Genomic DNA, 111027 nt, shown 5'->3' with positions numbered 1-111027 from the left:
GCCGTCTAGAAGCGCCGTCGCTACAAGCGCACGTTCAATAAAGCTCAGATCACGACGCTCTTGGTTCTCGAGAAGCTGATCTCGAAGCGCTTGATCACCTTCAACCTCTGTGACGATGGCTCGAACTTTGATACCGAGTTCGCGACATGCTTCCAAGCGTCTGCGGCCATAGATCAGGTTGTAGCGATCGCCTTCCAGTGGGCGGACCAAGACAGGCACACGCTGACCGTTCTTGGAAATAGAGTTCTTCAGGCCCTCAACTTCAATCTGAAGCCTGTCATCCAACCGTCCTTCGGTAACAATCTGCGCCGGATCGATCTCAAAAACACCGCCACGCAGTCGGCGCCCTTCAAGAGCGTCAGGAGCGTTGCGAAGGGTCTGCAGCGGCAGGCCAAGTTTAGGCTTTCTTGCCATTCCGCCCCCATGTGTTCTGGATGATTTCAGCGATCTCATCGTTCACTGCGTTCATAGATTCGATCGCACGATCAAACGTCTGACGCGTGAAGTCCTTCTTGTCAGCTTCGTAGAGCGTTTGCTTGGTCAAGCCGGCATCAGAAATTGCAGTCGACTCAACCATGTGATTGGTCAGGATCGACCTCCCAAAGAGCCCGCGAATGAAGGCGATGACTTCGGTCTGTGGCGCGTCGCCGACTTTGTATCGCGTTGGCAAGAAGCGAAGCCAATCGAAGCGCAGATTTGCGCCTGCATCCCTGATTACTCCAAGGAGATCCGCAGTCATTCGCAGGAATTGGGACATCGACATAAGGTCAAGCATCTGCGGGTGAACCGTCACGAGCACACCCGAGGACGCGGAAAGTGCTGACATTGTCAAGAAACCAAGTTGCGGCGGACAGTCGATCACAACAACGTCGTAGTTCGCTTCAACACTATCGAGTGCGTCATGAACTCTCGCGAAGAACGCCTTCGCTCCACCTCGCTGGATCGCAGCAGGCGTCTCGTGCTCGAACTCCATGAGTTCAAGGTTGCCCGGGATAAGATCAAGGCCGCGGATGTAGGTCTTACGGATCACTTCGGCGATCGGAACCGGATCGTCATAGCGAACGGCATCATAGAGGGTTCCGCCCTCCATGAGGTCGAGTTCTGGCTGGATTCCGTGAAGCGCCGAAAGAGATGCTTGGGGGTCGAGATCGATCGCAAGAACCCTGTACCCCTTGAGCGCCAAGCGCTGAGCTAGGTGAGCAGACGTCGTCGTTTTGCCGGACCCGCCCTTGAAGTTCACCACTGAAATGACTTGAAGCTCGTCACCGTCGCGACGTCCAGGCACGTAAGTTCCAGACTTTTTTGCGTTTCCTTCAAGCGTCTGTCGGATTTCCCAGATATCGTCGAGCGTATAGCGGCGATGACTTCCAGCCGTCGTCTCGACGTCAACGATCTTTCCTTCTCGATGAAGCTTCCGAAGATAGGTATGGTCGACGCCAAGGAGCTCAGCAGCTTCGCCGCTGGTCAAAGTGCGCATCTCCTTCTTTGCATCTGGTGGGAAGTGTGCAGCGCGCTGAGCATGCAGGTTCGACGCGAGAAGTTCCGCGTAGTGCCCGATGGCGATATCTAGATCCTGTTCTGCTTCGCTCATGTCTGCCCCGATTCGTGGGCGCGTTTTTTATGTGACCGCGCGTTATTTTTCGAGACTATTGCCCGAGCAGCCAGATTCGTGCAAGCACTTTCTAGATTTAGTGGCAATCTGTTAGGCCAACACAAGTGTCGTGTTCAGAGGAGCCCCAACTTTTCCGCACGCTCAAGCAGCATTTTGACCGAAGACGGCTGCCAGCTGGTGCGCCCTCGAGGGGTGCGCTCACGCATCGATTCCAGCCGGTCGCAGATCGCCTGCAGTGTTATTTCGGGGTCCGAGCCTTTGATGGCAGCCACGATAGCCGGCAGGCGGTCATCGGTTTCGCGGCGTCCGGCGCGGCCAAGCACAGCATCTGGTAGAAACCCGTCGCGGACATAGGCTTTCACAGCACGGAGTAGGCGGCTTTGGGTCCAGTGCCGGTCGTGAGGCAGGGGGCCGTTAATGATTCGCAAAACATCTTCCCAGGCCATATCCGGCCGCAGGCGTCGCACGTGGGGCACCCAATCCTGCGCGGTTTCGTTCAGGCGCTCCATGTAGCCGTCCTGTCGTGCCAGCCACACCTTGCGCAGCGCGGCGGGGTCTTTGGTGCGAAGCCCAGGATTGCCACCAACGCGGCCCTTGGCGCGCGCAGAGACAAGCCCGGCCTTCGTGCGCTCACGTATCAGCGCGCGTTCGAACTCCGCCGCGGCGCCCAGAACCTGCAATGTGAATTTTCCTTGAGGGGAGGCGGTGTCGATGGGGTCCTGCAGCGAGCGGAAGAAAGCTCCCTTGGCCTCCAGACGCTCGATCACCTCCAGTAAGTGCGACAGAGACCGCGCAAGCCGGTCGATCCGCACGACGACCAGCGTATCGCCGCTCTGGACGCGTTCGAGCACCCGCGTGAGCACAGGACGCGCGCGATTGCCGCCTGAGGCGTGCTCTTCAAAGATCTCGGCACAGCCCGCCGATTGCATCGCCTCGGACTGGGGCAGGGGGGTCTGATCCTCTGTGGAAACGCGGGCATAGCCTATCAGGGGCATGAAATCTGGCCGTTTGCAATTTTATGTATCACTAATAAACGACCGTTTGTAAACGAATGCAAGGGCGCGCGCTCTGGCGCTGCTTACCGGAATGCCCTTGGTTTCTATACACTCAGCGCAATCAGAGAGCCCTCGCCGACTATCGCCCGCGCGTGCTATATAAGCAGCATGGGCGCACTCTGACAAAACCCTTGGGTAGAATGCAAAACTCTAGTATTTTGCACATATGACACCTCAAGCGCCTGCCTTTCATGATGAATCTGATGCTCTCTTACTCGACGCTGAGGAGGTGGGACAGTCGTCCGAGGACGATCTTTGGTTCCTGCCCGGTCCGATGGAAGAGGAGCCGGATTATCTGCCGCCGGGACCACGGGCCGAACCGCGTGAAGCCGAGGTCCTCGACGATTGGCGGAAAGCAGAGGCGGGTCATGCCGCGCGTCTTGCTCGTGTGGCCGGTCGCGTCGGCGCGCTGGACGACCGGCTGAAGCGCGGCCCGGAAGGATGGCGGCACAGGCTTGCCCTGATCGAGGCTGCCGACCTCAGCTGGTTCGCGGGTGACCGCATCGGCCCGGATCGGCTGGCGCTCTGGATTTCCATGCGCATTTCCGGCCTGCAAGACGACACCGCTGCACTCGCGCGGGTTGGTTGGGCGGTACGTCGTCTGACAGGCGGGCCAGGCCCAGAGATGGACCTGTCTGGCTTCCTCGACCGCCGCGATCCTGAGAACATGGTAGATGAAGCCGAGCCTTTCGCGCACCGTGCGGGCGGTTGGCTCGACCTGATGGAACAAGCCGCCGATCTTCACACTATAACTCGCGCCTGCGCGGGTTTTCACCTCTGGAGCCTCGCGGGCCTCGGGCAGCAGGGCGATCGAATGGAAGCGGCAGTCACGGCCGCGCGGATCGCGGCCAGCGAGGGCAAGGGCGCAGTCTTTGCGCCTCTGGCCATGGGCGGGGCAGGGGGGCTGCGCGCCGGCGGCCCACACGCTGACCGTCTGGCGCGCTGGCTTGACGGGATGGATACCGCCTGCCTGACCGCAATGCGGCACCTTGACGATATCGAGGCATGGTCGGCGAGGGCGGAAACCGAGATGATCCCACTCTCGGGCAAGACCCCGCGCGCCTTGCGCGCTGTGTTGACCGAATGGCCCCTTGTATCCGCCCCGATGGCCGAGGCCTTAACCGGCGCCAGTCGCGCCGCCGTGCAGCGCAACCTTGCCTGGATGGAGGAAAAGGGTCTGGTCCGCGAGATGACCGGGCAGGGGCGGTATCGGATGTGGCGTATCACGAATTGAACGGGGTAATCGCTCACAAGCGACCGGCGCTCTCAGACGGCACTTACAAACAGCGCGCAACTGTCGCGTTGCCCTTAATTGGGCTCTGCCTCAATCTGTGTGGGAGTGGGCAAAACTTGGGGGTCAGGCTGCCATTTGTGAGACAGCCAATCGCCCATCGAGGACAGCAGCTCTTGTGACGGCGACTTGATGCGCGCCTTTGGGCGACCATCTCATGCGTTGCCGTTTGCCCATCCGAGTATTTCCAATTTCATCGACGCACCCTTCTGCGCGAGAGGATGAAATCGCTAAACCATTCCGATACCGCCAACCATAATCGGTGAGCGCATCGAAGTTGTTGGCCAGGTACGAATACAGTTCTCGACATCGCGCCTTGACCCTCGCCGCCGCTTCGCGGACTTCAGCATCGATTTTGGAGATCCTGCTGCAATCAATCAACAGTACCTTGAGGCGTGTTCCAGCTGTCATGACCTTGCCATGCCAGATACACCACCGCAACGTCTCCGCCGGCTTCTTGAACAGCTCCGGCATACCCGGGAAGTTCTGTGTTTGAAGAAGACCTTTGACGGCATTCTCAATATGCAGAACGCGCATCGAGATATGCCACCAGTCGAGAATGTGGCGCACCGGCCCCTGGACCGCGCGGCGGACCAGGTTTGGCAGTGCTGGCTCGCCATCGGAAATTACCGTAATTGGACGCTGACCGTCCCAACCCTGCGAAACCAGAGCTTGACGGAGTTGCTTGGCCGGAGAACGCGCCGCTTGCTGAACCAGACCGAAGCGACGGCTCATATTGGGACTTTCGATCTTTCCCACCACGACATCAAGATGACGCCGTTGGTATTCTGGCCGACACCGGATGTGGGCGCCGTCGAGAAAGACGGTCAGCGTTTGCGATGTTGCATCTTCATCGACGGCGAGCTCCGCCCGATCATTGGCGCCGATGACTTGGGCGACTTTGCCCAAGCGATTACGCACCGTGGTATTCATCTGTTTCGCGCAGGGCACGAAGGTCTCAATGATGCGCGCGGCTTCCCGGAACGAATGTCGTGCTCCAAGCTCAGCCTGAAGGCGCTGCAGTTCCGGGGTCGATCGATCCGGGAAGTAATGGGCAAGCGGCGAAAACGGACCGCTCTGGTCGACATCGGATATAGCCTTGCAGGCACAGCGGCGAGAGTGTCCTGAACTTTGTGTATCCGTCCCGGTCCATGCGGTTTTGGATACTCAAGCGTCGAAGCGCTCGCCGAACATTATGGCGAACTGATTGCGGGCTGCAAACCATTCCCTGACGTTGCGCCCATCCTTCTCGAACTTGCGGATGGCGAGGTAGATCAGCTTGGTCGCGGCCTCGTCCGTCGGGAATGAGCCGCGCGTCTTGATCGACTTCCGGATCACGCGGTTCAGGCTTTCTATGGCATTTGTCGTGTAGATGATTTTTCGGATCGCGGGATCGAAGGCAAAGAACGGGATCACCTCCTGCCACGCCCGGCGCCAGGCCGGGGCGATTGATGCGTATTTCCCGGCCCACTTTTCCTCGAAGGCATCGAGTTCGGCCTCGGCCATATCGGTGCTCGGCGCGCTGTAAATCCGGCGCAGATCGGCAGCCACGGCCTTGCGGTCCTTCCACGAGCAGAAGTTCAGGGAATGGCGCACCAGATGCACGATGCAGGTCTGGACCATGGCCTCGGGAAAGGCCGCGGTGATGGCTTCGGGAAAGCCCTTCAGCCCGTCGACGACCGCGATCAGGATGTCCTGAACGCCCCGGTTTTTCAGCTCGTTCATCACCGAGAGCCAGAACTTGGCCCCTTCGTTCTCGGCGATCCACAGCCCCAGAACCTCGCGTTGCCCGTCGCGGGTGACGCCGAGGGCGACGTAGACAGCCTTGTTTTTCACCGTCCGGCTGTCGGCATCGCGGATTTTCACCCGCAGCGCGTCGAAGAGCACGATGGGATACATCCGGTCGAGCGCCCGGCTCTGCCAGTCCCGAACCTCGTCCAGCACCGCATCGGTGACGCGGCTGATCAGATCAGGCGAGACCTTCAGGCCATAGAGATCGAGCAGATGGGTCTGGATGTCCCGCACCGTCAGCCCGGCGGCGTAGAGCCCGATGATCTTGTCGTCGATCCCGTCGATCCGGGTCTGACCCTTCTTCACCAATTCCGGCTCAAAGCTGCTGTCACGGTCGCGGGGCACCGCCACCGGCATCTCACCGTCCTGGCCCTTCAGCACCTTGGTCGAGGAGCCATTCCGGCGGTTGCTCTGACCCGGCGGGGCCTCCTTGCCCTCCTCGTAGCCGAGGTGCGCGGTCAGTTCCGCGCCCAGCATACGTTCCATGAGCTTGATCTTCAGCTCTTTCATCAGCCCGGTGTCGCCGAGCAGGTCCTCGGGGCGCTCAACGCCCTTCAGCAGTTCATCCAGAAGTTCCTTGGAGATCGTCATGCATGCTTCCTTTCAATGAAGCATGGACCGGATCTACGTTACACAGAAGACCGGACACTCTCACAGCGGCGAATACGCGGCGCCTTGACATGGACACGACCAAACAACGTGTCGAGAACCCGGGGGCGATAATCATGGATGGCTCTGACCCTTTCGCAGCCCAGGCAGATCCTGCTCTCCTCCGAGACCTCCTCGATCTGATCGAGCATAATAGCGTTCTGCAATTGCCATAACATGGTCTTGGCATCTTCGAGCAAGAGTCCAAACCCCTCGGGCTTGGTTTGTCGGAATGGGCGGGAAATGCGGCCAAGACGATGCGTCTTCGTGGTTCCGTTTTCAAATGTCGTCTCGACGATTATCCGCACATCCATGGTGGTCCCTCTCTCATTGAACCTCCACTATAGACGATCACCCCCAAGTTTTGCCCACTCCCGCACAAGCAGCCTCGAAGCCTTGGCCACATCACCCGAACTCGCCCGAAAAGAGTATCGAGAATACGGCCTCGATCATCATGGATCGCGCGTTGTTTGGCACAGCCATCGCATTTCCGGCGAGCCTCTATTGCTGCACCGACCTGATCTTGCACAATCGCTTCCTGCAAGCGCCTCAACAAGGTCTTTGCTTCGTCGAGGAGAAGGCCCAAATTCTCGGAACCAAACTCGTCCGGCGCACGGCGAAGTCGACCGATATTGCGCCTCTTGGTTTCTCCATCGACAAACGTCGTCTCGACAAAAATGCTTACATCCATGGTGGGTCCCGCCTTGTTCAGAAATCTTACCCTACCACGACGACCACCAAGTTTTGCCCACTCCCCTCGCATCCCGGGCAAGATCCGGTCGCTGATCTATTACGATGCCTTCGTGCCCGAGGATGGCAAGGCCATGGTCGATTGCATGGAGGCCGCAAACCGCGCGCATTACGAGGCGGGCAGGGATGCCGACCGGCTGCTGGAGCCGATTCCGATGGCGGCTTTCGGGGTCACCGATCCGGCGGTGCTGGACTTCGTGACACCGCGGATCGGCGGCCAGCCCTGGCGCACCTTCTTCGAGCCGGTCCCGGTCTCGCCGGATATCGCGTCGGTGCCTCAGACCTATATCCTGTGCACCGAATGGGGCATTCCGTCACCGATGACGCGCTTCGTGCCGGTGATGGAGGCGCGGGGGGCGCGGATCGTGACCATCGCGGGCAGTCACCTGTCGATGCTGACCGAACCCGAGGAGACGCTGGAGGCGATCCTCGCGACGCCCTGACGCCGGGCGGTTCTTCTCCTCATGCAAAAGCGGCGCCCGTCTTGCGAGGGGCGCCGCTTTCCGGACCCGCCGGAGCGGGATATCGTTCGGGCCTAGTTGCCGAGCACTGCGCCTGCCGCGCTGCCGCCCATGAGCTTTTGCTGGCCATAGAGCAGGAGCACGATGCCCAGCGGCAGCAGGGCGAAGGCCGGGTGCAGGCCGGTCAGGAAGAAGCTCGCCACCCCGATCACGATCACCGCCAGACGCAGGGGTACGGCCACGCGCCTTGCCAGGTATCCCACCAGCCCGGCGGAGATCAGGAAGATCGAAGCCACGCCGCCGATGATGGCCGCGCCGATCTCGACCAGCGTTCCTTCCAGCAGGAAGGCCGGGTTCAGGACGAAGGCGAAGGGGATGACATAGGCGACCACGGCCAGTTTCAGCGCTTCGAGTGCCGTCTTCATCGGGGCGGAGCGCGCGATGGACGCGGCCACGAAGACCGACAGGCAGACCGGCGGCGTCAGGAAGGACAGCGTGCCGAAGTAGAAAATGAACATATGCGCGCCCATCTTGTTGATGCCGAGCTGCTCGAAGGCCGGGCCGATCAGGATCACGAGGATGATATAGGTCGCCGTCACCGGCACCCCCATCCCCAGGATGATGCAGCCGATGGCCGAGAAGATCAGGAGCAGCCAGATGCTGCCGCCCGAGGCCGCGATGAGGTTCTGCGACAGGCTCGACCCAAGGCCGGTCAGGCCGAGGCAGCCCACGACGATCCCGGCAATGGCGCACATGATCGCGATGAACACCGTGGCTTCGCCCACCTCCACGAAGGTGCGGACATAGGCACGCGCCGGGCGGCGCATGCTGGGCAGGACCAGCGACATCAGGATCGTGGCGAAGCTGGCCGCGAAGGCCGAGGCCGCCGGGTTCCAGTTCCAACCAAAGAGCGTCCAGAGCAGGATCGCGAAGGGCACCGCCACGGGGATCATCCGGCGGCCCGCATCGCGCAGGTCCGGAAGCTCGGTCGCGTCGGCGCCTTCCATGCTGGCTTTCACCGCTTCGAGGTGAACCTGAAGGTAGACGCAGAAGTAGAACAGGAGCGCCGGAACCGCCGCCGCGATGGCCACGGTGGCATAGGGAACGGCCAGGAACTCGGCCATGAGAAAGCCAGTGGCGGCCATGACCGGCGGCAGGACGAGGCCGCCGGTGGAGGCGACCGCCTCGACCGCGCCGGCCCGTTCGGGCGAATATCCGACCTTGCGCATCATCGGGATGGTGAGCATCCCGGTGGTGGCCACGTTGGCCGAGGCGCTGCCCGAGAGCGAGCCGAAGAGCGCGCTGGACATGATCGCGACCTTGGCGGGTCCACCCTTGCGGCGGCCCATCAGGGCGAAGGCGAAATCAGAGATCGCATCGCCGCCGCCGACCAGGAACAGCACCTGTCCGAAGACCACGAAACTGGTGACGATGGTGGCCGCGACATAGACCGGCGTGCCGAAGATCGCCCCGGTTCCGAGATAGTTATAGGTGACGAGCCGGTCCCAGCGGATCACGCGGGTTTCGAACATGCCCGACAGGTAGTGACCGAAATAGGCGTATCCGAGCGCCAGAAGGCCGACGCTAACCATGGTCCAGCCGACATGGCGGCGTGCCACCTCGAGAAGCAGGACGATACCGATCACGCTGACGATCACCTTGTCGGTGGTGATGAGGCCAAGGCTGCGGACGATTTCGTCGTAATTCAGAAAGATGTAACCCCCGACGATCAGCGCCAGCACGGCCCCGATTATGTCATACCAGGGCGGCGTCTCGCGGACCTGGGACTTGGAGAAGGGTTTGACCAGGAACGAGATCGCGACGCAGATCGCGATGAACAGCGTCAGGTATTGTTCCTTGTATATGATGATGCCGAAGCGCGGCAGCAGCTGAAGCGAATAGATCAGTGCCGCGATGGGCAGGATGATCGCAAGGACCTCGTAGACGTAGCGATACGGGCGTTTCAGAACCCTGTTGTTTTCTTGCACGGGTGTCTGGCCTCCGATTGGCGTGTGGACTCTTACAGGGAGAATCGCCCCGGCCGTCAAGATCTGGCCGGAGCGATCCGTTGCTGTGTCGCGCCGGGACGGGCCCGGGGCATCATGGGTTATTTCGCCGAAATCTCAGCCTGACGGGCTTCGAGCTCGTCGGTCCACACGCCCTTGGATTTGAAGAATTCAATGGCGGCCGGGTGGAACGGAACCACGACGGCGGTGTCGGCAAAGCGATCCGGCGTCCAGGTCGCGAGCGACGGGTGAATGGCCTTCAGCTCTTCCGAATGCTCCCACAGCGTCTCGAGGATCGCGATGACCTTGTCATCGGCGAGGTCGCTGCGGCCATAGAGCGTGGTTGCATAGCTCAGCGCGTAGATGTCGCTGTCGACACCGACGATGCCCGCGGGCACTTCGATCGGAACGAAGGCGCTGCCGATTTCCTGCGAACGGGCCATCGCTTCGGGCGAGGGGTCGATCGACAGGATGCGCGCGCCTTCGGCGGCGTTGAGCTGCTGAAGGATACCGCTGCCGATGGAGCCGACGGCGGCGTCGGCGCGGCCTTCGATCACGGCGGTCACGCCTTCGGGATAGCTGGAGACGCTGACGACCTCGAAGTCGTCGGCGGTCAGACCGGCATTGGCGAGCGCGGCTTCGGCGGTGATCGAGGACCCGGCAAAGGCACCGTAGTTCGACACGACGCGCTTGCCTTTCAGGTCTTCCATGCTGTGGATGTCCGAGCTGCCCCGGACCACCAGCGACAGGCGGATCGGCGAGCCGAGCATGATGGTGGAGATCGGGTAACCCTCGCCGCCATTCATGCCCTCATAGGGGCCCACGGCCCGGTAGGCGAAGTTGGCTTCGAGCGGGCTCGACAGGCCGAGATCGGCTTCGCTGGAGACGAACATCGGGAAGAAGACGGTCGGGGATTGCGGCAGCACGTCGACGCGGTCGCCCGTGTGCTGGCCAATGACCGACGCGATGGCCTGCGACTGCGCGTAGAACAGGCTTCCTTCCGGGTTGCCGCCCATCACGAGGATATCGGCCTCGGCGGATTTGGGCGCGGCGCCCACAAACATGGCAACGCCGAGCGCTGCGGCGGTCAGTTTCTGGAAAATCATTGGGGCAACATCCTCCCTACCCACGTGGTGCTGGCTCCGCTATCTGGAGCGGGCTTGCTTTTATAGCGCGGTATTCGAACAAAGATCGAATACCGCATCAACTTAGAGGCAGGCAGACACGGAGTCAATCCACGCCGATCGTCCCCGCCGCATTCTTCAAACGTATATGAACCGCCCCGATTGGGGGGACGATCAGAGCAGTGCGCCCGCGATCAGCAGGGCGGTCATGCTGATCGCGTAATAGGTCAGGATGAAGGGGCCGTTCCACCGCAGGCCGACTTCCCGGGCGGATTTGCCGGTCATGCCCATGGCGATGGCCAGTGTCGAGGCGAAGGGCGACAGCAGCATCGAGCCGGACCAGCCGCACATCAAGGCGAGCATCAGCATCACCTCCGGCATGTCGATCCCGGACGAGATGATGGCCCCCGAGCAGACCAGCGCGCCGATCATCGGCGACAGGCCAAGCTGGCTGACCAGAGTCATCAGCAGGATGATGATACAGGCGATCACCTCCGGGCCGAGCGAGACGTTCTCGATCAGCAAACGCAGTTGATCGGCGGGCAGCATCTCGACGACGGTCAGGCCGAGGAAGGCGCTCGCCCCGATCAAGCAGATCTCGCTGGTCGAATCCGGCAGCGCACGGAACCCGTCGCGGGCGAGGGATGTCAGGTTGCCGGAGAACGGGCGCCCCTCGGTCAGGAGCACCCAGACCACCGCCATGGAGGGGATCACGATCAGGATCGCGGCGCGCATCGGAATGCCGATCACCGCCTCGGCCAGTGCCGACAGCCCGGTGATCGCGATGAGCAACCCGAGCAGTGCGGCCATGGCGAGGCCCGCACCCTTGTGGGGTGACGGGGTGAAGGTGCGGCGCGGGCGCGGCTCGAGCCGGTCGAACACCCAGCCCAGGGCGAAGAAGACCACCATCAGGCCGAGCCCGTAGGGCAGGTAAGACACATATCCCAATGTCGGCATCAGCGGCAGGAGCATGTTCATCGCCAGACCGACCGGCGACCACAGGATCGTTGCGGCGAAGCCACGCATGACGGCATTCGCGATTCGCCGTCCCTGCACCTCGCCGATCTGGGGCGTGGGCGCGGTGCGGTCGCGTTGGGCCAGCGCGATCCCGAGCAGAAGCTGGAGACCGCCGAGATTGAGCAGGATGCCGAAGATATGGCTGCCGCTGGCCAGGAGCACGAAACGACGTGACGGCGGCTGGTCCACCACGAAATGCGCCGCCGTATTAACGATGTTCGAGCGCATCGCGGCGACCCGCAGGATCGCCATGACCGTCAGCAGCGCGGGCAGGTAAAGCGCGCGGCTCGCGGCAAGGGCAAGGCTGCCCGGATCGCCGCCGGCCATGACCAGAAGCACCGCGGACAGGGCCGCCAGCAGGAGCAGAACCTTGGCGTTGGTGCGCACATGGCGCCAGCGCATCAGGATGTGGCAGACGATCAGCGTGATCGCGATTCCGGCGAACAGGTGATTGTCGCTGAACAGGTCCGCGAGGGTGAAGACGGTGCCGCCCAGCAAAGCGGCGGAGGCGATCGTGGAAAGCCGGTCCGGGCGGGCCGCATCTGGCATTATATGCTCTTACCTCATACCGGTGAACCGACCGCTACGCACCGCCCGGCATGGTCGACCGGGCGGCGGCCCTATCCTTTCCGGTATTGTCTAGACAGACAACCCGCCATCAATCGCGATTTCGGCTCCTGAGATGTAGAGGCTGAAATCCGACAGCAAAAACAAGACCATATGAACGACATCTTCCGGCATGCCGGCGCGACCCAGCGGCACCTGCGCGGTGCGGGTCTTCAGGTCCTCGTCGCTCCAGGCGTCCAGCATCGGGGTGAGGATAATGCCCGGATGGACCGAGTTGACGCGGCTCCCGCGCGGGCCCAGCTCGCGCGCGGCGGTCTTGGTCATGCCGCGCACGGCCCATTTGGTGCCGACATAGGCAATGCCCTTGCTGGCGCGCAGCCCGGCAAGCGACGAGATGTTCACGATCGACCCGCCGTCGGGACCCATCGCCGCTTCGGCGAACTTCACGCCCAGATAGGTGCCGAACTGGTTGACCATGTATTGCAGGTCGAAATCCTCGGGCGTGGTGTCGGGGATGGTTTCTGGCCGATAGAGCCCGGCATTGTTCACCAGACCGTGCAGGGGCCAGTCGCCGCATTGCGCCTGCAACGCCGCCCAGTCCGCTTCCGAGGTCACGTCGAGGCGGGCGAATTGCGCGCCGATCTCATCGGCGAGGGCGCGGCCCTCGTCTTCAAGGATGTCGGCGACAATCACCTGCGCGCCCCGCGCCGCGAGATGCCGGGCCTGAAGCGCGCCCTGTCCGCGCGCGCCGCCGGTGACAACCATGAGGCGGCCGCCGAAGGACACGCCCAGGATGTCGATCTGGCCGGGCTGGCCATCGGGCTGGCGGCGCGGCAACCGGCAGAGGGGTTCGCGGACAGTGCCGCCGGGCGCGAGGCGCTGATCCTGGCCTGCGGCGGGCTGCGCACCGCCTCGATGCAGACCCATCGCGGGTTTGGCGGCATCTCGTTTTGGAACGATCACGAGACGGCGCGCCATTTCCGCCGTATCCACAACGATCTTGTCCGGCTGGGCGGCAGCGCACGGGCGCGGCGCGATCAGGCGGATGCCACCCAGGCGGTCGGATCGCCCGAAGCGGCGGCGGCGGCGGGCGATCTCGGCACCTTCGCCGAGGAGGTGCTACGCTTCGAGCTGCGGGAGACGGTCCTGATCCCCTGACGGGTCAGGGCTGCGTCACACGGTTTCGCCCGCCAGCCGGGCGAAGGCCCCTTCGACCAGCTGCTTCTGGACCGACGGCGACAGGCTTCCATCCTGGCGGAAGATCCTTGAGGTCGAGCCGAGCTCGAATTTCTGCGAATAGACGTTCGCGCCGAGCTCCAGAAGGAACTGGTGTAGGGCAGGGTGGCCGCGCAGCGCGCCGACGCCGCCCACGGGCGCCCCGCAGAGCGTGATCAGCTTGCCGTGGAACAGGTTGCCCGCGCCGTCCACGTCATGCCCGATCCAGCCAGCGGCGTTGCGGAACACCGAGGAGAACGCGCCGGTATATTCATCGGAGCTCATGAAGATGGCGTCTGCCGCGGCCACGGCTTTGCGAAGCTTCGCTGCATCGTCCGGTATGGGACTGGGCTGACCCTCGATGAAAACCGGCAGCTCATATTCGGCAAGGTTCAGCGTGACCGCCGCGAAGGCATCCGCCATGTCGCGGTCCGCAAGGGCCGCAGCGGCGCCGACCATCCGCCAGTTGGACGAGCCGACCTGGCTGCTTCCCGACATGAAGAGGACTGTCTTTTTGGGCATTTTCCGCTCCTTAAGATGATTGACGGCCAGTGACCGGCCCCTGAACGCCGCCCGCCGGCACCGGCGGATATGTCACCTTCGCGAGGGGCTTGGTGCCTTGATTTTTCATCTGCTCCTCCCCCCGTTTTCTGCATCTGCATGGCCAGTCCCTGCTTGACACAAAATTCTCAGGATTGTAAATCAAAAAAACGAATAGCGGTTTGAGTTCGAAGTGCGAACATCCGACAACTCGTTTATCGGGAGGGAGTAAACCCATGAACAATTTGGCGCCCCTTGGGGCGGAAATGCCTGTTTGGGCGAAGGAAGATGAGGGTTTCCATGTCCCTTACTGGGTGTTCCAGCGCGAAGACGTTCTGGAGATGGAAAATGAGCGCCTGTTCCAGGGGGAAACCTGGAACTACATGTGTCTTGAAGCCGAACTTCAATCGCCCGGCGACTTCGTCGCGGTCCATGTCGGGGAAACCCCGGTCATCGTGACCCGCGACCATGACGGCGAGATTTATGCGTTCGAGAACCGCTGCTCGCATCGCGGCTCGCTTCTGGCGCTGGAAGATCGCGGCAATGTCAAGGATTTCACCTGCGTCTATCATGCCTGGACCCACAGCCTGCAAGGCGACCTCGTGGGGATCGCGTTCAAGGACGGGATCGGCGGCAAAGGCGGGATGGAGAAGGACTTCTGCATGAATTCCGTCGGCCCGCGCAAGCTGCGCGTAGCCAATGTCGACGGGCTGATCTTCGGCAGCTTCGACGAGGATGTGGACGATATCGAGGATTACATGGGCGAGGAGGTTCTCGACCGCATCCATCGCGTGCTGGAAGGCCGCAAGATGGTGGTTCTGGGCCGGTTCACACAGGTGCTTCCCAACAACTGGAAGCTCTATGTCGAGAACACCAAGGACAGCTATCACGCCAGTATCCTGCACACCTTCTTCACCACCTTCGAGTTGAACCGGCTGTCGCAGAAGGGCGGGATCATCGTCAGCCCGAATGGCGGCTGCCATGTGAGCTATTCCGAGATCGACCAGGTCGCGGAAGCCGAGAAGGCGAAGAACACGATCTATTCGGACCAGAATATCCGGTCGCAATCGGACCTGCAACTGGCCGACAAGTCGCTTCTGGCGAGCTTCAAGGAATTCGATGACGACATCACCCTGCAGATCCTCACGGTCTTTCCGGGTTTCGTCCTGCAGCAGATCCAGAACTCGATCGCGGTGCGTCAGGTCCTGCCGAAAGGCACCGACGAGATGCATCTCAAATGGACCTATATCGGGTTCGAAGACGACACGACCGAACAGCGCCGCGCGCGTCTGAAACTGTCGAACCTGATCGGGCCGGGCGGCTATGTGTCGATGGAAGACGGCTGTATCGGCGGCTTCGTGCGCCGGGGCACCAAGGGCGCGTCGGACAACAATGCCGTGCTCGAAATGGGCGGGCGCAGCATCGAAGGCGGCGACGACCGCATCACGGAAGCCTCGATCCGGGGGTTCTGGGCAGAATACAGAATGAGGATGGGCCTATGAACATTCACGTCCGGCAGGCCGAGGTTTCGGCCCTGATCAGCGCCGCGCAGGCCCGCTATGTCCGCGAGATCGACGATGGCGATTGCACGGCATGGCCCAACTTCTTCGTGGATGATTGCTTCTACACGATCACCAGCGCCGACAATTACGCGCAGAACCTTGAGGCGGGTCTTGTCTGGCTCGACAGCAAGGACATGCTGCGCGACCGTATCCTGTCGCTGCTGGAGGCCAACGTCTATGAGCGCCACTCCTACCGCCACATGATCGGGCTGCCCTTCGTGGGCGAGCTGGAAGGCGACGAAGTGGATTCGGAAACCTCGTTCATGGTGGCCCGGATCACCCGCGAGGGGCCGACCGATCTTTTTGCCACCGGGCGCTATATCGACCGCTACCGGATCGTCGGCGACGAGGCAAAGATCGTGTCGCGCACTGTGGTGCTGGACAGCAACCAGATCGACACGCTGCTCGGTTTCCCGCTATAATGACGGCGCAAAAGGAAAAAGTGCTGATCACCGTTGGCGATGCCAACGGGATCGGCCCGGAAGTCGCGGCCAAGGCCGCTATCGCGCTGGCCGACGATCCGGCGCTGCGCCCGGTGATCGTGGGCGACCGGCATCTGGTGGAGCCGGTCGTGACGGCGGCGGGCTTCGCGCTTGAGCCGTCCATGGACAAATGGGGCGCGCCCGGCCACGTCGATCTTCATGAGGTTGGCGCGATTGACGCGGCCGATGTGACGCCCGGCACACCCACAGCGGCCAGCGGGCGGGCGACGGTTGCCTATGTCGAGCGCGCGGTTGCGCTGGTCAAGGACGGCACCGGCCGCGCCATCGTGGCCTGTCCGCATTCGGAAACGGCGGTCAATGCCAGTGGGCGGACCTTTTCGGGCTATCCCAACCTTCTGTCCGAGCTTCTAGGCACCGGCGAGGATTCGGTTTTCCTGATGCTGATCGGCGGCGGGCTTCGAATCGTGCATGTGACGCTGCATGAAGGCATTCACACCGCGCTTGACCGGCTGACGCCGGAGCTGATCGAACGCGCCACGCTGGCCGCGCATCAGGCGCTCAGCGGTCTGGGGATCGACGCCCCGCGCATCGGGCTGTTCGGGATCAACCCCCATGCGGGCGAGGGCGGGCTTTTCGGGGATGAGGACGACCGCATCGTCACCCCCGCCATCGAACGGCTGCGCGCCCAAGGGATCGACGCGCACGGGCCGGAAGGCGCCGACGTGATGCTGGTGCGCGAAGGCTATGACGCCTTTGTCGCCATGTATCACGATCAGGGCCATATCCCGGTCAAGCTGCTGGCCGGGCGCAGTTCGGCGGCGATGTCGATCGGTTCCGGGCTGGTCTTTTCCAGCGTCGGGCACGGCGCGGCGTTCGATATTGCGGGCAAGGGTCAGGCGTCCAGCGATGCGGCGGTCGCCGCGATCAGGCTTGTCGGAGGTATTCAGTGAGTTTTCGTATAACCGTCACCGACCATGACGATATCGGCTTCGACTGCGAAGAGGACGAAACCGTTCTCGACGCGGCTGACCGCGCGGGCTATGCCATTCCCTATTCATGCCGCAAGGGTGTGTGTTCGTCCTGCGAAGGCGGCATCGCTTCGGGCGAGGCGATGGTGCGCGGGCAGGGGGTTCAGGCCGGTCCCGCCGAGGGCGTGAAGCTGTGCCAGGCCCGTCCGCTGACCGATCTTCAGATCGCGCCGACCCGGATCCAGAAGGTCGAGCCTGTGGAGCGCAAGACGCTGGAGGCGAAGGTGCGCAAGATCACCCGCCCGGCGCCGGACGTGGCCGTGATCCAGTTCCGCCTGCCGATCGGGCAACGCGCACCGTTCCGCGCCGGTCAATACCTGCGGGTGGTGATGGAGGACGGCGACAGCCGCAATTACTCCATGGCGAACCCCCCGCAGAAAAACGACGGGATCGAGCTGCATATCCGGCATGTACCCGGCGGCAAGTTCTCGGAGCAGGTGCTGAGCAAGCTGGACAAGGGGCAGTTCCTGACCGTCGAGCTGCCTTATGGCGAGTTCTGCCTGTCTGACAACGACGATATGGACGCGGTTTTGCTGGCCACCGGCACCGGGTTTGCCCCGATGAAATCGTTGATCGAGAACCAGATCGCGCTGGGGGCCGAGCGGCCGCTGAAGCTTTATTGGGGTGTCAATACCGAGGCCGATCTTTACATGGCCGATGTCGCCGCCCGCTGGGCTGCGGCGCATCCCTGGATCAGCTTCACGCCGGTCATCTCGTCGCCTTCGGACGGCTGGGACAGGCGCACCGGGTTCGTTCACCGCGCGGTGCTTGAGGACATTCCCGACATGAGCAATGTCGAGGTCTATGCCTGCGGTGCGCCGGTGATGATCGACGCGGCGCGCTCGGAATTCGAGGCCGAGGCCGGGCTGGCCAAAGATCGCTTTTTCAGCGATGCTTTCGTGGCGTCGGGCGACGAGGAATAACGCCGCCTGCGCGGCCCCACCCGGTTTCTGGACTTATCCCGGATGCTATGGCAGGTTGCGGCGCGGCGTTTCCCGCCGGGCCGCTTGGTGCCCGGCACGTCGCCGACACGACAGGCGCCGGGGACCGGACATGCCAGAAAAGGGTGGAGCTCGGATGACGGGGACGACGGAAAAAGAAGGGGGCACGGCGACGAAATCGCGCGCGCCCGAGGGGATGGCGGGGCTGGCCAAGGGCCTGGCCATCATCGAATTGTTCGGGGAAGAGCACCCGGCTGTCACTGTTTCGTCCGCCGCTGATGAGACCGGCATTTCGCGGGCCAGTGCGCGGCGCTGCCTGCTGACCCTGACCGATCTGGGTTATCTGACCAAGAACGGCCCGCGTTTCATGCCGACCCCGCGCATGTTGCGGCTGGGCCGATCCTATACCGGCGCGATTCCGCTGCCCCAGCTTGCCCAGCATCAGCTTGACGCGGCGCGCGAGGAGTTGGGGGAATCCGTCTCGCTTTCGATCCTGGAGGATGGCCGGTCAACCTTTGTCGCGCGGGCCGAGGCTGCGCGGCTGGTCTCCACCGCGATCCGTCTGGGCACCCGGCTGCCCGCCTATGCCGCGGCCACGGGGCGTATCCTGCTGTCGGCCTATGACGACAAGGCGCTGGATGCCTATCTCGACGCGGCGGAGCCGGTGGCCATGACCAAGCATACGGTTACGGACAAGGCGAAGCTGAAGGAGATCATCCGCGCCGCCAGCCGTGACAAGGTGGCGTTCACCGACGAGGAGCTGGAGCTGGGCATGGTCAGCATGGCCATTCCGGTCTTCGACCCGGACGGCAAGCTGCTCGCCTCGATGAGCGTGAGCGCGGCGCGGCCGCGCGTCACCGTCAAGGACATGCGCAAGCACATGCTGCCCATTTTGCGCATCTATGCCGAGGCGCTGTCGCGGTCCCTTTGAACGATGTCGGCGGGCAAGGCTGCCCGCGTCAGGTCAGCATCATCGTGGTGGTCTGAAGGTTCTTCGCCAGAAGCGTCAGCTTCGGCCCGATCTCGTTGCGGAGCCGTTCGCTCGTGGCGACGGGGCCTGCGCAGCTCAGGGTGAAGATCCGGCCGCTCGACTTGGCGATCACGGGGGTCGCGACCGCGCGGATGGCGAGATGGAAAACCTGGTCGGCCAGGACGAACCCCAAATTCTGGTAGTCGAGCCGGGCCTGCTTGATGCTCTTTTCCCGCGTTGGCCATTCATCCCCAGCCAGGCTGCGCAGTTGCGGGGTCATCAGTTCGAGCCGCTCTTCCTCGATCATGGCGAGATAGGCAAGCCCGGCACCGCTGCGGATCATGGGGTCTGATGCCGGGGAGTGCTAAATCCTACGCTTACGCCCTGTGATCGCGAAGAAGGTCAACAATATAAAGCCTTTATTGTTTTCGAGACTTTCACAAACGAGCGTTTCTGGCTGTACGGTTGCGGGTCATGACTATGGGCGCTTCGGGTTCGACCAGCAGCAACAAAAGATTCCCTACAAAAAAGCCCCGGGCGACGCCTGGGGCTTTTCATTCCGCAGAGGTAGCGGTTCAGTTCCTCAGTCCGACGGCGTCGATGACTTCGCCCCACTCTTCCGTGTCCTGGCGGATCATCTCGCCCATCTCTTCCGGGGTCGTGTGGATCAACGTCAGCGAACGCGCGGCCATTTCTTTCTGCAGATCTTCGTCAGCAACGGCCTCTGCGGCGGCCTGATTCAGCTCGGAGATGACACTGGCATCCGTGCCGGCGGGAACCATCATCCCATACCAGGTCGAGTAGGAGTAGCCTTCGACCGTTTCCGAGATCAGGGGCGCATCTTCGCCCGGCGCCTCGTCGGTTAGCCCGATCACGCGGATCTTGCCGGCGTCGATCATAGCCCCCAACGACGGTTTCGAGCTGAGCAGCGCGTCGATAGCACCAGCCGCCAAGTCGACCACAGCAGCAGAGGTGCCGCCATAGGGGATGTGTTCCATCTCGATACCGGCGGCGTTCGCGAAACGCGCCATCCCCAGATGGGCAACGGCGCCCGCACCGGCGGAGCCGTAGTTCAATTCGCCTGGATGTTCCCGACCATATTCGATCAGGTCCTCCACGCTATGGAAATCGCTCTCAGCATTGACCACCATCACATGCGCGGATGTCGACACCGCCGCCACCGGTTCAAGCTGATCAACCAGTTCGTCCAAGCCGTCGATCTGCGGACGAACGGAGACGTTGCCGGAGGCCGGGAAAAATACCGTATAGCCGTCGGGATCGGCGCTGGCGACATGGCGTGCGGCGATGATCCCGCCCGCGCCCGTCATGTTCTCGACCACGACGGGCTGTCCCAGGGTTTCCCCCATGCGCTGACCCAGTTCCCGCGCGACCAGGTCGGCAGGACCGCCCGCCGAAAACGGCACGATCAGGTGAATCGGCTGCGTCGGCCATTCTTGGGCCGCCAGCGGTACCGCCGAAAGCGCCGCAAAGGCGCCTGCGATCAAGGTTTTTCTCATTTTCGACATTGTTCTCTCCCTTTTCTCCCCCAACGGGCAGTTCTGGCGGGTTCTCGCGCCCGCCGACACGTCACCCCAGTAGCGGAACCACCGAGGGGAAGATCTTCTGGTAAGCCTCTGCATAGACCGGTCCGCTCGCCGCCCCCTTCTGACGGCGCCGAGACACGGCACCGCGCTGCAGCGCAACGTTTTCGTAGTAGCTCCACAGTTTCTGCTGCCCTTCCAGGCAGCGCATCGCGGCCAACTTAGTGTCCCAGACATCCGAGATGTCGATCAGCGTATCGGGCACGAACCCGCATAGTTCCGACTGATGCGGCTCGAAGCTGTAGACCTGCGGCGCACCGATCACTTGGTTGCCGTCGTCATGACCGTGGGCCTGGGCCACCATACGGGCCTCCAGCTGTCGCTTAGCCCTTAATTGTGAGATGGGAAATTCAACGAAATCAATGGCTGTGCTTTGCCCTTAAATATGAGATTTTGCTTTTAATTCCGGAATTTTGCCCATAAATCTGAGACAGGGTTCGACCAAAGACCCTGCGGAAAGACGAGGAAACTCCACTCGAAGGCGCTGGAATCTCGCATTTAAGGGTAAAATTCGGCGCTCAACGCGCCATGTCTCGAAATTAAGGGCTACGCGACACGAGATGGATCTTGCGCCAGACGCGCCGTTTGGGACCGCCATGCTTGCGGGCATGCCACTCGCCTTCCCCCTCGACCTTGATGCCGGTGCTATCGATCAGCAGGTGCAGTGGCCCCTTGGAGCCGTGGTAGGGGATGTTTACGGCCAAGGTCTTCTGGCGGCGAGATAGCGTGCTGAAGTCGGGCACCGTCCAGTCGAGACCAACCAGCTGCAACAAGCTCTCGACGAACCCGGTCGTCTGCCGGAGCGCCATGCCGAACAGCACCTTCATCGAGAGGCACGTCTGTATGGCGGCGTCGCTGTAGCTCTGCTGGCGGCCACGCCTGCCAGTTGGTGCGGCCTCCCAGCTCATCTCGGCCCCACAGGCCCGAGCGTGCATATTTGGACATCTTGAAGAACGTTTATAGAACGGATCAGGCGTCTGGTGCGCGCAGGTACATGGCGACGTTTTCGGCAGAGAACTTGTAGCTTCTTCCATCGGCGAGACGCTCTGCGCTGACGGGGTATTTGGGCCGGTTCGGGTTGATGGCGGTGATACGGAAGGCCTCGCCCTGGGTTCTGAAGGTCCGGCCATAGTCGGCGGGCTGCAACCCGAGGCTGCTGGCGAGGGCTTCGAACAGGGCCTTGTCGGGAGAGAAGATCGCACCATCGGCCATTGGGATGCCGACGCGGAACGCGATGCCGAATCCATGGCGCAGGTCGATGTCGCTGAGCTCACCGCCCTCGACGGTCAGCCCGTGGGTTTCGGCCACGCCCTGGCAGGCGGCGAGCAGATCGCGGCGCAAGCGATCGCAGAGTGTCGGGGTCAGGTTGCGCGGCGGCGGCACCTTGGTGGTGTCTGCCTGCGCTGGTGGCCTGGCCGCTGCGGGTGGTTTTTTCCTGCTGCTCTTTCTCACATCGAAGCCTTTGCCTTGTAGACGGTGCCGCGCGAGATGCCCATGTCGCGGGCGATCTCCGTGGGGGACTGGCCGGCGGCCAGTCTGGCCTGAACAGCGGCCATATCGATTTTGGCCGGCCGGCCACGATAGACGCCCCGGCGTTTGGCGGCGGTAATGCCTTCAGCCTGCCGCTCCTGGCGCAGGTTGGTCTCGAACTCGGCAAAGACACCGAGCATGTCGAAGAAGGCCTTGCCCGCGGCGGTGGACGTGTCCACCGGTTGCTCGGTGGCAGCGAGATGTGCGCCCTTTTCCTTCAGCCGTGCGACGATGACCTGCAGATCGCGCATGGAGCGCGCCAGGCGGTCGATGCGGGTGACCACCAGTGTCTCTCCGGGGTGGATGAAGTCGAGGATGGTCTTCAATTCGGAGCGGTCTTCCAGACTGGCACCACTCTTCTGTTCCCGGCGCACCATGCCGCAGCCCGCGGCTGTCAGCGCGGCGATCTGGGCGTCGAGGTTCTGATCCACCGTCGAGGTTCGGGCATAACCGATTTTGGCGCCGGAGCTGTTCATTTTGGGTGTGCCTGTGACATGGGGTGTTCAATAACGTGGTTAAGACCCAAAATAAACACCAAAGTGACCGTGTGCAGTGTTCATGCCGCACGTCATCAAGGGTATACTCAAAATGGCACACTGGAGCGCTGTCACGTTATATTGTTGGCATTGAGCGTTGGCGGGCGGCTGAGCAGATCAGGTTTTGTTCTTTCTGGCACTCATATACGCAGCTTCGGGCCCTCTGGGCCTAGTAGCTGACGAACTCGGCACGTTCGTTGCCCCGATAGTCCAGATATCGGATCGCAACTCCGCGGAGGCGGTTCGGCGTCCAGGACGTGGGGCCACCAGTAACGCCGCCAATGCCTGTTGAGCCATAGACGTTGGTATAGCCGACGGTTTCGTAACGACGACAGGTGCCGTCGCTGCTGGTGCTGACGCATTCCTGGACTGGCTCGCGCCGGCCGCCGACCGCGCCCGCGAGCCAGTCAGGACCATGCTCGAAGCTGGCGCGTGACCAATAGAAATCACCGCCTGTGCCATAGTTGCCAGATTCGGCGATGTCCTGGACGTTGTACGAGCCGTCCTGGTTGCGCGTGCGGCTGTAATATTTGATGTGATAAAGTTCGATGCCATCCCGATATTGGCGCACCTCCGGGGTCAGGCCGTCCGGACCGAAGGAAGCCAAGCCGGCGACGGCCGCGCCGCCTGTGCCACCGCCCATGGGGCAATTCCACAGCTGTAGGGGTGGCTCAATCGGAAACGGCGTGATCCTGCGGATCATCTCGACCTTGGCGGCAGCACACTCGGCTGATTCAGGAAAGCCACCTGCAAGGCATAGCAGAATGGCGCAGTCAATCGGGTAGGCTTCGGCGGGATCCGCTGTCGTAAGAAGGGTTGTAGTAGCAACAGATAGGCAGAGTGCTGAAATTGCGCCGTGAATTTTCATGTGTGGTGCCCCTACAAAACTGCAATTATATCGCGTTATTGCAGTTTTGTATCACATCAGCCTCGTGCTGAACAGTGGCAGCGACGTTCAGCAGCGGGCAAGGGTTGGCAAAGCAGCGGAGTTGCTCTGCGGATCGCGTCATCCCAAAAAATGGAAGCATCGCCATTGTTCCAGACGTAGAGCCAGCCGGAGCGCTGGCCCTCGTTGACCCGCTGTATCGGCACGGCCGACAGTCGAGGAGCCTCTATTGTACGTCGTGTCATCGGTTTCTCTCTGACCAATTGATATAGGTTATCGCCAATCAGCACTGCCTATTGATCGGCGGACCAGTAACCAGTCAAGCAGCATACCCGATTAGCTTACCCATTCGGGTATGCTAATCGAAATAGTGTCGCGCCATGGCTATAGCGACGGCATTGGTCGCGCTTGCAGCGCCGAGCTTCGTTTTTGACCTTTCGAGACGAACCTTCACGGTTGCTGGCGAAATGTCGAGCGCTCGGGCAGCCTCCTTGTAACTCATTCCGTCCCGCTGTGCCTTAAGAACATCCAACTCACCGGGCGTCAGTTTGGCAAAGTTATAGAGTATATCGAGCCAGGACGAAAACTTGGCGTTTAGCGTGGCGAGCTCCGCGTCTGTCAACTCGCGGTCGTTGCGGGCAACAGTAAGGAATGAGCGCCTGCCGTTGACCTTCTTGGCGAGGACCGCTCCGTAGGTAAGGCCATAAGCTTTTGCGGCCTCAAACAGCCCGCCGATGTCGTCGATCGGAACCTCTGACCAGCGAAGTGCGCCTTCACGCGACGAAGCCCAGGCTACAATTGGGTCACGGAAGATATAATTATGCTCGACGTAGATCTTGTTCCAACTTTCTGGAAATCGGTTCAGCAAATGCTCTGCATTGATGAAGTCGACGTTGAGTCCGAGGATCCAACCCGTTGAGCCGACACTGTAGAGGTAGTCCTGTTCTTCCCGGAAATTGGGTATCAATTGTTCAAGCATAATACGACATTACCCATTTGGCTTACCCGAATGGCTATACCAAATGGGTAAGCTGGTCGAAGTGTCAATGACAATGAGGTACGCGCCGTCTATCACGAGGTAAGCTTTGGATGGTGCGGCATGATACGGAACACGAAAGTTGTTGGTGTAGCAGAGTTTACGCGGGATATGGCGCAGACACTTACCGACTATTTCGACACATATGCCGTTGAAGGTATCGTGAGCATTGAGCTTGGAGATGATGGAACGCTGTGGCTTCCCAACAAGCGGCGCGGCGGCCGGCAGTTCTTGGGCATGGCAAAGTTACCTGCTGAGACAAAGATTTTTTGAGCGAGACCAGCATGAATAACGATCTTCAGACAGCCGTCCTGCGGCTGCCACAAACAGTTCGTGATTGGGACCTGGTGGCGAAGTTCCTTGCTTTCCGGAAAGAAATTTTTGTTGACCACAAAGGCTGGCCGATCTTTCACACCGACGAACATGAGTTCGACAACTATGATGGTGGCTTTGATCCGGTCTATATTGTCGCCCATCGTGGCCGTGATGTTGTCGGTGGGCTGCGGCTAAAACGGACCGACGGGCGCTTTGGCTCGGGCACGGTGACGTATTCATACATGATCCGGGATGCGTGGCTCGGATTGCTGCCAGGGCTGCCCCAAAACCTTTGCGCGGTCGAGCCACCAGTAAGCACGAGCGTTTGGGAGATGACACGTTTTGTTGCGGCCCGCGAACCCGAGGTCGTCGAAGCCCTGCTTCTGGCTGCCAACGACTTTCTGTTCACGGAATCTGCAGACGAATGCCTGTTTCTAGGTTCCCGAGCCTTTCCACGCCTGGCACGCATGCTTGGTTGGGAGGTACGGCTCATGGGGGAAGTCGTCGGCAATGACGACGGCAAGTTTGTAGCGTTTAGATGCCCGGTTATGGATCCGGCAACGGCTCTGACGAAATGTCGGGGGCTGGATCGCCTGCTTGGGCGCGGAACGCCCGGTATGCTTCCCATCCTATCTTAGCCTCGGTGAAAGCTGTGCTCTGTGCTGCCGAAAGACAGGTGGAATAGTCTGTGACCTCCGAGAAGTAGCGCTGAAAATCGGCCTCAATCTCACGGCGATATTCGACTGCCAACACTGCGCTGTCAGGAACGATGGGTGCAACGGGTTCGACGCACTGAAAGGCATAGGTCTGCGCATCTGCCGCCGGTGTAAACAGGGTTGCAAGAATGAACAGCTTCAATCCGTGCGCTCGTCGATCCCCATCGCGCATTTTTTTCTAGCACTTCCTGACTAACTTGATGATAACTGGCGCCCTGAACGAAATGTGCGCCCGTACAATATTACAACTTGCGCACGCATCATACAATATAGTATCACTCTTGCAGTCTTGTGACTGCGAGATGATGCCGGCTAATGGGATCACTCGCTATGGCAACCATCCGAAACGAAGTTCCGAATGTGCTCAGCGAATACGATATTCCAAAACGGCTTTCCGAAGGCTGGCGCATCGTCGTCGTCACCCTTGAAGATGCCGAGAAGCGCCAATCCTATTGGTATGGACAGTGGGGCATCAAAGCGGTGTCCAGCGACGGTCGATACGAACAAACCTTGGTCACTCACCGGAAGGGCATGGAGGCGCGGGTCTTTAAGTCCATCAATGGGCTGGTTTCTTTCCTCGATCAATATGGCGTCACTATGCACGTCATTCCAACCAAGCAGTCACAAGTCGCCTGGCAGACGGTGGACGAGAAGTAGGAACAGTGCCGGCAAAACCTGGGCTGCGGCAGCTGCTGCCGCGCTCTCTGTCGGATGTACAGTTCCCGCGTATTCAGATGTAATTCGCTTCGATAGTTCGGGCCGCGCTGTCGAGAACGAAGTTAGCCGGCTCTCCGCGTCAGGCTCTGTTCAGCGTTATGACACGGCAGGCCGACTGATTGTTCCGCCGTCCCCCAACCCCGATCCGGTCGCAATAGCTGACGATGCCGAGGTAATGACGCTGCTCGAAAGCCGGGCGTCGGCCACAACAGGCTCTTCAGGAATCGCCGCAGCCCGCGCGACCGCCCTCAGATACCAGAACCACCCCGCGTTGCGTGCGAACAATATCCCGGCGGCGGAGTGGGTGGCGCTCTTTCAGGCGCTTGTGAAGCAGGAAAGCGGGTTCAATCCAGGCGCTTTGAGCAACAAGGGCGCAATCGGATACGCCCAACTGATGCCCGCTACTGCCGCGGCGTTGGGCGTGAATCCACACGACCCCATGCAAAATCTTGATGGGGGCGCTCGGTATCTGCTCACGCAAATTCAAGACTTTCGGTCAATCATGCTGGCCCTCGCCGCGTATAACGCTGGCCCAGGTGCCGTGCAGAGGTATCGGGGCGTCCCGCCTTACAGGGAAACCCGTGAATATGTGATCCGCGTCCTTTCGGAGCGGGATCGCATCCTTCGGCAATAGAAAGGAACCTTGCCATGAAGAGAAACATGACGGCCATTTTGACTTTGACGGCCATCATTGTCGTTGCCACACCACATTTTGCGGCAGCACAATCAAGCTTCGACTTGTCGCCGGTCACTTCGGCTGGGGACACTTTCCTGTCCTGGCTCAAAACCTTTGCAAAGATCGTCCTGTCGGTCGGCCTGATCATTGCCGGCCTGATGGCGGCCGGAAACCGCCTGTCGTGGATGTGGCCGCTCATGATCGCTATTGGTGCATTTTTTGCCTTTGGCGGATCGAAGCTGATCGACGAATTGGCGACGTGGTTCAGCTGATGGAACAGCATTCGGTCATACTTGGCCTTTCCAGGCAAGCCAAGCTTATTGGCTTGCCGTTACCCTATGCCGTTGGTGTTGGGTCACTACTCCTGTTCCCGTTTATCTGGACGGAAATGCTCAGCTGGCTGGTAACTGCTCCGCTTTGGTACGGCGCGGCCAAGTTGTCGGTGGCGCTTAACCCCAACGGTCACAAAGCGCTGATGATCTATCTCCGGAAAACGCCCCCGCGGTTGTCTCTGGCTCCAAGGAAGGGTCCTCGCGACTATGTATGATGCTGGTGAACAAAAGACCGACAGGGCAGGTAAGTATTTCAGCAAATCGCCCCGCTTCTATGCTGAAATGCCCTATCTGCTAGAGGTCGATGACGAGACGGTGCGCACGCGCGAGAACGCGCTGATGATTAGTGTCGAAATCTCCGGTATCGACGGGCTGACGGCATCAGATAGGGACATAGCCGACCTCGGCAAGTCATTTTCCTCCATTCTCGACGGCCTCGACGAAAGGTTCACCTTCTATATTCATCGGCTTAACCGGCCTGCGAAGTTCGGTTTGCGCCCAATCTATGGGGATCGCTTCGAGGCGGATGTTGACGACGCCTGGTCAAAACACTTATCGGCCAACAATCTGCGCGAATTCATGTTGGTTCTGACGGTAGTTCGCAATTTGCGCTCGCCGCTGAAGGTCCCGTTTTTGCAGAAAGCGGCAAAGAGGCTTCTGGACCGAAACACGAAGGAGCGTCTGGCCGAGCTTCGGGAGGTGTTGTCAATTATTGAAGGCAGCCTGCCTGTTAAAACGCGGCGCCTGAAGATCAGCGACGGATCCTTGCTTGGCTTCTTCAGCGCAATCAGCACCGGCATCTATGAGCCCACTTATCGCGGCGAGCACACATTAATTGCGGAAGACGTGTCGCTTCTGTCAATCCGGTTTCAAGAAAAGGTTGCCCAGATTCGCGACGGATTTGACCGGCCGCGCTATTGCGGGGTTTTCACCATCTGGAAGAATGCCAACCAGACTTGGGCTGGAATGCTCGATGCTCTGGATAGCGGCACTGACACCGTGATCAGCCACAGTTTCACGCCACTCTCGACGGATAAGGTCAGCGATATGGCCAAGCGGCGGATACGGCAGATGCAAAATGCCGAAGACATTGCAGGGTCAATCGCCGATGACCTCGCCGACACCTACGACGCCGTTGAGGCTGGAAAGATGGGCTTTGGCGAGCATCAGGTGACAATTTCCGTGTTTGCTGAAAGCCCGAAGGACCTTGATGTGAAGCTCTCCCAGGTCCGGGGCGCTGCGGAACAAGCGAAGGTTAAGCTGGTGCGCGTGCATGATATGCTCCCAGCGACATATTTCGCGGCACACCCCGGAAACCAGGATTACGAGGCGTTCAAGCCGATCACGAAGACTATCAACTTCGCCGATATGGCGTCGTTCCACATGGCAAATTCCGGGACACTTCCGGAAAACCTTCCGTGGCGAACGCCGATCACGGTCTTCCAGACGGTGACCGGCGCCGCCCATCGGGTCAGCTTTCATGAACCAGGCAGTCCAGATGCTGAGCCGACCATAGGCCACACATTAGTTTTAGGTCCGTCAGGCGGTGGGAAAACCGCGACGACGGCGTTTCTCGCTGCGCAGGCCCGTCGTGCCGGCGCGCGGGTGTTCATGTTTGACAAGGATGAAGGGCTGCGCATGGCCGTTGCCGCTATGGGTGGCCGTTATGCCAAAATCCGGGCAGGTCAGCCGACGGGACTTAACCCGCTCCTGACGGAAGGTGGCGCACGGGGCGAAGCGTGGTTGCTGGAGTGGCTTTCGGCGCTCGCGGAACGCGGCGGCAGTCACCTGACGCCGCAGCAGGCGGCAGCCTTAAAAAGCGCGGTACGGCAAAACTGCGCCGCGCCGGATCGCCTCCGCACCTTCCATCATTTCACGGACCTTCTGGGTGATGTGGGCGATGGGCGAAGCCTGTCTCTCAAGATAGCGGAATGGGGTCCGAAGGGGCGGTATAACTGGGTTTTTGGCGAGGCGGATGAGCCGGTCATAGACTTCAAATCGGCGGATGTGACTGGCATTGACCTGACCGAAATCCTGTCATTGTCGGCGGAGCGCACAGCTGTTCTGTCCTATGTTTTCCGCCGCCTTGAGATGTTGTTCGAAGAAAAGCGGCCAACCCTTCTCATCATCGACGAAGCATCGACAGTCTTTGACGACGATTTTTTTGCTCGCTGGCTGCCCAAATGGCTGGTGACGGTCCGCAAACTCAATGTCATCGTGGTGCTTCTCACGCAATTTCCGTCCCAGATCCGCGACAGCCGGTCCGGCTCGATCATTCAGGCCTTGCCGAACCAGCTGATCTTCCCGAACCGGAAAGCCGACGTGCCTGATTACGACGGGTTTTCATTGACAGATAACGAACTTGATTTCGTCCTGACGGGCCGCGCGGGACAGCGCTTGGCGCTGCTGCGCAGCTCAAACGCCTCAACCATTCTCGATGTGGACCTGTCCCCGCTCAAAAACTTGCTGACAGCACTTGGCGGCGGAGATGCCGGCGCTCGCGCATTTGGCGCAGACTATCTTGAACGTCCCTATTTCTGGAGAACGAACCATGACTAGGATTGCTATGATGATCGTGTTGTCTGCGATGCTCGCTGGCTGCGCGGAACAACCTATCCAAAGAACGAATTGTTGGTCGCAGATGAACTTTGTTGAAGTTCGCGACTGCGCCAGGTGACAGGATGATCTCAGTTCGCAGAAAGCCGGTCCTTGCCGCTGCGCTGCTTCTGTCGACAGCGGTGCCGACATTTGGTCAGGTGCCGACAATCGACCTGCGTAAAATTGCACTCGACGTTCTTCATATCGAAACCGAGGTGCAGGCAACGCAGGAAGAGGCGGATGAAACCGCAGAACGCACGGTGCAGAATGAGGTGCGGGCGGACCAGCTTGCGGCGGCAGAGGAAACGTTGCGCCTCTTGACGGAGACCTCGCAATTCGTGCCCGGCCTCGAAGGTGCGGGCGTGTCTGGGGATGGCAGCTATGCTGGGGCCATCGAGATATACGCGATCGAGGACAACAACCCCTATGCCGAACGGCTTATGGGGGATGCGCCCGTCGGTATCGAGGACATGATTGCCGAAACGGTGATGAAATATGCAGGCCATCCTGGCCTGCGCCGAGTAGGTATCAACGCTGTTGAGTTTCGCTGTTGGTTCCAGGCGCTCGTGAAGCAGGAATCCAACTTCAAGATTACTGCACAAAGCCATGTTGGAGCCTTTGGTCTGACACAGATCATGCCTGGCACATTCGACTACCTTGGTATTCCACGAGGCCCGGGGCGCAATGACCCAAGGGTGCAGCTGGATGGCGGAGCCCGGTATCTTCTGGAACAGATGAACACGTTTGGCTCCATGCCCCTGGCGCTCGCGGCCTACAATGCGGGCCCCGGCAACGTGCGGAAATACAATGGCATTCCGCCCTTCGACGAGACACAGAATTACGTTCGGCGGATCACCGGCTACTATAATCGCTATGCGGCCCGGATGGGCGGCAATGCCGAGGCCGTTGGCACCCTCGATCCACGGGACATGGCGATAGCGAACGCTTCAAACGTCTCCGATGCAGCCATTGGTTACGCAAGCCACTCAATGAACACAATGCATGGCTCGATGGAGCGCCTGACCCAGATCATTCGACAGATCGAAACGACAGGATCCGTTAAGGAGGCCATGGATCTGAACACCTATGCCCGCGCAGAAGTGGCCCGAATGGCCGCTATCCTTACCAGACTGCAAGCCGTTCAGCGGAAGGTCGAGGCGGCGCGCTACGCACTGCTGTTTGAGGCTTATGCCCGCGACGAAGCCTATCTTAATGTGAGGTTGGACCAATGAACATGATCAGAACTGCCGCCACCGCCATCTCTCTGACCTGGGCTGGGACGCTTTCTGCGTCCGCGCAGGTGCCCACCCTCGATCTGGGAAGTATCGGAAAGCTGTCTGAACAGCTGGTCGAGGCTAAGCTGCAACTGCAGGAGCAGATCACGCAAAACCTGAAGCTGGATGAACAGACAGCGCAGATGCTGGAACAACTTCGGGTCCTTCAGCAGCAGATCACCGCGCTGACCGACGGGCTTTCGTTGGCCGATCTAGGCATTGATCCGGATAGCTTTCTGGAGGACATTTTGCCGGATTTCGCGGACCTTACCTCTGCTGTGACCGCCGCTCGCAACGGGGATTGGGACAGCGTCCTGGCATCGGGTGCTTCGCTCGGTGGATCTGGCGGAGGGTCGCGATCAGTGGCCTCCCATGTCGACAGCACGCTCGAATCCGCCGGTATGTCCCGTAATCAGGTCGAGGAGCTGACCAGCAGCGATGATCCGGCGGCAGCGCGGATCGGACAGGCAGCAAATATCGGGGCCTTTCTGAGTGTGGCCGCCGAAAGCTCGTCGCAACAGGCGAAGGAAAGCCTTGCGCGCATTGACGGATACGTTCAGCAGATCCCAGAGACGGCTGGCCTTAAGGAGGCGATCGACCTGAACACGCAGGTCACAGCGGAACTGGGCATTGCGCTTGCGAATGTTTGGTCGATGGAAGCTATTCAGACCGTCGGCGCAGGCGAAATGGGCGTGATGGATGCCGCAACGGCTGCGGACGAGGAAAAATACCTGAACGTGTCGCTGGAGGATTGAGGATGAAACGGACGGTAGCGTTTAGCATCGGGACGGCCGCCCTTGTCGCGGTCGGGCTGGCTTATGCTCAGATGGGCGATAATGATCCGGCAGCGGAGCCGGTCGATCAATTCGGGGTGAATATTGGCGAGCTGATCCCACCCGACGCTGATCTGGCGGCCGAACAGGACTATCTGTCCACATCGCTAGCCCCTGAGGTGGATGTGTCGGGCGTGGAACGGGTGCCGTCGGCTAGGCAAAACGTGCCCTATCGGCTCTGCGAGAAAACGCCAGAACTCCGTGCCCATCAGGACGGCGCGCCGGGTGATCGTGCTTATCGCGATATCTCTGGCTATCTGTCAGTGACGAACGTCATTACCACGGAGGACTGTACCTGCGCCGCCAAGGTCATCGCCGATCTTCCGATTTCGCTCTTTGAGGCCGAGCTCCGCGATAAGTATGGCGTTGACGTTTTGACGCCACAGCACACCGAAGATGTTTACGAGCTCTACCAAGAAGGTGTCGAGATCGTTGCCGTCATGTGCGGAGAATACTGATGGGACTGGTGGTCAATATAATTGCTTCGGTCGATGACTCGGTGCGGAATGTGGGCGCGCGCTATTTTGAGGCTACAGCGGACGCTTTCGGCCCGGTTCTGGTGATCTGTGCGACGCTTCTGGTCATGCTGGTCGGGATCAATATGGCATTGGGTATCTGGCGCATGTCAGCGGCCGATGCCTGGCAGATCGTCACGCGCATCTTGTTGGTCATGCTTTTTGCCACATCGTGGCGGAATTTCGGGGTGTTCTATGATGCCTTGTCCGACGGCAGTGCCAAGATGGCCTTGAGCTTCTTTACCGGGTCCGCGCCCTCAGGGGCCGAGGCGATGGACGATTTCGCCGGTCAGATGTCCGATGTGGTGGATGGGGCTGCGAAATCTGTCAGTTCGATCATGCGCGGGCTGGTGGCCGGGCTGCTTTATATCATCCTCGGCGTCCTGATGGCAGCCTATGTGCTGATCGTCGTCTTCTCGAAGATCATGATCGCTTTCCTTCTCGGTGTAGCCCCGATGGCGATGATAATGACCATTTTCAACAAGACAAAGAACCTCTTCGAAGCCTGGCTCTCTTCCTTTATCGGCTATCTGCTCTATCCGATCGCAGCGGCCGCCGTGATCGGGGCGATTGTTTCCGTGGCTAATGAGCAGTTCAAGCCGCAAGGAGATGTCGAAGACCTGTCGATGATCCTCGGATTTCTCTGTGTCGCCTTCGTCGGCATATTCGCTCTGATGCAGATCCCGCAAGCGGCGGCAAACATCACCGGCACGTTCAATCTTGCCGGTATTGCACCTCAGGCCCTTTGTACAGTCGGTCGACCCTTCGCAGCGGCGGCAGGCGCCGTCGGTGCGAGGGCGGGCGCAGCCGCATCCGGCTTTGCGACGGGTCAGACACCGAGCGCGGCGGCGCGGACCCGCGAGCGCACCTGGGCAGAGCGCGGGGCTGCGTTTCGGCAGAAACTGAACGGCATCGAAATCATGCGACCGAAATAAACGGTCCATAAGTATCTGAATTTAGGAGGCAATCATGGCAGACGTCGAGTCTGACAACAGGACGATTCTGGAAAACGAGCTGATCTTCGGCGTTCGCCGGCGTGAACGGCTGGCCTGGACGTTGGGAATCTGCGGAACATTGTTAGGTCTTGCCGGCGTCACGGTTGCTGGCCTCACCCTGCCGCTCAAGGAAACGCAGGCTTTCCTGACCATTGTCGACAAGGACACGGGCATCGCGCAACGCGTTGTCGAAGTCGAGGCGGCGGGGGTCGAGCAATCAGCGGCCGTGCAGCAATCGTTGCTCTTTAACTATGTCATGAATCGCGAGACCTATGACGATGCCGATAACGAAGCTCGCATCTTGCAGGTTTTCCGCATGTCTGGTCCCGCACAACAAGCAGCGATCAGAGCTCAATGGGATCAGTCAAATCCGAACTACCCACCCACGCTCTACGGCAGTTCGGGCCGGGTCGAGGTGGAGATTCATTCCATCAATCCGCTCTCGGAGAATTCGGCTCAGATCCGGTTCACCAAAAGACTTGTCCGACCGGGCGAGCCGGATCGGGAAGGCAAATTTTACGTCACAGTTCAATACGCCTTTCAGCCAACACAGGCGAAGGCAGTTCAGTTGGTCTGGGAAAATCCATTCGGCTTTCAGGTCATGGATTACAGGGTGACGGCTGAAACGCTGAACGCACAAAACATGGAGGATGAGCAATGAAAACTGTTCTTGCCGCAGGCATATTTGTCCTTGTCGCGTCAGGCATGGCCATTGCCGAGACCCGCCCGCAGGCCGGGAACCGCGACAGTCGTGTGACCTATGCCACCTATCAGGAGGGTCAGGTCTATACCATTCACACCCGCGTTCGAAACGTCTCGCTGATAGAGCTGGGAAATGGGGAAACCATTCGCTCCATCGCGATCGGAGACAGCGAGGCATTTCAGGTCGAGAAACTGGAAGGCTCAAATGTCTTCACAATCAAGCCGGTCTTGGCGGGCGTCAGCGCAAATCTCACCGTGGAGACCAATCGACGCTTCTATTTCCTCAACGTTGTCGAATCCGGCGCCGCCACGCCGAACTGGTCGGTAAAGTTCACCGTTCCGGGCGGAGGCAGAAGCGGCACCCGCACAGCGGCAAGCGTCCCGCCCGAGGCTCCTATGAGCTATCGCGTGATCAGCCGCACATCTGGCGCAGACTTTACGCCCGTCGGCATTTCGGACGACGGTCGACGCACCATGTTCCAGGTGCCGCCGGGGGCACCCATTCCGTCAATCTTCAGGGCCGACGGACAGGGACAGGAATACAGCGTCAATACGTCGGTCAACGGAACGATCATTACGGTCGGCGCCCGATCCGAGCGCTGGGTCCTGCGCTACGGCGATCAGTCCGTATGTGTTGAGGGCCAACCGGGGGGGCGTTCGTGATGACTGATAACAATGGTGAAAACCCTGTTGTGGCGGAGCGCCTAAAGCGCCTGAAACCACAGGCACGACAACAGTCGCGCCTGCGCAAGGCCGTACTTCCTGCTGTGATGCTTGCAATAGGCCTTGGCGCCGGCGGATATGTGGCAGTCAAGATGCAGGCTAATCGTCCAGATGGGCAAACCATGCCGACGGCGGAGGTCAGCGAGTTTCAGGATGGTCTGGGGTTGGATGGATTTACCGTGACCCGCGACGAGGACGAAACTCCGGTTCGGGAGGAAGCACCGGCACCTCAGATCGAAGTTCGAACCGAGGCCGATCCAGCAACACTGGCGGAATTGAACAGTGCCCGTGAAGAACTTGAAAGGCTTCGGAACGACCTGGCGCAAGCGCGCGCAGCCGAGGGAGACACTTCGGCACTAGATGAGCTGCGGCTGGAGCTGGAAGCAATGCGTTCGGAGGCGGATCTGCGCGATCAGGCCTATGATGAAATGATGCGCGATAATTTGCGTCTTCAAACGGAACTCGACACGGCTTCGATGATGGCCGAGCAGGACCGACTGGCCGCTGACGCAGAAGCGCAGCGGTTGATTGCGCTCGAACAACGCAGGGCAGAAGACGCGGCGCGTCGGGCTGCGGCAGAAGCCGAACTAGAGGCGCGAACGCAGTCGCCTATGGTGGCCTATCGCGCAGGTGGAGGCTCTGCCGGCGGCGGCACAACAGAAGACCTCCCCGAGGAGGGCAGCCAATCCGATGCCGAGGCGTTTCGTCGAGCGTCGGCAGGGCGTGCTGACGTCACGCAGGCCGAAATTGTCGCGGACCCCAGCCGTACAGTGATTCAGGGCACACTGATCGAGGCAACCCTGTCCAACGCCATTTCGTCACAGCTCGAAGGCAACGTATCCGCGACTGTTTCCTATGATGTTTGGTCCATGGACATGAGCAACGTCGTCATTCCTCGGGGCTCAAAGATCTTTGGTCGGTACAGCTCGTCCGTAGACAAAGGCCAGCGTCGAATTCTGGTGACCTGGGATCGCCTTGTCACCCCGGACGGGCAATCGGTCGTGATGGCAGCATATGGAACTGACCGCATAGGGCGCTCCGGCCTGACAGGCCGCGTGAACAACCATACATTTGGTCGCTTCGCGGCGGCGGCGGCCGTGTCGCTGATTTCAGCGGCGCCGTCACTTTTGGCGGCGGCTGTTGAATCCGAGGAAGACGGGGAAATTTCGTCGGACACCGCCGAAAACCTCGGCCAGAACATGAGCGACAGCGTCGCTGGCATGATGCAGGACTACATCGACATCCCGACGACAATCAGCATTGATCAGGGTGCTGTGGTGATGGTCATGGTCAACACAGACTTGGAAATGCTGTGATGGAGCCGGAAAACTATCTCGATTATGATCTCAGTATTCTCGATCCGTACTTGCGCGATGAAGCCACGGTCGAAATTGCAGTTAATCCTGATGGGCACGTCTGGATTGAGCGAGCCGGTGACGCGGTGATGACAAGGGCAGACCTGACGCTGACAGTGGATCAGGCGCATGATCTGGCAGGGGTCATCGCAAACACGCAAGATTTAACACTAACCGAGCAGCAGCCGGCGATTTCTACGACGATCGAATATCGCGGTGTAACATTGCGATGCCAGGCCATTGTGCGCCCTGCGGCAGCGATAGGTCCAACTCTGTCGTTCCGGATATTCCGACGCCGACCGGGCGGTGTTGAGCCTCGCCGGTTCGCGTTCTTGCGTGATCAGAGCGTGTCACTGGAGCAAGAGCGCCATGACAAGCTAGCGCATATCCAGAAGTTGGCCCTCACGTCACCTGATCCCGACGATTTCCTGCGTGAATGTGTCAGAGAAAAGATGAATATTCTGATTTCCGGTGGCACCTCCGCGGGAAAGACGGAGCTCGGGCGTCGATTGTTGTGGATGGTGACCGAATGGGAACGGTTGGTGCTGATTGAAGATTCGTCAGAGCTCTTGCCCGCAAAGCCGAATGTCGTCGGCTTGTTGGCCGACCGGATCAGGGATTCCGAACGATCGGCTGACAAGCTGCTGGAAATGACGCTTCGCCTCAGGCCTGACCGGATTATTCTTGGCGAGCTGCGTGGCGCCGAAGCCCTGACCTTCCTCGAAGCCATCAACACAGGACATGAGGGCAGCTTTACGACGGTACATGCCACAACGGCCCGCAAAGCCGTCAATCGGCTCGCCTTCCTCGTTCTGAGGGCGGGGATGCCGCTGACCATGACGGAAATCTCCCGGTACATCAGCGATTCGATTGATGTGATTATTCAAACCGGCCGGATCGGCAAGCAACGCGGCATTCTTGAAACCTATTTCCCCGCACTTGAAGACGACCTGGCCAACGATCAGCATAAGGGACACTGAAATGACCCGCACACTGGTCCTTTTGCCATTCGGCATGCTCGGCGGCGCGTTCATCGGATTGATGCTTGGGGCTTTCTGGGTCACGAGGCGGCTCGGTAGCCCGATTCAGGACACCGACCTGCTTTTGCTGGTTCATTCAATCCCCAGCTGGTCGATGATGACGCAAGAGCCCTGGCGGACGGGCTATTTGTTCGGCCTGTATGGTGCGGGCATCATGGCAGTATTTGTCGCGCTGCTTGCCATTGGCCCGCAGCTTACGGGGTACGGAACCGCGCATTTTCAAGGCCCCGCAGAGATCAAGCGCAACGGTCTGCTTAAAAAGGTTGGTAATGGGCTTGTCTTCGGCAAAATCCCGCGCGCCGGAATGATAGGGAAAATCTTCAAATTTCGGCGTTTCGTTTCGGCCACTTACGACAAGTTCCCGCATTGCCTGGTTGTCGCCCCGACGCGCGCGGGCAAGGGCGTCGGGTATGTCATCCCGAACACGCTCCTGTTTCCGGGCAGCTGCGTCATTCTCGATGTGAAGGGTGAAATCTTCGAGGCCACGTCCCGCCACCGCCAGTCGGAGGGTGACGAGATCTTCTATTTCGCACCCTTCGACTTCGAGCACCCCTCGCATCGCTACAATCCGCTGGAACGCATTGCCGCCCTGAAGAATACAGATCAGCAGTTCACGGAATTGAGCAAGCTATCGACCTATTTCCTGACCACCAGCGAGAAGGGCGGCGCTACTGATTTCATCGTCGGCGCACGTGAGTTGTTCGTCGCCGGCGGGATGCTTGCCATTGAGCGTGGGAAGCCAACCATTGGAGAAATTACCCGCGTCCTCTTCGGCGGTGCTGACAAGTCCGAGGAATACAAGCTGCGTGCAGCCGAGGCTCGTCATGCACAAACAAAAGATATCTTTACGGATTTCAGCGGCTATGCCGACCGCACCCTGTCTTCCTATGTCTCGGTCCTGAAGGGCGCGGGGCTTGGACTCTGGGTTAACCCGACAGTTGATCGCGTCACCAGCGGCAATGACTTCAGCTGGCAGAACGTCCGAATGAAGCCCCAGACGGTCTATATCGTGGTCAACAGCGATGACATTATCACCCTTGCGCCGCTGATGCGCCTGCTGTTCGGCGAGTTGATCGCCACCCTACGAGCGTCGCTGCCGAACCCTAAGACCGAGCCTTGGCCGGTCCAGATAATCCTCGATGAGTTTGACCAATTAGGCACGATGCCAATCGTCGTGCAGTCGCTTAAGCAGCTGGCAGGCCACGGTGGTCGCGTGTCGATTATCACGCAATCTATTCCTGGACTCGATAAGCACTATGGCGAGAATGATCGCATGTCGATTGAATCCGCAGCTGGCATCAAGGCATTTATCAGCCCAAATGAGAAAAAGACCGCCGGGGAAGTTTCTGAGGCACTGGGCAAGACAACTCGCCTCTCCGTAAGCGACAGCCTGTCCTCTGACGGTCGAGGGCTCCTCCGGCGGTCTGTATCGCGGCGGAATGAAGAGCGCCCGCTGATGAGCGTAGATGAGGTTAGGAAGCTCAATGCCGCGAAAATCATCCTGATTCCCGAGCGCCAAAACCCGATTCTGGCGGATCGCATCGAGTATTTCAAAGATCCTCATTTTTCGCCAATCATGGCAGCGCAGTCCGGGCCACTGCCGTATCCCGATGAGCGGCACCAGATCAGGTCGATGCGTGTCGAGATCGAGAAGCTGCAAAGCGAGGTGGCGCAGTTCCGCCCGCTGCCCTATGCGCCACCGCCGCCGGGTAACACCGCCAAGGCGCTCATCGCCGAGGTGGAGGCAGCGCAACCCGCCATGACAGATGACGAGGCGCGGGAGGCCCTGCGTCCCTCGGACATGGAAGTTATCAAGAAGGCGTCGGATTTCCGAAAGAAGATGAAGGCGAAGGTTCCTGGCGGGTGACGTTCGGCCCTCAGCGGCCGTTCGCAACAAACTTGGCGAATGTCGCGAGCCCAGCCAAAGCGGACCCATGTCTTACTACCAACCGACCCAAGAAACTCATGCTGGTCCGGAAGAGAGCGGACCTCCGGCATCGCAGCGGGATGCACTGCACATCATCGAAGCAAAAGTTCGGTAGCCCCAATCATGTCCGCCTGGATATTGAGTTCCAACGGTGAAGCACTGAACAACGCCTATCCACCCACACCGATACCGACCTGAGGAGCGATACGCGCTCGAATGTCTTCATAGACCGGAATCCCGGCTTCGATGCCGACTTCGAAGCTAATTGCCAAAGCGTAGGGGATTTCTTCGTTGAGCTCACCGGCGACTGCCCGACACGAAATGCGTAGCAGCAGTTCGCCATTGTCGACAAAAACCGCTGCTCGTTCACCTGTCCGGCGCTCGTGAAGCAATGTGCCGCGGACAATGGCCTTGTCAGTCGGTTGATAGGACTCGCGCTGATCGGTGATCCAGTATTTCTCGTCTGTGCCGGGGCTGATATCGAGGGCGGCCCGGCGATAGCCTTGGTGGCGGGCGTTGATCGGAGTAAACCATGCAAGCGTTGCAGTCAGCGCACGGAAAGCCCGCTGGCCGTCGAGCCCGCCCGGAATGGGAATACGGTAGAGCAGCGCACTATCAGCGGCGACGCTTCCGATGCCAAGCAGTGTTGCGCGGTTTTCCGTGCAGTCGAGTACCCTTTCAATATCGGGAACTCCGAAGCCGAGTAGCCGCGCTATGTCATCGCGCCGCGCGAAATGCGATCCTTGGCCATGCGGTTGGAAAAAGTCGTCGAGCATTGCGCCTTTCGGTCCCCATTCTGCCCCGTGGGCAAGCAGGGCTTTCAGAGCCAAGGCTCGGTAGTTCAGGGGCAGGTCATCGTGGTTTGATCCTTCCGCGCCGTTCATAAGCACATTGTAGATGCGGTGAGCCGCGCGCGTTGCCAGCGCGGTCGCGACACTCGTGCCGCACGTGAAGTCTTCATGGCGCGTTCCGCCGACGCGGTCGGGCGCTGCAGCCCGTGCTCCAAACAGACGCGCTGGCCGATCCGCAGGGGCGATGGTCACGCTGTCGCCCGTTGCCACGACGCGCACCGGCATGCGTCCGCCCGCGAAGAGCAGGTCCGGCTTAACGCCCTTGCGGTATCCCAGGCCCATTGCCGAGACAATGTTCGGCAGCCGCTCGTCGGTGAACGGGTCGATCAGGTTCGCAGGCAGGCCGCCGTTGGCTATGGCGCTCTTGTGTGCGGCGCCGATTGTTACGGCGTTCACAGATTCAGACGGCGAATAGAGCGTGCGCTGGCTTTTGTTTGCGTTCAGGGCCGCGAGTATCGCCTTTTCGCGCTCTTCCGGGTCCGCATCCTCGAATTCCCGTGATGTCCGGTAGTCCGGGATTACGAGGCGGTCGAGTACATTGCCGGCGCTGACTAGGAACAGGACGCGGTAGCGATGCGCCAGAAAGTCGAGCAGCCGCCCGAGCGGGCTCATGACGCGGGCGAAGGGACGCCAACGGTCGCCGAGCGAGAGATTGATCAGCACCACGTCCGGCGCGGTAGCCGCTTCGTCGCCGTCGCCTGCCTTGATCCGTCTAACGGCGCGGTGAATCACATCGACCAGAAGCCGGTCGGGCGGGGTCTGTTCCGAGTTCCCGCCGTCAGGCTGCATGACCGGCAGCACGAGCAGCGGATTTTCCAGCGGCGCTTCTCCGGCAGTGAGATCGCCGTGAACGATCAGCGACGCCATCTCGGTGCCGTGAACCCGCCGGTTGACCGGGTAGTTGGCGTCGAGGTCGTCGGGGTCATCGACAATGATGCGTCCCGCGAGCCTGATGTGATTCTGGATAGGCAGCCCGTCGAGCAGGGCGGCAATCGGGTTGCCCGCAGGCAGCGCCGCAGCGGCGTCTTCGGCACCATCTTCGCCTTCAGGCTCTGCATCCTGTTCGAAGCGCGCTACGGATTGCGGGCGCAGGAACATGATCTCGTCCACGCGGGCGAGTTCGATATCCGGGTGCTCGATCAGCCTTTGTGCCTGATCCGGCGGAATATCGACGAGCGCCGCGTCATAGCGGATTTCCGGCAAAGTGGCATGATGGACGATCTCGCCACCCATCCGGTGAACCTCGTCTTCAACCCGCGCAAAGGCGCGATTGCGCTGTTCGCCATTCTCGTGAAACCACAGTTCGATCTCGAAGCGGACCGGCGCATCGGGATTGTAGTGCAGGGACTCGCGCCAATACTCGATCATTTCCGGCAGCACTCGGTCCTGCGGTGCCCACGGTCTCACATCGACCAGCAGAGAGAAGAGTTCGCGCCACTGGGACTTGCCGGTAGGCATTTTCTCGCCGTGCTGGTAGCGCCGCCAGAGTCCGAGCAGTTCCTGCAAGGCGCGCACGTCCGGCATAGCGAGATAGATGCGGCCTGCGATCGTCTTCTCGGGCTTGTCTCGGTCGTGGAAGTCTTCGTCGGGCTCGATATCCTCTTCATAGTCGCCGAGATATTCGAGCCCCAGTTCCTGAGCCTGTGTATAGAAATCTTTGAGCTGGCCCGCGAGTTCGAACACGATTGCGCGCTCTGGCGCGATTGACGCAGGGTCGTCCTGTAGGGCTATCAGGTCCTGCGGATTGCCCGCTACCCGCATGAGCCGCTCGAAACGCGGCCCGATGCGCGCGCCCTGCCTGTCGCGTTGCGGTTTGGCAAGATTGCCACCGCCGCGCGGGCCGGGCCTGGGATCGAAAGGCGTCGGTTCGGGCAGTTTAAGTAGTGGGCGTTCCGGCATTATCGTCCTGCTTTTGCGTCAAGGGTCCAAGGACGCGGGACGCCCAAATCTTCAATTGCTGCTTCGCGATCTGTGCCGGTGTTTCTTCTCCGGCGGCCAGGACCTGCCGGCGGGCCAGATCGAGGAAGAACTCTTCCGCTTCGCTGAAACTCACCTTGCCAAGGCTCTTGGCAATTTGCTGCGGCGATGCGCCGAGTTTGAGTTCCGAGCGATCGCTAAGCGCGGTGAGGTAGGAGGCGATCTGCTTTTGTGTTGGCGACGGCAGCGGAAGCCGCAGCTGAAAGCGACGCCATACCGCGCGGTCGAGGAGTTCGGCATGGTTCGTGGCTGCGAGGATCACGACATAGCTCGGCAGGTCATCGATCTGCAGGAGCAACGAAGTGACGACGCGTTTGATTTCACCGGTCTCGTGCGTGTCGCCGCGCTCCTTGCCGACCGTATCGAATTCATCGAAGAACAGAACGCAGGGCGTGGTGCGGGCATAGTCGAAGACGCGCTTCATCCGGCTGGCCGTCTCGCCCAGGAAACTGCCGATCATCGTCTCGTAGCGCACGACAAAGAACGGCACCGCGAGACTCTCCGCGATCGCTTCCGCCAGCGACGTCTTACCGTTGCCGGGTGGCCCGACAAGCAAGGCGCTGTGCCGGGGTTCGAGCGAGTGTGAGCGCAGCAAGCTGGCGCGCTGTTGCTCTTCCACGAGTTGTTGCGCCGCAGTCATCGTCACTTCGGGGAGTATGAGTTCCTCGAAACGCCGTCGCGGCTTCACTTCCGCAATGAAGTCACGCGCCCTCGCGTTTGACTCGGAGCTGTGCGCATTCATCAGTGTCGCCGCCTTTCCGTTCCAGTTGCTGTCGCTCAAACGGTAGGCTTTTTCGATCCGGTCTGCGACGATGTTGTGGTTCTTCGCCCGTTCTTCCGCGACAATGGCATCCACGATCTTGCCGAGCGTATGTTTATCGCCGCTGGCCCCAGACTTCACCAAGTTGATTAGAAGGTCACTGCGCGCCATTGCCACCTCCGCTGTCCTTGCGGTGGCGACCGCGGCGGTCACCGAATTCCGATTCAGGGATGTCGATACCTATCGCGCGCAGGCCCCGCAAGACTACAGTCCTGATATTTTCGCCCCGATCCGCTCCCATGAGTGCTACTTGCCGCCGGATCGCTTCCGGGACCATTACCTGAATGGGGACCTCTTTGTGGTCCGCATTGCGCTCAGCGCCACCGGTTGACTGCCGCGACGGCATGTTCCTTTTTGGCATTTCGATATGACCCGTTTCCGCCCGCAAATCTCCATTTTCATGATTTCATAAGATCATGATGTTGTCGACAAGACTGTTGCTATATATTGGCGCGTATTCGCACGGCCTCCACTATCTAAAGTGCCGAGGATCGGCCTTATTTCTCAACCCGCGTCGAAGGCATTGGCCTCAAAGCGCTCAGATAGTTCCGTTCACTGGGTGAGGTTCAGTAGACGATGGTGTGATCGCACTGCTGGACAACCATTATGGATTGAAGGGCCAGTCTGATGAGGCTGCAATGAGGCATGAGGCCGAAGTCCCGGGTCCGGTCTAGGCCCTGCCTTTCTTGAAGGGGCGCTATAGTTTGCAGTTTTTCGCGTCGGGTCCCCTGCGCATAGCAGCCGTTCTGCTTGGCCGCAGCGGACTTCCGCTTTCCTGAACAACCTTCCCGAAACAGGACGAGCCGGAGATCCCAGTTGCGAAGGTCGGCTTTCGCGACCTCCACAGCTTCCCGCTGCGGAGCAGCGAACTCACACTTCCCGCCCAACCTGCATGGGTACAGAGAGTAAGATGCGCCGACCCTACACCCGAAGCAATCGAATGGTTGTCCCTCAAGCAACCGATCATAGTTGCCGAGCAGGTCATTCTAATGCGGCGAATGGATTGCTGATCGTAATCCTGTCAGCCACCCTGAACCCGTCCTGCATGTCCTCGGAAAGCACGGTGTCGCAGCCTGCCAGCAACCCGGCCGCGACGATCATCGCGTCATAGACAGACAGCGTGTGTTTCCGCGCCAGGGCTATGCCCAGATCATGGGTCTCATAGGTCAATGGCTCAACGGTCACAAATTCACGGATCATGAGCAGAAATTCATCGCTCTGCGACCAGCTCATCTTGAACTTCCGCTGCGTGACATTCGCGATCTCGTTCAGCACCTGCACGCTGACCGTTCCGCCGTCACGCAATAGCCCTTCGGCAATGTCTGCCTTGGCTCGGTCGTCGGAGAAAAGATAAAGCAGGATGTTCGTGTCAAAGAACCTACCTGGCATTCGCCTCGTCCCGGTCGAACCGATAGCCCTTGGGCATCAACCCGCGAAACTCGCGCAAGCGTGCCAGAATTTCTTCGGGGTCGCGGCGGCGTTGCACCTGAAAATGCCCGGCATCAGTGGCCGTGATTTCGATCTCGTCGCCCGCCTTAAGCCCGAGTTCCTGGACCATCCGCGCAGGCAGGCGGACGGCCAGAGAATTACCCCATTTCGCGATCTGCATTATTTGGGCTCCGCCTTGAATGATACACATCGTCGATAATGTATATCTTGCCGACCGGCGGTGCAATCGGTGATGCGATTACAACTCGTGACCGAGATCCTTGCGGCGCGAAACGTGATGCTCGTCAGCCTCCTGCGCGGCCATCTTCTCTTTGACCTGCCGGGTCTGTGCGAGTGTCATGCCGACCGACTGATGGGCTTCACCCGCCGCTGCCACAGCACGCGCGATTGCCCGACGCTGACCGGCATCAGGGAAATCGACGGCCAGGGCGTTGGTGTCGCCCGTCGCGATCCGCGCCATGGCATTCTCACCATAGCGTTCACGGAAGTCGGCCCCGAAGCGCGCGGCGTGCTCGTCGTTCTGAAACTCGACCTTGCCATGCTGGGCGTGAACATCGGCCATTGCAGACAAGGTGCGGGTGAGCTTGTCGTTCATGGCCTCCTGCTCGATCGGCACCGCGCGGGAAATCGTGCGTGCAGCAGCCGCATAGAAGGTATCGACCAGATCGGCCGCCCTGCCACGCCCGTCCTCGGAAGACAGATCGATCTTCTTCGCGTCGGCCACAGCCAGAATATCGGCCTTGATCCACTCGCGCTCCTGCCAGGCATTCGCGGCGCCGATCTCCATTCGGGACTGGATCACGCTCGGATCGAGACCTGCCTTCTCTGCGGCCGCGCCGATCTGTGCTGTCATTTCCTTCGACCCATCCGGCCCGATGACCTTGTGCTTGTCCTGAACGGTGATGCGATCACCGTCCATCTGCGCCTGATAGACCGGCGTGCGCGGGGCGTGGTGCATCAGCTGCGCGCCGCGATTATCGCCCAGATCGCGCACGATCTCCGAGGCAATGCCGTATAATTCATCACGCATTTCGCGCTGCTCCTGCAAGGGCAGGCGCGAAATGTCGGTCTCGCTTTCATCCAGCCAATTGCCGAAGGCATTGGCCAGATCACCGCGATTGCGGATAGTTTCTGCGTCCATGACGATCTCCTGATTTCGGTGATTGATGATGCCGCCCTGCTCAAGAAGGTCGGCCGCGGCTTCGATCTTCTGCGCCAAGCCCTCATCGCTGATAAGGGTGGCAATGACTGCTAGACTGCGCAGCGTTTCGATATTGCGCTGGATATGATCAAGCGCATCGCTGAGCGCCCTGCCCTGCCGGCGGGCCTCAACAGGCTCACGACCTTCTCGCGCGGCTCGCTCGATCTCGGCCCGTGACGGTCCATAGGTCAGCACGCCACGATCCAGGCGGCTACTCTTGTCCAGAAACATGCCCTGGCTGCCGGCGATTTCCACTAGGCGTTCCTTCATAAAATCGAGGTTGAAAGCGTGGTCCTTCGCCATGAAGAACCAGTCACCGTTCTCCACCCCACGGTTATTCACGACGACATGGACATGATTGTTGACCCGGTCCGTGTGCAGGGCCGCAACATAGGCCCACTCCTCGCCATCGGAATGCAACCCGGATTGGAACATCTCCATGCACCATTCCTCTACAACCGGCCGGGCGCGTTCAGCGCTCACGTCAAAGGGAAAGGACACCAGCAGATGCGTGGTATGGCCGTTCTTCGGATCGCCGGTCCATTCGTCCGACCACTGCTCGACGATAGCTTTGCGCTGATCGCCGTCCAGCGTACGAGAACGAGGGTCCAGATCGGCCATGTTCCCGAACACAGCCGCCGCCTTGGAGAACAGGTAATCAAGCTGATTGCCAAGCTGCTTTCTGGTATGGGTGCCGCCGTTGTGGATCTTCTTCAGCACCGCCGCGTTCGAGCCCTGGGCAACGCGCCACAGGCCAGCAGCCCTTCCGGAAACCTTTGGCTTCGGCGGCTGGTAACTGCCGCCCCGCACCGCGCCCCTCCAGACCGGAAGCTCGATCTCGCCTATCAGAGATGATGCCAGACCGCCCCGGCTCATGCTTCACCTTCGATAAATGCCTTGAAGAGCCGCACTCCTCGCCGGCGCTGCTCGCTCACCACAGCCTGAAGGAAGGTGCGCACCTTCGGCATGGTGAGCCGCAGATCGTCCAGGGCATGCATCTGTCCCTTGGCAAGCTTGATCTTGCGGGTATTCGCGGCGAAGGCGATCTGGTTGATGTTGACGCCGATCTTGTGCAGTTCGTGCTTGATTGCCTCAAGTTCCGCCGCCTGCTCGGGCGGAAATTCAAGCATCCCGACGCTCGAACGCAGTAAGGTGCGCAGCACTTCCGACCTGCTATCCGTGCCAAGAACATCCTTCAGCCGGTCCAGTTGCTGCAATTCTTCAGGCGACAGCCGCACCGCAACGGCGCTGCCATAGGTCGTGGTGGCCTCTGACTGACGCAGTTTGAGGGCCTTTTCCTTCTTGATCGCCTCCGGCTCGGCCCCGACAGCATCGGCAACCGTCGACACTGTGCCGCCAGCCTTCAGTTGCCGGATCGCCTCCGCTTTCTGGTCTTTCGTCAGCGATTTACGCGCCATTAACATTCTCCTGACGATGGCCGCGAGACTTTTTTGTAAACATTCCGCATTTCCTGCCACTTCCCCATATGTGCCAGAGTAACCCAAGATCGCCCACCAAACAATCGGAAATCGCGGCCGTAGGCTGCGTCGATTGAGGCGATCGCAGCGGTTGCTCGGTGCGGCACATATGGTCCGTTTGCTTACCCCCAAGGGAGTGTCGCCATCGCGACACCGCTTCAGGCGCGCGCAGAGCGCCGTCAGAGGGCCATTCAGGACCAAGCCGCAGGGGTGATAGCCAAACCCCGCCAGCAGGCCCCACGCGCCCTCTCCGTGCGACCTAGCTCCGGCACCAACAACGGATCGCGCAGTACGGTTTACGGATGTTGCTTGTTGGATTTCGTATGTCGTATGTTGCAGCCACTTTTGCTCAGCGCCTGCCATTTTATATCGCATCACGCATCGCGCATAACGTTTGTTGCACCGCGCAGGTCGTTTGTAGCAGTTCGCAAATTGGAGCACGTATCCCGCATGCGGCATATTTCTTAACGTATTGCGTATCTAGGAGACTGTATCGCGTTTGCGGTACAGCGCTTGTCGCTTTTCGGTTATCGTGTTACGCATCAAGGACACCGCATCACGCAGAACGGATAGCGCATCATGGGCACAGGCAGACGAATCATCGCAGTCATGAACAAGAAAGGTGGCTGCGGAAAATCGACGCTCGTGCGCGGTCTTGCTTCTGTGGCCATCGACCGAGGCGAGCGTGTGACGATCTTCGACACTGACAGCAACCAGGGCATCGCTGAATGGATGAACGAAGCGCGCAGCCAGGGCTATTGGCATGACCGGATCAATGTGATCGGCACATTGAGCGCCGAGAAGGTGCTTGAGGACATTCAGTCACTATACGAAGGGCCGGACGAGAATCACCTGATCCTGATCGATACTTTCGGCGGTGGATCAGAAGCGCATGACGAAATGGCGATGACCGCGCATCTGATCGTCTCGCCCTGCCGCCTGTCATCGCAGGATGTGCGCGACACCACTTCAACCGGCATCTGGCATGAAAAACTGAAGACCCGCGTCGATGATCCCGATCATGTGCCGCCATTTCGTGTGGTCGGAAGCCATGTCGGCAAATCGATCAGCGAATCCGCGAAGACGCAGATCGCGATCATGTTCGAGACGCTGCCGACACTTGAAGATTTCGTGCTGGACCGGGCCTGCTACGAGCGCATGAACGACACCGGGCTTCTGGGCGTCATCCGTGACAAGCACCCGAACCGAAGCCTCGTGCAATCAATCGCACCAGGCCTGACCGAAATGGGCGAATTGCTCGATCAGTTTGATACCATCATCAAGGAGAACAGCTGATGGCTAAACTCAAGGATCGTGGCATGGTTCTCAAGCGCGATGACAGTTTTGCGGCTCGTCTCGATGTTGCAAAGCCAGTGGAAGCCCCGCGCCCGGCCGAAAAACCCGCGCCCAAGCCGCCAGCGAAGAAATCGGCGGAAGCATCAGCTCCGACACCGAAGCCAGCCGAAAAACCGAAGGAGCTGGCGCAGCGTACAGTGGTTTCCGCACCGATCACGGCATCTGAACCAAAATCAGCCCCTGATAGTTCAACAACTCAAGAGCCTCGCAAGACCACTGAGGACATGAAGGCGACGGTCGAAGCGGACAGGGGGCCGAATGTCAAGCTGCGCGTCACATTCCGTTGCCCGACCGACCTGGCCGAACGGGCAACAGCCTGTGCGGAAAAAGCCCGCTGTCCGGTCAGCGCGGTCTTCCGCAAGGCCATGGGCGAGTTGCGTCCGCAGCTGATTGAGCGGATCGAGGCGGGCATCGAATACACAGAAGTGCCAAGCGAGCGGATGACGGATGCCAGCCACCCGTTTGACACATCCATGATGATCAGCCAGGCCGCCTATGACCGGCTGGCGAAAGAGATCGATCCGGAGGCAATGACCGGCATCGAAGCCCCCATGTCACGATGGGCGCGGGCACAATTTCTGCCGCATTTCGACGCATGGTTATCATCCAAAGGTCACTAGTCGAACGAGGCGAAGTGGCCCCAGATGCCGTCTTGGCTGGCGATTGCGGTGCTAGTGTCGACAATAGATGCTTGTGAGGTCCGCGCGTCAGCGCGGCCCGCGGTGATCGGGTGACGCGCCGGGGGATCGACACGGGCGATGCCCGTGCTCACCCCCGTCGCGACGATCGTTCATATACATGAGTTGTCCGCCCAGCACCCCCGGTTCTGCCCGTCAAGGGGCGAGCGCCGCCTTCGGCGTCGTCTTCCAGGCGTGCCGTGTCCTCGCCGCAAGCGGCTGCGGGCCGCACCACCCCGCCTTCCAGACCCCTTGACCGACAGCCCCAAGGCCGCGGGCAGGGCTTCGCCCTCCCGCTTTGCCCGGAAAAACCTGAGGTTTTCCGGGCAAAGCGAAAGGCCGCGCCCATAGCGGACGGAGGGACGAAATGCACATGTCGGAGCGACTGATCAAAGTGCAGCAATTGGTGAAGGCAGTCTATGATGCTGATCCAACGGATGCGGTGGTGGTGATGGGCGTCATTCTGGAAGAATGGCGTGCCGGCGTTCCGCTGGTGGCCTTTGTCGATGATGAAGATGAGGCGGCGTCCTGGGCCGCGCTGGCGACATTCGATGAGCTGCGCGCCTATTTCATTGCCGCCGGTCGGCAGCTGGCGGAATATCCGCTCGGCCGAAAAGGCGCGTCGCGGCTGGCGAAAAGGATGCTCGCCGAACTGTCGCCAGAGGATCGCGTAGCGGCATTGTTGGAACTTCAGGACATTCAAACGTCTGGCACGGCCTGAACGGGGCAGGGCGGACGAGGACGCGGCAGACGCCGGCGCTGACCTGGCCACTTGGCGAGGCCGAAGGCGAGCCCGCCGCCCGAAGGCGGCGGTACTTGTCAGCCGATCTCTTCGAGAAGCTTCTCGCCAGTGAAAGGGTTCACCTCATAGATCAGGACCGAAAATCCGAACTTCTCGACACGGATGCGCGCGCGGCGTCTGGCCTCGGCCAGCGTCGCGCACTGGATCGGCAGATCTTCGGGATGGTCGCGTAATTCATAGAACATGGCTTTACCTCCGATGGGCCGCTCACGCGGCGGCCCTGTCTTCGGTGGCGTCGGTCTCAACAGTTGGCTTGGCTTTCAGCAGCCAATCTGCGGCCTTCTGTGCTTCTGATGCAGCTTTGAAGATCAGGCGCTTGTCGTCGGCCAATGCGCGCAACCAACTTTTCAGATAAGCGGCTGACTGGTCGAAATCGGGCGTGAGGCCAAGGCTCGCGCAAACCATGCAATTTCCGATCTCGGCAATCAGTTCTTCGAACGCATAAGCTTTCCGGTCATTGAAGCGGCCAAAGCGATCAAGCCGCGACTTATGGCCGGTCCAGTGCGTCGCCTCATGGGCAAGGGTCGCATAATATCCGCTTGCGCTGTGGAACGTCGCGACGGGCGGCATGTGGATGTAATCCTCGCCGGGGACGTAATAGGCGCGTGGCTCGTCACTGTGGCGAATATCGGCACCCGTCCCGGCAAAGAATGCGTCAAGCTCGGCATCGGCTTCGGTGCCAAGGTCGCGGGCAGGATCGGCAGGCTTCGCCTGAAAATCCGCCGGCAATCCGTCGATCTGCTCGGCGTTGAAAACACGATAGGCTTTCAGATATGGAACGCGCTTGTCTGCGCCGGTGTCCTCGTCCTTGCGATCAACCGTGCCATATTTCACAACGGTTGATGATTTCTCGCCCTTGCGGACCTGCCCGCCTGCCTCCTGCGCTTGGCGATAGGTGAACCAATAGGCGCTGCGATAGCCGTTTTCCTCGGCGGCCAGCCAGAGCATCAGCACATTGATGCCGCGATAATATTCGCCATTGGCGCGGCGCGGAAAAGGTGCGCCGCCCGCTTCTCCGGTCCATGGTTTGCGCCATGCGGGCGTACCTGCCTCAATGCTGCGGATGATCTGGTCGGTGATGGTCTGGTAAAGATCGAAAGTTGCCATTTGTGGCCTCCTTTTTTCGCGACGATCCCGCCTTGGTCTTTTGCCTCGGTCGGGGTGCCCATAATGGGCGAAGGTTTCAGGCGAGAAGCGCGCAGCGCGCCCTCTCCTGAAGCCTTGCCAGGTGGCGAACCGGGCCGGTGAATTTCCAAAGGCGGCGCAGCCGGGACCGGAGCCACGCGCAGCTGCACGGAACCGAAGCCGCAGGCGAAGGTGGAGGAAGCGAGCATGGCGAGGACCCACCCTTTGGAAAGAGGGCCGGAACAGGCCCTCAATCCAGGACGCGGCGCGCGCCAGCGTGACGTGGCCCAGGCAAAGCCGGGGCGTTCGGCCTCCGGACGAATCCTCCGGCCGACGGCAGCCCGCGCATAGGCGCGGGCTACCAGATCCTGATCGGCAGTAGTTGCAGGGCGATGCGATCGCCATTGGCGCCCGCGCCAGTGACCGTCACCCGAATGGGCCGAGACGGGCAGGGCAGGGCGACCAGGACCGGCGCGCGAGGATCTGGCTCGGGACGAGACAGACCGCAGAAGCCGCAGCCGGTCGCATCTCCCTGAATGGCTCGGATCGAGGGCGCGCAGCGGCCGAGATTAGGGCACGGTTCCCGGACGAAGGAGGGGGAGGCGCAGAAAGGAGTTTTCCGGCAGGCACATCAGAACCCGCAAAACGCTATCCACAATACGGTAACCGACAAGCAGAAAGAAAAGGGGCTGTCTGCCCCTCGCCGCATATGCGGCTCACCCCGAGGATATTTGAAGTAGGTGATGGGCGAAGGGACGGCAAAGCCGCCCTAGAGGGCGGCGATGCGATCGGGGCGGAAGCCGGACCAGTGGTCGGCACCTGAAATCACCACGGGGGCCTGCCGATAGCCCAGGCTTTCAACGAAGCGCAGCGCGTCGTCGTCTTCGGTCAGGTCAACAACCGTATAGGCGACGCCTTTTGCGTCGAGGCTGCGGGTGGTGGCGGTGCATTGCACGCAGGCGGGCTTGGAATAGACGGTGATGCTCATGGCTGTTCTCCTTTGCTTCTGTGAACCTGTTTTGGGTCGAAGCATCAGGGTGGTGGTCAACAGCTAATTTGCCTCGCGAGGAATGGCCATAGGCCAGGGGAAATTAGCTGTTGAAGGGGTGAATCATGCCAAGGGCATGATGCGCACCGCCCACCAGCCGCTTCGGCCAGGGTCACAGTTGGGAAGCAAAGGAGAACAGCCATGTGACGCCGGATCCAGCTGCGACGGCAATGCACCGCCACCGCCCGGCAAAGCGCGCGGCCGTTCGCTGTTGACCTGACCGAAGACGACGACATGCCACGGAAAGCGGCGGTCGGCGGGTGGTGATTTCAGGTGCCGGGCACTGTCTGCGAGCAAGGTCAGTCGGACCCGACCATTGGCATACATGATCCTCCTAGCCAGGAGCCTCCGTCAGCTATGCACTCGTCATAACCCGTGCTGGTGGCTCCATGGCCCTGATCATCTGTCAAAAGCCAGTCGGCCAACGGAATACACATCATCACCAGCCCGATAACTGCAATGTACTTTGGAGCCTTTGTTTTGTCAGGGCTTTTCCAGGTGAGCCACAAACCAAGCAGCGCAACCGCTGTGCCAACGAGAAATACGAAAATCATCATGAAACGCCTCCAAAGAAAAATGCCCCGCCGAAGCGGGGCTAAAGTGCCTTTTCGCGAAAAAAGGTTAGGGAACGGTATCACTTTGTCAGGGTGAGGACCACCGTATTGATGCGCACGCCGACACTGGCGAAGCTCTCGGCCGGCAGGTCTCGCCAGAGACCGCGCCGCCAGCCGCGCGGGGCATGGCTCTCGGCCCATGCCCGAAAGCGTTCGTGCTTTGCGGTGCTGCCGACCTCGGCAGAGGCGGGCAGGATCGCGCGCAGCTCGCCGCCCGGCTTCAGGAAGTCGAAGGCATGCCTCAGATGATTCATGAAATGTGTCCCGGCGAACGGCGGGTTCATGACGACATAATCATAGACCGGCCGGGCGGGCAGCTTCAGGAAGTTCGCGCATTTCACGCTCAGGGCGGGGTGGGCGATGCCGCGCAGAGCCTCGGTCCGGTCGGGATGGACCTCGATCGCGTCGACGTTCGCGCCCTGCGCCAGCAGGGGGCGGACGAGCGCGCCGACGCCGGCGCTTGGTTCCAGGATCCGCGCGCCCGGTTCGATCCGCAGCCCGTCAAGCAGGTAGTCGACGACTTCGGCCGGGGTCGGATAGAAGGCCAGATCCTTTGCAAGCGCGGTGCCCGGCCAGAAATCGGCGGGCTGCGCCTCGGCGCCGGCGGCGTCGGGCAGCACCTCGCCGTAATAATCGGCCAGCACGCGGTTCACCTTCCGCAACAGGGTTTCATCCTTGATCCAGAGATGCAGGTTTCCATTCTTGAAGGTGCGGGCGAGGAAATATTCGCTTTCGACCTCGCCCTGCCGTGCGCCGTAGCGGCCGCGTCGGCTAACCTCGATGGCGTGCTCAAGCGCGCCATAGGTCCGGTTGCCGGCAAGCTGCGAAAACACCCGCTCAACGTCGGCCAAGGTGCGGCGCATCTGTTCGCCATGTCCAGAATAGGACCAGTACCCCCCTTCGCTGAACACCCATTCGAAGATCATGCGCTTGTTGATCTTGAAGGCGTCGTGGCTCTTGAAGGCGGGCGACAGTGACGCGAAGGCGCGCGCCACGCCGCGCTGAAAGATCAGGTTGGCCTCGCCGGTCAGGCGGGCGAGGGTGGCCCGGATCGTCTCGAATGTCGGTTCCGGCATGTCGTTTGCGGCCATCTGCTTGTCGAGCTGGTCGCGTTCGGTGCGGTCCATGATTTCCTTGAGGCGGGTTTCCTCGACGATGCGGCGCCAGATTGCGGCATCCAGGGTGCGCTTGTAGGTGGCGAAGGTCTTTTCGGTGTCGAAATCGGGATAGAGGGATTTTTCGACGGTCTGGTTGTCGTCGTAGTGCAGGTAAGAGGCGTGACCGGCGGTCGCGCCCTTGGCGGTCTCGGCCGCGCCGCGCGCGAGGGCGTAGCCCTTCGCAATAGCGGCAATAGCCTCTTCCATCTCGGACAGCGCGCGTTCGCGCATCATGCAAATGGCCTCGATGTTGAGGGGCGCGACAAGCGCCCCTGCATTGAAGGACAGCGGGGCGTTCATTTCTGATCCTCCCCGTTGGTGGCATCCAGCAGCAGTTCGCGCAGCTCGGCCAGCGGATGATTTTCGAAATCGTCATCGCGGAAATCCTCGGGGCCATCATATCCGGGGATCTCGTCATGGATGCGCTCGGCCAGTCGGTCGGCCAGCCCCGCGACAGTCCCGCCGGTACTGCGCCAGTCGCAATCGACATAGTGGACGGGTGCGCCGGTCGCGACCTCAAGCGCCAGCAGGGCGCGGCCAGCCTCGCCGTCCTGGGCATCATGGACAAGCTGCCAGCCTTGGCCGGTGTCGCCATAGATCGACCAGAAGGCGCGTTCCGCAGGGGGGCAAACCTCGATGGCCTCATCATAGTGGTTGCCGCGCTCGATCCGCACGGGCGAAACACAGAAGCGCCGGAAGCTGGCGGGGCTATCCCCCGCCGAAAGTCCGTTGAAGGAAATGGGGCTCATGCGATGGCCTCCTTGCTGGCTTGGAAATCCTCCAGCATGACGCCGAGGTCATGCGGGGTTGGCAGATCGCCATAGAAAATTGCGGTTCCGATATAATCGGGGCTTGAAAACGTGCGGCTCCGCATCGGCGTGTCATGGTCGGCATATGCGCGACAGCGGGTTGTCGCTGCGGTATCGGGGCGGCGAAGGAAATAGACGTGCCACTTCGCCAGCCCTTCGGGGTTGGTTTCTGCGTCCCGCTTGAGCATGGTCGCCGCGAGACGTTCCACCTCGAACGAACGGGCGCTATCGCGGATGGAAGGGTGGCAATCGGGCGCGCCCCATGCACCGCCTTCCTGAATGGCGAATTTGTTGCCGGGAAAGCGTTCGGCCAGCAGGCGGGCATAGATCTGGGCCGCGCGTGCGCTGACCACAGTGATTACGAAAGCGCCGGGCTGATGATCGGATTGAAGGACGGAATAGGGGATCATCACATATCCCCGCCGTTGATGCGCTCGCAAAGCGCGTCGATCTCATCCAGCGATAGCGGGTCAATGTCGCCGCCATTGGTCATGATCTCGGTGATCGGCGCCGGCACCCGGTTGGAACCTTGAAGCAACCGCAGGCCAGCGAGGATGGCCGAGATCTCGGCCAGGTCAAAGCTGGCGGTGATGGGCTTGTCGAAAGCGGCCATGTTCATGCCCCCACGCGGTCGATTTCGCGGACGGCCCAGGTATCGGCATATTGAATAACCGGGGTCAGGCCGAAGGCATTGGGGCCGACAATCGGGCCGATCCAGCCGCTGAGCTTCGGCAGTCCCTGCAATTCCTTGCTGGCGAGGGGATCATCGACATAGCCGGTGATTTCGGCGTCATTGGCCGCGATCCAGCTTTCCAGATCATCGCAGGCATCGCGGCAGATGCCGAAATCGTCGGTCATGGCGTAAAATTCAAAGAGAACCATTCTAATCTCCTTTTTTCGCGACGTTCCCGCCTTGGTCTTTTGCCTCGGTCGGGGTGCCCATAATGGGCGAAGGTTTCAGGCGAGAAGCGCGCAGCGCGCCCTCTCCTGAAGCCTTGCCAGGTGGCGAACCGGGCCGGTGAATTTCCAAGGGCGGCGAAGCCGGGACCGGAGCCACGCGCAGCTGCACGGAACCGAAGCCGCCAGGCGCAGGTGGAGGAAGCGAGCATGGCGAGGACCCACCCCTTGGAAAGAGGGCCGGAACAGGCCCTTTATCCAGGACGCGGCGCGCGTCAGCGTGACGTGGCCCACGCATAGCCGGGGCGTTCGGCCTCTGGCCGAATCCCCCGGCCGACAGCAGCCCGCGCATCAGCGCGGGCTTCCGACCTGGGCTCGTGAAACGGTCCAGGGGCGGCTTGCGCCGCCCCTTTGCCTGCCCTTATTCCTGCTCGTCTTTTTCCCGACGCGGGAAGGCCACCATGTCGACATTCGGGAACATGTTGTGACGAACGCTGATGGAGGTGATTTCCCCGGCCTCGTTGGTGTTCACGAAGACCACGCCGCAGCGATCCCAGAAGGTCGTGCCGTCTTTTTCGCCGGCTTTGACTTTGAGGGTGAAGTTTTGAGAAGCCATCTTGAAGTTCCTTTCCATGGGTTTTTCGATGAAAACGACAGAGTGGGTAGGGAAAGGGGCTGTCAGCGGCTAATTTCTTTCGCGATGTGAACACTGCGCAAAACTGCCTTTTGCGTCACGAAACTACCTCGTGCGTGTGTTTCCGACATTTCCCGTTCGTGCCCTTCTGATCCGCCGAGTGGCGAAGCCATCCGTGCTTTTCACTTTGGATGACCTCATGTCATCCGAAGGGCAAAGCAGGGTGGGCGCAGCCCGACCTGCGGCCGGACGGTGATCTGACACACGGGGCCGGAGCGGTGAAATTGGGAGGGGCCCGCGCCCTGGCGCGGGAGGAACCGGATTTCTCCGTGGAGGCTGACGCGCAGCGGCACCAGAGCCCGTGTTCAGAGCGCCGGCCGGATGGCAGGCGGACCTAGCAAACGGAAAGGTGTCGGACGTGCCAGAGCGGAGCGGAGGCGCGGCTGTCCTTCCGATCAGCGATCGCGGCCATAACCGCGATCACCGCGTCCGCTTCCAAGGATTTTAGGTAGAGTGCAGCATAAGCATCGATGTGCATTATCATGATTATGTCATCCACCTGAAAAGTAGTCGTCATATTGCGCGCCTAGTGATCGACCCATCCTATCGCGACCGCAGAACGATTAGAAAGATGCATCATCATGTTGGCTTTGAACAGGGTTGCCGTGACCTATGGGAATGGCACACAAGCTCTAAAACCGACCTCGCTGAAGCTCGCGCAGGGGCAGTTTGTCGTCCTTTTGGGCCGCTCTGGCGCGGGTAAATCCACACTCATCCGCACCCTTAACGGCTTAGTTGCTCCTACGTCCGGTTCGATTATCGCTGATGGCGTTGGATCTCTGGACGGAGAGCGGGCGCTCCGAGTGCACCGCAGGCGCACCGGGATGATTTTCCAGCAGCACCAGCTCATCGGGCGCTTGAGCGCGCTTGATAATGTGATGACCGGTCGCTTGGGCTATCACTCATCCTTTCGAACCCTCTTTCCTCTTCCGCGTTCTGACCGGCAACTTGGGCTGGAATGTCTTGCTCGGGTTGGCTTGCTCGACAAAGCCTTGGTGAGGGCTGACCAGTTGTCGGGCGGCCAACAGCAACGTGTCGGCATCGCCCGTGCTCTGGTTCAGCAGCCCCGATTGATACTGGCTGACGAACCTGTGGCCAGCCTCGATCCGGAAACAGCCGTCGAAGTCCTTTCGCAACTCCGCCACATTTGCACGACGGATGGCATAACGGCTGTCATCAGCCTGCACCAGATCGACTTGGCGAGGCGCTTTGGTGATCGGGTCATCGCCATGCGTGATGGCTCTGTAGTCGCAGATGCGTCCGTTGATGAACTGACAGATCAGATGTGCGCCTCGATCTACCGCAGCGAAGCTTCAGGCCGGAGTTCGCAGCAAGCGCATCACCATTCATCCCACTCCCAACCACAACCTGTTGCTGCCATGGAGGCCGCCCTATGAAGAAGTTGCTCCCCGTTGTCGTTCTCGCTGCTCTCGGCTGCGGCTCCGCAGTGCATGCGGAGGCAAATCCAGAAACTCTGCGCGTGGCGCTGTTGCCCGACGAGAACGCCGCCACAGTGATCAAAAACAATCGTCCGCTGGAAGAGTATCTTGAAGAAACTCTTGACCGCGACATCGAGCTGATCGTGACCACCGACTACTCCTCGATGATCGAGGCGATGCGGTTCGGTCGGCTTGAACTCGCATATTTCGGTCCGCTTTCCTACACGTTGGCCAAGACGAAGGCCGAGATCGAACCCTTTGCGGCACTGATGAAAGACGGCGAGACAACTTACCGCGCCGTTGTCATCGGCAACGCTGAAGCCGGCATTGAGACTATTGCGGATGCTGCCGGCCACGATGTGGCATGGGGTGACGTGGCATCTACTTCCAGCCACCTGATCCCGAAATCCATGCTGCTTAAAGCGGGTCTAGAAGCAGAGACGGATTACAGTGAGAACTACGTCGGCTCCCATGATGCCGTGGCGCTGGCGGTGCAAAACGGCAATGCCCAGGTTGGTGGTCTTTCGCTGCCCATCTTCAACGCTATGGTTGCTCGCGGCACGATCGACCCCGCGAAAGTTGTTGCGCTCGAAGAGTCCGATCCGTTTCCGCAGTATCCTTGGACGATGCGCTCTGACCTCGATCCGAACCTGAAGCAAGCCATCACCGACGCGTTCATCAACCTGAACGATGAGGAAGTGCTGGCGACGTTCAAGGCAGATGGTTTCGCGCCGATCAACGACAAGGCTTACGATGTCGTGCGGGATCTCGGTAAGATGCTGAACCTCGACCTCAGCAAATAAGACATATCAACCGCCATTCATTGCGGGCGCAGGCGAAGTCTGCGCCTCACTTTTCAGGAGCACGTCAATGACAGCGCTTTCCCAAAGTTTCGACAGCATCCTTCAGCGCCAAAGTAGAGCTTGGAAGCGCGCTGCCGTGATCGCGGTGATCATCGCTGGCGTCATCATTGTCAGCAGCTACCACTCCGGCTTGCTTGATCTGGAGCGGCTTGGTTCCGGCCTTCCTTCGCTTTGGCAGTTGGGAAGTGAAATGGTTCCGCCCGATTTCAGCCGTGGGATGGAGTGGATCGGCCCCTTGGTTGATACTCTTGCCATGAGCATCGCCGGGACGGCAATCGCGGTTCTGATTTCGCTTCCCGTTGGCTTTTGCGCTTCGCGAAAAACAGCGCCAAACCGCGTTATCTACATGATCGCCCGCGGCCTGCTGAACGGCCTGCGCTCGATCCCTGAGTTGATCATGGGTATCGTTTTCGTTGCAGCGGTAGGCTTCGGGGCTCTGCCCGGCGTTCTTGCTCTAGGCCTTCACTCCGTTGGCATGGTCGGAAAGTTCTTTGCAGAAGCCATCGAGCATTGTGACAATGCGCCAATCGAGGCGGCGCGGGCCGCCGGTGCTTCACCCTTCCAGATCGTCACGCGCGCAATCCTGCCGCAAGTCCTGCCTCAACTGGCCGATGTCACGATCTACCGTTGGGAGTATAACTTCCGCGCCTCCACCATCCTTGGCACGGTCGGAGCCGGCGGCATCGGCTTTGAGCTGATGACCTCTCTTCGGATTATGAATTATCAGGAGGTTCTTGCCATCATGCTGGTCGTTCTTCTGATGGTCACCGTGGTCGATCAGGTCGGCGCTCTTCTTCGCCGCCAACTTCAATAAAACAACAACAGGGAGCGCGACATGTTGCCCAAGATCGTTATCACGCACAAAGTCCATGACGAGATCCTGACCAAGCTGGCGCCTTATGCCCGCGTCAGCGTCAACGAGTCGGACGATACTTGGGCGCATGACAGGCTTTTGGCAGAACTCAGTGATGCGACTGCGATGATGGCTTTCATGCCGGATCGGATCGACGCTACGGTTCTGAGCCACGCTCCTAGCCTGCGGCTTGTAGCTTGCGCGTTGAAGGGTTTCGACAACTTTGATGTTGCTGCCTGCACGGCACGAGGGGTCCATGTCTCCATCGTGTCCGATCTTCTGACTGATCCGACCGCAGAACTGACCATCGGCTTGATGATTGGCTTGGGGCGGCACATCCTGCCGGGGGATGAAGCTGTCAGAATTGGCTACAAGGGGTGGAGACCGCGTTTCTACGGCGTGGGCCTGAAGGGCGCAGCGGTTGGCATCTTAGGCATGGGAGCGATCGGCAAGTCCATTGCTGAACGGCTCACGGGCTTTGGAACGCAAGTGAGCTATTGGGACAGGCGCGAGCTCGGTTCTGATGATGAAGAAAGGCTCAAGGTTACGTTCACGGATTTCGAACGGCTTCTTTCCACTTCGGATTTCGTAGTGTGTGCCCTTCCGCTCGCCAACGACACGCAGCATCTGCTCGGCGCACTGGAAGTTGCGAAGATGCGGAAGGGGACGCTTCTGATCAATCCATCACGTGGGAGCGTTGTGGACGAAGGGGCCGTGGTGGCTGCGCTGGAGGCGGGACATCTGGCGGGTTACGCCGCAGATGTCTACGAGATGGAGGACTGGGCGCGGCCGGATCGACCTGAAGCTGTCCATCCTGGCTTGGTGCAGCGTCGCACGGACACCTTGCTGACACCCCATATCGGCTCGGCGGTTACCAAGACTCGCCTTGCGATCGAGCATGAGGCGGCTGACAACATCATTGATCTTCTTGAAGGCCGCAGACCGCGAGCCGCTATCAATGAGCCCGCGTCTGTTCTCTAACAAGGTATCCTGCATGTATCATCTGTCTCATGTCGCTGCCTTCGTTGAAGTCATCGAGACGGGAAATTTTCGTGCGGCATCGCGACGGCTGCAAATCTCGCAGCCTACGGTTTCGAACAGCGTCAGGCGCCTTGAGGATATCCTAGGGGTGCAACTGGTAGATAGAGGGAACGATCGCTGTGTTCCGACGCGGCACGGAGCCATATTCTTGCCATTTGCCAAGAGCCTGCTGACGGTTTCTGCACGTGCCTTTGACCGCTTGCACATGGAACAAATTCAACTGGGTGCGAGCAGCAACATCGGTATCTACCTCATGCCGGAGCATCTGAAGCGCCTGCATGGTGCCAAAGGGCGCTCTGCCAACTTGGTAATCGCCTCCAACCTGGAGATCTTAGAAAAACTCCAGAGAAAGGAAGTTGATCTTGCTTTCATGGAGTGGTGGGACGGCCGGAATGGATACGAGGCCAGCCTGTGGCGCACCGAGAAGCTCATTTTGATTGTTTCCCCGGATCACCGGTGGGCAAGCAAGGGTTCGATAGACTCGTCTGAACTTTTCACGGAGTCGCTGATCGGAGGCGAGCGTGGAACCGGGACGGGCACTATTCTCCGCCGTGCCTTCGGTCAAAAAGCAGATCAGCTATCGATCAGCCACACAACCGGAAGCACTGAAGGGGTGAAGCGTGCGGTCAGAGCGAGACTAGGCGTATCGTTGGTGATGAAAAGCACGGTTCTCGATGAACTGGCTTCGGGTCAACTTTGTGAAGTTTCTATCAAGGGCGTAGATTTGGAGAAGCCAATTTGGGCCGTCCATCCTGTAAAGATGGAGGACGGTTCCCCGGAAGCCGAGACGCTTAGCATCCTCCTCAATGCCAAGACGGTGCCTGTTCTATGTCAGCAGGCTGCACGACCAGCCGAAGCAGCTAACTGAAAGACAGACATGGGGCTTCGAAAGAGATGTATGAACCGCAGCCGAACAGCGGCCGCGACCTTGTAGCGGCAAGATTGCGTGGCAGATGAAGCAAGAATGCCTGACACGTTGTCGGTGCTTTTCGAAGTTCATGCACCGTGGCGCGGCAAATCATCTTGCGAATCTACACGCGAGGAATGGCCGCAGGCCAGGGGAAATTAGTCGTTGAAGGCACATGCCGCATGGCAGCATGTGCCGGTCTGCCCCGACTGCCTGCTAGGTTTCATCAGATAGAAAAACCACATGAACGGAACGCATGGCTTCGGGACCGTCATCCCTGTCAATCGTACGAAAAAGACGGCAGGAACTGGCGGTTGTGCAGGCGCATCGCTCGATCCAACGAGGCCGGGGAAATCACCAGGCGCAGGCAACAGTCGCATCTTCCCGAATGACGGCATGGCCCGGCGGCGGGATGACGATCTGGAGGGCAGGCAGGGCAGCGACTGCAGACTCTGGCGCCGCTTCGTGCCCCCGCCCGCGCCAGTGACCGTCACCCGAATGGGCCGAGACGGGCAGGGCAGGGCGACCAGGACCGGCGCGCGAGGATCTGGCTCGGGACGAGACAGACCGCAGAAGCCGCAGCCGGTCGCATCGCCCTGAACGGCTCGGGGCGCAGGCCGGCTTGCCGGACAAGCCTAGGGCACGGTCCCCGGACAGAGGACGGGGAGGCGCATCGGAATTTCACCGGACTTTTGTATGAATTTTACAGCATCGGCATTCTTTGCTTGACCTGCGCCTTCATGGCGGGCGGATGTTCTAATGTGACGACTTGTGCCGATTTTCACCTGATCTGGCCGGCCAGCAACTGGCGGCCCAAAAAGCTGGAGGTTGCAATCGCATTCCTGCGCAAGAACCTGATGGCCGCGCATCAATATACAGACAAAGGTTAGAAGCCAGATCCATCACAAGTCGTCACATTAGAGCGGATCGCCGAGACGCTCGACGATCTCGGCGTCGAGCAGGCCTATGGCCGCATCCGGCGCGGCACCAACCTGACGGTGATCCACGGTGGCAAGGCGGAGAAGGAAAGCGGTGCGGCTGCCGGGAAGGATGGCGAGGATGGATCGAAGGACGCTGGATCGCAGGCTGGCCAGGTCGAGAACGTGCCGGCGAGTGGCAACAAGTAGCTTTGCGAATAATTTTCGCTAGACGTCCTCGACGACCGATATCACGCATGCCTGGGAGCCTTGGCTGCGGGCATGGTCAATAGTCTTCCTCTGACGTGGCCTGAGGCGATCGTTCGGTGCCTTGACCTCGGCGATCGCAAGGCCTTTGGCGTTCCACAACTTCAGATCGAGTGCTGATCCGGTATCGCTGTCCCAGATCCCTTGTCGGTAAGCCTCCGCGAAATCAATGGCTGACGATGCAACTTGCCGCACCTCGGAGGGCAGATGGCTGGCGAAAGCCCTGGCTTGGGCGATCAGGTCGCGCTCACCGAATTCGTAGTCACGAACAGCCCATTCCAATCGGGGAAATTCGCCCGTGCTTCTCGCTTCGGGATAATTATCGCCAATTTTCGGCCATCTCAAATGATCGAGGCTGTAGTCGAGTTCACCAAGCGTCTTCTGTGCCGCCAGTTTCTCCTTTGTATAATTGCTTTCGACGATCTCGCGGATTTTATCCATGCCTACCGCATGCAGAAAGGAGATGAGGTGATCCGGCTGTTGATTATTCGTCGAATAATAGGCGCGCTTCCACTTCTTTCCGGCGCAGACGACGCGCAGCCGCTCCTCCATTTCAGCCAGCGTGATCGACCTCATGAAGCGCATCGTCTTGTCGTATGAATAGCGATGCTGGCGAAACAAGCCGTCCGTGCCGCGGAAATAGACGAAGCTCGGGGTGAAGGCCGGGTTCATCTTGTTCGATACCTTTCCCGGCCAGCCGGCCAGGGCGATGATCAGCCCATAATAATCTTCCCGACCGGTGAAAAACCCGTCCCATCCGTGATCGCGCAGGTAATGGAGCACTGCGATCTCGACGACATCTGGATCGCTGCCCTTCCAGGACCAGAGCTTCTTGCCATTTCGCTTCAGCGCAATGGTCCTGTCTTCGCTCAAATCGATCGCCATTGGCTTGTCCTCGCATGCAGGCACTTAACGCGCCGACCCGGATGTGATTGTGTTCCGGCAAACACCCGGGAGGCAAGACCATGAACCTGCATTCCCCAGGTGGCGTGTCGTTCGAGGTGAAGATCGCCTGTATCCGATTGCTAGACAAGGATTTTCTGCCGCAAGCGGCTCCTGCGGTCGCGCAGACTGCTGGATCTGGACGGATCAGACCGCGAAGCCGCTGAGTTCATGAGCCGATGAAGAAAAGGCGGGCGAGGGCGGCGCCGCCGCCCATGACGGCCGCGGCGGCCAGGAAGGGGGCAAGGAAGGTGCTGACCTTGATCTGCTTGCCTTCGGCCAGCAGTTTCGACATTTCGGCCTGAAGCTTTGCGGTGTTCGCATTCAGGTTTGCGATTTCGGCTTCGTGCTTGATTGCATCGGCGTCGGTCATGAATGGTCTCCTTGATGGTAATATAGGATGAAACCGTGTCCCGCGAAAGGCAAATGCCCGCCGCGCACGGTCGCCGGCAGACGGACATGCGAGGTCAGGGACGCCCGGCACGGGCGCTTGCAAGCCGGGCTTGCCCGGCGCCGTCCTTGAACCGCATGGTAGAATGACAAGACCGTATGTGGTGTGCTGCCCGGCCCTGGCCGGCGCGGCAGCGACGGCCAGGTTAACAGCCGGGCGCGATCTTTGATGATGGGCTGGCGATCGCCGCGCGAAGCGCGGCTCGGCCCGAAGGGCCGGCCCGGATTTTGGGGTGGTTGGCTTCGACGACCAGCCCGAAATCCGGGCAAATGGTGACAGCCAGGGCTTGAGAGGATGCAGTAATGAGCGGCGGATGGGTCAAGACAGTGGTGATGATGACAGGGCTGGCCCTGGCTGTCACCGGCTGTCGGGCACCAATGGGCGTTGACCCTGCCGAAATTCAGGTAGTCGATGGGGACACGATCCGATGGCAGGGTCAGCGCATCCGGCTGCAAGGACTGGATACTCCCGAACTGTTCAGCCCGCAATGCCCGGCTGAACTGGCGGCGGCGCGGGCGGCAAGAGATGCGCTGCGCGGGCGCCTCGCTGCCGCGCAGCGGGCAGAATTGAGGATCGCGCCGGAACTGGACCGATATGGGCGCGGTCTGGCAAGGCTCGCCCTCGATGGCGAGGACGTGGCAAGGGCAATGATCCGTGTGGGACATGCGCGACCATATGACGGCGGCGCCCGGCCCGGATGGTGTGGCTAATCGCGAATGCGGCCGCGCGGGTCGATTTGCCAGCCGGCGGCGGTACGCAGGATGCTGGCAGTGTCGCCATGCTGTGCGATGAACACGCGGTCAGCCTCGGCCTTTCGACCCTGGTGAAGATCGCCCGCGCGGTGGCCGCTCGGGCGGCGGCACCACACCCCCGGCGGCTTACAGCAGGTCGGGCACCCAACGGCCAGAACCGGGTGGCGATGAGTGGTAAAGTCGGGCATCGTGGAAATCTCCCTGTTCGGACAGGCAGGGGCGGCGCAAGCCGCCCTTGCCATTTTCGTCAGATGCAGCCGGGACGCCATGCGTCGATCCGTGCCTTTTTCTCGACGTCGATGTGCCACGCCTTCTGATAGTCGGGATCGGTGAACAGCTTTTCGAGGGCGTCGGCCTTTGCGGACTTCTTCATCGCCTTCCACGATTTGAAGCCGTTCCTGGTCGGATTGCAGCCGGTCAGGTCCAGCATGAGGCTGTCGAGATAGTCGGCATTCACGCGCTTGAAAAAGCCCTCGGCGGTTGGGGTCCAGACTTGGCGCAGGTCGGCGCCGGTGCTGGCCTCGATGTGGTCGAACAGTGCGCTTTTCTGCATCGGATAGGGCAGGGTCCGGGCCAGCCCCTCGGTCAGTGCGGCATTGCGGGCCTTCTTGCCTTCGGCTTGGAAGTCGGTGAAGGCCGTGAGGCGTTCTTCGTCGTCAAGCCAGCGGTGATGTTCGCCGTCACCCGACAGGCGCGGCTCCGGGGTCAGGCCATTGGCCTTCTCGGGGGTGATGTTGGCGCGATCCGGGCGGATATTGAACACGCTGTCATGGCCACTTTGCGCCGACAGGCCGAAGGCCAGCAGGTCGAGAGCGAGTTCCGGCTTTGCCAGCAGCGCCGCCTGAACGGCGTGAAGGCGGGCGCGGCGCATGTCCTCGACCAGTGCCGCATTATAGGGCGATTTCGGCGTGTCGTCGGCACTGCCAGCATGGCCGCTGGACGCGGCGAAGCCGGTCAGGATTTTGGCCTCGACGGCAGCGGCGTGGTCCTCGGGGCGGACATAGCCGCGCGAGGCGTCAACCATGCCGCTGCTATTCACATAGACGTAAGCGCCTGCGTGCTGACGCTGTTCGTCGGTATAGTCGCCCTCGGCCAGTTCCTGCAAAGCTTCAAGTTCGGCTCCGCCTTCTTCATCAAGCGCATCGGCCTGATAGAGTTCGGCCAGTTCATCATACCGCTCGGCCTGTTCCTCGGTCAGTTCGACCTCGACCTTGTAGAGCCGCGTCAGCTTTTCGATGATATTGTAGCTGACATAGCTTTCGGGAATGACTTCAATCCATTTCCAGCCTTCGGCCTCGATTGCGGTGGCGGCATCTTCCAGCTTCTCCGCAAACAGGCGGTCGAGAAGGTCGGGGTTTTGCAGATAGGTGCCGTTTTCCTCGAACAGATCACGGGTGACTTCGCCGCCTGCGGCGGTATAGGCATCCAGACCGACAAAGGCAGCACGGCGGTCGGTCAGCTTGACAGCCTCCGGCTGTAACCTTGCCTTGACGCGGTGCTCGGAAGCATGAGGGTTGCCCTCAACCTCGGCCAGCACCTCAAGCGCAAGGTCAGGATCATTTGCGACGGTGAACGCTTTGGCGATATTCAGGGTGATTTTTCCCGCTTTCAGAGCGGCCAGAACCGGCGCAGGCAGGTCCGATAGGGCGAGACGGCGATAGATTGCGGCCTCGCTCGTGGCGAAGGTTTTGGCGATGGTGGGCACATCTGCGCCAGCATCCCGCATCTTGGCGAAGGCGCGGATTTCATCGGCGGGGTTCAGCGCCTCGCGGACGGCATTTTCGACATTCGCCCATGCACGGGCGGTCGCGTCGTCGGGCGCAATCCTGACGGGAATTTCGGCCAGTTCCGGGCGGCGGTCCAGCAGATCGGGCTGCTTTTCGAATGCGCGGATCAGGGCGCGAAGGCGGCGGCCCCCGGCGACGATAGCAATGCGTCCATCGGCATCGGCAAGCCCGGCAAGGTTCTGGATCAGGCCGCAGGCAATGATGCTGTCAGCCAGCAGGTCAATGCGCTCGGCATCCGCGTCCTGACGCGGGTTCATATCCGACAGATAGAGCCGATCAAGCGGGAAATACTGGACCGGGGCGGCGACGACGTTCTTTTCGGTTTTCATGGTGATTATCCTTTTTTCGCGAAGTTGGTTTGTGTTATTGGTGCTCTGCCCCCTTTTGGGGGACAGAGCGGGCAATCAGATTGCCCCGTGCTGAATCAGGAAGCGGCGTCCAATGCCAAAGGTGTCGCCCTTCCTGACAAGCGCCCATGCTTCCGCGATACGCGCTTGCAGCCATTCATCCATTCGTCTCACCTCCTTTCAGGTTCGGGATGGGTGGGGGGGACGTTGGCCGTCCCTCCCCGTTGGGCCTGCTCGACAGGCCAACCTCGGCCCGCACGGAGCGGAGCGGGCCGATCCGGGGGTCAGTATTCTGACGGCAAGAGGATGGTGACGAGGCGGCGGGTCTGCGCGAGATCGCAAGGCGCTTCGGAGCCCGCGTCAAAGTCGTTGTTGTACAGGTCGATCTTCCACCAGACCTTCGTGCCGTTGACGATCACGGTCCCGAAATCACGCGCGCCCCAAGGGTCATTGGCCTCACTGAAAACCGTGTCTTTGGAGACAGAGACATAGGCGGCGGTTTCAAAATCGCGTCCCATGGCACGAACGCCCGGCGTGCTGACGATCAGGCCAAGCATGTCGCGGGGCAGTCCATCGATCATCCCCTTGCGGAAAGCGTCGTTCTGCCGGGCAATAAGGTCGGTTTCGAGCGTCGGAAAGTCACGCGGCTGGCCGTTGGCGGCGCATTTTGGGCACTGTTCCGGCTGTTCGATGGCGTCGAAGATATGCCAGCAGGCCCGGCAAGCGTAGGTCAGTTTATCGGTGTCGAGCATCATGCTCTCCTTTTTCGCGACATTCCCGCCTTGGTCTTTGCCTCGGTCGGGGTGCCCATAATGGGCGAAGGTTTCAGGCGAGAAGCGCGCAGCGCGCCCTCTCCTGAAGCCTTGCCAGGTGGCGAACCGGGTCGGTGAATTTCCAAGGGCGGCGCAGCCGGGACCGGAGCCACGCGCAGCAGCACGGAACCAAGCCGCCAGGCGCAGGTGGAGGAAGCGAGCATGGCGAGGACCCACCCCTTGGAAAGAGGGCCGGAACAGGCCCTCAATCCAGGATGCGGCGCGCACGCGCGACGTGGCCCAGGCAAAGCCGGGGCGTTCGGCCTTTGGCCGAATCCCCCGGCCGACAGCAGCCCGCGCCCCGGCGCGGGCTACCAGATCCTGATCGGCAGTAGTTGCAGGGCGATGCGATCGCCATTGGCACCCGCGCCAGTGACCGTGACCCGGATGGGCCGAGACGGGCAGGGCAGGGCGACCAGGACCGGCGCGCGAGGATCTGGCTCGGGACGAGACAGACCGCAGAAGCCGCAGCCGGTCGCATCGCCCTGACTGGCTCGGATCGAGGGCGCGCAGCGGCCGAGATTAGGGCACGGTCCCCGGACAAGGGACGGGGAGCCGCACAAAGGAGTTTCCGGCACCCACATCTGAACCCGCAAAACGCTATCCACAATACGGTAACCGACAAGCAGAAAGAAAAGGGGCTGTCTGCCCCTCGCCGCTGACGCGGCTCACCCCGAGCATATTTGACGAAGGTGAGATACGCTGCTGATCGACACGTTAATCATCACGCATAGGCAGAGCTAGCCGGCGTTGTGCGGCGGGAGCGGTTGTTGTGAGACTCCACAAAGTTTCAGTCAGATACCGTCAATTCAGGCATCAAGCGCCGGAGGCCCGGCTCCAGTTCCCTGAGCCACGCACGAGCCTGGCATCGCCACGACGGGCGGTGAGCCGACTTGCGGCATTGCGGCGGAGCATGTGCAGCATAAAGTCGAAGCAGCCATTTGCTACTGGCGTTGTTCTGCTTGATAGTTCGCAGAAGCCGCGCCGGTTGACACCCCTAGTGGTATCGTGAAGATAGTCGCTATGGGGATCCGCGATCTCCCCACGAGGCGACAGCTGAAGCTCGCGTTCCAGAAAACGACCGTTGAATCGGAGGAACGCATATGCCTGCGCCTGATGCGATAACCGCAGACAAGCTGTCGAAGCTGATTGGCACGTCACGCTGCCCGATAATTCTGGACAGCCAGCGCGAAGTCGTTCGCGCCAAAGACCCCTTCCTAGTGCCCGGCGCAAATGCGCTGAGCGATGAAGAGATGACACCGGAAAGACTTAAATCACTGATCGAACGCATGAGCGGACCTGTCGTGACCGTCTGCGCCGAAGGTCATGCCCGCAGTCAGGGGTTGGCAGCTCTGCTGCGCAGCAGGGGGATTGCCGCCGAATATCTGGAAGGTGGCTTCGCAGCGTGGCGCGCGGCGGGCTTACCGGTGATCGACCCGACCAAGATTACCGCGAGAGATGCAGAGGGCCGCAGTGTTTGGGTGACACGGTCGCGCCCGAAGATCGACCGCATCGCTTGCCCATGGCTGATCCGCCGTTTTGTTGATCCGCGCGCTGTGTTCCTGTTCGTGGCGCCAGCAGAGGTTGCCGATGTCGCCAACACCTTTGGTGCCATGCCCTTCGATGTCGAGGATTGCTTCTGGAGCCATCGCGGCGAGCTTTGCACATTCGATATCATGTTGCAGGAATTTGGTCTAAAGCTGCCCGCGCTCGACCGGCTTGCAGCAATCGTTCGTGGGGCTGACACGGCGCGGCCGGATCTTGCGCCCGAGGTTCCGGGGCTGCTGGCGGCCTCGCTGGGGCTGTCGCGGATGTATTCCGACGATCTGGAGCAACTTGAGGCCGGGCTGGCGCTTTACGACGCCTTCTACCGTTGGTGCCGCGATGCAACATCCGAGACGCATAACTGGCCGACGAACAAGCCAGGTGGTGCGGCATGAGTAACCGTCAGGGACAAGCCATAGCTCGATCCACTTCCGGTCGTGAGTTTCCGACACTGGCCGAGGCCACAAAAGTCTGGGCACGGGTCGCGGTCCTCTCATTTGGCGGGCCTGCCGGGCAGATCGCAGTCATGCACCGCATTGTAGTCGAGGAAAAGCGCTGGCTGGGCGACGACCGCTTCCTGCATGCGCTGAATTTCTGCATGCTGCTGCCCGGCCCCGAGGCGCAGCAGCTTGCCACTTATATCGGCTGGCTGATGCATGGCGTTCGCGGTGCGATCATCGCGGGTGGGCTGTTCATTCTGCCGGGCGTCGTCTCGATCATGGCGCTTAGCTGGATCTATGCTATCTGGGGCGATGTCGGGATCGTCTCGGCGATGTTCTTCGGGCTGAAGGCGGCGGTGCTGGCCATCGTGCTGCAGGCGCTGGTACGGATCGGCAAGCGGGCGCTGAAGAACGATGCGATGCGCGCCATCGCGGCGCTGTCCTTTGTCGCGATCTTTGCCTTCGCCGCACCGTTCCCGCTGATTATCGCTGTCGCGGCGCTTGTGGGCTGGCTGGGCGCAAGGGCCGGGCTGGCGGCGTTCAAGCCGGGTGGCGGGCATGGGGCAGTGGGTTCGGTTCATGTTAACGATGCCGATACAGTGCTTGGTGCGGAAATGATCGTGATGCCCGCATCCGAACGGCGCGCGGTGCTGATTGCGGGAATCGCGGCACTGGCGCTGTGGCTTCTGCCGGTCGGACTGCTGGTCGTGTCCTTGGGTGCGGGGAATGTCTTTACTGACATTGCCACCTTCTTTTCAAAAATGGCGGTCGCGACCTTCGGCGGTGCCTATGCGGTTCTGGCCTATGTCGCGCAAGAGGCCGTGGGCACCTATGGCTGGCTGCGCCCCGGCGAGATGCTGGACGGGTTGGGCATGGCCGAAACGACGCCCGGCCCGCTGATCATGGTTCTGCAATTTGTGGGCTTCATGGCGGCTTATCGCGAAGCAGGTGGTCTGCTGGCCGGGACGGCGGGCGGGCTGCTTGCGACCTCGGTCACCTTTGCACCTTGCTTTGCGTGGATCTTTCTTGGTGCGCCGTGGATGGAGCGATTGCGCAACAATCGGTCGATCTCTGCCGCCCTGACCGCAGTGACGGCGGCGGTGGTGGGTGTCATCCTGAATCTGGCGATCTGGTTCGCCATTCATGTCATCTGGCGCGAGGTCGCGCGGGTCGATCTCGGCCCGCTGTCGCTGGAACTTCCGAAACTGGCGTCGATCAACTGGGCGGCGGCGGCGTTGACCGTTCTGGCGGTCGTTGCGGTCTTCCGGTTGAAGCTGGGAATGACGACCGTTCTGGCCGCCTCCGCCGCCGCTGGTGTCCTGCTCTATTTGGCGGGATTGACCTGATAGGGCCAATGCCGGTGCAGATCGTCCATGATCAGCGCGTGGTGGTGCCCTTGCACACCGTGTTCGCGCAGATGCGGGTGGTCGTCGGGCAGGTCGGGGTGATCATGGGCGATATCGCTCGGGTCGCCTGCGGGCCATAGGCGCATCGCCAGAAGCACGCCTCCCAGCCCGATCAGCGACATCAGAACGAAGGTCGCAGCCAGGCCCATGCCCGCGCCGAAGCGTCCGGCCAGTGGATAGGCCTGACTCCTTCCTACCAGGGTTAGCGCGGCCTTTGAGTGCCACGCCGAAGTGCGTTGTTCGTAATCGCAGCGAATGGCAGGTTCGACGGGCCGCGCCGCAGCATCTGAAACTTCGATGAAAGGCAGGATTGGGCCGGGAGCGACGTCCGCTGATGCCTGCCGGCTGTTCGACCCGCTGCGGCGCCGCATGTCTGCTCCGAGCCCTTAGCGACGTTCGGACTGACCGGAGCGAATACAGTTGCAGAGCGAACGGTCGGCCCCAACCAGACTTTGACGGTGTTATTGGTTGCTGCACTGCAGCTTCCCAGAAGCGGACATTGACGAGCGGTGGCTAGTCCACAGCTAGTTGGTGACTTAACCTGAATCTAATTCTAAAATGACTTGAGAGTGAAGGGGTGCTCCACTCAAGTAGAGCAGGCTGGACAAGTTTTTGCTCGTTCAACGTTTTTTAATGGAACTTGGGTAGTAGCTGACGGGACTACCTGAACCGTACGCAAATCATAATCGTATCGATCCAAGAAGACTTCACTTGCATGGGTCGCGGCCAATGCTGCCGCCTGCATAGATGCAGGGACAGCATAGGGAATGAATGAACCTTGCGCACAAGGCCGAATGGCTGTGCCGGTTTCCCTGGCCTCCGGCTTGAGTGGATTAAAGCGCCACTCGCCCTCGAAGCGCGGCTTCAGACAGCGATAGCAAGCTCTGCCTTTTTCCCAGCGGGCAAGATAGCTTTGTGCAGCAAGGCCATTGCCAAAGAGCATGGTAAATAGCGTCGGCGGAAAGGGCTCAGCACCACCTATCCGCGTGAGCGCGAAGCCATTCAGCGCCTCGGAGAACTGCTCATCGCCCGTTGCATCGATGACCAGATCATAGCCTGCAAGGCGATCAAAAGTGCCCTGCGCCTGCGCGGCGACAGCCTCAAGCTGCGCGTCCGGAAAATCGCTTCCGAGTAGATCAGCCAAGGCCACGGCCTTATTCCGCCAAAGATGGCGAGCGCCCAGGATGTGCCGCCCGAGATTTTCCGGCTTGAGATCGTCATGGTCGATAAGCAGCAACGCGGCACCTTGCCCCGCACCAAGCTGGACAAGGGCACGGGCGAGATAGCCGCCAATGGTTCCACACCCGATCATGGCCAGCCGCTTCCCCGTTAGCGGCGCTGCTCTATCGAGATTGCGCGCCATGATTTCATCATGGCTGGCAGGTACGCAGTGGAAGGTCTCCAAGCGCGCACGTCCGGCCTCTTTTTTCCAAAGACCGGGCAGCGCAGACGCCCTAAATCCCCCTTGCTCCGATTTCTTGATCAGCGCAGTCTTTTCCGCGCGGAACCCGATTATCGCATTCGAAGCTGCAATGAGGAGCGAGGGTCGTTCCTTGGCCGTGCCAATGGCTAGATCGACCAATGATCGCGCGCTTCCCGTTTGAGACTGAAGCCAGTTGGTCGCGCCTTCCAGCGTAAGCGTGCCGGATGATGGCGGACGGATCGCATCAATCGCGTGCACCACCGGCGCTTCGAAGGTCTTGCTGAATGTCCCCCCGGCCTTTTTGGTCCAAGCTTGAAGGCGCTCTTCGCTCTTTCCTGCAATGAGGATTTGTGGACCGTTTTGAAACGTACATACTCCGAACACGCAGCGCGTTAATCCCGACTGTTCATCGATAAGGCAATAGGGCGTGGCGCTCCAATAGGCAGCCAGCTCGGTCATGTAGGCTGAGCTCGGGTTGCCGTGAAGCAATGTGTTGAGCGTTGTGCGGGCCTGCTCAAGACAGGATGCAACGCTGCGATCTGGCTGGTAGCGGTCGAGCAAGAACGTGGCTTTTTCCGCATAGCACAGGGTACCGTCGCTGACGATATGAGCGGTGAGGCGCTTGGGAAGAGCGTCGCGCTTTAGCACCCGGATTTTCGGCAGGTCTAAAAAGTCGTAATCGGTGATCTCGATCTCTAAGGATACTGATACCGTGCCAATCTTAACTTGGCCTTGATACCGATCCCGCCCGGAGCCTGGCACGAGGGTAAACCCGTGTCCGGCAAGAACCTCACGCACGCGCTCCCAAGTGTTCATCACCCCGAAGTCGTGCGCGCCGTGGTCTTGAGCGGTGCGCTGGAGATAACCGCCGCAGGGGCGGCGATCTCGGGCACCTTGCTATGAGCTTTGACAAGATCGGGGCGGTTCGGCACGCGCCGCCCGAGCGCTTTCTGAAGGCGCTGCACGGTCAGGTCTTGCAAGTAATGCCCGTTCAGCGCGGTCCCGACCGTCTCGTGCAGTTGGTTAGCGGCGCTGCGATAGCGGGCACGCTCGATGTCGTCCCAGTCGTTGAGGGCGCTCGGAACGTCCAAGACCGGGTTCTGGATAGGATCGCGCATAAAATTGGAAAGCGCGCCTGCGACCTGATGAAACGCCAAATCGTCTCGCGCCTCGTCGGCAGAGACAAAGCCTTCGCGGTAGCAGTTGGCGATACAGACCATGAGGGCAACCGAAGATGGCCCGCCCTGTTCGAATGCAAAATCGCGCCATCCCTTGAAGTATCGGCTCTGACGCCGGACCTGGGGCCCGTAGCGTGAGAACTGTTCTTCGAACCAGTCATGAAGGGCGCGGGGATCGGACTGCACCCAGCCCTCTTCGCGGTGTGCGAGCATGATCCGGTCGGAAGGGATGCGAAGCGTGCGATGACGGTCCATCAGAGTAAGCATCTGGGATGCGGCGGTCACCAGCGTTTCCCCCGTCGCATCGCGAAGGCTCTTTTCCAAGGTCTCGAAGGCTTCATCAGGGATCGCGTAGAGCGGGTAATCGATATGCATGAACGGGCTGATCTCGACCCGCACACAGGTACTCTTCTTCTTGATGGTCCAGCCTTCGGCATCACACAGAGGCTTGATGGCCGTCTCGACCAGTTCGAAGAATTTCTTAGCGGCAAGACCAGGTTCCTGACGGGCCAAGAACGAAGTCTTTACATAGACGCCCGTGTCGCGGTCGCATTGCTGCGGCGGCATGAAGGCCGGTTCGACGGCGGTGTCATAGGCAAGGCCCCCTTGAAGAAGGAAGCGAACATCAAGGGTCGGCGGCGCTTGCTTGGAGGCGCGGTAGGCATCGGTGGCGAGCGCCATCTGCTTGCCGAACTGAACGGCCTCGGCGGCGGCGCGGCGGATAGCGGCGCGAAGCTTCCGGTCGGCCTGCAAAAGGGCGCGGCGCGTCTCATCCGGCAGCAAGATCGCCTGATGGTAGGACGCGCTCGTGTTCGCGCCGAGAAACAGAGCATGGGCATTCATAGTTGACATAGGACCCACCGGGTTCGTGACATCACATCCCACATGATATAGGATGGACGGGCGAAAAACAAACCAGATCTTGAGGAATCTCGCGGTTGTACAGAGTCTTAGATAAAACGGCGTTGAATTGGGTTCTGTTCATCCTGTTCGGGGTAAGCCTGGCCGTCAACGCGGTGCTGATCTGGCCGGAGACGGCCTCGGAACTCATGCGTGTCATCTACACGACCCCGGCCACCTTCGGGCTCATTAGCCTGGTGCTTGGAGCAACCCCTCTGTGGCGCAAGCTTTGGGGGTTTTTCCCGCTGCTAAACAGCTGGGTTTTCCCCGATCTAAACGGGCGCTGGCAAACTGAAATCCACTCAAACATCGCCGCGATGGCAGCGCATCATCCGGATTTTGCGAGCACCGACCCGCAAACCATCAATACACTGGTGCCCGGGCAATTCGAGATCGTTCAGGACTGGTTCAGGCTCTACATCCGTTTTGATGCCGATGACAGGTACTCGACCTCGAACACGCTTGTAGTCGAGCCGAGAAAAGACCGCGAGTCGGGTCGGTTCACGCTCACATATGTCTACAAAAACGGGGTATCCGGATTAAGTGGTAGATGGAGCCCCCTTGCTCCTTCGAACCCTTAACTCTCCCAGAAGGTTGATAGATCGACGCCGTAGTTTTTCTCAGGCTCGGGAAGACCCATGCTGTAGGTCATGGTGGCCTTGCCCAGGAAGGGGGATTCCTTGATCTGCGGCACCTTCTTCTTGTGCTTGGTGGTGTAGAGCATCCGGGCCCGCATCACCTCGAATGAGTAGCCCCGGCCATCGCGGTTCTTGTCCTTGGCCAGCCGATTGATCGACTCCGTGAAGGCGTTGGTGATTGGGGTGTCGGTTTCGAAGTAGGCCAGCACCTCCTCGCGCCATCCGCTGACGGCGCTGACGAGATCCTTCCACACCTCTTTCTGCCCCTGTGGAATGTCGTCAATCCAGCGGGCCAGCGCCTTTTCGGCATCACGCCGGGTGGTGCTGTCCCAGATGTGGTAGAACCGCTCCTTGTGCTCGTAGGCCGCCAGGAGCTGAGGGAAGGCCCCTGTCCATGTCTCCATGATAAGCCGCTCGCGATCTGAAACGTCGTGGGCACGCTTCAGCAGGATCTTCCTATCGCCCTTGAGGGTCCGCCGCTGGTTTGGCTTCAGATCCTTCCTGAGTCCCTTACGCACCTTCTCCAGGGCTTCGTTGGCCATCCGCACCACATGGAACTTATCGACCACAATGCGAGCCTGCGGCAGTACCGCCTGGACAGCACGGCGGTAGGGTTTCCACATATCCATGCTGACGATCTCGACCTGGTGGCGCTCGGTCATGCTCATGAGGCGCCTCGTCACCGCGTCCTGCTGGCGACCGGGCAGCAGGTCCAGTAGGGTACGCTCCTCCAGGTTGGTCAGGATGCAGCGGTAGCGGCGGTTCAGGTACAGCTCGTCGATCCCCAGGCAGCGGGGTGTCTCGAAACGATGCCAGGCTGCCAGGAACTCAGCCTTCTTCTTGAATATCTCGCGGACAGTCTTCTCGTCGAGGCCCGTGGTATCAGCCACGTAGGCGTAGGGGTGATTGAAGGCTTCCTTCTCGACGTGGTTGTAAAGCCTCCGCGTCATGCGGTGATCGTCTACCATTTCCGGAAGAGCTGGCCGGAACGTCCTTCCACACGCCCGGCAGGTGTAGCGGCGACGGACCACCCAGAGGGTGACCCGCTTTCCGTGGATGGGTAGGTCGCGATAGGCCACATCGCGCTTGCCGAACCTGACAAACTCACTCTCAACGCCGCATTCCTCGCAAGCTAGAGGCTCAGGAGCTTCGACCTGGTAGTGGAGATCATGCTCTTCCATCTTGGTGCCTAGGACGTGGTACTCGGGAAGGTGAAGGATGTTGTCAGGCAAGCTAGTCATGCAAACTTTCCTTGTCGACATGGTCCATAGATGATCGCGACTCTTTGACCGCGTTGTTTTCAACGAACTGAAGGTGAGTTACTCCCTTGGGTCTTCTGCTTCTCTGAGCCCTTCATGCAATGACGCAATTAGCGGGCAAGTGATATTGCCTTGTTGTGCATGGCATCTGTCGACCATTTCGCTCAGCACCTTCTCAATTCTTTCAAGCCTGTCGATCTTCTCGCGAACGTCCCCTAACTTGTGCTCTGCGAGAGCACTGGCTTCTTGACAGTGGGCGCCATCTTCCAGCCGAAGTAGGTCACTGATCTCATCCAGACTAAAGCCCAGCTGCTGCGCCGTTTTCACGAACGTCAACCTGTCGATATCGGCGGCACTATAGCGTCGAATACCTCCGGGAGGTCGTTCGGGCTCCGATAATAGCCCTCGTCGCTGGTAATAGCGGATTGTCTCGACATTGACGCCGGCCGCCTTGGCCAGGCCGCCAATGGTCATGGTGTCCGCCACTTTATCTGCATGTCTCTTCATGATGCTTGACTCCGTACCAAGCTACGGAAGTAACCTTATCGTAGCTCCCCCCATCCCGAAAGGAGAATCGTCAATGCGGACATCTAAAACGGGGCGAGGGCCCCTGGCCGCCGGAGGAGTCGCGGCCCTCCTGGCCTCGGCGTGTTGCCTCGGCCCGCTGGTGCTGATCACGCTGGGCGTTTCCGGCGCCTGGATCAGCAATCTGGCGGCGTTGGAGCCCTATCGCCCGCTCTTTATCGGCGTCGCGCTGGTGGCGATGTTCTTCGCCTGGCGTCGCGTCTTTCGGCCAGTGGAAAAGTGCCAGCCGGGAGAGGTGTGTGCCGTGCCACGGGTCAGGACGGGCTACAAGGCGATCTTCTGGCTCGTATCGCTGCTGGTGCTAATCGCCCTGGTATTCCCCTACATCTTGCCCCTGTTCTATTAAAAGGAGATCTACCATGAAAGCTCGTTTCGCCTTCATCGCGCTACTCGCCCTGCTCAGCACGCCCGCCTTAGCGGCCCTGCAGACCGTGACGCTGTCGGTGCCGGGCATGACCTGTGCCGCCTGCCCGATCACCGTCAAGGCCGCCCTCAACAAGGTGGACGGCGTCTCGCAAGTCGACGTGAGCTACGCGGATCTCGAGGCCGTGGTCACCTTTGACGACGCCCGAACGTCGGTGGAGGCATTGACCGAGGCCACCATCAACGCTGGGTATCCATCAACCCCGACATCCTCGCAAGCGGATCGAGAGTGATCATGAAGAATCCCAAGCCCCTGCTGCGCGTGAGCGTGATCGGCACCGTCCTGGTGGCATTGTGCTGCTTTACGCCGATCCTGGTGATCCTGCTTGGCACGGTGGGCCTGGCGGGGCTGACGGGCTATCTCGACGTTGTGTTATTGCCGGCCCTGGCCTTCTTCATCGGCCTGACCATTTATGCGATTTGGCGTAAGAAGCAGTTCGACGCCTGTTGTGACAACGGCTCTATCAAATCAAGGAATACGCCCCCTGAGTGACATCAAGCAGCTGCACATCGCGGTCATCGGGTGAGTTGTTTACGAGCTTGCCCGCCACGGTGAAGGAATAAGCGTGAAAGATTCGCAGAAATTTTTAAGCGTCGTGCTTGGCACCGGGTTGATGGTGCTGTGTTGCGCCGCGCCAATCGCCCTGGTGCTATTCGGTACGGCGGGCCTGGCCGCGTTGGCAGGCTATCTCGATTACCTGCTGTTTGCCGCCCTGGCCATCGGCTTACCTCTCTACGCGCGATACCACAAGCGGAAGCAGGATGCCGGCTTTACTAATGAAGACTCGGAGAAACGTGATGATTGAACTCAACGTGAGTGGCATGACCTGTGACCGCTGTGCGGATCATGTCAGGGAAGCCCTGGAGAAGCTGCCCGGCGTGCAGTCGGTGGAGGTATCCTATCCTCAGGGGACGGCATCGGTAGCCGTTGATCCGGAGACACCGGCCTCGGCGTTGACGTTTGCCGTGACCCGACTTGGCTACCAAGCTCGACTGGCCAACAGTGGGCCCACTTCCCCGGCAGGCGCATCGGTGTCCAAGGGCCGTGATGAAGACGCCCCGCACATCGCGGTGATCGGCAGCGGCGGCGCCGCCATGGCGGCGGCCCTGAAAGCCGCCGAGCGCGGCGCCCGGATCACCCTGATCGAACGCGGCACCGTCGGCGGTACCTGTGTCAATACAGGCTGTGTGCCTTCGAAGATCATGATTCGCGCGGCCCATATTGCCCACTTGCGTACGGAAAGTCCCTTCGATGCAGGCCTGAGCGCCCAGGCGCCGGTGGTGGATCGGGCCAAGCTGCTCGAGCAGCAGCAGCGACGTGTCGAGGAACTGCGTGACGCCAAGTACGAGGGGATTCTGCGCGACCACCCGGCCATCACTGTCCTGCACGGCGAGGCCCGGTTTATCGATGCCCATAGCCTGATGGTCAAGCTGAACGAGGGCGGCGAGCAGGTCGTCCACTTCGACCGCGCCTTCATCGGTACTGGCGCCCGACCGGCAGTACCGCCGATCCCGGGTCTTGCCGACACCCCCTACCTGACCTCTACCAGTGCTCTGGCCCTGGACACTCTTCCCGAGCGGCTGATTGTGATCGGCGCCTCGGTGGTGGCCCTGGAACTGGCCCAGGCCTTCGCCAGGCTGGGCAGCCGGGTCACGGTGCTGGCCCGCAGCCGCCTGCTCTCCCAGGAAGACCCGGCGGTAGGGGATGCGGTGGAGGCGGCGTTTCGCCGCGAGAGCATCGAGGTCCTCAAGCAGACCCAGGCGAGCCGCGTGGACTACACCGACAATGAATTCATTGTCGACACCAACGCCGGCACCTTGCGGGCGGATCAACTGCTGGTGGCCACCGGACGGACACCCAATACCGAGGCCCTGAACCTGGCGAGCCTCGGCGTGGAAACCGCACATGGGGCTATTCTGGTCGATGAGCATCTGCACACCACGGTGCCGGGGCTCTATGCCGCCGGTGACTGCACCGATCAGCCGGAGTTCGTCTATGTCGCCGCCGCCGGGGGCAGCCGGGCTGCCGTCAACATGACCGGGGGCGAAGCCACCCTGGACCTGAGCGCCATGCCGGCGGTGATCTTCACCGACCCCCAGGTGGCCACCGTCGGCCTGACGGAAGCCGAGGCCATCGAGCAAGGCTTCAGCGTCGATACCCGCGAGCTGGACCTGGAAAACGTGCCGCGTGCGCTGGTGAATTTCGACACCGGTGGTTTCATCAAGCTGGTGGCCGAACGCGACTCGGGCCGGTTGCTGGGGGTGCAGGCGGTGGCGGGGGAAGCCGGTGAGCTGATCCAGACGGCGGTGATGGCGCTACGCGCACGCATGACCGTACACGACATCGCCAATGAGCTATTTCCCTACCTGACCATGGTGGAAGGGCTCAAGCTCTGTGCCCAGACTTTCACCAAGGATGTGACGCAGTTGTCCTGCTGTGCCGGGTGAACGATATGAGCGCGACCGTGGTGCCACTGGGCGGCGGCACCACGGGTTTTGGGCATGGACACCACAGGGAGCTCTGTCACGATGAACACGACACTACCCGATTGCGGGATGATGGGGGCGATGGGCTGGATAATGCCAGTGATCGGAATTGCCCTACTATTGCTGCTGGTCCTGGGCATCGCCTGTTTGGTGAAGTATCTGCTCTCTAGCAAGTGAGCGTACTGAGCGAGCCATCAACCAGCTAATCCGTTGTGGGTTGAGTTTGTCGGCCACCTTTCTCTCTCGCATACCAACCAGATAATCCGGATACCCCTTAGTTTCCCCCATATTCTGCCACCGTGAAAAATTTACATTTTCCCTATTTTTGTGCATTTTGAGGCGTGATGTCAACTTCGCGGATGCAGAGTTGAACGATGAAAGTCCCGAAAAGTCTTGCTTCAAGGGAAGTGAAATTTGCCTTACGGCACGGCCTTCGGATGGAGTTCGCTAGTGGGTTAAGCGGCTCGACTAAGCGGACCTGCCCAGGGGTCTGGCTTTATCGACGGCTTTGGTCCGCTCGGAGTAGTTCGTCCGCCAGCGCCATTGTTTCGGTGGCGCCGGAGTGGATTGCAGCGTCCAAAGCCTGGGTCTGAGGAAGGACTCTTGCAGCGAAAAACCGAGCTAAAGCGGATATGCTGCGGCAATGTGGCTTCGCCGAAGTATCCCGGTCGCAGCTTGCCGCCATGCGGACCCACATCCAGGCGAAGCTCACCAGCGCGACGAACCCCAGGTAATCGGTCGCGCTTGCACCCAGTTCCACAGCGTCGCCCCGTTTGGCAACAAGCTCGTCGGTCAGCTTCTCCAGCCTGCCGAGCGCTCCCTCGACGGCCTGTATGGTGCTGTCGAACTGCGGCACCCCCTTCGCTCTCACGATATCTGCGCGCATCAGGTCAAAAAAACCGCGGGCGACCGCGCCATCTTCCAGCGGCAGTTTGCGGGAAACCAGATCCATCGCCTGAACCCCGTTGGTCCCTTCGTAGATCTGAGCGATCCGGGCGTCGCGCACATACTGCTCCATTCCCCACTCGCGAATGTATCCGTGACCGCCGAACACGTGCTGGGATTGTACCGTGATCTCGAAGCCGAAATCCGTGAAGGCCGCCTTTACCACCGACGTCAGAAGCGCCACAAGCCCCTCGGCCTTCCGCCTCCGGTCCTGGTCCGGGTGGCGCTCGGCGACATCCATCTGCAAGGCTGTGAAGACCGCCAGCGCCCGCCCGGCCTTGGTGAGAGCCTGGCCAGTCAACAGCATCTTGCGCACGTCGGGATGCTCGATGATCCGCACCGGCTCGCGCGATCCGTCCGCCGAGCGGCCCTGCAATCGTTCTCTAGCAACTGTATCTTTCAGGGGTGTCTGTGCTCCCATTCCCGTCGGCTTTTGCACAGAGCATTGGCGATGATGACGAGCTTGCGCGCGACGGCCGTGACGATGACCTTGTGTGGTTTCCCGGCTTTACGGAGCCGATCAGCGAACGCTTTGAGTGTCGGGTTATGATGCGAGGCAACCAGCGCTGCCTGGAACATGACATGTCGTAGGGCGCGTCTACCACCGGCGATTGCGCGCTTGCCACGCAACGTTCCGCTGTCCTGCGCCACTGGTGCCAAACCGGTCAGGGCCGCAGCTTCTTCGCCGGTGAGAGCGCCGAGTTCGGGAAGTTCGGCGATCAGCGTTGAGCTGGCGACTGGTCCGATGCCGGGAACGGAACGAAGGATCCGCGCGGTGTCCGCGAGATGCCTGTAGCGCCCCAAAAGCTCTGAAATTCTGCTTTCCAACTCGGTGATCGCAACATCCAACTCTCCTTCAACTCCACATCGATATCCTCGAACAGCTCTGCCGTTCCCGATTTCTGATGCGCCCGGATCTGCGCCAGAAGCCGCTTTCGCATCTCGACCACCTGTACCCGTCTGGTGGTCAAGGCCCTGAGAAGACGTAGATGTTCGGCGGGAAGTGTTCGTCCTGCCTCGGGTCTGAAGACCAAGAAGCGCGCTATGAGTTCGGCATCGATCCTGTCGGTCTTTGCTCGGGTTCCAAGGCTGCGCGCGAAGGCCTTGACCTGGGCCGGCGGCACTTGGCGGGCCTCGACGCCTGCATCCTGAAGATAGGACCAGAGCCGCCATTCCTGCCCACCCGTCGCTTCGAAACAGACGACGGCTCTCTGGTCGTGAGCGAGATCGGACACCGCGACATGGCCATTATCGGTATTGGGGATGCGATGACGCTGACCGTCCGGAAGGCAGTGAATATCGAGCCAGTCTCGGCTCACATCTATCCCGATGATCCGACCGTGTGTTACCTTCTCCATGCTCTCCTCCTTCTGATACGCGGTCCCACGAGGGCCGCTGGCAACTGTTCGAGACAATGAAGGAGAGGCGGTGCCGACAGGCTAAGAAGCGTGGCCATGCCACAAGGGTCAGACGTCGCGCACCACCCCGTCACGGGTCCTGGCCGGGACACGTGACGGGGTCACGCTAGCAGATCTACGATACAGAAGGGTCAGGATGCATTGATTTCGGTTGCACAGCATGATTCACGGCTCCGAAAACGGAGCGTTGAAATGAGCGATCTCTTCTGGCTGACCGACGCGCAGATGGCACGTCTGGCCCGTTTCTTTCCCAAGTCTCACGGTAAGCCTCGGGTCGACGACAGACGCGTGCTGAGTGGGATTATCTTCATCAACCGCAATGGCTTACGCTGGCGAGATGCGCCTTCCGCCTATGATCCACACAAGACGCTTTACAGCCGCTGGAAGCGATGGAGCGAAAAGGGGATCTTCGCGCGGATGATGGTCGGGCTAGCGGCGGCACACGGCGAAGAGACGACCGTGATGATCGATGCGACATTGCTGAAGGCCCACCGAACGGCGACCAGCATGGCCGTCAAAATGGGGGCGTGGCCGCCTGATCGGGCGAACCAAAGGCGGCATGAACACTAAACTTCACGCCATCTGTGACAGTCAGGGACGACCGATCGACCTGTTCGTCACTGCGGGACAGGTGAGCGATTACATCGGCGCACGGGCCCTGCTCAGCGGCCTGCCAAACTTCAAATGGCTGCTCGGTGATCGCGGCTATGATGCCGACTGGCTCCGAAAAGCATTGCAGGACAAGGGCATACGCGCCTGCATCCCCGGTCGAAAACAGCGGAAGACGCCGGTCAAATACGATAAGCGACGCCACAAGCGGCCCAACCGGATCGAGATCATGTTCGGCAGGCTAAAGGACTAGAGGCGCGTCGCGACCCGCTATGACCGATGCCCAAAGGTGCTCCTCTCAGCCATCGCCCTCGCGGCTGTCGTCATCTATTGGTTATGAATCCTGACCCCAATGCCAGCAACGATAGCTGCTGTTATTTGGCGGGATGGCAGTTCACCCCGTCGGCCGCCATCGGATGGCTCAAGGACACGGTGGGCGGCATATGCTGTGCCGCCCACCTCTCGTTGCTTGTCAGTTGGCGACGCAGGTGAAGCTCTCTGCGCTCGACGGATCTCCTTCCCCATCGTACTCGGCATAGAGCGGGTACGGACACAGAGGACGCGAAAGATTCTTGCCGCCAAAATAGTCCGGGTTGGACACCGTGGCTTCAAGCCGTTCGATGGGAAGATCGTCCTCGACCCAAGCCATCAGCGGGGTCAGCAGGTCGACATCGTCTGTTGCCGGACCTCCCTGGCAATGGTTCATCCCGGGGATAATAAATAGCCGCGCAAAGTCCGCTGCCTGACCATCGGCTGTCTCGTTGACGGCATTCCAGTACTTGATCGTATCAAGTGCGGAAAATGCTGCGTCTGCCGCTCCGTGATAGATCACGAGCTTTCCGCCGCGGGATGCGAAATCGGAAAGGTCCGGCGAATCCGCGTTACCAAGTTCGGCCGACGAGACGGGGTAAAGATCGGTAGTCGCATAGGCGAGCGCCGGCGTCTCGTCTATGTTGAAGTTCATCTCGAACCGCACATATTCATCCGGGCGCAGAGGCACCGGTGGGGTCTGCCAGAGCATTGCGTGTTGCGGAGTGCTGAGGGTCACTTTGCGGGCATTGTTTTGGTCGCTGTCATAGGAACCGAACCACCACGACCGGAATCCGTCATTCACGCTGTCGCCGATCCGCCCGCCGATACCGGGATCCCAGGGATGGCCGGGATACAGCCTTGTCCCGTCTGATGTCACGGGTCCGGCCATCCCGGCGACAAAGGCGTCGATCTGATCCTCCAGCAGGCAACCTTCTTCCTTTGCACCAGAACAAGTAAGTGCTCTCAGTCGCGGAAGCACTGTAACAGTCGTACAGGCCTCAATATTATTGGACATCCGGTCCTCCAACCCGTCCAGCGCATCGCAGGCACCAACAACCGCGTCAGCGATCAGTTGAATGTCGTTGTCCGAATAAAGCTTGTTCAGCAGCGGGATTCCGTCAGGCCCCAACTGGTTCCGCGTTTCCGCCAGGTTCCCAAAGATTCTGAGCAGAAACGGCGCATAGGCTGCCGAGTATGAGAAGCGGATCCCCGGTGCACCGGCCGCAATACCATCATACAGATCGGGATAGCGCTGCGTCATCAGCAAAGCTTCGCGTCCGCCTTCCGAACAACCGATGAAATAGGACTTTTCAGGTGCAGCACCATAATATTTCTCGACAATTGCCTTCCCTACACGTGTCACAATATCATAGGACATGTAGCCGAAATCAAGCCGCGCCTGCGGATCCATGCCGAATGCGGAGCGCCCCGAGGCATTGCTGTCGGAGTTGGTGTCATTGTCATGGCCTGAATCTGTTGTCACGACCGCAAAGCCACGCTCAAGAGCAGAATCCTCTTGGTTGAGCCCCGTCGGCCCCATGGCGTCTTTCAATACGCCGTTCGAGCCGCTGCCCCCCTCCATGTAGAAGCGGCCATTCCAGTCCTGCGGCAACCTGAGTCGAAACTTGATCGAATAATGTTGCCCGTCCACAGGGCTGATCCGATCATTGATCGCACCGACAATTTCACAATGCGCCGGCATACCCTTATCTCCGGCATGCTCTGCAATTTCGATCAGGCGAAAACCTTGGACATCCGCTGGAAGCTCAATCTCCGTGAGATTCGCCGCGTCAAAGCAAGATAGAAACTGATTGGGAAAATCTCCGGCGACAGCGGCATCGGCATGATCCACACCCGTCAAGAAGAAACCGCTCGCGATTGCTGCAAGGGCCGTAGTTGATCTGATAATTGGCATTTACTCTCCTCCATTTTGTCACTCCTGCGCACCCCGGAATCGCTTCAACAAATCAAACGCACTCGCACAGCGGGCGGCGAATGCCCTTAATTGCTCCAGCAACCCTCTACCGAAACGCATCCTCCGTCGCGTCGCCGGTAGATCCTGGCTCTTCGCCGTTTTAGGTAGCTTCATTCTCAAAAAAACCGATGTTCGTTATTCGAACAATATCCGAAATTCGCGCTTTTGGATTGTTAGCCGTAAAACCTATGCTGTCAAGCGTGGGAATGACGGGCACGTGCCGCGGCGGCGATACTGGGGTGATGCGGACAACCTCCAGATCGTGGAGGGGAGCTTCGTCGGGCGACGTGAGGTGGCGGTAACGACACGTCGGCATGGTATCGCGCTTCCTGCTGACTATGTGGCGGCGGCAGTATCGGAATGGCGAGCTTTACGCCGCGACGCCACCTACGTTTGTCCCGCTGAAGGCCCACCGACCGGCGACCAGCGTGGCCGTGAAAAAGGGGGCGTGGCCGCCTGATCGGGCGAACCAATGGCTGCTCGGTGATCGCGGCCATGATGCCGACTGGCTCCGAAAAGCATTGCAGGACAAGGGTATACGCGCCTGCATCCCCGGTCGAAAACAGCGGAAGACGCCGGTCAAATACGATAAGCGTCCGATTGGTGCCGCCTGCCTGAAGAAGGCTGGGTGAGCTAAGACACATGCATAAAGACGTAGTTATGCACGTGTCTTAGTGGGAGATGCTATACTGGGCGAGGTTCGGGCCGCATTCTGAACCCGCACAATCCCCTGCACCCTCTCGGCCTGTTCTTGTGGAACTGCGGCTTTCCAATGGTCGTTGCCTTCGTTTTGACAGCAGCATGGATGGCGAGGCGCTGACCCGGCTGATCCGCGCGATGGAAGCGGCATGATCGGCCCGGGCACTGGCGTTCGCGTCTACTTGGCCTGCGGCGCAACTGACATGCGGAAGGGAATTGCCGGCCTTTCGGCCCTGGCTCAGGACGTGTTGCGCCAGAAGCCAACCAGCGGTGCGGTTTTTGCTTTCCGGGGGCGCAAGGGGGATCGTCTGAAGCTGCTCTACTGGGATGGCCAAGGCTTCTGCCTCTACTACAAGGTCCTCGAGCGCGGGCGCTTTCCCTGGCCGAACCCCGAAGCCGGGGTGGCGCGGCTGACCTCCGCCCAGTTGGCGATGCTGTGAGAGGGGATAGACTGGCGGCGTCCGGACTGGGGCGCACCGCCCGCCCGGGTCGGGTAGATTATCCCTCTGAATCTCCTTGTTTTATTGGCCTCACATGCCTGCGCATGGTATCAGTCGGCATGTCCGATGATGCCCATATTCTCTCTGACGACCCCGCAGTCCTGAAGGCGATGATTGCCGCGCTTCAGGCAGAGAATGCGCGCATGTCGGCCACGCTCCAGGCCCACGAGCAACTGGTTCAGGCCTTGCGCCTGCGGATCGCCAAGTTGCAGAAACAGGCCTTCGGCAAGTCTTCGGAAAAAGATCGAGCGCGAGATCGCCCAGCTGGAGCTGGCGCTGGAGGATCTGCTGGTCGCGGCCGCCGAACAACACGACGGGTCGACCGAGGACGATGAGCCTGCCGCGACCGATGCTCCTGTTGCCGAGGCAGAGCCGCGACGCAGGCCGCGCGTGTCGGAGGCAACGCCCCGCGAACGCCGGGAGCTCGACCCTGGCTCCTGTTGCCCCGATTGTGGGGGTGACCTGCGAGTGGTGGGTGAGGACGTCAGCGAGCTTCTAGACCTGGTCGCGGCGCAGATGAAGGTCATTCAGATTGCGCGGGTGAAGAAGTCCTGCCGCCGGTGTGAGAAGATGGTGCAGCCTGCGGCCCCGAGCCGTCCAATCCCCGGCAGCATGGCTGGTCCGGGGCTGCTGGCTCAAATCCTCGTCTCGAAGTTCGACGACCATCTTCCATTGTATCGTCAGCACGAGATCTACGCCCGCATGGGCGCCGACATCCCTGACAGCACGCTTCTGGATTGGTGCGGGCGCGCCATGAAGGTGCTCGCTCCCGTCATCGAGCGGATCGAGGCCGAGGTGATGTCCGCGCCGGTGCTGCATGCAGATGACACCCCGATCCGCGTGCTGGACCGGTCACGTCGGGACCGCGGTCTCGGCAAGGGTGTCAAACAAGGCCGGATCTGGGCCTATGTCTCTGACCAACGACCTTGGGCCGGCATGGCGCCACCCGGCGTCGTCTACCGCTTCTCCCCGGATCGGAAGGGGGAGCATCCGCAGCGCCACCTACAAGCCAGCCGTGGCATCCTTCAGGCAGATGCCTATGCCGGCTTCAATCCGCTCTACGAACAGCGCGCGGATGGCAGCGGCCAGTTCCGAGAGGCCGCGTGCTGGGCGCACTTGCGGCGCGACTTCCACGATGTCTGGGAAACCACGAAGTCCGAGATTGCGCGGGAGGCCCTCGACCGGATCGGCAAGATCTACGACGTCGAGCGCGAGATTGCCGGCCAGCCGGCGGCACTGCGCCAGGCTACGCGTCAGCAGCATTCCCGCCCCATGGTGGATGGCTTCAAAGCATGGGCCGAGGCCCAGCTGCTGCGCATTCCGGGGAAGAGCGATCTCGCCAAGGCCATCCGTTACGGCCTCAGCCGCTGGCCCTCCTTCGAGCTCTTCCTCGAAGACGGCCGCGTCGGCATCGATAACAACCCGGCCGAGCGTGCCATGCGCCCGATCGGCATCGGGCGGAAGAATTGGCTCTTCGCGGGCTCCGACAGCGGTGGCGAAACGCTGGCCCGGGCCATGACGCTCATCGAAACCGCCAAGATGAACGGGCTCGATCCGCAGGCTTGGCTGGCCGATATCCTCGACCGCATCCATGATCACAAAATCAACCGGATCGACGAGCTGCTGCCTTGGTTGTGGCAAGCGAAACGTCAGCCCAGCAGCGAGGCTGCCTGATGGCGACGACCACCTCCGTCTGTATGCTCAGTCGCCTCGCCAACCTGCTTGGGGAGGATCTGGACCTCCTCGAAGCCATCGTCAGCAACGACGACAACCTAACCTACGGCAATATCGTCAGTGTCTAAGTCAACCAAGAAACCTACCAGACTGCCCTCACCGACGACGGCATCGGCGAACTTCGCGACATGCTCAGGGCTGCCCGGATATCGACAGAGGAATGGCAAGGCTTCCTCGAGGACTTCGTCGGCGATCCAGACATCATCGCACGCGTAAAGGACATGAAACTGCGGTGGCTATCGGGCGCTTACGGTCAAATACGATAAGCGACGCTACAAGCGGCGCAACCGGATCGAGATCATGTTCGGCAGGCTAAAGGACTGGAGGCGCGTCGCGACCCGCTATGACCGATGCCCAAAGGTGTTCCTCTCAGCCATCGCCCTCGCGGCTGTCGTCATCTATTGGTTATGAATACTGATCCTAAGGCAGTTCTTCGGGAAGTTCGGGGACCATGTTGTTGTCCAATGCCTCCAGCGCCTGATGCTGGGCCCCACAGCTCAACCGAGCAACTACATAGGCGCGGCTCAGGCCGTCGATCGCGGCGGGTTCATAGAGCGCCTCGTCGCTGAGTTCCATTAGCTTGCGAGCGAAATAGGCGGTGCCGCGCCGCGCAAGAAGCAGGTCCTCGGCAGGCGCGTTGGGGGCATCGAAGCGCGCCCCCTTGCCTACGCGGGCTTTCAGCGCCTCGCGGGCGGCCAGATCCGTCTCTGCCGGAAGCATTACGACTGGCCGTCGATCATCTGACGCATGAAGCCCAGACGTTCCATGATCGGCGCATCCGAAAAACGGAAGAGATCGAATTGGTTCTGCGCCCGCAAGGACCATGGCACCCAGCTTGGCACAACGAACATGTCGCCCTTTTCAAGCCCGTACTCGACACCGTTCATTACCACGGCGCCCGAGCCGTCAAAGACCTGGAACACCGTGGAGCCAACCTCGTGACGCGTCACGGTTTCGGTCCCTGCCCGCAGGCGGTGAAACTCGCAACGGATCGTCGGCATGACATCGCCGCCGGTGGTCGGGTTGACATAGCGGATTGCCGCGTGGCCTTGCTCGACCGTGGCGGGCTGGCCTTCGTCCTCCAGAAGCAGCTGCTCGGTCAGCGCGCGGTCGGTAAATTCCCAGCGATAGACACCGATCGGCGAAGATGCGGTATTTTGCAGCTGTGATAGCGGACGCAAACCCGGATGACACCAAAGACGCTCACCACGGGAATAATCCGGCGTGGCATTATCGGTCACCCGGTCGGAGCCAAACTCAAAAAAGCCGACATCCATCTGCTGGCTGAACGGAATGTCCAGGCCATCGATCCAGGCCATCGGCTCATTGGCGACATTGTGGTGGCCATGAAAATTCCAACCGGGCGTCAGCAGTAAATCCCCGCGCGACATGCGCACCGGATCGCCATTGACTACGGTCCAGACGCCGTCTCCCTCGACAACGAAACGGAAGGCGTTCTGCGAGTGTCGGTGTTCCGGCGCGTTCTCGCCCGGACAGAGATACTGGATCGCGGCCCAGAGCGTCGGCGAGACATAGGCATTGCCACCGAGACCGGGGTTGGCAAGCCCGATGGCACGGCGTTCGCCACCGCGACCGACCGGCACCAGCTCACCGGATTTTTCCGCCAGCGGCAGAAGATCGGCCCAACGCCAGACATGCGCCACGGCCTTGGACTTGGGCGTCATCGGCATCAGGTCGCCGAGTTGGGTCCAGAGCGGCAGCAGGTTCTGCTCTTCGAAACCTTTGTAAAGCGCGCGTAGTTCCGGTGTGTCTTCCGGCTGCATACCGTGCGCAACGGTGTCGTGGTTACGATCTTCGGTCGACATGGTGAGTTCCTCCGGTTTTTGTCACGTCTCGGGTGCGTGCATGTGGGGCTCGGCGCGTCAGGCGGCGTCTGGTTGATTGGGCGGCGCCGCGTTCCGGAAGGTGGGCGGCTTGTCGAGTTCCGCATAGATGCGCGAAATCACCGGCCAGCTTTTCAATGGCACACCAAAGCGCTTGTTGTTCCATATCTGGGCATAGACACAGCAATCAGCCATCGTGGGTGTGTGGCCGTGGCAGTAAAGCCCGGTTTCGTCCGATCTCGAAAGCTCGGCTTCAAGCGCATCGAAGGTGATAGCAACCCAATGGGTGAACCATTCTTTCTGCGCCTCTTCATCGGCACCGAATTGATCGCGAATGCGGAACAGCACGCGCAGATTGTTCAGTGGGTGGATCTCCAGCGCGATCATATAGGACAGGGCGCGTACACGTGCGCGACCGTCCGCATCCGCGGGCAAAAGTGCTGGCCCCCGATGGGTCTCATCCAGCCATTCCATGATGGCCAGAGATTGCGTCAGATAGCTGCCGTCCTCTTTCTCAAGGGTAGGGACCAGACCTTGCGGGTTCTTCGCCAGATACTCGGGCGTCCGCGTTTTCCCCGGTGCTCAGCACATAGAGGATATAGTCATAGCTCAGCCCCTTCAGGTTCAACGCGGCACGCAGCCGCGTTGAAGTCGAGGACCGGAAGAAGTTATGTAACTTCAGGGTCATGTATCAAGCCCTTCAGGCTTCGCGTTTGCCGATCGGGGTCTCGATCTTGCCAAGGTCCTCGATCTCGACCACGCAGGTGTCCCCCTCGTTCATGGCCCCGACGCCCGCCGGGGTACCGGTCATAATCAGATCGCCCGGCTGCAGCGTGATCGAATGCGACAGGATCGAGATGATCTCCGGCACCGACCAGATCAGTTCACTAAGGTCTGCGTTGTCTGACGTCAGCGCCTATGGGACAGATTTGATGTTTTCGTAACGGAGGATTTCTGGTTCATCGCAGCCACCATGGAGCGAAGATGAACAAGAAATCCGGAACATCGAAGGACGCCGCTGACAAGCTGGTCAAAGGGATCAAGCGCAAGACGCGTAAGCAGTACTCGGCGGAAGAGAAGATCAGGATCGTGCTGGCGGGCCTGCGCGGCGAGGAGAGTATCGCCGCACTATGCCGCCGTGAGGGTATCAGCGAGAGCCTGTATTACACGTGGTCGAAGGAATTTCTCGAGGCGGGCAAGCAGCGCCTGGCCGGGGATACCGCCCGCCAAGCGACATCGCCTGAGGTCAAGGAATTGCGTTCGGAATCGGCCGCGCTCAAGGAAGTCGTTGCTGATCTGACCTTGGAAAACCGTCTGCTCAAAAAAAGCATGGTCGGGGATGGGGAGTACGAGGCATGAGGTATCCTGCATCGGAAAAGCTGGAGATCATCCGCACCGTCGAAGCCTCACATCTGCCTGCCCGTCAGACGCTGGCCATGCTCGGCATTCCACGCACGACCTATTACCGCTGGTATGCCCGCTGGTCCGAGGGTGGGTTTGACGCGCTTGAGGACACGCCGTCCCATCCGGGGTCTGTGTGGAACCGCCTCCCGGATGAGACCCGGGCGGACATTATCGAGTTTGCACTCGAACATGAGGATCTGACGCCCCGTGAGCTGGCGGTGAAGTACACCGATGAGAAGCAGTATTTTGTCTCGGAATCGTCGGTTTACCGCATCCTGAAGGCGGAAGACCTGGTGACGGCACCGGCGCATATCGTGATGAAGGCTGCCAATGAGTTCCGGGATAAAACCACGCGCCCCAACGAGCTGTGGCAAACTGACTTCACCTATCTGAAGGTTTTGGGCTGGGGTTGGTTCTACCTGTCGACCATCCTCGATGATTACAGCCGCTACATCATCGCCTGGAAGCTTTGCACGGCGATGAAGGCCGAGGACGTGACCGACACGCTCGACCTCGCGCTGGAGGCCTCGGGATGTGACTGCGCAACCGTGGTCGCCAAGCCAAGACTTCTCAGCGACAACGGCGCCTCTTACATCGCGGGCGACTTGGCGGATTACCTCGACGAAAAGGGCATGGATCATGTCCGCGGCGCACCCTACCACCCACAGACCCAAGGCAAGATCGAACGGTGGCACCAGACCATGAAGAACCGTGTCCTGCTTGAGCATTACTTTCTGCCCGGTGATCTCGAGCGCCAGATCGGGGCCTTCGTCGAATACTACAACAACCAACGCTACCATGAGAGCCTTGGGAACCTGACGCCCGCTGACGTCTATTACGGGCGCGCAGAGCAGATCCTGAAACAGCGAGAGGAGATCAAACGAAAAACAATGCTCACCCGGCGCTTGCGCCACAAAACTGAAACCGCATAAAATCAATCAAGGATGAGCCAGAGCCTCCAAACGGAAAACCGCTCAGATGTCTCAAATTATCTGACGACGCACATTACTGATCCTTACTACAGCACCGACTGCCAGAACATTACCCCTATGATCCAGTAGTGTTGCTCCATCGATTGAAAGCAACTCTTCCCTAAGCGTACGGTTCAGTTCGTGGAAGGGCCGCTTCTGTATGACGGCGCCAAGCGCTTTTGTTTTTTCCGAAATTCTTAGGTCCAGCCTGTCAAATTCGGATACCAGCGAGTGCCAACTCTCGCGTTGACCAGAACCTACAATTCCTAGGCAAGCACCTCGCCTCCCAAACGAGGCATCGAGAATAGATTCATATATTGCACTACGAATCTTCGGATCACGCGGCACGGCCATTTGGCCCAAGATCGGACTGTGGGTAAGGAAATGCCAAATCCCATTCCGTCTTGAGAAGAGAAGCTGCCCATCGCGAAAGACTAGCAACTCTCCATACCCATTGAGTACAACTGCAACCCTGCCTTCTCGATCTGCGGTCCAGTTCGAAATCGCCGATTGCATCGAAGGGCTTGCCGGAGCCGTTTTGACCTGATGATTTAGAGAAATGTGCTGAATGAAACTCAAACCTTCATCGAATGCCAGCATGCTGTTGTACCCGTTCGACAGAACGGCACCGATGTCGTTCGAAGCAAAAAGGTCAAATTTGATGCCGGTGTCCGTTTTCGCAAAGGGATCGATGCCTATCGCGCCGGTTATTGGCGTACCTTCGTAAAGTCGCGTCGACCAGCTCGACATCTGATCGAGCAAGGTAAGAACGTTCTTCTCCATGGATTCTTCAGAGACCGCTCGTGCAACTAGTCGCCTTTGGAAGGTCGAGAGCAGATCGCCTTTGAGGTCTCCCTTCAGTTCGTCGTTCATTTCAGCCAAAATACTTGAGAAGGCTTCAACTACCCGAATTTCTCGGGCAGGGTCTTTTTTCTTTGCGAACGGCTGATCTCTTCGAAATATTAACCGGTATGTATCTGATTTGTTCACCTTAAACCCAATCTTTTGAGGACTGAGATAGGCGACAGTTGCCTCTGAAGAGTTTGAACGTTCAGAAGACGCGTCTAAAGACGCGCCCGAAAATAGTGGGAGGAGGTATTCCTTAGATATCTCTCTGAGAAGATCCTCGTTCATCCCTTTTGGCAAAGTGGACCGATCTCTTTTCTTAATCGCCAATATTCAACCCACATTCTCCAAGTAAGTCGCTGATTTCGCTGTCGTAATCGTGATATTTCGCATATAAATCATGGCGTTGACGGCTGCGAGGGGCGCGTTTCATGGATCACCTGGAGGGTGCGGGCTTGGCGCGGGGAGATCGGGTTGATTTCGACCGCCGTGTGCGTCTGGAGTTCCGTGGTGCGCAGATCAGTTCAGACGGTGGCCTGCTGGTGATGCGCGAGCTTGATGACGTGCTCGGCCTGTCCAATCTGGCGTCGGAGGCGCTGCGAGACAGCCGCACCGGGAAGAACACGCTCCATCGGCTTGACGGATTGTTCCGGCAATCGGTGTTCGGACGACTGGCCGGATACGAGGATGTGAACGATGCCGACCGCTTGGCCCTCGATCCCGTGATGCGTCAGGTCGTTGGCGGCAGGGCCGTCGAGGCGCAAGCTGCTTCGGCATCGCAGATGGGACGGTTCGAGACCGAGACGCTGGCTCTGGCCGCGAACCGGGCGGCGCTGGCCGATCTGAACGGCCAATGGATCGACCGGTTTCATGACCGCAACGGGTTGAAATACATCGTGCTGGACATGGACAGCTCGGTCAGCCCCACCCACGGCGATCAGGAAGGTACTGCCTGGAACGGGCATTTCGACTGCACCTGCTATCACCCCATCTTCTTGTTCAACCAGTTTGGCATGCTGGAGCGCTGCGCCCTGCGTAACGGCAATGTCCACAGCGCCGATGGCTGGCGGGATGTCCTTGATCCCGTCATTGCCCGATATGCTGGCCGCGACCTTGGTGGACGCTTCTTCCGGGCCGACGCTGCCTACGCGATCCCCGCGATCTATATGCGGCTGGAAGAAGCCAGGTTCTTCTACGCCATCCGTCTGCCCGCCAACGCCGTCTTGCGCGAGAAGATCGCGCATCGGCTGACACGGCCCGTGGGACGGCCTTCGCTGACCAAGGTCAAACGGTTCTTCGAGGACTTCGAGTATCAGGCGGCGTCCTGGGACAAGCCGCGCCGCGTCATCGCCAAGATCGAATGGCATCCGGGCGAGCTGTTCCCCAAAGTCGGCTTCATCGTCACCAACCTGCCGATGGAGCCAGACTGGGTGGTGAGGTTCTACAACCAGCGCGGCACCGCAGAGCAGCACATCAAGGAAGGCAAATATGCCTTTCGCTGGACGCGGCTGTCATGCCGGAAGTTCCGGCACAACGAGGTGCGGCTGCAACTGCACGCGCTGGCCTACAACCTGGCAACCTTCCTGCGCTGCATCGAACTGCCCGAGGCCATGGCGGACTGGTCGTTGACCAGCCTGCAACTCAAGCTGATCAAGATCGGCGCCCGCGTCGTCCGCCACGCCCGCGCCATTACCTTCCAGTTGGCCGAGGTCGCCGTCACCGGCCCGATGGTGCGGGCCGTCCTTGCCGCCATCCGCCGTCTTCGAACGCCTCCGTCATGCGCATGACCACGATCCATGCCCAAGCTGAACGAAAGCGGCAGGACAGGTCCGTCTGCCGCGCGGAAAAGCGGCTCTGCCGGGCCAGAATGCTGCGGGTTCGAGGCTTGATCCACCCGACTTCGGCCGTTTGCGCGACGACAGACACCGCTCGGGGCGAAAAACGCTTGCCCAGCGAGCAAAATCAGGCGATCTTGAAGTCAAGCGGCAGGCCACTTGGGGAATGTCGGGTGATTAGCAAGATCGGGACCGCCATGGCGTCGACCTATGCCTTCAGCGCCGGAGCGCACGGAGACTGGCGTATCTCCTCGATCGCGGCCTATCGCGGCGCCGGCCTCGCACCGGCCGAGGCCCTGACCATCCACCCCTGGGAGCCCGGCCCGATCGATGACCCTACAAGTTGGCGCCTGCTCGGCACGGTCAGCAACCTCCGCTATGCGACGCGAGACGAGGTGGCCGGCCTGAGGGCGCGCCAGGAGGGCCTCGACCGCCGACAGGCGACCCATGCAGCCCTGATCCCAATCAAAAAGTCGGCGGCCTGGTGGGACCTCGCGCAGGATGACAGACGCGCGATCTTCGAAGAGACCTCGCAGCACACGGCGATCGGCATGGAGTACCTTCCGGCGATCGCGCGCCGGCTGCACCACAGCCGCGACCTCGGCGAGCCGTTCGATTTCCTGACCTGGTTCGAGTTCGCACCGGCCGATGAGCCGGCGTTCGACAGGCTTTTGGCGCGGCTGCGAGCGACGCGGGAATGGGATTTCGTTGAGCGCGAGGTCGATGTCCGGCTTGTCCGGACCGAGCCTGTCTAAGCGAAGCCTCAGACCCGCCCCGACACCGGAATGAACGCACCGGTGACGCCGCTGGCATCCTCGGCGAGCAGGAAGGCGATGGCGTCGGCGATCTCACGCGGCCGCACCCAGGCGGTGTGGTCGGCGTCGGGCATGGCCGCCCGGTTCTGCGGGGTGTCGATGATGCTGGGCAGGATCGCTTCAAACCACCTCTTGAACGCCAAACGCAGCGAGGACTTGTTCCTAGCGAACTCGCCCGTCTCTCTTGTTGCAGTAGTGGTGGGCAAAATACACAAGCGAAATCGTTCGGGACCAGCCGTACACATCCTTCTATCACCTTCTCTTCCCAGTCAAAGAGTGCGCACACAAGGCGGTGGAGTAAATTTTGAGTTGTCCGATCACATGGCAGGCCGATGTCTGCTTTCGGCACACGAGATACTGTGTGGAGCATTTGTAGCGAGCGTCCGCTATCCGCCCCTTGTGAGGGTGCGCCGTATCCAACGACGCGATCCTGGCTGAATGTCCGCTTCAAAGTTCTGACGAGGGTGCGTTCGCACCCGCAGCGAATGCCCGCTTTCCGCCGATGCTGTTGAAAAACTCTGTGCTTGATCAGAGCAAATGCTTCTGATTCCATTGGATTATGGGGAATTGGAGGGTTTGCGATGCTTGGAAGGCAAAAGGTTCACGCCCGGTTGTTCTACGAGTTTGATCTCGAGACGCATATCCCGGCCGACCATCTTCTCCGGGGAATTGATCGCTTTCTGGATCTGGATGGTCTGCACGACGATATGCGCGGCTTTTACAGTCACACCGGCCGACCTTCGATCGACCCCGAACTCATGATCCGGATGCTGGTCGTTGGCTATGTGATGGGGCTGCGGTCCGAGCGGCGCCTGTGTCAGGAGGTGCATCTCAACCTCGCCTACCGCTGGTTCTGCCGTTTGGGCCTCGAGGACAAGGTGCCTGATCATTCAACCTTCTCAAAGCTGAGACATGGAAAATTCCGTGACAGCGACATCTTCCGTCGCGTCTTCGAGCGGGTGGTCGCCCAGTGTATCTCCCTTGGCCTAGTCGGCGGCACCGGCTTTGCTGTCGATGCCAGCCTGATCAGCGCGGATGTCCAGACGCAGAGCTCCAGCTGTCAGGATAAGTGGGATGCGGGTTCCATCGACCCGTCAGAGGCACCGAGGGCGGTGCGCGAATATCTCGACACGCTTGACGAAGAGGCTTTCGGAGCGGCCACGCCCGTAAAGCCAAAGTTCACGGCTCATGCTGATCCTGCCAGCCAGTGGACCGCCGCGCGCAAGGGGCCCGCTTTCTTCGCGTATTCAGACAATTACCTGATCGATACGGACCACGGGATCATCATGGATGTCGAAGCGACGCGATCGGTGCGGCAAGCCGAGGTGGGATCTACCCTTACAATGCTCGACCGCACAGCCCAGCGTTTCAGCCTGCGCCCAGACTGGCTGGTTGCCGATACAGCCTATGGATCCGAAGAGAGCCTGGTCGAGATCGCCCTGAAGCGGCAGATCCTGCCCTTCATCCCGGTCATCGATAAAGGCGAACGCACGGACGGGACCTTATCGCGTTCCGACTTCACCTGGGATGATGAGAATGACCGCTACATCTGCCCCGAAGGTAAGGATCTGCGACACACGCGAAGGAATTATTCAGATCCGGAGCGTGTCTCCTCCGAGATGAAACCGCGCAGGTATCGCGCGAAAAAGGCAGACTGTCAGGCCTGCCCTCTGAAAGCAAAATGCTGCCCCAACAGCGACACGCGCAGCCTCCAGCGCGGGAAATACGAGATGGTGCGTGACTTTGCCCGCAGCTGCACGGCCTCCGCATTCAATGAGAACGCTCAGAAACGGCGCAAGAAAGTCGAGATGCTCTTTGCGCATCTGAAGCGCATCCTGGGCCTCAACCGTCTCAGGTTGAGGGGACCGTTGGGGGTGAAAGACGAGTTTACACTCGCCGCTACCGCCCAGAACCTCCGAAAACTGGCGAAGCTCTGCCCCACAACGGCCCCATCGGCGCCGGTCGGCTGAGAAACCCGATCTCACCGCCGTTCAAATCGATCAACTCTCACTGAAAAAACACGAAGTGTGGAAACCAGTCCGAAACTGCTGGCGAGTTTTTCAACAGCATCCGCCCAAGGACGAAGCCGCTCCGCGGCACTGTCGTCCGTGGCTGGCGTCTGGCGTTAATCTGATCGCGGTGCATTTGGCGACGGCTGTTTCTGGCTGACGATTGAGACCTCTCAATCGACAGACAGGAGGTTCTCATGGGCGAAGAGAGGATTTCACCGCTGCGCCAGCGGATGATCGAGGACATGCGCATCCGTGGCATGGGCGAGAAGGCGCAGGCTGCGCATATCCGGGCGATCAGGGATTTCGCGGCCTTTCTCGGGCATTCGCCTGATACGGCCACGCCAGAGGAACTGCGGGCCTATCAGTTGTACATGACCGACACCGGAGTCACGCCGTCGACGTTCAATATTCGGATCGTGGCGCTGAGGTTTTTCTTCGGCATGACCTGCGGGCGCGAGGATATGAAGCGGTTCATGCAGTTCCGCACCGAGCCGCGCAAGCTGCCGGTGGTCTTCAGCGTCGAGGAAGTCTCTCACATCCTGATGGCGGCGCCCGGGCCGGGGCTGAAGTATCGAGCGGCGCTCAGCATCTCATACGGCGCGGGTCTGCGGGCCGCCGAGGTCTGCAACCTGAAGATCGGCGACATCGACAGCGACCGGATGCTGATCCATGTCGAGCAGGGCAAGGGCAGGAAAGACCGCAAGGTGATGCTGTCGCCGGGCCTGCTGAACTTGCTGCGCGACTGGTGGCGCGAGGCGCGGCCGGAGGGCTGGCTGTTCCCGGGCAAGCCCAAGATCAACCCGATCTCGCCGCGCCAGCTGAACCGGGCCTTCACCTCCGCCAAGCATATGGCGGGGATCTCCAAACCCGCGACGCTGCACACACTGCGGCACAGCTTCGCCACCCATCTGCTGGAGGCGAACACGGACGTGCGGGTGATCCAGGTTCTGCTTGGCCATGCCAAGCTGACTACCACGGCGCAGTATACCCATGTCGCGACGAAGACGATCCGTGATGTCGTCAGCCCCTATGAGATGCTGGCGAAGTTGCAGGATCAGACCGTGAAGCGAAGCCTGGAGTGACCGGTGCCGGGCGTGTCCCGGCCGGGGCTGGAGATCGCTGATATCTTCCGACGATACGGCCCCGCGTGGCGGCGGGCCAATTCCGGGCATGTCAGCCTGACCCAGCTGAAGGTGATGTCGGCCATCGAGACCTGCCGGACCGAAGCGCTTGGCGGGCATGTGGCGGGCTGTGCCAAGTGCGGCCACCACCATATCGCCTATAACAGCTGCAAGAACCGGCATTGCCCCAAGTGTCAGGGACCAGCGGCGCGCGACTGGATGGAAGCGCGCGCCGTGGACCTGCTGCCGGTGGAGTATTTCCACGTCGTCTTCACCCTGCCGGCCGGGATCGCGCAGGTCGCGTTCTGGAACAAAGGGGCGGTGTATGGGCTGCTGTTCAAGGCATCGGCGGAAACGGTCATGACCATCGCCGCCGACCCCAAGCGCCTTGGCGCCCGTGTCGGCATGACGGCGGTGCTGCACACCTGGGGATCGGCGCTGACGCATCATCCCCACATCCACATGATCGTACCGGGCGGCGGTCTGTCGTTCGACGGCGCCAGATGGGTTGCCTGCAAGCGCGGGTTTTTCCTGCATGTGCGGGTTCTGTCGCGGCTGTTCCGACGCCTGTTTCTGGACGGACTGAGGGATCTGCACCGGGCCGGTCAGTTGGTATTCCACGGCGATCTGGCCGGGCTGACGGATGAGCGCACCTTCACCGCCTGGCTCGCCCCGTTCCGCAAATCCGAATGGGTGGTCTATGCCAAGCCGCCCTTCGGCGGCCCCGAAGCCGTGCTGGCCTATCTCAGCCGATACACCCATCGTATCGCCATCTCGAACCACCGCCTGATCAGCGCAGACGCCGAGACCGTGGCCTTCCGCTGGAAGGATTATCGCATCAAGCACGGCGACCGGCAGAAGGTCATGCGCCTGGCCACGCCCGAGTTCATCCGCCGCTTCCTGATCCATGTCCTGCCCGATGGCTTCCACCGCATCCGTCATTACGGCCTGCTCGCCAGCGCCACCCGCAAGGCCAACATTGCGACGATCAGGATCCTGCTCGGCGCAAATCCGCCGGAGCAGGCACCGCCACCCAATGCGGAGACCGCCCCGCTCACCCTGCGCGAACCATGCCCCTGCTGCGGCGGCCCGATGCGCATCGTCGAAATCTTCCGTCGCGGGCAGAAACCACAATCGCGCGCGCCACCCCGGGAGCAGGCCGCATGACGAAGCGCCCGTCATTACCGAGAGAAATGCCCCGGCGCGTGACCGCAGGCCGGATCACCTCCGGCTTGCCCGCTGCCGCGATCAGCCTGAAAATGCATCATCATCTGCTCCGGCCGACTCCCAAAACAGCACTACCAACCGATCCGGCAAGCCGTCGAGGCCTTCCTGTCCCTGCCAGCCGACGCTCTGACCCGGCCGTCGCCACATCGCGCGGCACACTTTCCCCATAGACAGCGCCCGGCACCACGCGGCTTCCACCTTGGGAGGATTTCCAACGCGGGCCGACCACACACCAGGCCGCACCCTTGCACCGCGGCCCACATCGGAAATCCTTCACCATCACTGTCATTCATGCGATGTGCGGCGAAGGTCCGGTTCCCGCCCAACACGTCTATGCAGCGGTAGCATTTGCTCTGCAGAACGCAGCCGCAGCGAAAGCCCGCTCCGTCCCGCATTGCTGACCTTGAAGCCCTGAACGATGCTGCACGGTGCCACGAAGGTCAGGTATGGGGAAGCCGCGCTGCGGCGATGGCCACTCTGGCGAACGGCAGCTCTGGGCCGCTCTGCCGGGCGGACCCACTCGCTTGGGCGTCCAGCACGCCGCGCCGCCGCATGACCGCATCGAGCCCATTTCAGCTTTCCGCGTTGAACGAAACGCCCCTCCGGGCAAGCCGGGGCGGTTCAAATTGTGAAAAGTTTCATTGAGAGTAAGAGTGTGGGGAACGGAAGGGCGCCAACCGATGACCTGCCCTGATCGCGCATGTCGGTTTAGGTGACCACCAGCAATACGCGGAGGATACCATGCCAGCTCACGACACGAGCATTGCGCGTCGGCATATGTTCGCAATATGTTCCGAGAATGCCCGCCCGATCACCTTCAGGTAACCCGTTCAGAAACCCGCGCTTGAGCGATCAGGCGAGGAGCGGGATGCTGCTGACGGTCAAGTGTACGGGATGCGGGCGCGTTGCTCGGTTTTGGGCGAAGGACCTGATTGAGGTGATCGGGCCCGACCACCAGGCCCATATCCCGCCGTTTCCCTGCGCGCGCTGCCGGACGAAGGAATGGATCAATTGGTCCTGGTCCGTCCCGTCAGCAACAGAACTGGCCGCAGGCTTGACCATAAGGCGTCCGGTCAGGAAGGTGACGCGGTGGATCTGGCGAAACGAGGACGCGTGAATGTGCAATTTGTACGCGAATACGACGGCGCAGGAGGCAATGCGGGGGCTGTTCAAGGTCGCGGCTGAGCGCGACCGGCTCGGCAATGAACAGCCGCGCACAGCCATCTGGCCGAAATATGATGCGCCGGTCGTGCGCATTGACGGAGACGGTGAACGTGAGCTGGTGCTGATGAAATGGGGCTTTCTGACGCCCAAGACCTCGGCGAAGACGGGAAGGCCCTTGAAGCCGGACGCCTGGAACAATGCGCGAGACGACAAGGTGGCCAGCTCGGGCCTGTGGAAGTCGTCATTTGCTGGCCGGCGGTGCCTGGTGCCGGTTTCGGCGTTCCGCGAGGCCAAGGGCAGAAATCCAGCAACGGATTTCTGGTTCGGCCTCGCAGCCGAAGCCGATGACGACCGCCCGCCCTTCGCCTTCGCTGGTCTCTGGCGCGACGGCCAGCCAGGCGTCGACGGCGAAGAGGGTGACTGGCTGACCCATACGGTTGTGACGACGGTGGCAAACGAGCTTGTCAAGCCAGTCCACCCGACGCGGATGCCGGTGATCCTCGATCCCGGCGATTACGATGCCTGGCTCGACGGATCCGAATCCGAGGCCGGAAAACTGCTTCGACCCTATCCAGCCGAAAAAATGCGGATCGTGCGACAGGGCGTCGGCATTACATCTGACAAGGATCAGTGACCGCCGCCAGCCGGGGCCGGCAAGGCGGGCATCTCGATTTCATCGGCCGGCCAGAACCACGGCTGATAAACGCCGTCCTCGGCAATATCATACAGGGTTTCCTCGTCGTCGGCCGACAGCCCGTCTGGCGGGACATAGAGCGCGATTGGCTCGGCGGTGTCGAGTAAGAGGGCATTCGCGACCGGCGCCGACGATTGAAGATTGTATTTCAGCGACTTGGCATAGGCGCGGTCCTTCAGTGCCTCAACAAGCTGATGCTCGCGGTCGCCGTCGAACGGGATCCAGTGTTCGTTGACCGTCATGCCGGCAATCTCCCGGATCTCGGCATAGTTATTGCGGATGCTGAAGGTCGCAATCAGGATCAGATGCCCATCGCCTGCAGCTTCTATGGCATGGATCTTGTCCGCAAAAAGCCTGTCGAAGCGCGCCGCCAGGTCATCGTCCATGAAGAAGGCAAAATCCGGCAGATGCTTCATCTTCAGCTTGCGGCCATATTGTGACGGCTCGATCGACTTGAACTCTGCGACGACAATGCCAAGCGGGACAGGCTTGCCGCGCTGCGGGGCCAGCCCGCGCAACCAGCTGCGCCGCTCCAGGGCCAGTTCATCTCGGCGCTCGTGATTGTAGACTGGCGGTACCATGAGAACGGAAGCGAAGGGATGTGCCTTGGTCCCGGTATTTTGCGCCACGCCGGTCAACTCGCGATGGATAATCCACCAGTTCCGGCGCTGCCATTGCGGCCGCCACTTTGTGAGGCCCGCGGCATCCCAGAGATAGTGAAGCGTGCCGAGCAAAGACAGCTTCTTGGGATTGGCGACGACGGAGGTCGTTTCGGTGTCAGCGCCTGGCGCCGGCACGCTGCGCCCGCCGCGCATGGTCAGTGAGAAATCGAGCCGCAACGTCGTGTCGCCGGCATCGTCGGTGACGATTGCGGCCCCGGTGACGTGTCCGAGCCCGGACAGCTCTGGCGGCGGATCAAAGGACGCGCAGCCAGGGTCATGGGCATGGCCGGTTCCTGGCATGCGCTTCAGGTAATATTCGCCGCCAATCAGGGCGACATACATTTTCGGGTGTGCGGGGCAGCACAGGCACGAGGGCCGAAGCTTCTGGCTGTGGGCCCGTTCGAGAATGGTCTGAAAGTTCGGAGCGTCTGCAGAAAATTCAAAGTCGTTTATACGATACGATGACACTTTGTGGGTTCCTCTGTCGCCCTGTCGCCGCCGTTCTAATCAATCATCAAGCAAGTCCTGGTTGACATTCTAACGTCTGGATATACATTATCGAATATCTGGATATACCACAAGAGATATACACCAATGCCGGGACTTTTCATCAGGGATGAAGCGGTTAACGCGCTTGCTGTGGAGGCTATGAGGCTGACCGGCGCAGATAATAAAACAGAGGCTGTTCGATCTGCGTTGAAGGCTGCCATCAACGCGGCAAAGGATCAAGTTCCTTTGCTGGAACGTCTTGAATCTGCGAGAGCTATTGCTGACAAGATCGGACCAGTGAACCCTGACTACGATGCGAAGGCAGATGCTGACGCGATGTGGGGCGACTACTGATGTTCATAGATGCGTCAGCGGTGGTGGCGATACTGAACCGCGAGCCTGGATCCGACGAATTGGCAAAACGGCTTGCTGCCAGTGACAAGCCTCCACTGTTTTCTCCGCTCGCGCGATACGAGGCGGTTGTAAGCCTGGCCAGATCGCGTTCAGGAAAGCACAAGGCACCTGACAGCGACCAGTTCGAGGCAGCAAAGGCTGCTGTCGATCTGTTTTTTCAGGAAGCCCGTGCTAAGAGCGTGATGATCTCAGATACTCTCGGTACAGGCGCGCTTGCGGCGGCGCAATCCTACGGGAAGGCCGTTGGGCACGAGGCCGATCTGAATTTCGGAGACTGCTTCTCCTACGCCTGTGCAAAAGGTTATCGGGTCGCGCTTCTCTACAAAGGCAATGATTTTTCAAAGACAGATCTGGCCTGAAAGGACCATGCGGCGATGAAATCTCAACCGACTGATAGCGCTCCTTCAGAATGATCGCAGATAAACCAACGGACCGGGATCAGGCCGCCGCAGATCAAGTGGACCTTTGGGCCAACTGGTATGGCTTCGACAGGGCGTCCGAGATGAAGAAATGGGGCGAGCAGGCTGAGCGCGAAAGGCTGGCAGATCTCGCCGGTAAGAGGGATGACTGATGAGTGAACTGACGCAACATATCAAATGCGATGTCGAGCTGAACGTGTCTGGCCCGGCCGAGAGGACAGTAGCCTCGTGGACGGCGGCGGCCTTGCGCCGGATAGCCGACAAACTGGATCAGGGCGAGTACGAAGATGGCCATCACAAAGTGACTGATGGATCTGGCCGCCCGATTGGCAGCGTCTATTTCGACTTGTCTGAAGGTGTCCGCTAATCGTGTTTTTTGTGGACACCCTCTCAATCTGTCCGTAAACCTTTGCCGCAACGCGTAATCGGACAACTTGATTTTCGGACGGGTTTTCGGACAACTTGAGTGACCTGATGCGTTTCTCGCGCTTCTTTGTGATCGGAATGCCATGCCACTCATAGGATACGCCCGCGTTTCGACTGTCGGTCAGGATCTGGCCCTTCAGCTCGATGCCCTCCAAGGGGCTGGTGCGACCAGGATTTTTGACGATCATGGCGTATCCGGCTCCAAGACAGAACGTCCTGGCCTGACGGAAGCACTCCGCTTCCTCCGCGAAGGCGACACGCTCATCGTCTGGAAGCTCGATCGACTTGGCCGCTCGATGACGCATCTGCTGCAAACCGTTGCCGATCTGGAAAAGCGCGGTGTCGGCTTCAGGTCCCTTACCGAGAACATCGACACGACCACGCCTACTGGCCGCCTGGTTTTCCACATCTTCGGCGCCCTTGGCGAGTTCGAACGGGATCTTATCCGGGAAAGGACGAATGCGGGGCTGGCCGCCGCGGCCGCCAGGGGACGAAAAGGCGGCCGGCCGGCGGTCGTCACACCAGAACGGATCGCACGGGCCCGTCAGCTCATCGCCTCTGGACTGACGGTGCGTGAGGCGGCAGCGCGGGTAAAGATCGGGAAAACTGCCCTCTATGCGGCACTGAAGGAAAAGACCAACGTCGCCGGCAGCACGGGCTGAAAGCGAGACGCAAGTATCGAGCGTCAGCCTGTGCGAGAACTGCCTTCGTAATCCTAATTGATTGCCATTTTCCCACCAGATATGCTGGCGAAGCAGTACAGGCGGGGACGCCGATGGCTGCGAAGGTGAGGGCGGGCGCTTCGGCGTCCGCTCGTCTGCTTTCAGACTGCGGGCTTTCATGCGCTCTTCCTGGGCCGGCCGTCAGGTTCGATGGCCGAGGCAGTGAAACCTAGCATTTCAGACCTTTCTTGCGTCGCGCTGTCCATAGATTTTCCACTGCTTGAGCCTGATGAGACTGCCGTGCAGGTTCAGCCCGCCGCGCGCCGCGATCCGCGTCATGGCACACAGCATGGCGCCGGGCTTGCGGACTGGATCAACGTCGCGGAAACGATTGGCGTCAATAACCAGAACAGTCAGGGCGGCAGCGAGATTACCCATGGTTTCAGCGGCGGCATCCCATGCGGTCGGGTGTATCCCGAGATCCGGCAAGATCGTGATGGCTGCTTTGACGAAATGGTGGTTTATCAGCGCATCTCCTGGTCGACAGACCCCATCAAGGTAAAGGCGCATGTCATCTGAGGCCATCCGATAGAGCTGATCCGGCGTGAATGTCTCTGTTAGTGCCGGCTTGCGCCCGTCGCCCGGCCGAAGATCATCTTTTTCTCTGCAATCGCCGGTGCCGATAGGCATCGGCATGGCATAATTGTCGTCGGACCGCTTGCGGGCCGTCTGTATTATCTTGGCGGAGGAACCGCTACAGAATTCAGATATATTTATCCTTGTATTTAAGATCGCCGGAACCTGGGATTCCGTCACGCCGGAAGATTTCTCCTGACATGACAGCATTTCTAACAGCAGATCACGGTTTCTGCTGATCTCCTGAAGATGGTCCTCAAGCGCCTCGATACTGCGGAACGACGCATAGCGGCGGGGCCATCGCGCGAAATCTTGCAATGCGGATGCGAGGATGGCGTTCTTGGGGTCGACCTCGATCAGCCGCTCGATTGCGTGGCGAACATCGCGCTTTGCGGCCGAGCATTCGAGCCGCAGCGCCTGGAAGCGACGCTGTTCCGCTTGGCGTGCGGCGTCGAGTCTAACGAGATCGAGGACGCAGGTGATCAGCGGGGCGAAATTGATCCCAAGACGACGACCGCCGGCCAGCTCGACACCGGAGCGATGGCCATCAGCGGCCGTGTCGATCTCGATCAGCCCACAGGCTTGTAATTGCCGCTCATGATTGCGCAAGGCGCGATCCGTGATGCCGAGCTCGGCGGCAAGATCCTGTTGCGCCCGAAAACAGACCGGATCGCGATCCGGATCGGTCCAATCGTGCACAGACGTAGCACGCATCATGCGCAAGAGCGCATCGCGCCGTGCAAGGCCGAGGCCGAATGCTGCGCGTGCGTGGCGCTCGATCAGCTCGATCAAGTGATTGAACGTGATGCCATCAGGCAGCACGGGCCGGGATGGTCTGGGGGCGGCATGCGCCGCATGGTTCATTGTCATGTCACTGCTCCGTTCTTTTTGAAAGACGGGGCGTCCGGGCAAGACCTTATTGTTCGCGCAAGCGCGTTTTTTCGTTGATCTCGATGTTCGGAGAGGCTAGAACAGACCTTAAGAGTTGAAGGTGCTGAGGTTTGGTAGACCTTGGTTCTAAGCCCCCCCGCCGGAGTTGTCACGTTAATCGGGTAGCGATTGCCTCCTTGCTGTTTGCTACGTAGGTCACGGCGATGCAGACACCTTCCATCAGCTACAAGCGGCACCGGTTCCCGCCTTCGATCATTGCCCACGCGGTCTGGCTGTACGTCCGGTTCAATCTGAGCCTGCGGGAGGTTGAGGAGATGCTGCTCGAACGTGGCATCGACGTCTCCTATGAAACGGTTCGGCGCTGGACGGCCAAATTCGGGCCGCAGATCGCGAGGAACTTGCGGCGATGCCAGCGCCGCCCCGGCGACATCTGGCATCTTGACGAAGTCGTGGTGAAGATTTCCGGCAAGACGTTCTGGCTCTGGCGCGCCGTTGATCAACGCGGCGTTGTTCTGGACGAGATCCTCCAGTCCCGGCGGGACAAACGGGCCGCCAAACGGCTTTTGCGCAAGCTGATGAAACGCGCGGGGTCTGTTCCCAAGCGGATTATAACGGACAAGCTCCGCTCATATGGCGCGGCCAAGCGCGAACTCCTGCCCGATCTGGATCACTGGTCGCATAAGGGGCTCAACAATCGTGCCGAGAACAGCCATTTACCGTTCCGAAAGCGAGAGCGCGTGATGCAGGGTCATCGCTCGCCAGGCGGCCTGCAACGCTTCGTGTCCATCCATTCAGCCGTCCGCAATTGTTTCTCCGTTCCAGCTCGCCGACGCGCCGCCCTGACCATTCGCTACCACCGGATGGAAGCTCTCCGCATGTGGAAAGTAGCAGCCAGCATCGCCTAAGACCTTCATTTACGGCCTTGCCAGCCAACCCTTCGGTTAACGTGACAACACCCGCGCAAGACACCTGTTTGCATGGGAATGCCCTTCATCAGGATCGGAAGACCGGAACCCGGCCCAGACCCATCTGAGGGACCCCAAAGGCCCTCATCCGTCAGTCACAAAACCCGAAGAACACTTTTACTTTTCGTGGACCAAACCCATGAAACACCCAACCGCCACCGAACTGTACTGGTACGACGGGATCAGAACTTCCACAGGCCCCATCGGCTAGACCTGTGGCGGCTCCTTCTTCACGAGATTGCCCCAACCGCTCAATCGGCCCGCAACTGCCAACTTCTTCATAAAGCGTTCTGATGCTTTGGCTTCCCGCCGATGTAGCGGATCGGCACCCTGGAAAGGGAAACCATGTCAATGATGGCTGTTATGGACATAATTTCTCATTGCGAACACTAAAACACAATAACCCATTGTTATTAAATCTTTTTCATCCACCGGATGGATCGGATCATTCCGCAGCCAACATCAAAGCACTCTTTTGAAGAGTTCGGGTGTCATGAAATCAAGAGATTGAGTTGCACCCGCTGTTCCGTGATATCCTCGCCGTCCACTACGACCAAATCAGTGGAACGCGGGACCGCTGGCAACCAGCTGCTGCGCTTGAGGAACCGATTGCCTCGCTGGCCATGTCGCCATTATCGAAGTGACTGAGAAGTTACCGGCTCCCCTTCCCCGCGCGCTGGAATTCGAGGATCGAGCCCTTGGTCAAACGGTTTTGGCAACCATCGATCGTCTGCTCCTTGTGCGCTACGGCCCGTAGCCACGATATCATGCAACAGACATCCACAACCTACCTCTCAGGCATTAGCACCGATGAAGGCCAAGCGAATATCCGAGGCCAGGTTCCAAATCGCCGTCAGCAGGCGCCGGATAGAGTAGAGCCAATTGTTAAGGGTATTCATCATCAGATCTCAGACATCGAAAAGGGCAGGGGCCGCGGAGGCGAGCAACTGCGTAGGTTCCAGACCCATTGATTTTGGTTGTTTGGCGTGATTCAGGCTCCGTAAGGAGACTGATCAATGAGCAACCTTTTCTGGCTGACTGACGCGCAGATGGCGCGCCTTGAACCTTACTTCCCAAAATCGCATGGCCGGCCCCGGGTGGATGACCGGCGTGTGCTGAGCGGAATAATCTTCATCAATCGCAATGGGTTGCGATGGTGCGACGCGCCGAGGGAATACGGACCGGCAAAGACCCTATACAACCGCTGGAAGCGCTGGAGCGACAATGGGGTGTTCGCCCGGATCATGATGGGTCTGGCGGCCGAAGGCGCTGAGACCAAGACAATCATGATAGACGCCACCTACCTGAAAGCACACCGCACAGCCTCCAGCTTGGCGGTGAAAAAAGGGGGCGCGCGCGACAGATAGGTCGCACGAAAGGTGGCATAAACACCAAGCTGCATGCCGTCACAGATGCGAAGGGCCGGCCAATCCGGTTCTTCATGTCGGCCGGACAGGTGAGCGATTATACCGGTGCGGCGGCCCTGCTGGACGGCCTGCCGAAGGCGGATTGGATCCTGGGGGACCGGGGATACGATGCCGACTGGCTGCGAGAAGCATTCAAAGACAAAGGGATAGAGGTTTGCATTCCGGGTCGAAAGTCCCGTAAGAAGACTGTGAAATACGACAAACGCCGATACAAACGCCGCAATCGGATTGAGATCATGTTTGGACGGCTGAAGGATTGGCGCCGCGTTGCGACCCGATATGACCGCTGTCCGGAGACCTTCCTTTCCGCCATTGCATTGGCCGCGACAGTCCTCTTTTGGCTCTGAAACTCAATGAGTCTGGAGCCTAGGTTGGCTGCAGCGCAACACTCTGTATGTTCTTCGCTAGCCGCCTTTGCGCTACTAGCAGCTATGGTCACCAGCTGAGATCTTACCATGATGATCGGGATGCCCTCGTCATCAGATCTTTGCCGCGACGAAGGCGAAAGCCTCTTTCACGGTCTCAAATACTGCCACACCTTAACCCCCTAACTTTTTTCTCTCGAACACCGCTTGTGTGCCGAGAGCCTACTTAACAGCTGTTAAGTTTTGCCATGCCAGCCGCACGCGATCGGAGTTTAACAGCTGTTAAGCCGCGTTCCGCCGGCCAATCAATGCCATGACCATTGGGCCACAGGAAAACTCGCCTGCCGCAGCTTTGGCAGTCAGAGCTCGCAAGTATCCACCAGGCGATCTTATGTCGGCGAAGCGTTCCAGCATGGCAGCAACGACGATCGACGCTTGCTCCGGACCCATGAACCGCTGTGCTTCTTCCCATGCAGACGCACTAATCCCCATGGCTGGCCGCACATGGCACGCCGCATCGAAAAGCTGATGCCAATGCCGGATCTCACCTTGGTAGAAGGTCTTAAGCGAGGGACATGCCGCGATCACCAGGTGGAGCGGGATCTTTGGCAGGTGTCTTGTGTCCTGTTCATCGACGTCAGCCACAGGCTCATCCGTGTCCACGTCTGGCACACCCGCCGCCACCCCGCTTTTTTCTAAAGCAGGTTCAAGATCTATAGATTCTTTATTTGAATTATGATGGTGACGCTCAGAACGGGCATCATTGGTGTTCATTTCTTCTGTTTCTGGGCCATCAATGATGTTGCGTGCCTGATCAAGGAGAGCTTCAAGGTCGGCTCGATAGGCCGCGAGGTCCTCAATTGAAAGCTTGCGGCGAAGCGCGCGGGCTGTGAGTGCAGCCTTGTCGCGAAGCTGATCCCAGAAGCCTAGGCCGGGTTGTATCTCGTCTCCGAACTCGGCGAGGGCCGCGAGATCGCGTCGCATGAGGCTTACGACCTCTCTCAGGCGCCTGACGCGCTCCTCACCCTCACGTACGGCCTCTGCGGCCCGTGCGATCTCCTCGGACTGACAGTAGAGCGGGGAAAGATCGAAGCCAAAGGCAACGCGATCTTCGCCGTGCTTGCGGACGTAACGCTTCCCATTGGGGCTATCACGCCGCTGGAGCAAGCCAGCCTCGACAAGACGCGCGAGGTGACGACGCATCGTGGAGCAGGGCATACCATTCAGGCGCTCACAGATCGCCTTGTTCGAGGGGAAGACGACCATCTCGGCGTTCCCGCCAAGCGCATCGTCCGGAAAGAAGCTGAGGAGCCCCTGCAAAACCGTCAGATCACGTTCCGAGACCCCAAAGGCCGCTTGCGCCTTGGAGAGCTCGCGCAGGAGTTCCCACTTGTTAACGGGTCTGGCTGGAACAGATGCCTCGGGTCGCTCAATGACGCGCAAATGGGCGTGGGAAATCGGCCGCATAAACGGCGAGATTGGTGTGTACTCCATGAAAATGTCCACGAAGACAAAAAATCTAGGGCCCGCGAATCGCTTTGCGCTTGCGGGGTAGGGGCCAGAACGCTACATTCAGAAGTGCGAAAACTGAGATTTTGTAG

Annotated in this window: 109 protein-coding genes and 12 pseudogenes (1 of these 121 only partly in view); 62 read left to right on the top strand and 59 right to left on the bottom strand. The window is 60.2% G+C overall.

Translation table 11 applies throughout. From position 1 onward, the window contains the following. From repB to PAF20_RS18230, 3 genes are all read right to left on the bottom strand, one after another. A protein-coding gene (gene repB / locus PAF20_RS18240; protein WP_058243483.1) for a plasmid partitioning protein RepB crosses the window boundary here: on the bottom strand, positions 1-414 show its beginning. Its footprint begins 516 nt before the window's first position; 414 of the gene's 930 nt are visible here — the first part of the coding sequence; it begins with the start codon at positions 412-414; its stop codon lies beyond the left edge, outside the window. Beyond that, the gene (gene repA, locus PAF20_RS18235) at positions 398-1591 is read right to left on the bottom strand and encodes a plasmid partitioning protein RepA (protein ID WP_271073587.1); all 1194 of its coding nucleotides are present in this window, start codon (positions 1589-1591) and stop codon (positions 398-400) included. Before repA ends, repB begins: the two co-directional genes overlap by 17 nt. Positions 1592-1725: 134 nt before the next feature. Further along, on the bottom strand, positions 1726-2607 hold the full coding sequence (locus PAF20_RS18230; protein ID WP_271073586.1) for a recombinase family protein: 882 nt from the start codon (positions 2605-2607) through the stop codon (positions 1726-1728). A gap of 226 nt (positions 2608-2833) precedes the next feature. Between PAF20_RS18230 and PAF20_RS18225 the strand changes: the two genes are divergently transcribed. Continuing rightward, complete coding sequence (locus PAF20_RS18225) at positions 2834-3901, top strand: helix-turn-helix domain-containing protein (RefSeq protein ID WP_271073585.1); 1068 nt, start codon at positions 2834-2836, stop codon at positions 3899-3901. 123 nt (positions 3902-4024) lie between these two features. Here the strand turns inward: PAF20_RS18225 and PAF20_RS18220 are convergent. From PAF20_RS18220 to PAF20_RS18205, 4 genes and pseudogenes are all read right to left on the bottom strand, one after another. Then, positions 4025-5074, bottom strand: a pseudogene (locus PAF20_RS18220) (ISKra4 family transposase); the annotation flags it as partial. Between the two features lie 51 nt (positions 5075-5125). Further along, positions 5126-6340 carry an IS256 family transposase gene (locus PAF20_RS18215; RefSeq protein WP_167622159.1) on the bottom strand — a complete coding sequence of 405 codons (1215 nt, stop codon included), beginning with the start codon at positions 6338-6340 and terminating at the stop codon, positions 5126-5128. Between the two features lie 62 nt (positions 6341-6402). Further along, a pseudogene (locus tag PAF20_RS18210) lies at positions 6403-6711 on the bottom strand (ISKra4 family transposase); the annotation flags it as partial. Positions 6712-6773: 62 nt separating this feature from the next. Continuing rightward, positions 6774-7088, bottom strand: a pseudogene (locus PAF20_RS18205) (ISKra4 family transposase); the annotation flags it as partial. 13 nt (positions 7089-7101) lie between these two features. On the opposite strand from PAF20_RS18205, the gene PAF20_RS18200 reads away from it, so the two are divergent. Next, positions 7102-7590, top strand: coding sequence for a hypothetical protein (locus PAF20_RS18200; RefSeq protein ID WP_271073584.1), 489 nt, complete (start codon positions 7102-7104; stop codon positions 7588-7590). A gap of 92 nt (positions 7591-7682) precedes the next feature. Here PAF20_RS18200 and PAF20_RS18195 read toward each other — a convergent pair whose 3' ends face one another. From PAF20_RS18195 to PAF20_RS18180, 4 genes are all read right to left on the bottom strand, one after another. Continuing rightward, positions 7683-9596 carry a TRAP transporter permease gene (locus PAF20_RS18195; RefSeq protein ID WP_271073583.1) on the bottom strand — a complete coding sequence of 638 codons (1914 nt, stop codon included), beginning with the start codon at positions 9594-9596 and terminating at the stop codon, positions 7683-7685. A 119-nt stretch (positions 9597-9715) separates the two neighbouring features. After that, positions 9716-10720, bottom strand: a complete 1005-nt coding sequence (locus PAF20_RS18190; protein ID WP_078572130.1) for a TAXI family TRAP transporter solute-binding subunit — start codon at positions 10718-10720, stop codon at positions 9716-9718. A gap of 192 nt (positions 10721-10912) precedes the next feature. Further along, entirely contained in the window at positions 10913-12304 is a 1392-nt protein-coding gene (locus PAF20_RS18185; protein ID WP_271073582.1) for a hypothetical protein, read from the bottom strand. 90 nt (positions 12305-12394) lie between these two features. Then, a complete protein-coding gene (locus tag PAF20_RS18180; RefSeq protein WP_271073581.1) occupies positions 12395-13087 on the bottom strand; it encodes an SDR family NAD(P)-dependent oxidoreductase in 693 nt (230 codons plus the stop codon). Between PAF20_RS18180 and PAF20_RS18175 the strand changes: the two genes are divergently transcribed. Next, complete coding sequence (locus PAF20_RS18175; protein WP_143593936.1) at positions 13037-13480, top strand: hypothetical protein; 444 nt, start codon at positions 13037-13039, stop codon at positions 13478-13480. The genes PAF20_RS18180 and PAF20_RS18175 overlap by 51 nt on opposite strands. A gap of 15 nt (positions 13481-13495) precedes the next feature. Here PAF20_RS18175 and PAF20_RS18170 read toward each other — a convergent pair whose 3' ends face one another. After that, a complete protein-coding gene (locus PAF20_RS18170) occupies positions 13496-14059 on the bottom strand; it encodes an NADPH-dependent FMN reductase (protein WP_078572124.1) in 564 nt (187 codons plus the stop codon). A gap of 254 nt (positions 14060-14313) precedes the next feature. Here PAF20_RS18170 and PAF20_RS18165 point away from each other — a divergent pair, with 254 nt between their 5' ends. The 5 genes from PAF20_RS18165 (at position 14314) to PAF20_RS18145 (ending at position 18982) form a co-directional block, all read left to right on the top strand. Further along, the gene (locus PAF20_RS18165; protein ID WP_434802969.1) at positions 14314-15579 is read left to right on the top strand and encodes an aromatic ring-hydroxylating oxygenase subunit alpha; all 1266 of its coding nucleotides are present in this window, start codon (positions 14314-14316) and stop codon (positions 15577-15579) included. After that, complete coding sequence (locus PAF20_RS18160) at positions 15576-16061, top strand: aromatic-ring-hydroxylating dioxygenase subunit beta (RefSeq protein WP_271073580.1); 486 nt, start codon at positions 15576-15578, stop codon at positions 16059-16061. Before PAF20_RS18165 ends, PAF20_RS18160 begins: the two co-directional genes overlap by 4 nt. Continuing rightward, positions 16061-17032, top strand: coding sequence for a PdxA family dehydrogenase (locus PAF20_RS18155; RefSeq protein ID WP_078572120.1), 972 nt, complete (start codon positions 16061-16063; stop codon positions 17030-17032). Before PAF20_RS18160 ends, PAF20_RS18155 begins: the two co-directional genes overlap by 1 nt. After that, entirely contained in the window at positions 17029-18033 is a 1005-nt protein-coding gene (locus PAF20_RS18150) for an FAD-binding oxidoreductase (RefSeq protein WP_271073579.1), read from the top strand. Before PAF20_RS18155 ends, PAF20_RS18150 begins: the two co-directional genes overlap by 4 nt. Positions 18034-18187: 154 nt before the next feature. After that, complete coding sequence (locus tag PAF20_RS18145; RefSeq protein ID WP_271073578.1) at positions 18188-18982, top strand: IclR family transcriptional regulator domain-containing protein; 795 nt, start codon at positions 18188-18190, stop codon at positions 18980-18982. Between the two features lie 28 nt (positions 18983-19010). Here PAF20_RS18145 and PAF20_RS18140 read toward each other — a convergent pair whose 3' ends face one another. The 8 genes and pseudogenes from PAF20_RS18140 to PAF20_RS18105 all read right to left on the bottom strand — a co-directional run bounded on the left by PAF20_RS18140 (position 19011) and on the right by PAF20_RS18105 (position 24553). After that, the gene (locus tag PAF20_RS18140) at positions 19011-19364 is read right to left on the bottom strand and encodes an IclR family transcriptional regulator (RefSeq protein WP_088664748.1); all 354 of its coding nucleotides are present in this window, start codon (positions 19362-19364) and stop codon (positions 19011-19013) included. A 232-nt stretch (positions 19365-19596) separates the two neighbouring features. Continuing rightward, positions 19597-20526, bottom strand: a complete 930-nt coding sequence (locus PAF20_RS18135; RefSeq protein ID WP_271073577.1) for a Bug family tripartite tricarboxylate transporter substrate binding protein — start codon at positions 20524-20526, stop codon at positions 19597-19599. An 82-nt stretch (positions 20527-20608) separates the two neighbouring features. After that, positions 20609-20926: a PIG-L deacetylase family protein gene (locus PAF20_RS18130; protein WP_271073576.1), complete on the bottom strand. Its 318-nt coding sequence runs from the start codon at positions 20924-20926 to the stop codon at positions 20609-20611. A gap of 253 nt (positions 20927-21179) precedes the next feature. Further along, positions 21180-21557 (bottom strand): annotated as a pseudogene (locus PAF20_RS18125) (IS5 family transposase); the annotation flags it as partial. 34 nt (positions 21558-21591) lie between these two features. After that, the gene (locus tag PAF20_RS18120) at positions 21592-22074 is read right to left on the bottom strand and encodes a hypothetical protein (protein WP_240497766.1); all 483 of its coding nucleotides are present in this window, start codon (positions 22072-22074) and stop codon (positions 21592-21594) included. Continuing rightward, a complete protein-coding gene (locus PAF20_RS18115; protein ID WP_088736336.1) occupies positions 22071-22628 on the bottom strand; it encodes a recombinase family protein in 558 nt (185 codons plus the stop codon). Before PAF20_RS18115 ends, PAF20_RS18120 begins: the two co-directional genes overlap by 4 nt. Positions 22629-22857: 229 nt before the next feature. After that, positions 22858-23556 (bottom strand): hypothetical protein, encoded by a 699-nt coding sequence (locus PAF20_RS18110; protein ID WP_271073573.1) that lies wholly within the window; start codon positions 23554-23556, stop codon positions 22858-22860. Between the two features lie 376 nt (positions 23557-23932). After that, positions 23933-24553, bottom strand: a complete 621-nt coding sequence (locus tag PAF20_RS18105) for a helix-turn-helix transcriptional regulator (RefSeq protein ID WP_271073572.1) — start codon at positions 24551-24553, stop codon at positions 23933-23935. A gap of 168 nt (positions 24554-24721) precedes the next feature. Between PAF20_RS18105 and PAF20_RS18100 the strand changes: the two genes are divergently transcribed. The 16 genes from PAF20_RS18100 (at position 24722) to PAF20_RS18030 (ending at position 39268) form a co-directional block, all read left to right on the top strand. Next, positions 24722-24883: a hypothetical protein gene (locus PAF20_RS18100; protein WP_271073571.1), complete on the top strand. Its 162-nt coding sequence runs from the start codon at positions 24722-24724 to the stop codon at positions 24881-24883. Between the two features lie 11 nt (positions 24884-24894). Then, positions 24895-25563, top strand: a complete 669-nt coding sequence (locus PAF20_RS18095) for an acyl-homoserine-lactone synthase (RefSeq protein ID WP_271073570.1) — start codon at positions 24895-24897, stop codon at positions 25561-25563. A gap of 408 nt (positions 25564-25971) precedes the next feature. Then, positions 25972-26298: a hypothetical protein gene (locus PAF20_RS18090; RefSeq protein WP_271073569.1), complete on the top strand. Its 327-nt coding sequence runs from the start codon at positions 25972-25974 to the stop codon at positions 26296-26298. Between the two features lie 235 nt (positions 26299-26533). Further along, entirely contained in the window at positions 26534-26992 is a 459-nt protein-coding gene (locus PAF20_RS18085; protein ID WP_271073568.1) for a lytic transglycosylase domain-containing protein, read from the top strand. Positions 26993-27018: 26 nt separating this feature from the next. Then, entirely contained in the window at positions 27019-27306 is a 288-nt protein-coding gene (locus PAF20_RS18080; protein WP_271073567.1) for a TrbC/VirB2 family protein, read from the top strand. After that, a complete protein-coding gene (locus PAF20_RS18895) occupies positions 27306-27581 on the top strand; it encodes a VirB3 family type IV secretion system protein (protein ID WP_353620627.1) in 276 nt (91 codons plus the stop codon). The genes PAF20_RS18080 and PAF20_RS18895 overlap by 1 nt, the downstream gene beginning before the upstream one ends. After that, a complete protein-coding gene (locus tag PAF20_RS18075) occupies positions 27574-29925 on the top strand; it encodes a VirB4 family type IV secretion/conjugal transfer ATPase (RefSeq protein ID WP_271073566.1) in 2352 nt (783 codons plus the stop codon). The genes PAF20_RS18895 and PAF20_RS18075 overlap by 8 nt, the downstream gene beginning before the upstream one ends. 122 nt (positions 29926-30047) lie before the next feature. Then, positions 30048-31196 (top strand): lytic transglycosylase domain-containing protein, encoded by a 1149-nt coding sequence (locus PAF20_RS18070; protein WP_271073565.1) that lies wholly within the window; start codon positions 30048-30050, stop codon positions 31194-31196. After that, the gene (locus tag PAF20_RS18065; protein WP_271073564.1) at positions 31193-31993 is read left to right on the top strand and encodes a type IV secretion system protein; all 801 of its coding nucleotides are present in this window, start codon (positions 31193-31195) and stop codon (positions 31991-31993) included. Before PAF20_RS18070 ends, PAF20_RS18065 begins: the two co-directional genes overlap by 4 nt. A gap of 2 nt (positions 31994-31995) precedes the next feature. Further along, positions 31996-32529: a hypothetical protein gene (locus tag PAF20_RS18060; protein ID WP_271073563.1), complete on the top strand. Its 534-nt coding sequence runs from the start codon at positions 31996-31998 to the stop codon at positions 32527-32529. Further along, positions 32529-33521, top strand: a complete 993-nt coding sequence (locus PAF20_RS18055) for a TrbL/VirB6 family protein (RefSeq protein ID WP_271073562.1) — start codon at positions 32529-32531, stop codon at positions 33519-33521. The genes PAF20_RS18060 and PAF20_RS18055 overlap by 1 nt, the downstream gene beginning before the upstream one ends. A 34-nt stretch (positions 33522-33555) precedes the next feature. Then, positions 33556-34242: a VirB8 family type IV secretion system protein gene (locus tag PAF20_RS18050; RefSeq protein WP_271073561.1), complete on the top strand. Its 687-nt coding sequence runs from the start codon at positions 33556-33558 to the stop codon at positions 34240-34242. Beyond that, positions 34239-34946 (top strand): TrbG/VirB9 family P-type conjugative transfer protein, encoded by a 708-nt coding sequence (locus PAF20_RS18045; protein ID WP_271073560.1) that lies wholly within the window; start codon positions 34239-34241, stop codon positions 34944-34946. Before PAF20_RS18050 ends, PAF20_RS18045 begins: the two co-directional genes overlap by 4 nt. Then, a complete protein-coding gene (locus PAF20_RS18040; protein ID WP_271073559.1) occupies positions 34946-36322 on the top strand; it encodes a TraB/TrbI/VirB10 family type IV secretion system protein in 1377 nt (458 codons plus the stop codon). The genes PAF20_RS18045 and PAF20_RS18040 overlap by 1 nt, the downstream gene beginning before the upstream one ends. Continuing rightward, complete coding sequence (locus PAF20_RS18035; protein WP_271073558.1) at positions 36322-37341, top strand: ATPase, T2SS/T4P/T4SS family; 1020 nt, start codon at positions 36322-36324, stop codon at positions 37339-37341. The genes PAF20_RS18040 and PAF20_RS18035 overlap by 1 nt, the downstream gene beginning before the upstream one ends. 1 nt (position 37342) lies before the next feature. Continuing rightward, the gene (locus tag PAF20_RS18030; RefSeq protein ID WP_271073557.1) at positions 37343-39268 is read left to right on the top strand and encodes a type IV secretory system conjugative DNA transfer family protein; all 1926 of its coding nucleotides are present in this window, start codon (positions 37343-37345) and stop codon (positions 39266-39268) included. A 230-nt stretch (positions 39269-39498) separates the two neighbouring features. Here the strand turns inward: PAF20_RS18030 and PAF20_RS18025 are convergent, their stop codons facing one another. The 6 genes from PAF20_RS18025 to mobC form a co-directional block, all read right to left on the bottom strand. Further along, positions 39499-42078, bottom strand: coding sequence for a S8 family peptidase (locus PAF20_RS18025; protein ID WP_271073556.1), 2580 nt, complete (start codon positions 42076-42078; stop codon positions 39499-39501). Continuing rightward, the gene (locus PAF20_RS18020) at positions 42056-43087 is read right to left on the bottom strand and encodes an AAA family ATPase (protein WP_271073555.1); all 1032 of its coding nucleotides are present in this window, start codon (positions 43085-43087) and stop codon (positions 42056-42058) included. The genes PAF20_RS18025 and PAF20_RS18020 overlap by 23 nt, the downstream gene beginning before the upstream one ends. 870 nt (positions 43088-43957) lie before the next feature. Continuing rightward, on the bottom strand, positions 43958-44365 hold the full coding sequence (locus tag PAF20_RS18015) for a PIN domain-containing protein (RefSeq protein WP_271073554.1): 408 nt from the start codon (positions 44363-44365) through the stop codon (positions 43958-43960). Further along, entirely contained in the window at positions 44355-44585 is a 231-nt protein-coding gene (locus PAF20_RS18010; protein ID WP_271073553.1) for an AbrB/MazE/SpoVT family DNA-binding domain-containing protein, read from the bottom strand. Before PAF20_RS18010 ends, PAF20_RS18015 begins: the two co-directional genes overlap by 11 nt. Before the next feature lie 78 nt (positions 44586-44663). Continuing rightward, positions 44664-46502: a relaxase/mobilization nuclease domain-containing protein gene (locus PAF20_RS18005; protein WP_271073552.1), complete on the bottom strand. Its 1839-nt coding sequence runs from the start codon at positions 46500-46502 to the stop codon at positions 44664-44666. After that, positions 46499-47104 carry a plasmid mobilization relaxosome protein MobC gene (mobC, locus tag PAF20_RS18000; protein ID WP_271073551.1) on the bottom strand — a complete coding sequence of 202 codons (606 nt, stop codon included), beginning with the start codon at positions 47102-47104 and terminating at the stop codon, positions 46499-46501. Before mobC ends, PAF20_RS18005 begins: the two co-directional genes overlap by 4 nt. A gap of 579 nt (positions 47105-47683) precedes the next feature. On the opposite strand from mobC, the gene PAF20_RS17995 reads away from it, so the two are divergent. The 3 genes from PAF20_RS17995 (at position 47684) to PAF20_RS17985 (ending at position 49858) form a co-directional block, all read left to right on the top strand. After that, complete coding sequence (locus tag PAF20_RS17995) at positions 47684-48400, top strand: nucleotide-binding protein (RefSeq protein ID WP_271073550.1); 717 nt, start codon at positions 47684-47686, stop codon at positions 48398-48400. Continuing rightward, positions 48400-49080, top strand: a complete 681-nt coding sequence (locus PAF20_RS17990) for a hypothetical protein (protein ID WP_271073549.1) — start codon at positions 48400-48402, stop codon at positions 49078-49080. The genes PAF20_RS17995 and PAF20_RS17990 overlap by 1 nt, the downstream gene beginning before the upstream one ends. 430 nt (positions 49081-49510) lie before the next feature. Continuing rightward, positions 49511-49858 carry a hypothetical protein gene (locus tag PAF20_RS17985; protein WP_271073548.1) on the top strand — a complete coding sequence of 116 codons (348 nt, stop codon included), beginning with the start codon at positions 49511-49513 and terminating at the stop codon, positions 49856-49858. Positions 49859-49956: 98 nt separating this feature from the next. Here the strand turns inward: PAF20_RS17985 and PAF20_RS17980 are convergent, their stop codons facing one another. From PAF20_RS17980 to PAF20_RS17935, 10 genes are all read right to left on the bottom strand, one after another. Further along, positions 49957-50124: a hypothetical protein gene (locus PAF20_RS17980; protein WP_271073547.1), complete on the bottom strand. Its 168-nt coding sequence runs from the start codon at positions 50122-50124 to the stop codon at positions 49957-49959. 22 nt (positions 50125-50146) lie between these two features. Beyond that, positions 50147-51046, bottom strand: a complete 900-nt coding sequence (locus PAF20_RS17975; protein ID WP_271073546.1) for an ArdC family protein — start codon at positions 51044-51046, stop codon at positions 50147-50149. Positions 51047-51833: 787 nt separating this feature from the next. After that, on the bottom strand, positions 51834-52052 hold the full coding sequence (gene nrdH / locus PAF20_RS17970) for a glutaredoxin-like protein NrdH (protein ID WP_090525206.1): 219 nt from the start codon (positions 52050-52052) through the stop codon (positions 51834-51836). Positions 52053-52411: 359 nt separating this feature from the next. After that, positions 52412-52669, bottom strand: coding sequence for a hypothetical protein (locus PAF20_RS17965; protein WP_271073545.1), 258 nt, complete (start codon positions 52667-52669; stop codon positions 52412-52414). A 77-nt stretch (positions 52670-52746) separates the two neighbouring features. Then, entirely contained in the window at positions 52747-54183 is a 1437-nt protein-coding gene (locus PAF20_RS17960; RefSeq protein WP_271073544.1) for a DUF4942 domain-containing protein, read from the bottom strand. Continuing rightward, complete coding sequence (locus tag PAF20_RS17955) at positions 54180-54632, bottom strand: hypothetical protein (protein WP_271073543.1); 453 nt, start codon at positions 54630-54632, stop codon at positions 54180-54182. The genes PAF20_RS17960 and PAF20_RS17955 overlap by 4 nt, the downstream gene beginning before the upstream one ends. After that, on the bottom strand, positions 54629-55102 hold the full coding sequence (locus PAF20_RS17950; protein ID WP_147101481.1) for a hypothetical protein: 474 nt from the start codon (positions 55100-55102) through the stop codon (positions 54629-54631). The genes PAF20_RS17955 and PAF20_RS17950 overlap by 4 nt, the downstream gene beginning before the upstream one ends. Beyond that, positions 55102-55305 (bottom strand): hypothetical protein, encoded by a 204-nt coding sequence (locus PAF20_RS17945; RefSeq protein ID WP_271073621.1) that lies wholly within the window; start codon positions 55303-55305, stop codon positions 55102-55104. Before PAF20_RS17945 ends, PAF20_RS17950 begins: the two co-directional genes overlap by 1 nt. A 2-nt stretch (positions 55306-55307) precedes the next feature. Then, positions 55308-55574 carry a hypothetical protein gene (locus tag PAF20_RS17940; RefSeq protein ID WP_271073620.1) on the bottom strand — a complete coding sequence of 89 codons (267 nt, stop codon included), beginning with the start codon at positions 55572-55574 and terminating at the stop codon, positions 55308-55310. Between the two features lie 436 nt (positions 55575-56010). After that, on the bottom strand, positions 56011-56205 hold the full coding sequence (locus tag PAF20_RS17935) for a hypothetical protein (RefSeq protein ID WP_143025697.1): 195 nt from the start codon (positions 56203-56205) through the stop codon (positions 56011-56013). A 659-nt stretch (positions 56206-56864) separates the two neighbouring features. On the opposite strand from PAF20_RS17935, the gene phnC reads away from it, so the two are divergent. From phnC to PAF20_RS17905, 6 genes are all read left to right on the top strand, one after another. Next, positions 56865-57680, top strand: a complete 816-nt coding sequence (phnC, locus tag PAF20_RS17930; RefSeq protein ID WP_081969499.1) for a phosphonate ABC transporter ATP-binding protein — start codon at positions 56865-56867, stop codon at positions 57678-57680. Then, the gene (gene phnD, locus PAF20_RS17925) at positions 57677-58525 is read left to right on the top strand and encodes a phosphate/phosphite/phosphonate ABC transporter substrate-binding protein (RefSeq protein ID WP_036744161.1); all 849 of its coding nucleotides are present in this window, start codon (positions 57677-57679) and stop codon (positions 58523-58525) included. Before phnC ends, phnD begins: the two co-directional genes overlap by 4 nt. Before the next feature lie 67 nt (positions 58526-58592). Then, positions 58593-59399 (top strand): phosphonate ABC transporter, permease protein PhnE, encoded by an 807-nt coding sequence (gene phnE, locus PAF20_RS17920; protein ID WP_036744163.1) that lies wholly within the window; start codon positions 58593-58595, stop codon positions 59397-59399. A 21-nt stretch (positions 59400-59420) separates the two neighbouring features. Continuing rightward, positions 59421-60419: a phosphonate dehydrogenase gene (locus PAF20_RS17915; protein WP_036744164.1), complete on the top strand. Its 999-nt coding sequence runs from the start codon at positions 59421-59423 to the stop codon at positions 60417-60419. Positions 60420-60432: 13 nt separating this feature from the next. Further along, positions 60433-61347: a LysR family transcriptional regulator gene (locus PAF20_RS17910; protein WP_052081787.1), complete on the top strand. Its 915-nt coding sequence runs from the start codon at positions 60433-60435 to the stop codon at positions 61345-61347. Positions 61348-62147: 800 nt separating this feature from the next. Further along, complete coding sequence (locus PAF20_RS17905; RefSeq protein ID WP_271073619.1) at positions 62148-62276, top strand: hypothetical protein; 129 nt, start codon at positions 62148-62150, stop codon at positions 62274-62276. Between the two features lie 255 nt (positions 62277-62531). On the opposite strand, the gene PAF20_RS17900 is transcribed toward PAF20_RS17905, so the two are convergent. Continuing rightward, entirely contained in the window at positions 62532-63455 is a 924-nt protein-coding gene (locus tag PAF20_RS17900; protein ID WP_271073618.1) for a VRR-NUC domain-containing protein, read from the bottom strand. Between the two features lie 226 nt (positions 63456-63681). Continuing rightward, entirely contained in the window at positions 63682-63885 is a 204-nt protein-coding gene (locus PAF20_RS17895) for a hypothetical protein (RefSeq protein WP_090525223.1), read from the bottom strand. Between the two features lie 380 nt (positions 63886-64265). Here PAF20_RS17895 and PAF20_RS17890 point away from each other — a divergent pair, with 380 nt between their 5' ends. Then, positions 64266-64673, top strand: a complete 408-nt coding sequence (locus PAF20_RS17890) for a thermonuclease family protein (protein WP_271073617.1) — start codon at positions 64266-64268, stop codon at positions 64671-64673. Here the strand turns inward: PAF20_RS17890 and PAF20_RS17885 are convergent. The 3 genes from PAF20_RS17885 to PAF20_RS17875 form a co-directional block, all read right to left on the bottom strand. Next, a complete protein-coding gene (locus tag PAF20_RS17885; RefSeq protein ID WP_271073616.1) occupies positions 64670-64984 on the bottom strand; it encodes a zinc finger domain-containing protein in 315 nt (104 codons plus the stop codon). The two genes, PAF20_RS17890 and PAF20_RS17885, sit on opposite strands and share 4 nt — an antisense overlap. After that, positions 64963-66831 (bottom strand): ParB/RepB/Spo0J family partition protein, encoded by a 1869-nt coding sequence (locus PAF20_RS17880; protein ID WP_271073615.1) that lies wholly within the window; start codon positions 66829-66831, stop codon positions 64963-64965. The genes PAF20_RS17885 and PAF20_RS17880 overlap by 22 nt, the downstream gene beginning before the upstream one ends. Positions 66832-67133: 302 nt before the next feature. After that, on the bottom strand, positions 67134-67889 hold the full coding sequence (locus tag PAF20_RS17875; protein ID WP_271073614.1) for a DUF3768 domain-containing protein: 756 nt from the start codon (positions 67887-67889) through the stop codon (positions 67134-67136). A gap of 875 nt (positions 67890-68764) precedes the next feature. On the opposite strand from PAF20_RS17875, the gene PAF20_RS17870 reads away from it, so the two are divergent. Then, a complete protein-coding gene (locus tag PAF20_RS17870; RefSeq protein WP_271073613.1) occupies positions 68765-69601 on the top strand; it encodes a sulfurtransferase/chromate resistance protein in 837 nt (278 codons plus the stop codon). Beyond that, positions 69598-70992 (top strand): chromate efflux transporter, encoded by a 1395-nt coding sequence (gene chrA / locus PAF20_RS17865; RefSeq protein ID WP_271073612.1) that lies wholly within the window; start codon positions 69598-69600, stop codon positions 70990-70992. Before PAF20_RS17870 ends, chrA begins: the two co-directional genes overlap by 4 nt. Here chrA and PAF20_RS17860 read toward each other — a convergent pair. From PAF20_RS17860 to PAF20_RS17850, 3 genes are all read right to left on the bottom strand, one after another. Beyond that, on the bottom strand, positions 70971-71423 hold the full coding sequence (locus PAF20_RS17860; protein WP_271073611.1) for a hypothetical protein: 453 nt from the start codon (positions 71421-71423) through the stop codon (positions 70971-70973). The genes chrA and PAF20_RS17860 overlap by 22 nt on opposite strands. 215 nt (positions 71424-71638) lie before the next feature. Then, positions 71639-73291, bottom strand: a complete 1653-nt coding sequence (locus tag PAF20_RS17855) for a ThiF family adenylyltransferase (protein WP_271073610.1) — start codon at positions 73289-73291, stop codon at positions 71639-71641. Then, positions 73291-74496, bottom strand: a complete 1206-nt coding sequence (locus PAF20_RS17850) for a CBASS cGAMP synthase (protein ID WP_271073623.1) — start codon at positions 74494-74496, stop codon at positions 73291-73293. The genes PAF20_RS17855 and PAF20_RS17850 overlap by 1 nt, the downstream gene beginning before the upstream one ends. Positions 74497-74618: 122 nt before the next feature. Here PAF20_RS17850 and PAF20_RS17845 point away from each other — a divergent pair, with 122 nt between their 5' ends. Beyond that, complete coding sequence (locus PAF20_RS17845) at positions 74619-75134, top strand: hypothetical protein (RefSeq protein WP_271073609.1); 516 nt, start codon at positions 74619-74621, stop codon at positions 75132-75134. Here the strand turns inward: PAF20_RS17845 and PAF20_RS17840 are convergent. Both PAF20_RS17840 and merR read right to left on the bottom strand, forming a co-directional pair. Continuing rightward, a complete protein-coding gene (locus tag PAF20_RS17840; RefSeq protein ID WP_033988338.1) occupies positions 75131-76432 on the bottom strand; it encodes an ISL3 family transposase in 1302 nt (433 codons plus the stop codon). The genes PAF20_RS17845 and PAF20_RS17840 overlap by 4 nt on opposite strands. Before the next feature lie 78 nt (positions 76433-76510). Continuing rightward, on the bottom strand, positions 76511-76957 hold the full coding sequence (gene merR, locus PAF20_RS17835) for a mercury resistance transcriptional regulator MerR (protein ID WP_006911920.1): 447 nt from the start codon (positions 76955-76957) through the stop codon (positions 76511-76513). A gap of 73 nt (positions 76958-77030) precedes the next feature. On the opposite strand from merR, the gene merT reads away from it, so the two are divergent. The 5 genes from merT to merA all read left to right on the top strand — a co-directional run bounded on the left by merT (position 77031) and on the right by merA (position 79906). Then, entirely contained in the window at positions 77031-77381 is a 351-nt protein-coding gene (merT, locus tag PAF20_RS17830) for a mercuric ion transporter MerT (RefSeq protein ID WP_027965778.1), read from the top strand. A 13-nt stretch (positions 77382-77394) separates the two neighbouring features. Beyond that, entirely contained in the window at positions 77395-77691 is a 297-nt protein-coding gene (gene merP / locus PAF20_RS17825) for a mercury resistance system periplasmic binding protein MerP (protein WP_022519794.1), read from the top strand. Positions 77692-77693: 2 nt separating this feature from the next. Next, entirely contained in the window at positions 77694-77951 is a 258-nt protein-coding gene (merF, locus tag PAF20_RS17820; RefSeq protein ID WP_033988342.1) for a mercury resistance system transport protein MerF, read from the top strand. Positions 77952-78024: 73 nt separating this feature from the next. Further along, positions 78025-78264 carry a mercury resistance system transport protein MerF gene (gene merF, locus PAF20_RS17815; RefSeq protein WP_027965777.1) on the top strand — a complete coding sequence of 80 codons (240 nt, stop codon included), beginning with the start codon at positions 78025-78027 and terminating at the stop codon, positions 78262-78264. After that, a complete protein-coding gene (gene merA / locus PAF20_RS17810) occupies positions 78257-79906 on the top strand; it encodes a mercury(II) reductase (RefSeq protein ID WP_271073608.1) in 1650 nt (549 codons plus the stop codon). Before merF (PAF20_RS17815) ends, merA begins: the two co-directional genes overlap by 8 nt. 535 nt (positions 79907-80441) lie before the next feature. Here merA and PAF20_RS17805 read toward each other — a convergent pair. Genes PAF20_RS17805 through PAF20_RS17795 form a run of 3 tightly spaced genes read right to left on the bottom strand, consistent with a single transcriptional unit; the run spans position 80442 to position 82248 of the window. Next, complete coding sequence (locus PAF20_RS17805; protein WP_353620629.1) at positions 80442-81266, bottom strand: acyl-CoA dehydrogenase family protein; 825 nt, start codon at positions 81264-81266, stop codon at positions 80442-80444. Between the two features lie 23 nt (positions 81267-81289). After that, positions 81290-81694, bottom strand: coding sequence for a transposase (locus PAF20_RS17800; RefSeq protein WP_271073607.1), 405 nt, complete (start codon positions 81692-81694; stop codon positions 81290-81292). Then, on the bottom strand, positions 81610-82248 hold the full coding sequence (locus tag PAF20_RS17795; protein ID WP_271073606.1) for an IS110 family transposase: 639 nt from the start codon (positions 82246-82248) through the stop codon (positions 81610-81612). Before PAF20_RS17795 ends, PAF20_RS17800 begins: the two co-directional genes overlap by 85 nt. Positions 82249-82500: 252 nt before the next feature. Between PAF20_RS17795 and PAF20_RS17790 the strand changes: the two are divergent. Next, positions 82501-83257 (top strand): annotated as a pseudogene (locus PAF20_RS17790) (IS5 family transposase). 132 nt (positions 83258-83389) lie between these two features. On the opposite strand, the gene PAF20_RS17785 reads toward PAF20_RS17790, so the two are convergent. Then, positions 83390-85144: a tannase/feruloyl esterase family alpha/beta hydrolase gene (locus PAF20_RS17785; protein ID WP_271073605.1), complete on the bottom strand. Its 1755-nt coding sequence runs from the start codon at positions 85142-85144 to the stop codon at positions 83390-83392. Positions 85145-85674: 530 nt separating this feature from the next. On the opposite strand from PAF20_RS17785, the pseudogene PAF20_RS17780 reads away from it, so the two are divergent. The 5 genes and pseudogenes from PAF20_RS17780 to PAF20_RS17760 form a co-directional block, all read left to right on the top strand. Continuing rightward, positions 85675-85800 (top strand): annotated as a pseudogene (locus PAF20_RS17780) (IS5/IS1182 family transposase); the annotation flags it as partial. 252 nt (positions 85801-86052) lie between these two features. Beyond that, on the top strand, positions 86053-86343 hold the full coding sequence (gene tnpB, locus PAF20_RS17775) for an IS66 family insertion sequence element accessory protein TnpB (RefSeq protein ID WP_271073604.1): 291 nt from the start codon (positions 86053-86055) through the stop codon (positions 86341-86343). 119 nt (positions 86344-86462) lie between these two features. Then, positions 86463-88077: pseudogene (gene tnpC / locus PAF20_RS17770) on the top strand (IS66 family transposase). Then, positions 88077-88403, top strand: a pseudogene (locus PAF20_RS17765) (hypothetical protein). The pseudogenes tnpC and PAF20_RS17765 overlap by 1 nt, the downstream one beginning before the upstream one ends. Beyond that, positions 88378-88548 (top strand): annotated as a pseudogene (locus PAF20_RS17760) (transposase); the annotation flags it as partial. The pseudogenes PAF20_RS17765 and PAF20_RS17760, both read left to right, overlap by 26 nt. A gap of 9 nt (positions 88549-88557) precedes the next feature. Here the strand turns inward: PAF20_RS17760 and PAF20_RS17755 are convergent. From PAF20_RS17755 to PAF20_RS17740, 4 genes and pseudogenes are all read right to left on the bottom strand, one after another. Beyond that, positions 88558-88857, bottom strand: a complete 300-nt coding sequence (locus PAF20_RS17755; RefSeq protein WP_067951168.1) for a DinB family protein — start codon at positions 88855-88857, stop codon at positions 88558-88560. Then, positions 88857-89963, bottom strand: a complete 1107-nt coding sequence (locus tag PAF20_RS17750) for a cupin domain-containing protein (protein WP_271073603.1) — start codon at positions 89961-89963, stop codon at positions 88857-88859. Before PAF20_RS17750 ends, PAF20_RS17755 begins: the two co-directional genes overlap by 1 nt. Before the next feature lie 57 nt (positions 89964-90020). Beyond that, positions 90021-90669 (bottom strand): annotated as a pseudogene (maiA, locus tag PAF20_RS17745) (maleylacetoacetate isomerase). Positions 90670-90681: 12 nt separating this feature from the next. Next, positions 90682-90882 (bottom strand): annotated as a pseudogene (locus PAF20_RS17740) (fumarylacetoacetate hydrolase family protein); the annotation flags it as partial. A gap of 83 nt (positions 90883-90965) precedes the next feature. Here PAF20_RS17740 and PAF20_RS17735 point away from each other — a divergent pair. After that, positions 90966-92317, top strand: a protein-coding gene (locus tag PAF20_RS17735; RefSeq protein ID WP_434802970.1) for an IS3 family transposase whose coding sequence is annotated in 2 segments (ribosomal slippage) — positions 90966-91301 and positions 91304-92317 — 1350 coding nt in all. Because the reading frame shifts where the segments join, the coding sequence is not laid out codon by codon here. 51 nt (positions 92318-92368) lie between these two features. Here the strand turns inward: PAF20_RS17735 and PAF20_RS17730 are convergent. Continuing rightward, positions 92369-93490 (bottom strand): hypothetical protein, encoded by a 1122-nt coding sequence (locus tag PAF20_RS17730; protein ID WP_271073601.1) that lies wholly within the window; start codon positions 93488-93490, stop codon positions 92369-92371. 143 nt (positions 93491-93633) lie between these two features. Between PAF20_RS17730 and PAF20_RS17725 the strand changes: the two genes are divergently transcribed. Further along, positions 93634-94989: an IS1380-like element ISPme1 family transposase gene (locus PAF20_RS17725; RefSeq protein WP_011997539.1), complete on the top strand. Its 1356-nt coding sequence runs from the start codon at positions 93634-93636 to the stop codon at positions 94987-94989. A gap of 245 nt (positions 94990-95234) precedes the next feature. Beyond that, positions 95235-95792: a chlorite dismutase family protein gene (locus tag PAF20_RS17720; protein WP_199259175.1), complete on the top strand. Its 558-nt coding sequence runs from the start codon at positions 95235-95237 to the stop codon at positions 95790-95792. Between the two features lie 8 nt (positions 95793-95800). On the opposite strand, the pseudogene PAF20_RS17715 reads toward PAF20_RS17720, so the two are convergent. Then, positions 95801-95971: pseudogene (locus PAF20_RS17715) on the bottom strand (SDR family NAD(P)-dependent oxidoreductase); the annotation flags it as partial. A gap of 462 nt (positions 95972-96433) precedes the next feature. On the opposite strand from PAF20_RS17715, the gene PAF20_RS17710 reads away from it, so the two are divergent. The 4 genes from PAF20_RS17710 to PAF20_RS17695 all read left to right on the top strand — a co-directional run bounded on the left by PAF20_RS17710 (position 96434) and on the right by PAF20_RS17695 (position 102010). Beyond that, the gene (locus PAF20_RS17710) at positions 96434-97822 is read left to right on the top strand and encodes an IS1182 family transposase (protein ID WP_271073600.1); all 1389 of its coding nucleotides are present in this window, start codon (positions 96434-96436) and stop codon (positions 97820-97822) included. A gap of 236 nt (positions 97823-98058) precedes the next feature. After that, positions 98059-98946 carry a tyrosine-type recombinase/integrase gene (locus tag PAF20_RS17705; RefSeq protein WP_271073599.1) on the top strand — a complete coding sequence of 296 codons (888 nt, stop codon included), beginning with the start codon at positions 98059-98061 and terminating at the stop codon, positions 98944-98946. 12 nt (positions 98947-98958) lie between these two features. Next, a complete protein-coding gene (locus PAF20_RS17700) occupies positions 98959-100152 on the top strand; it encodes an IS91 family transposase (RefSeq protein WP_271073622.1) in 1194 nt (397 codons plus the stop codon). A 1177-nt stretch (positions 100153-101329) separates the two neighbouring features. Beyond that, the gene (locus PAF20_RS17695) at positions 101330-102010 is read left to right on the top strand and encodes an SOS response-associated peptidase (RefSeq protein ID WP_271073598.1); all 681 of its coding nucleotides are present in this window, start codon (positions 101330-101332) and stop codon (positions 102008-102010) included. Here PAF20_RS17695 and PAF20_RS17690 read toward each other — a convergent pair. Next, positions 102004-103200, bottom strand: coding sequence for a DUF1173 family protein (locus PAF20_RS17690; protein ID WP_271073597.1), 1197 nt, complete (start codon positions 103198-103200; stop codon positions 102004-102006). The two genes, PAF20_RS17695 and PAF20_RS17690, sit on opposite strands and share 7 nt — an antisense overlap. A gap of 126 nt (positions 103201-103326) precedes the next feature. On the opposite strand from PAF20_RS17690, the gene PAF20_RS17685 reads away from it, so the two are divergent. From PAF20_RS17685 to PAF20_RS17665, 5 genes are all read left to right on the top strand, one after another. After that, entirely contained in the window at positions 103327-103575 is a 249-nt protein-coding gene (locus PAF20_RS17685; protein ID WP_271073596.1) for a type II toxin-antitoxin system VapB family antitoxin, read from the top strand. Beyond that, positions 103575-103994 (top strand): type II toxin-antitoxin system VapC family toxin, encoded by a 420-nt coding sequence (locus PAF20_RS17680; RefSeq protein ID WP_271073595.1) that lies wholly within the window; start codon positions 103575-103577, stop codon positions 103992-103994. The genes PAF20_RS17685 and PAF20_RS17680 overlap by 1 nt, the downstream gene beginning before the upstream one ends. Positions 103995-104044: 50 nt before the next feature. Further along, complete coding sequence (locus PAF20_RS17675; RefSeq protein ID WP_271073594.1) at positions 104045-104206, top strand: hypothetical protein; 162 nt, start codon at positions 104045-104047, stop codon at positions 104204-104206. Beyond that, a complete protein-coding gene (locus PAF20_RS17670; RefSeq protein WP_271073593.1) occupies positions 104206-104421 on the top strand; it encodes a hypothetical protein in 216 nt (71 codons plus the stop codon). Before PAF20_RS17675 ends, PAF20_RS17670 begins: the two co-directional genes overlap by 1 nt. A 142-nt stretch (positions 104422-104563) precedes the next feature. Then, complete coding sequence (locus tag PAF20_RS17665; RefSeq protein WP_271073592.1) at positions 104564-105142, top strand: recombinase family protein; 579 nt, start codon at positions 104564-104566, stop codon at positions 105140-105142. A gap of 237 nt (positions 105143-105379) precedes the next feature. Here the strand turns inward: PAF20_RS17665 and repC (PAF20_RS17660) are convergent, their stop codons facing one another. Continuing rightward, positions 105380-106648 carry a replication initiation protein RepC gene (gene repC, locus PAF20_RS17660; protein WP_271073591.1) on the bottom strand — a complete coding sequence of 423 codons (1269 nt, stop codon included), beginning with the start codon at positions 106646-106648 and terminating at the stop codon, positions 105380-105382. 224 nt (positions 106649-106872) lie between these two features. Here repC (PAF20_RS17660) and PAF20_RS17655 point away from each other — a divergent pair, with 224 nt between their 5' ends. Then, positions 106873-107574, top strand: a complete 702-nt coding sequence (locus tag PAF20_RS17655) for an IS6 family transposase (protein ID WP_271073590.1) — start codon at positions 106873-106875, stop codon at positions 107572-107574. 1076 nt (positions 107575-108650) lie between these two features. Then, positions 108651-109408 (top strand): IS5 family transposase gene (locus PAF20_RS17650; protein WP_271073589.1). Its coding sequence is split into 2 segments (ribosomal slippage): positions 108651-108987 and positions 108987-109408, totalling 759 coding nucleotides; the frame shifts between segments, so codons are not numbered across the junction. A 300-nt stretch (positions 109409-109708) separates the two neighbouring features. Here PAF20_RS17650 and repC (PAF20_RS17645) read toward each other — a convergent pair. Beyond that, positions 109709-110920, bottom strand: coding sequence for a plasmid replication protein RepC (gene repC, locus PAF20_RS17645; RefSeq protein ID WP_271073588.1), 1212 nt, complete (start codon positions 110918-110920; stop codon positions 109709-109711). Between the last annotated feature and the right edge of the window lie 107 nt (positions 110921-111027).

This window comes from Paracoccus albus (genome assembly GCF_027913035.1).
Lineage (GTDB): Bacteria > Pseudomonadota > Alphaproteobacteria > Rhodobacterales > Rhodobacteraceae > Paracoccus > Paracoccus albus.
This window is presented reverse-complemented; position numbering and strand designations above follow the sequence as displayed.

Excerpts from the sequence above, each read along its gene's own strand:
- PAF20_RS18080 (WP_271073567.1), top strand. The coding sequence starts at position 27,019 with ATGACGGCCATTTTGACTTTGACGGCCATCATTGTCGTTGCCACACCA.
- PAF20_RS18185 (WP_271073582.1), bottom strand. The coding sequence starts at position 12,304 with ATGCCAGATGCGGCCCGCCCGGACCGGCTTTCCACGATCGCCTCCGCC.
- PAF20_RS17750 (WP_271073603.1), bottom strand. The coding sequence starts at position 89,963 with ATGTCGACCGAAGATCGTAACCACGACACCGTTGCGCACGGTATGCAG.
- PAF20_RS17975 (WP_271073546.1), bottom strand. The coding sequence starts at position 51,046 with ATGGCAACTTTCGATCTTTACCAGACCATCACCGACCAGATCATCCGC.
- merA (WP_271073608.1), top strand. The coding sequence starts at position 78,257 with ATGATTGAACTCAACGTGAGTGGCATGACCTGTGACCGCTGTGCGGAT.
- PAF20_RS17995 (WP_271073550.1), top strand. The coding sequence starts at position 47,684 with ATGGGCACAGGCAGACGAATCATCGCAGTCATGAACAAGAAAGGTGGC.
- PAF20_RS18050 (WP_271073561.1), top strand. The coding sequence starts at position 33,556 with ATGGCAGACGTCGAGTCTGACAACAGGACGATTCTGGAAAACGAGCTG.
- PAF20_RS18105 (WP_271073572.1), bottom strand. The coding sequence starts at position 24,553 with ATGCTTGAACAATTGATACCCAATTTCCGGGAAGAACAGGACTACCTC.
- PAF20_RS18070 (WP_271073565.1), top strand. The coding sequence starts at position 30,048 with ATGATCTCAGTTCGCAGAAAGCCGGTCCTTGCCGCTGCGCTGCTTCTG.
- PAF20_RS18155 (WP_078572120.1), top strand. The coding sequence starts at position 16,061 with ATGACGGCGCAAAAGGAAAAAGTGCTGATCACCGTTGGCGATGCCAAC.
- PAF20_RS18165 (WP_434802969.1), top strand. The coding sequence starts at position 14,314 with ATGAACAATTTGGCGCCCCTTGGGGCGGAAATGCCTGTTTGGGCGAAG.
- PAF20_RS18190 (WP_078572130.1), bottom strand. The coding sequence starts at position 10,720 with ATGATTTTCCAGAAACTGACCGCCGCAGCGCTCGGCGTTGCCATGTTT.
- PAF20_RS18035 (WP_271073558.1), top strand. The coding sequence starts at position 36,322 with ATGGAGCCGGAAAACTATCTCGATTATGATCTCAGTATTCTCGATCCG.
- PAF20_RS18010 (WP_271073553.1), bottom strand. The coding sequence starts at position 44,585 with ATGCAGATCGCGAAATGGGGTAATTCTCTGGCCGTCCGCCTGCCTGCG.
- PAF20_RS17705 (WP_271073599.1), top strand. The coding sequence starts at position 98,059 with ATGGGCGAAGAGAGGATTTCACCGCTGCGCCAGCGGATGATCGAGGAC.
- PAF20_RS17720 (WP_199259175.1), top strand. The coding sequence starts at position 95,235 with ATGGCGTCGACCTATGCCTTCAGCGCCGGAGCGCACGGAGACTGGCGT.
- chrA (WP_271073612.1), top strand. The coding sequence starts at position 69,598 with ATGAGTAACCGTCAGGGACAAGCCATAGCTCGATCCACTTCCGGTCGT.
- PAF20_RS18005 (WP_271073552.1), bottom strand. The coding sequence starts at position 46,502 with ATGAGCCGGGGCGGTCTGGCATCATCTCTGATAGGCGAGATCGAGCTT.
- PAF20_RS17985 (WP_271073548.1), top strand. The coding sequence starts at position 49,511 with ATGTCGGAGCGACTGATCAAAGTGCAGCAATTGGTGAAGGCAGTCTAT.
- PAF20_RS17895 (WP_090525223.1), bottom strand. The coding sequence starts at position 63,885 with ATGACCGACGCCGATGCAATCAAGCACGAAGCCGAAATCGCAAACCTG.
- PAF20_RS18215 (WP_167622159.1), bottom strand. The coding sequence starts at position 6,340 with ATGACGATCTCCAAGGAACTTCTGGATGAACTGCTGAAGGGCGTTGAG.
- PAF20_RS18090 (WP_271073569.1), top strand. The coding sequence starts at position 25,972 with ATGGCAACCATCCGAAACGAAGTTCCGAATGTGCTCAGCGAATACGAT.
- PAF20_RS17915 (WP_036744164.1), top strand. The coding sequence starts at position 59,421 with ATGTTGCCCAAGATCGTTATCACGCACAAAGTCCATGACGAGATCCTG.
- PAF20_RS17965 (WP_271073545.1), bottom strand. The coding sequence starts at position 52,669 with ATGATGATTTTCGTATTTCTCGTTGGCACAGCGGTTGCGCTGCTTGGT.
- PAF20_RS18895 (WP_353620627.1), top strand. The coding sequence starts at position 27,306 with ATGGAACAGCATTCGGTCATACTTGGCCTTTCCAGGCAAGCCAAGCTT.
- PAF20_RS17795 (WP_271073606.1), bottom strand. The coding sequence starts at position 82,248 with ATGGAGAAGGTAACACACGGTCGGATCATCGGGATAGATGTGAGCCGA.
- PAF20_RS18020 (WP_271073555.1), bottom strand. The coding sequence starts at position 43,087 with ATGGCGCGCAGTGACCTTCTAATCAACTTGGTGAAGTCTGGGGCCAGC.
- PAF20_RS18055 (WP_271073562.1), top strand. The coding sequence starts at position 32,529 with ATGGGACTGGTGGTCAATATAATTGCTTCGGTCGATGACTCGGTGCGG.
- merT (WP_027965778.1), top strand. The coding sequence starts at position 77,031 with ATGCGGACATCTAAAACGGGGCGAGGGCCCCTGGCCGCCGGAGGAGTC.
- repC (WP_271073591.1), bottom strand. The coding sequence starts at position 106,648 with ATGACAATGAACCATGCGGCGCATGCCGCCCCCAGACCATCCCGGCCC.
- PAF20_RS18175 (WP_143593936.1), top strand. The coding sequence starts at position 13,037 with ATGCCGGGCCTGAAGCGCGCCCTGTCCGCGCGCGCCGCCGGTGACAAC.
- merP (WP_022519794.1), top strand. The coding sequence starts at position 77,395 with ATGAAAGCTCGTTTCGCCTTCATCGCGCTACTCGCCCTGCTCAGCACG.
- PAF20_RS17840 (WP_033988338.1), bottom strand. The coding sequence starts at position 76,432 with ATGACTAGCTTGCCTGACAACATCCTTCACCTTCCCGAGTACCACGTC.
- PAF20_RS17710 (WP_271073600.1), top strand. The coding sequence starts at position 96,434 with ATGCTTGGAAGGCAAAAGGTTCACGCCCGGTTGTTCTACGAGTTTGAT.
- PAF20_RS17685 (WP_271073596.1), top strand. The coding sequence starts at position 103,327 with ATGCCGGGACTTTTCATCAGGGATGAAGCGGTTAACGCGCTTGCTGTG.
- tnpB (WP_271073604.1), top strand. The coding sequence starts at position 86,053 with ATGATCGGCCCGGGCACTGGCGTTCGCGTCTACTTGGCCTGCGGCGCA.
- PAF20_RS17670 (WP_271073593.1), top strand. The coding sequence starts at position 104,206 with ATGAGTGAACTGACGCAACATATCAAATGCGATGTCGAGCTGAACGTG.
- PAF20_RS18115 (WP_088736336.1), bottom strand. The coding sequence starts at position 22,628 with ATGAACAGCTCCGGCGCCAAAATCGGTTATGCCCGAACCTCGACGGTG.
- PAF20_RS18025 (WP_271073556.1), bottom strand. The coding sequence starts at position 42,078 with ATGCCGGAACGCCCACTACTTAAACTGCCCGAACCGACGCCTTTCGAT.
- PAF20_RS18180 (WP_271073581.1), bottom strand. The coding sequence starts at position 13,087 with ATGGTTGTCACCGGCGGCGCGCGCGGACAGGGCGCGCTTCAGGCCCGG.
- PAF20_RS17725 (WP_011997539.1), top strand. The coding sequence starts at position 93,634 with ATGGATCACCTGGAGGGTGCGGGCTTGGCGCGGGGAGATCGGGTTGAT.
- phnC (WP_081969499.1), top strand. The coding sequence starts at position 56,865 with ATGTTGGCTTTGAACAGGGTTGCCGTGACCTATGGGAATGGCACACAA.
- PAF20_RS17755 (WP_067951168.1), bottom strand. The coding sequence starts at position 88,857 with ATGCTTCCGGCAGAGACGGATCTGGCCGCCCGCGAGGCGCTGAAAGCC.
- PAF20_RS18030 (WP_271073557.1), top strand. The coding sequence starts at position 37,343 with ATGACCCGCACACTGGTCCTTTTGCCATTCGGCATGCTCGGCGGCGCG.
- PAF20_RS17695 (WP_271073598.1), top strand. The coding sequence starts at position 101,330 with ATGTGCAATTTGTACGCGAATACGACGGCGCAGGAGGCAATGCGGGGG.
- PAF20_RS18225 (WP_271073585.1), top strand. The coding sequence starts at position 2,834 with ATGACACCTCAAGCGCCTGCCTTTCATGATGAATCTGATGCTCTCTTA.
- PAF20_RS17870 (WP_271073613.1), top strand. The coding sequence starts at position 68,765 with ATGCCTGCGCCTGATGCGATAACCGCAGACAAGCTGTCGAAGCTGATT.
- PAF20_RS18230 (WP_271073586.1), bottom strand. The coding sequence starts at position 2,607 with ATGCCCCTGATAGGCTATGCCCGCGTTTCCACAGAGGATCAGACCCCC.
- PAF20_RS17885 (WP_271073616.1), bottom strand. The coding sequence starts at position 64,984 with ATGGCGTCCCGGCTGCATCTGACGAAAATGGCAAGGGCGGCTTGCGCC.
- PAF20_RS17680 (WP_271073595.1), top strand. The coding sequence starts at position 103,575 with ATGTTCATAGATGCGTCAGCGGTGGTGGCGATACTGAACCGCGAGCCT.
- PAF20_RS18130 (WP_271073576.1), bottom strand. The coding sequence starts at position 20,926 with ATGGTGGCCCAGGCCCACGGTCATGACGACGGCAACCAAGTGATCGGT.
- PAF20_RS18145 (WP_271073578.1), top strand. The coding sequence starts at position 18,188 with ATGACGGGGACGACGGAAAAAGAAGGGGGCACGGCGACGAAATCGCGC.
- PAF20_RS17855 (WP_271073610.1), bottom strand. The coding sequence starts at position 73,291 with ATGAACACTTGGGAGCGCGTGCGTGAGGTTCTTGCCGGACACGGGTTT.
- PAF20_RS18170 (WP_078572124.1), bottom strand. The coding sequence starts at position 14,059 with ATGCCCAAAAAGACAGTCCTCTTCATGTCGGGAAGCAGCCAGGTCGGC.
- PAF20_RS18085 (WP_271073568.1), top strand. The coding sequence starts at position 26,534 with ATGACGCTGCTCGAAAGCCGGGCGTCGGCCACAACAGGCTCTTCAGGA.
- PAF20_RS17730 (WP_271073601.1), bottom strand. The coding sequence starts at position 93,490 with ATGAACGAGGATCTTCTCAGAGAGATATCTAAGGAATACCTCCTCCCA.
- PAF20_RS17910 (WP_052081787.1), top strand. The coding sequence starts at position 60,433 with ATGTATCATCTGTCTCATGTCGCTGCCTTCGTTGAAGTCATCGAGACG.
- PAF20_RS18015 (WP_271073554.1), bottom strand. The coding sequence starts at position 44,365 with ATGCCAGGTAGGTTCTTTGACACGAACATCCTGCTTTATCTTTTCTCC.
- repA (WP_271073587.1), bottom strand. The coding sequence starts at position 1,591 with ATGAGCGAAGCAGAACAGGATCTAGATATCGCCATCGGGCACTACGCG.
- PAF20_RS17665 (WP_271073592.1), top strand. The coding sequence starts at position 104,564 with ATGCCACTCATAGGATACGCCCGCGTTTCGACTGTCGGTCAGGATCTG.
- PAF20_RS18095 (WP_271073570.1), top strand. The coding sequence starts at position 24,895 with ATGAATAACGATCTTCAGACAGCCGTCCTGCGGCTGCCACAAACAGTT.
- PAF20_RS17990 (WP_271073549.1), top strand. The coding sequence starts at position 48,400 with ATGGCTAAACTCAAGGATCGTGGCATGGTTCTCAAGCGCGATGACAGT.
- phnD (WP_036744161.1), top strand. The coding sequence starts at position 57,677 with ATGAAGAAGTTGCTCCCCGTTGTCGTTCTCGCTGCTCTCGGCTGCGGC.
- PAF20_RS17860 (WP_271073611.1), bottom strand. The coding sequence starts at position 71,423 with ATGCGGCGCCGCAGCGGGTCGAACAGCCGGCAGGCATCAGCGGACGTC.
- PAF20_RS17980 (WP_271073547.1), bottom strand. The coding sequence starts at position 50,124 with ATGTTCTATGAATTACGCGACCATCCCGAAGATCTGCCGATCCAGTGC.
- merR (WP_006911920.1), bottom strand. The coding sequence starts at position 76,957 with ATGAAGAGACATGCAGATAAAGTGGCGGACACCATGACCATTGGCGGC.
- PAF20_RS18065 (WP_271073564.1), top strand. The coding sequence starts at position 31,193 with ATGAACATGATCAGAACTGCCGCCACCGCCATCTCTCTGACCTGGGCT.
- PAF20_RS17900 (WP_271073618.1), bottom strand. The coding sequence starts at position 63,455 with ATGGCGATCGATTTGAGCGAAGACAGGACCATTGCGCTGAAGCGAAAT.
- PAF20_RS17940 (WP_271073620.1), bottom strand. The coding sequence starts at position 55,574 with ATGGTTCTCTTTGAATTTTACGCCATGACCGACGATTTCGGCATCTGC.
- PAF20_RS18160 (WP_271073580.1), top strand. The coding sequence starts at position 15,576 with ATGAACATTCACGTCCGGCAGGCCGAGGTTTCGGCCCTGATCAGCGCC.
- PAF20_RS17935 (WP_143025697.1), bottom strand. The coding sequence starts at position 56,205 with ATGGCTTCTCAAAACTTCACCCTCAAAGTCAAAGCCGGCGAAAAAGAC.
- PAF20_RS18045 (WP_271073560.1), top strand. The coding sequence starts at position 34,239 with ATGAAAACTGTTCTTGCCGCAGGCATATTTGTCCTTGTCGCGTCAGGC.
- PAF20_RS18110 (WP_271073573.1), bottom strand. The coding sequence starts at position 23,556 with ATGAAAATTCACGGCGCAATTTCAGCACTCTGCCTATCTGTTGCTACT.
- PAF20_RS17890 (WP_271073617.1), top strand. The coding sequence starts at position 64,266 with ATGAGCGGCGGATGGGTCAAGACAGTGGTGATGATGACAGGGCTGGCC.
- PAF20_RS18040 (WP_271073559.1), top strand. The coding sequence starts at position 34,946 with ATGACTGATAACAATGGTGAAAACCCTGTTGTGGCGGAGCGCCTAAAG.
- PAF20_RS18140 (WP_088664748.1), bottom strand. The coding sequence starts at position 19,364 with ATGATCCGCAGCGGTGCCGGGCTTGCCTATCTCGCCATGATCGAGGAA.
- PAF20_RS17850 (WP_271073623.1), bottom strand. The coding sequence starts at position 74,496 with ATGAATGCCCATGCTCTGTTTCTCGGCGCGAACACGAGCGCGTCCTAC.
- PAF20_RS17785 (WP_271073605.1), bottom strand. The coding sequence starts at position 85,144 with ATGCCAATTATCAGATCAACTACGGCCCTTGCAGCAATCGCGAGCGGT.
- PAF20_RS17675 (WP_271073594.1), top strand. The coding sequence starts at position 104,045 with ATGATCGCAGATAAACCAACGGACCGGGATCAGGCCGCCGCAGATCAA.
- merF (WP_033988342.1), top strand. The coding sequence starts at position 77,694 with ATGAAGAATCCCAAGCCCCTGCTGCGCGTGAGCGTGATCGGCACCGTC.
- PAF20_RS17960 (WP_271073544.1), bottom strand. The coding sequence starts at position 54,183 with ATGAACGCCCCGCTGTCCTTCAATGCAGGGGCGCTTGTCGCGCCCCTC.
- PAF20_RS17880 (WP_271073615.1), bottom strand. The coding sequence starts at position 66,831 with ATGAAAACCGAAAAGAACGTCGTCGCCGCCCCGGTCCAGTATTTCCCG.
- PAF20_RS17945 (WP_271073621.1), bottom strand. The coding sequence starts at position 55,305 with ATGGCCGCTTTCGACAAGCCCATCACCGCCAGCTTTGACCTGGCCGAG.
- PAF20_RS17955 (WP_271073543.1), bottom strand. The coding sequence starts at position 54,632 with ATGAGCCCCATTTCCTTCAACGGACTTTCGGCGGGGGATAGCCCCGCC.
- PAF20_RS17655 (WP_271073590.1), top strand. The coding sequence starts at position 106,873 with ATGCAGACACCTTCCATCAGCTACAAGCGGCACCGGTTCCCGCCTTCG.
- repC (WP_271073588.1), bottom strand. The coding sequence starts at position 110,920 with ATGGAGTACACACCAATCTCGCCGTTTATGCGGCCGATTTCCCACGCC.
- phnE (WP_036744163.1), top strand. The coding sequence starts at position 58,593 with ATGACAGCGCTTTCCCAAAGTTTCGACAGCATCCTTCAGCGCCAAAGT.
- PAF20_RS18060 (WP_271073563.1), top strand. The coding sequence starts at position 31,996 with ATGAAACGGACGGTAGCGTTTAGCATCGGGACGGCCGCCCTTGTCGCG.
- PAF20_RS18075 (WP_271073566.1), top strand. The coding sequence starts at position 27,574 with ATGTATGATGCTGGTGAACAAAAGACCGACAGGGCAGGTAAGTATTTC.
- PAF20_RS17950 (WP_147101481.1), bottom strand. The coding sequence starts at position 55,102 with ATGATCCCCTATTCCGTCCTTCAATCCGATCATCAGCCCGGCGCTTTC.
- nrdH (WP_090525206.1), bottom strand. The coding sequence starts at position 52,052 with ATGAGCATCACCGTCTATTCCAAGCCCGCCTGCGTGCAATGCACCGCC.
- PAF20_RS18100 (WP_271073571.1), top strand. The coding sequence starts at position 24,722 with ATGGCGCAGACACTTACCGACTATTTCGACACATATGCCGTTGAAGGT.